The sequence below is a fragment of the Streptomyces kronopolitis genome (genome assembly GCF_014646275.1).
Lineage (GTDB): Bacteria > Actinomycetota > Actinomycetes > Streptomycetales > Streptomycetaceae > Streptomyces > Streptomyces kronopolitis.
The window spans coordinates 57,672-173,014 of sequence record NZ_BMND01000015.1; the positions used below are offsets into that span (position 1 = coordinate 57,672).

Below are 115,343 nucleotides of genomic sequence, written 5' to 3' on the forward strand. Positions count from 1 at the left end.
GCGGTCATGTCGCGCGTTGGGTCGCGGGCCTCGGCGGCTGCTCCCTGCTGCTGGTCTCCCGCCGGGGTCCCGAGGCGCCCGGCGCGCAGGACCTGCTGGCCGAGCTGGCCGCCACCGGCACCCCGGCACGGATCGTCGCCGCCGATGTCGCCGACCGGTCCGCCATGGCCGAGCTGGTGCGCGAGGCGGCGGACGCGGGCGCCCCCGTCCGCGCGGTGTTCCACGCGGCGGGCGTCGCCGACCAGACACCGCTGCTGGAGACCACCCCCGACCGGTTCCACACCGTCCTGGAGGGCAAGGCGGGCGGTGCCCGGGTCCTCGACGAGGTACTCGGCGAAGCCGACTTGGATGCCTTCGTCGTCTTCTCCTCCGTCTCCGGCGTCTGGGGAGGTGCGGGGCAGAGCGCGTACGGGGCGGGCAACGCCGTGCTGGACGCGCTGGCCGCCCGGCGCCGGGCCCGCGGTCTGGCCGGCACGGCGCTCGCCTGGGGTCCCTGGTCGGGCGGCGGCATGGTCGACGCCGACCTGGAGCGACGGCTGCGACGCCAGGGCCTCACCCCGCTCCCGGTCGACGACGCCGTGGCGGCGCTGTCGACGGCGGTGTCCCTCGGCGCGAACCGGGTCCTGGCCGACGTGGCGTGGCCGCGTTTCCTGCCGCTGTTCACCGCCGCCCGGCCCGCCCCGCTCTTCACGGCGCTGCGTCCCGCACCGCGCCGCACGACGGCGTCCGCCGCGACGGCCGCGCCCGGATCGACGGCCGAGAAGCTGGCCGCCCTCCCGGCCGCGGACCGCGGCAAGGCGCTGTCCGACCTCGTACGGGCCGAGATCGCCTCGGCCGTCGGGCACCAGCACATGAGCGCGGTCGACGCGGAGCGCCCGCTGGGCGAGTTCGGCTTCGACTCCCTCATGTCCGTGCGCCTGCGCAACCGGCTCTCGGCCGCGACCGGTGTCCGCCTGCCGGCGACCCTGGTCTTCGACCATCCCACCGCCGGCGCGCTCGCCCGGCACCTGGAGAGCGCGCTGGCCACCGAGCCGTCGCCACTCCCCCGACAGCCCGCCACGCGCGGGACGGCCGTCGCCGACGAGCCCGTCGCCATCGTCGGGATGGCCTGCCGCTACCCGGGCGGCGTCGCGTCCCCCGAGGACCTGTGGCAGCTCGTCGCGCAGGGCCGGGACGCCGTCACCGGATTCCCCACCGACCGCGGATGGGACCTGGCGGGCCTCTCCCACCCGGACCGCTCCCGGGCCGGTACCTCCTACGCCGGCGAGGGTGGATTCCTCGACGACCCCGCCGGGTTCGACGCGGACTTCTTCGGTATCTCGCCCCGAGAGGCGCTGGCCATGGACCCGCAGCAGCGACTGCTGCTGGAGGCGTCCTGGGCGGCCGTGGAACACGCGGGGATCGCCCCCGGCACCCTGCGCGGCAGCCGTACCGGGGTGTTCGTCGGCACCATGTACAACGACTACCTGTCGCGTCTGAGCAGCACGCCGGCGAGCCTTGAGGGGATCATCGGCATCGCCAACAGCAACAGCGTGATGTCGGGGCGCATCTCCTACCTTCTCGGGCTCCAGGGCCCGGCGGTCACGCTCGACACCGCCTGCTCGTCCTCGCTGGTCGCCCTGCACCTCGCCTGCCAGGCGCTGCGGCGGGGCGAGTGTGATCTCGCGCTGGCGGGCGGCGCCACCGTGATGGCCTCACCGCACATCTTCGTCGAGTTCAGCCGCCAGGGCGGCCTGGCCGCGGACGGCCGGTGCAAGTCGTTCTCCGCGGACGCGGACGGCACCGGCTGGGCGGAGGGCGCCGGCCTGCTCGTCGTGGAACGGCTGTCCGAAGCGCGTCGGTTGGGACACGAGGTGCTCGCCGTGGTCCATGGCTCCGCCGTGAACCAGGACGGTGCGTCCAACGGCCTGACCGCCCCGAGCGGTCCCGCCCAGCAGCGCGTCGTGGAGGCCGCGCTCGCGCAGGCGGGCATCGCGGCCGCCGAGGTCGACGCCGTCGAGGCGCACGGCACCGGCACCCGGCTGGGCGACCCGATCGAGGCCCAGGCCCTGCTCGCGACCTACGGCCGGGAGCGCGCGCCGGAGCGGCCGCTGTACCTCGGGTCCCTGAAGTCGAACATCGGCCACGCACAGGCGGCGGCCGGGGTCGGCGGAGTGATCAAGATGGTGCAGGCACTGCGGCACGAACTGCTGCCCCGCACCTTGCACGCCGACTCGCCGTCACCCGAGGTGGACTGGTCGTCGAAGGCCGTGCGGCTCCTCACCGAGGAGCGCCCCTGGCCCCGCGGCGACCGGCCGCGCCGGGCCGGCGTGTCGTCGTTCGGCATCAGCGGCACCAACGCGCACATCGTGCTGGCGGAGGGCGATCCCCTCGACGCCGAGCCCGCTGCCGAAGCACCCGTCCACGGCACGTCCACGGAGAGCAGCACTCCCGTGGACACGGCGGACTCCACCGCGGCCCGGACCCCGCTGCCGTATGTGCTCACCGCCCGCAGCGCGGCAGGACTCCCGGCGCAGGCCCGCGCCCTGCACTCCCACCTGCTCGGCCACCCGGGGCTCGAACCGGCCGATGTGGCCCGGTCGTTGGTCACCACCCGGTCGCTTCACGACCATCGGGCGGTCCTGGTGGCCGAGGACCGGCAGGAGCTGCTGGACGCCCTCGCCGCACTCGCGGACCCGGCCGCGGCGACGCCGAGCCGGGCGGTGTCCCTCGGCACGGCCGGCCCCGGGCGGGTGGCGGGCCTGTTCTCTGGTCAGGGTGCGCAGCGGCCGGGGATGGGGCGTGAGTTGGCTGAGCGCTTCCCGGTGTTCGCCGGGGTGTTGGACGAGGTGTGCGCGGTGGTCGACCCGTTGTTGGGGCGGTCGTTGCGGGAGGTGATGTGGTCGGGCCCCGCGGAGATGTTGGAGCGGACGGAGTTCGCTCAGCCTGCGCTGTTCGCCTTCGAGGTGGCGATGGCGCGCCTGTGGCAATTCTGGGGCGTGGAGTTCTCCGCTCTCGCGGGGCACTCCGTGGGGGAGATCGCAGCGGCCTGCGTGGCGGGGGTCCTGTCGTTGCCGGACGCCGCACGGATGGCCGTGGCGCGGGGCCGGTTGATGCAGGCGCTGCCGGAGGGCGGAGCCATGGTCGCCATCGCCGCGAGCGAAGACGAGGTGGCCGCGAGCCTCGCGGACGTGCCGGATGTCGCGATCGCCGCCGTGAACGGTCCCGAAGCCGTCGTCGTCTCCGGGGCGGAGGCCGCCGTACTGCGGATCGCCGATCAGTGGCGTGAACAGGGCCGCCGCACCACCCGGCTGCGGGTCAGCCACGCCTTCCACTCACCCCTCATGGACCCCATGCTCGACCACTTCACCACCGTCCTCGACGAACTGACCTTCCACGAACCCACCCTCCCCCTCAGCCCCTCCGCCGACAGCTCACACCCCTTCGCAACCGCCGCCTACTGGCTCGACCACGCCCGCCACACCGTCCGCTTCGCCGACGCCCTCGGCGCCCTGGACGACGCCGACGTGCTCGTCGAACTCGGCCCGGACGCCGCCCTGGCGCCCCTAGCAGGGACGGACAGGCCGGTCCTCCCCTCCACGCGACGCGATCACCCCGAGGCACGCAGCGTGGTCACGGCGCTCGGCGCCGCGCACGCCCACGGCGTATCCGTCGACTGGACGGCGGCACTCGGGGCGGGCCGGCTGGTCCGGCTCCCCACTTACGCCTTCCAGCACGAGCGCTACTGGCTGGACGAGGAGACCGCGGCCGAACGGGGCACCGGCTCCGTGGGCGACCCGGCGGCGGCACGCTTCTGGCAGGTGGTCGAGGACCAGGACCTCGACGGTCTGACCCGCACCCTCGGTCTCGACGCGGAGACGCCCCTGCGGGCCGCGCTGCCGGCGCTGCACGACTGGCACCGCACCAGCACCACGCTCGCCCGGGCCGCCGGCTGGCGCTACCGCGTCGCCTGGGACCGGGTGCCCACGGACGCCCCGGCCGTCGCGCTCGACGGCACCTGGTGGATCGTCGTCCCCGGGGATGCCGCCGACACCCCGACGGCCGACGCCGTGCGGCGGGCGCTCGCGGCCGCGGGTGCAACCCCCCGCATCCTCACCGTCGACCTGCACGGGACGGACCGCACGGCGCTGGCGAAGGAACTCAAGGAACGTGCCGCAGCCGACGGCACGGTGGCGGGGACGGTGTCCCTGCTGGCGGAGTCCGGCGGCGAGGACGCCGGGCACCGCGGCGTCGCCACCGGGGCGCTGGCCACCCTGGTGCTGCTGCAGGCCCTGCACGACGCGGACCTGCCGACCCGGCTGTGGACGCTGACGCGGGGCGCCGTACGCACCGGGCCGGCGGACGCCGCACCGGACCCCTGGCAGGCCCAGGTATGGGGCCTCGGTCGGGTCGCCGCCCTCGAACACCCGGCGCTGTGGGGCGGTCTGGTCGATCTCCCCGCCGAAGGGGAGCCGACCGGCCTGGCCGCCGTCCTCTCCGGGACCGCCGGGGAGGACCAGGTGGCACTGCGCGGGGACGGCGTTCACGCGCGTCGCCTCACCCCTGCCGACACGCGCGACGACCCGGGGGCCGACGCCCTCGCATCCGGTGCGTACCGGTGGACGGACGGCGCGGTTCTGATCACCGGCGGTACCGGAGCGCTCGGTGCGCACACCGCCCGCATGCTCGCCTCGCAGGGGGCGTCCCGACTGGTTCTCGTCAGCCGCCGCGGCCCGGCCGCTCCCGGCGCCGAGGCACTGCGTGCCGAACTGGAGGCGCTCGGCGCGGCGGTCGACCTGACGGCCTGCGACGTGACCGACCGCGACGCCGTCAGCCGGCTGGCCGAGGGCCTCGCCGCGGCCGGCACCCCCGTCCGCGCCGTGGTGCACGCGGCGGGTGTCGCCGCCGAACAGCCGCTGACGGAACTCGCCGGGGACGGCTTCTCGGCGGTGACCGACGCGAAGGTCACCGCCGCGGAGATCCTCGACGAGGTGCTGGGGGACGACCTGGCGGCGTTCGTCGTCTACTCCTCCATCGCCGGCACCTGGGGCAGCGCGGGCAACGGCCCATACGCCGCCGCCAACGCCCACCTGGACGCACTGGTCGAGCGGCGTCGGGCCCGCGGCGCCGCCGGCACGGCCGTCGCCTGGGGCCCCTGGAGCGGGGGCGGCATGGCGGACGACCACTTCCAGGAGGAGATGGAGCGCCGCGGTGTCCGCGCCCTCTCCCCCGAAGGCGCCACCGCCGCGCTCGCTCAGGCCCTGGAGCACGACGACACCACGGTCACGGTCGTCGATGTCGACTGGGACCGCTTCGCCCGCGTCTTCGCCAGCAACCGCCCCAGCCCGCTGCTCGGGTACCTGGCGGAGCCCGCCGCCGCTGCCGAGGAGGCGCCCGCCCGGACGGAACTGGCCGAGCGCCTCGCGGCCCTGGACGCCGAGGCGCGGCGCGGCGCGGTGCTGGATCTGGTGCGCGCGGAGGTCGCGGGGGTGCTGGGGCATGCCACGTCCCGAGCCGTCGCCGTGGACCGCGCCTTCACCGACATGGGGTTCGACTCCCTCATGGCCGTCGAACTGCGCACCCGGCTCGGCGTGGTCAGCGGCCTCGCGCTGCCGACCACCCTCGTCTTCGACCACCCGAGTCCCGCGGAGGTGACCGACTTCCTCTGCGCGCGGTTCGAACCCGACCGGGACGCCCTCACCCACGAGATCCTGGAGAAGCTCGACTGGCTGGAGACCACCCTGCTGGACGCCGCGCACAGCCAGGGCGTCCGCGCACGGTTCGGCTCCCGGCTCGATGCCCTGCTCGCCCGGCTCGACCGTACGGCGGCCCCGACCGAGAGCCGGCTGTCGGATCCGGCCGCGGACGACATCGAATCGGCGACCGCCGAAGAACTGCTCGCATTCGTCGAGGAGCATTTCGACTAGTCCCCCGTCCCGCCTACGCGCGGACCAACTCCCGCAGCATTAGGGGCCGTTAGGGGATAGTGCATCGATCCGAATCTGGAGAGCATTCACCAAGAGGATTTGCGAAATGTCTAGGAGTGAACAGATCCCATGCATCTTCTCGTCAAGGGAATTCAGCACCGGATTTCCAGCGAAATCCTCGTACCGAACTCCAAATACCATGCACACCGTGCGCTGATCCTCGCCTCGCTCGCGGACGGGGAGAGCCGGATCCACGGCCTGTCCGACGCCCGGCACGTCGAGTACACCGTGCGGCTGCTGCGCGACCTCGGCGTACGGATCGTCCGCGAGGGCGACACCTTCGTGGTGCGGGGGCTCGGCGGGCACTACCGCCCGGTCCGGGACACCGTCTCGGCGGGCAGCTCCGGCACCACCCTCTATTTCATGACCGGGCTCGCGTCCCTGTCACACCGCGCGGTCACGATCACCGGTCAGAAATACTTCCGGAACCGTCCCGTGGGCCCGCTGCTGCGCGCGCTGGAACAGATGGGCGTACGCCTGGAGTCGGCGAATGACTGCCCGCCCGTCCAGGTCAGCGGCCATCGGCCCACGGGCGGCGAGGTGACCATTCCGGGCACCTTGTCCCAGTGGATATCCGGACTGCTGCTGCTCGCGCCGTTCGCCACCGGCCCCACCACCATCACCGTGTCGGGCACGCTCAACGAGCGCACCTATCTGGAGCTGACCGTCGCGATGATGCGGCAGTTCGGCCTGGAGGTGACCGTGGCCCCCGACTGGCGGCGCTTCGAGGTGGCGCCGCACCAGAGCGTGCGGCCCACCGAACTGACACTGCCCCCCGACATCGGTTCCGCTGCCTTCGGCATCGCCACCGCCGCACTGCACCCCTCCGACGTCCTCCTGCGCGGTATGCCGAGTCTGACCGGGGGCCCGGCCGACCACCCCGAGTTCCACTTCCTCGACATCGCACGCTCGATGGGCGTCCCCATGGAACTGGACCCGGTCGCCGGCGGTGTCCGGATCCAGCAGGACGCGCCCCTGCTGAAGGCCGTCGACGTCGACTGCCGCGACGTGCCGGACATGCTCCCCGTCCTGACCACCCTCGCCACCTTCGCGCACGGCGAGTCGGTGTTCCGCAACGTCGCGCACACGCGGCTGAAGGAGTCCGACCGGGCCGGTGTGATGCTCCAGCTCAACTCCATGGGCGCCGAGCTGGAGTTGGCCGACGACACCCTGCGGGTGACCGGGGTGGACGGCCTGGCCGGCGCGGAGTTGTCCTCGTACAACGACCACCGGGTGCTGATGTCGCTGGCCGTGGCCGCCTCACGTGCCCGGGGCCACTCCACGCTGTCGTACCCGCGCGCCTACCGCATCTCGTATCCGGGCTTCCTCGACATGATGAACACCGTCGGTGTGCCGGCCTCCGTGGAGAAGGGCCCCGCACGGTCCGCCACGGGCCGTGCCCGCGAACCCGTCCCGGAACCCGTCCAGTCAGTCGCGGACCCGGACCGCGCCTGCGAGGTCACCCTGCCGGAGTGGCTGGCCCGGCACGCCGCGTCCCGCCCCGGTGACACCGCCCTCGTGGACGTACGCCCGGACGGCGACTTTGTCGTCACCTGGAGCGACCTGGCCGGCCGGGTGGACAAGGCCGCCGCGCTGCTGCTCGAACTCGGTGTGCGGCCGGGCGAGAACGTGGCGTACCAGCTGCCCAACCGCCTGGAGTTCGTGGTGCTGTCGCTGGCGGCGCTGCGGATCGGCGCCGTCTGCTGCCCGGTCATCCCGTTCTTCCGGCAACGCGAACTCGGCTTCGTCCTGCGCCGCTCGCTGGCCCGCGTCCTGGTCGTCATGGACGAGTACCGGTCCCGGCGCCCCGCGCAGGAGGCACTCGCCCTCGCCGCCACCGGTGGCCCGGACACGGCGCACCTGGAGCATGTCGTGGTGCTGGCCCGGTCGGGCGGCGGCAGCCGACCGCCGCAGCCGCCCCCGGTCGGCGTCCGTCTGCACGACTGGGAGAGCGCCCTGCGGACGACGACGGTCGACCGGGCAGCGCTCGACGCGATCCGTCCGACGGCCGGGGCGACGGCGCAGCTGCTGTTCACCTCGGGCACCACCGGCGAACCCAAGGGCGTCATGCAGCCCTCCTCGAACCTGGTCCGGGCCGTGTCGATGGAGATCCGGCATCTCGGCCTCGGCCCCGAGGACGCCGTCTGGGTGCCCTCGCCGCTCGCCCACCAGACGGGCTTCCTGTACGGGATGACGCTGGCGACCGTGCTGGGTGTGCCCCAGATCGTGCAGTCCGAGTGGGACGCGCGGCGCGCCCTGGTCTCGTTGAACGCGCACCGGGCGACGTTCGTCCAGGCCGCCACGCCGTTCCTGGCCGACCTGGTGAAGGCGGTCGAGGACATTGGCGAGGCGCCCCGGCATCTGCGGATCTTCGTGGCCACCGGCGCCACCGTGCCCCGCTCGCTGGCCGAGCACGCGAGCGAGGTGCTGGGCACGAAGGTGTGCGGCGCGTTCGGCACCACCGAGACCTGCCTCGGCGCGCTGTCCACGCCGACCGACACACCGGAACGGCGCTGGGGCACCGACGGGCGCGTGCTGGACGGCGTACGGCTGCGGGTCACCGACGACCGGGGCGAGGTGCTGGCGCCGGGCGCCGAGGGCAACTTCGAGATCCTCTCGCAGACCACCTTCGAGGGCTATCTCGACCGGCCCGACCTGACCGCGGAGGCCTTCACCCCGGACGGCTGGTTCCGCACCGGCGACCTCGCGGTGCTCGACGAGTCGGGCTACGTCCGTATCACCGGCCGGGTCAAGGACGTGATCAACCGCGGCGGCGAGAAGATCCCCGTCGGCGAGATGGAGCAGCTGCTGTTCCGCCACCCCGCCGTCGACGACGTGGCCATCGTGGCCATGCCCGACGAGCGTCTCGGCGAGCGTGCCTGCGCGTTCGTGGTGCTCAAGGACGGCGCGCTGCTCGGCTTCGAGGAGATGTGCTGCTACCTGGACGGGCACCAGGCCGCCAAGCAGTACTGGCCGGAGCGGCTCCAGCTCGTCCCGGATCTCCCGCGCAACCCGATCGGCAAGGTCCAGAAGTTCGAACTGCGGGCCAGGGCGCGTCACCTGCGCCCCCACATGCAGTGACAGGAGAAGACGGAGTGCGAAAGATGATGGACGAGCAGCGGTTCAAAGAAGTCCGTGACGCGGTCGAGCGGTGGGTGGAGGGCCCGGGCGAGCGCTGGGCCGAACGCATCGAGGAGACCGGCGAGGTACCCGAGGCGCTGTGGAGCGAGCTGAACGAGCTCGGGTTCCTGCGGCTCGCCGCCCCGGTGGAGTACGGCGGCCAGGGCCTCGGGTTCACCCGGTGGATGGAGCTGATGGAGATCTTCTCCCGCTCCCACGGCTCCCTGCGCATGATCGTGCACGTCGTCAACGGCATCTGGCGGTCGATGGACGGCCACGCCTCGGACGAACAGCGCAAGCGGTTCGTGGTGCCGTCCGTCCTGGGCGAGATCAAGATCGCGTTCGCGCTGACCGAGCCGGGCAACGGCACCGGGGCGGACATCACGACCTCGGTGGTCCGCGAGGGCGACACCTACTACCTGTCGGGCCGCAAGCACCTGATCACGTTCGGGGTGCGCTGTGACTACTACCTCCTGGCGGCGCGCGTCGCCGGCTCCACGGGCCACGAGGGCACCGTCGCCCTGCTGGTGCCGCGCAACGCGCCCGGAGTGAGCGCCGAGGACACCTCCCGCACGATGGGCGTCACCGGCACCGACCACGCCTCGATCGTCTTCGACCGCACCCCCGTGCCCGTGGACCACCGGCTCGGCGAGGAGGGCCAGGGGCTGGAGGTGTTCCTCGGCGGATTCCTCACCCCCTCGCGGATCTCCGTCGCGATGAGCTGCGTCGGCCTCGCCCAGCGCGCCCAGCAGCTCGCCGTCGACTACGCCCGCTCCCGGGTGACCTTCGGTAAATCGCTGACGGAGCGTCAGGCCATTCAGTTCATGCTCGCCGAGAACGCGGCGGACATCGAGGCGGCCCGACAGCTCGTGCTGCACGCAGCCCGCCGCTTCGAGGAGGGCGCCGACGACGCGTCCATGCAGTCCTCGATGGCCAAGATGCACGCGGTGACGATGCTGACCACCGTCACCGACAAGGCGCTCCAGGTCCACGGCGGGCTCGGCTACTGGAAGTCCCAGAAGATCGAGCGCGTCTACCGCGATGCCCGCGCCCAGCGCTTCGAGGAAGGCCCCAACGAGGTGCAGAAAGCCGTGGTCTTCCGCGAACTGCTGCGGCAGGCCCGGACCGTCACCGAGGAAGGCACACGATGAACGACATCCGACACGACGACGCGGCCGGCGAATCCACGATCTCCCTCATCACGGGCGCCTCGCGCGGCATCGGACGCGCCCTCGCGCTCACCCTGGCCCGCCAGGGCGGCACCGTGGTCGTCAACTACAAGAAGAACGCCGAACTGGCCGAGAAGACCGTCGCCGACATCGAGGAGGCCGGCGGCCGGGGCATCGCCGTCCAGGCCGACGTCGAGACGACGGAAGGCGTCACGGCACTGTTCGACGAGGTCGCAGAGCGCTACGGACGCCTGGACCACTTCGTCTCCAACGCCGCCGCCAGCGTCTTCAAGAACATCCTCGACCTCGGCCAGCACCACCTGGACCGCTCCTACGCCATGAACCTGCGCCCCTTCGTGCTCGGCGCCCAGCAGGCGGTCAAGCTCATGGACGACGGCGGCCGGATCGTCGCGCTGTCGTCGTACGGATCGGTCCGCGCCTACCCGACGTACGCCGCGCTCGGCGGGATGAAGGCGGCGATCGAGGCCTGGGTGCGGTACATGGCGGTCGAGTTCGCGCCGTACGGCATCAACGTCAACGCGGTGAACGGCGGCCTGATCGACTCCGACTCGCTCGCCTACTTCTACGGCATCGAGGGCATGCCCGACATGCGCGGCGTCCTGGACCGCATCCCCGCCGGGCGGCCCGGCACCGTGCAGGAAATGGCCGACACCGTCGCCTTCCTGCTGAGTGAGGGCGCCGGCTACATCACGGGCCAGACCCTGGTCGTCGACGGGGGCCTGAGCGTGGTCGCCCCGCCGTTCTTCACGGACGCCGGCGAGGCACTGCAACTGCCGCCCCGACCGACACGGGAATCCTGAGAGACGAAGGGCGTGCGACGTGTACGACCATGTCTTCCGGGCCGGCTGCATCGGCACCATGCGGCTTCCGCATCGCATCGTCATGGGCGCCATGCACCTCAATCTGGAGACCGCGGACGATGACGGCGCGGCCCTGGCCGCGTTCTACGCCGAGCGCGCGGCCGCGGGCGCGGCGCTCATCGTCACCGGAGGCGTGGCGGTCAACGCCGTGGGCGCGGGCGGCCCCGGGTACGGGGTGATCGGCGACTCCCGCACCAGGGCGGCCCTCTCGGCGGCGGTGCGTGCGGTGCACGAGCGCGGCGGACGGATCGCTCTGCAGCTCTTTCACGCCGGGCGGTACGCCCTGCCCGGCGCCCGCGAGGGAGCAGGGCACCCCGTCGCCCCGTCACCCGTACACAGCGCCTTCGCGCGCTGCACCCCCCGGGAGATGTCCCCCGAGGAGATCACCACCACGATCGCCGACTTCGCCGAGGGCGCGTCCGCCGCACGCGCCCTCGGCTTCGACGCCGTGGAGGTGATGGGCTCCGAAGGCTATCTGATCAACCAGTTCACGGCACCGCTGACCAACCTGCGCGACGACGCGTGGGGCGGTGACGCCGCACGGCGGCGCCGATTTCCGCTGGAGGTGCTGCGCGCGGTCCGCGCGGCCGTGGGCCGGGACTTCCCGGTGCTCTTCCGCATCTCCGGGAACGACCTGGTGACCGGGGGCACTCCGCCGGACGAGATCACCGCGCTCGCGGTGGCGCTCGCCGAGGCCGGGGCGGACGCGCTCTCCGTCGGCGTGGGCTGGCACGAGTCACCGGTGCCCACCGTGCAGTCCGAGGTCCCCGCCGGCACCTGGGCGGCCTGCGCCAAGGCGCTCAAACGCGCCCTGCTGGCCGCCGGCCACACCGATGTCGCGGTGATCGCCGCCAACCGCTTCCCGCACCTCGCGCAGGCCGACGAAGCCCTGTCCGGTGGCGAGTTGGACTTCGTGGCCATGGCGCGGCCGTTCCTGGCCGACCCGCAGATCGTCGCCAAGTCGGCCGCCGGCCGCCCCGACCGGGTCAATGTCTGCATCGCCTGCAACGAGGCGTGCATCGACCGCTCCTTCGGCACCGAAAGGGTGTCCTGCCTCGTCAACCCCAGAGCCGGATACGAAACGGAGTTCCCTCCACCGCAGCCGACCCGCCACCACCGTGGGCCGCTAGGCCGCTACGCCGTGATCGGTGCGGGCATCGCCGGACTGGAGGCCGCCCGCACACTGGCCGGCCTCGGCCACCAGGTCGAGGTGTACGAGGCCGCGGCCCACCCCGGCGGCCAGTTCCGGCTGGCCTCCCGGGTGCCGGGAAAGGCGGAATTCGCCGCGACCATCCACCACCACGTACGGGAACTGCGAGACGCCGGCGTGCCGTTGCACCTGGGCCGTCGCCTCGGGAGCGCGGACATCCCGGAGCTGCGGTCGTTCGACGGTGTGGTGCTGGCCACCGGTGTGCGCCCCGCCGGGTTGACCCTCTCCGGCGCGGACCTGCCCCATGTACGCGACTACGCACAGGCGTTCGCCGATCCCGAAGCACTCGGCGGACGGATCGTCGTCATCGGCGGAGGTGGCATCGCCGTCGATCTGGCGCACACCCTGACCACCGATCCGGCTGCCGCGGTGACGCCGGAGGAGTTCCTGGCCCGGCACGCCGTGGCCGGGGGCACTCCGCGGCCCGGGACGCAGCCCGCCGTCCGTGGCGCGCCGTGCGAGGTGACGCTGATCCGGCGTGGCCGCAGGATCGGAGCAGGCATCGGCCCCAGCACCCGCTGGGTCGTCATGCGGAATCTGAGGGCCGCCGGTGTACGGATGCTCACCGGCGTGACCTACCGGAAGATCACACCCACCGGCGTCCTCGTCACCGATGCGGAAGGCAGTGAGCGCTCCCTCGACGCCGACCATGTCGTGCTCGCCGTCGGCCAGGCCCCGGTGGACGAGCTGGCCCCGCTGTTGCACGCGGCAGGCGTCCCCGTCGTCACCGCGGGCGGCGCCGCGGGAACGGACGGGCTCAACGCCGTACGGGCCACAGCCGAGGGCCTGCGAGCGGCGCACCGGATATCCCGCGTCGCCGTGGGATGAGGACGTGCGGGAGCGGGCACACGCAAACGGAGCGGACTCCTCTCCCCACACTCCCGGACGGGTCGGTCTCAGCCGCTCTGTTCGAGCGCCATGAACACCGTGGAGAACTTGTCCAGCAGGTCCTCACGATGCTGCACGCGGAGCTTCCGGTAGATCCGCGTCAGATGCTGCTCCACCGTGCTGGCGGTGATGAACAGCTTCCCGGAGATCTCCCGGTTCGTGTGTCCCAGGATCGCCAGCACCGCCACGCGCCGCTCGGCGGAGCTGAGTTCGGCGAGCTCCGGATGGTGGCAACCCGGCTGTTTGTCCCGTCCGGGACCTTGGGTGTCCGCGGTGACGAGAGCGAGCAGCCGGCCCGCCTCGCACTGCTCGGCCATCCGCCGGGCCCGCTTCGACGTGGTCCGGGCGAGGTTCAGCCGCGAGGTCTCCCGGTAGGCGGCGGCGAGTTCGGTCAGCGTGTAGGCGAGCTGCAGCCTGCTCCCGTCGCGTTCCAGTGTGTCCGCGGAGTTCTTCAGCAGGGAGAGCCGCCGGGCGTCGTCCTTGGTGGTCTTGGCGAGGAGGCGCAGCGTGGTCCCGTGGACGGACGTCTCCTCCTTGGGCAGCTGTTGCAGCTGTTGCCGGAGAGCGTCCCGGGCGCCCGCCACGTCCCCGAGGGCCAGATGCGCCTCCGCCATCCCGCAGCGCCAGGGCACTGTCAGATGGGTCTGGTCGGCGCGCGCGGGCGTCTCGATCCACAGGGAGGCACTCATGTCCCTGCACGACTCGAAGTCGGCCAGCGCCGCGTGCAGCCGATCGGTCGCCAGGTGGTACCTGCCGCGGGCGTGTACGTACTTCAGACCGCCACATCCCTGGTACGCCGCCGGGGGAATGGGCCGGTCGAGCACCTCTGCGGCCTCCCGCGTCCTGCCCATCTCCGTCAGGGTCTGGACCAGCAGCGCCGCGATACCGGCGATCGGCGCACCCCATTCGTGCCAGGGCTTGCGCGCGAGCGCCTTCTGGATCAGCCGGTACGCGGAGCCGAGGTCACCGAGCTCCAACGAGATCTTCGCCTGCACGACCGACACCAGGGCCTCCCACAGCGGCGACGGATGCGCTCCGAGCGCCTCCGACAACTGGGTGAACCACGGCCGCGCGGCGGGCAGCGAGCCCATGCTCTCCAGCACGGTGGAGGCGAACAGCAGGGTCTCCACCGCCGAGGACTGGACCCGGATGCCCTGGAGCACCTGCTCGGCCCAGAAGATCGCCTGGGCCCGGTCACCCTCGTTCGCCGGGCCATGGATCTTGCGCAGACCGGTGAGCAGCGCATGCACATCGGCACCCGGCCCATAGCGCTCGTCGGCCTCACTCGACGAGGACAGTTCCAGCGTCGCCCAGTTCATCGGCGTGCCGCTCCACAGGCTGTAGAGCGCTTCCGCGAGACCGACCTCGGCCGGATAGGGGGACCGCGGAGCCTTCTCACGCATCAGGGGCATCAGCTCCGCGGCCAGCTCCGTCAGGCCGTGCCACAGCGCCGCGCGCACCAGGAACGCCAGGTCCGTCGCGTTCAGGACACCGCGGAAGGCAGCGCGGCCCAGCGTCGGCAGCAGAGAGGCCACCAGCCCGGGGTCGGTCAGCCAGGTGGTGCGCAGCAGCATCATCTCCACGGCGGAGCGCTCTTCGGGGCCGACGGCGGAGATCTTGGCCAGCTTGAGCAGCCCGCCGGCCACCTCCGTACTGCCGCTCTTCAGGGCCTGGTTGACGAGGCCCAGGACGAGCGGCAGATCCCATGGCGCGCCGATCCTCCCCACCGCGGTGAGATGCTCCACGACCTGTGTCAGCGGCGCGCTGTCCTCGAAGAGGACATGGGCTGCCCGCAGATGCAGCTCTCCGCGCGCGGTGAAGCTCTCGTCCTGGAGCAGCGCCCGGCGCATGTCGGGCCGCAGGCAGTCGCCGGCCAGCAGGCCGAGGTCGTTGAGCGCGCCGAAGATCCGGCTGGCCCTGGTGATGTCGATCCCGAGCAGTCGGGCCAGCCGTGGCAGGGAGGCGAAGTCGCCGAGGACGGCCACCGCGTGGGCGCCGCTGAGCATGCCGGGCATGTCCGTGTCGCTGATCATGCCCCGGACGCAGTCGTGGAAGGCCGTGTCGACGGTCAGCTCCCTCGGCTTCGGATCGGCCGACGTGAGCCAGGTCCGCAGCAGAACGTCGACGAGGAGCAGGTTGCCGCCGGTCAGGTCGTGGATGTCGTCGGCCATGCGGTTCGCTGCCGAGCCCGCGAAGGACCCGCGGAGTTGCGGGATGTGCTCGGTGAGGGCACGGGCGATCTGCTTGCGTCCCAGGAGCCGCATCCGGACCAGGCTGGTGTACGGCAGTCGCAGGATGTCCGTGCGCAGGTCGTCGCAGAACGAGAGGGCGCAGCCTGTGCGCTCGGCCATGGCCAGCCGGATGCGCGTCCCCTTCAGCCGTCGCGCGACGAAGCGCAGGAACAGCTGCGAGGGGCCGTCGACGTAGTTGATGTCGTCGACGACTATGAGCAGAGGACGTCTTGCCGCGATCTTCAACAGCCGGGCGTACACCCACTCGTAGGTCAGTCCGGACGGGTTCCGCAGACCGTCCGCGAGGGACGACGAGGGGCCGACGCCGTTCGGCTGGTCCCCATCCGCCTCGGCCGCGTCCAACTGGTCCAGGATCTGCTGCAGGACCCCGAAGGGGGAGCCGTACTCGTTCAGCCAGCCCGTCGCCCACAGGCTGAGCACTCCGGAGTCTGCTTCCGATGCGCAGATCCGGTTGAGCGCGGTGGTCTTGCCCGCACACTTCGGTCCACGAAGGAAGAGGAGTCCCCCATTTTTCTGCCAGTGCTTGAACTCCGGGGTCGAATGTTTCGACAGGACTACTTCAAGGATGTCGCTCACAGGGGTCCTCTCGCAAGACACAACTGCAGGTCAGCAGCGCACTATTGGCTTGGATGCGCGTGAAGATGTATGCGCATCGAGGAATGAACATCCGACATTGACGACGGACCGTATCAACCGGCCTGCCGCCCCTGGAATGCCTCAATGGCTGGATACTGAGGGTGAGTTAGGAAATGTCGCCCCCTCCCCCGGGCCATTAACCGGTGGTTCGTACTCTGCCGTGCAACGCCCTCCACCCGGTCGGACACCACCCGGTGCCCGCACCTGCGGTCTCTGCCCGCACGCGCCGATGCACGGCGACGGACGGAGCGCCATGGGCGTCGGCGGCGTCCGGCCGACATGGCGCCTACTGCGCTACACGGGTCGGCACCCCGGCCCGCTCGGGCGCCCTTCGACGCTCCCTCGCGGAACCGGCCACCGGCACCCCCGGGGCGAGGGCGTGTTCGAGGATGGCGCGTTCCGGACGAAGCAGCTCCCCCGACGGCTCCGATCCGCACCGCTCCGCGCGTTCGCCCCCGAGGCGCCCGAACACCGACAGCGCGTCGGTCCGCCGACCGCACCGGTGGAGCGTCGGCGCCATCCGGCCGCTCAGCCGCTCACACAGCGGGCCCTCGGCGACGGCCTGATACAGCACGCGCGGAGCCTGACGGTGGTGGTGGCCGATCGACGGTCCGACGCCGAAGCACTCCTACCGGGCGCCCGGCCGCCCACTCTCCGGACCGGACTGTCCTGGCCGGTGCGGATCGCCGCCCGCCGGTCGACGGCTTCCGCGCCCCGCCACGGGTCGAGCCGCAGGCACCGGACGGCGTTGCCGATCCCCTCGCGCGCGGTGTGCGGAGCCTCGTCGGGCTGCCGGACACCGAGCCGCGTGCGGGTGCCCACGCCCCGGTCGGCGTTCAGCGGAGGACAGGCGAGCAGCCGGCGTTCTATCAGGCCTCCGAGCGGCGATATCGCGCCGTCCACGCCTGTCTGAAAAGTGCCCGGTACGCGGAAGTGCACGTCAACCTCATTTCCCTCTGCCCCCGCCCTTTATCGTTCCTGACGGCCGATCGGCCGTGGAAACATCACCACGCAGGCGGTGGCGAGAATTCACCGCGGGTGAGGCGGTGACGGGACGGGAGCCACGCTAAGCCCGATGCCAGCATGTCCATTCTCCATCACCCTCTGCTCATCGCTACGGATTCGGCTGGAATTCGAGGAGATCTGCTTCGCCACGGAGGACTCGGAAAGAAAGGATGTGCGGATGCCTGGCAGCATCCGAACTCCTGTGGATGACGCTGACTTCCTCTGATCCGGAATGGACCGGACGGACGGGTTCGGCGGATCTCGCTCTCTCACATTGCATGGACGCCCGGTCCGGAGTCCAGGTTCCCAGAAGATCTTTGCCCTTTTGAACATGCCGTCGCCTTCCTCCGGGGGGAGGGGCGCGGCAGGCGGCAACGGACGACCATGACGAAGGGCCCGGAGCATCGTGAAGGACGCGCGCAGATCACGCGCGAACGCCGTGCGCCGGGCCACGGGCACGTGCGGTCCAGCGCGAGTCCGTCGCCCCGCGGGCCTGAGCGGCGAGCGACCGGGCGGCCAGCGGGCCCGCACCAGGGCGGCGGCCAGGGTGTGCACGCGCAATTCCTACGTCGCAACAAGGAAGACCTCACCGAAGACTAACCCGCCCCCTCCGCGCCGAGTTGGACCGGATGGGGACCTACGGACGGCAGATCCAGACGGGCCGGCAGGTCGAAGAGACCTGCGCCTACACCATGAAACCACTCGGCGGAGTTGACGGCAGGCACACCCCCACTCATTTCGAAGGTCCGGTTTGCGCACCCCTAATATTTACGATTCCCCCCTATTCCACGCACCACCCCCCTGTTTTCGCTTAGGCGCGATGTGCGCCATTCGCGGGCTGATTATAGTCAAGTCAGCCTGTGACGGTGTCCCCCATCAGGCATTCCGGGAGCAGGGCTGATTCATGGCACTTCGGGATGCTTCTTCGAGGCGAGCGCCGGCTGGTTAACCGTCGAGGCCGCTTCGCCTGTTTCTCTGCATTCCCTACGTTCCCTTCCCGATACTCTGGAGGCTGTGGTGGGTAGCTCCGTCACACAGACCCGCAATCCCGCCAGGCAGCAGCCCGAATGGGCCGACCCCTTCCAGGCGGAGCGGGTACGGACGATCCTCGCCGACCGGCCCCCTCTGGTGCGCGCGGAGGATGTCCGCGAACTCGGTGACCGGTTGGCGGAGGTGGCGCGAGGAGAGGCCCATGTCCTCCAGGCCGGTGACTGCGCGGAGAACCCCGACGAATGCACGGCGGACCACGTCTCGCGCAAGTCCGCCCTGCTGCACCTGCTCGGCGACACCCTGCAGGCCGCGACCGGCAAACCAGTGGTCCGCGTGGGTCGTATCGCCGGCCAGTTCGCCAAGCCCCGCTCGCAGCAGGTCGAACCGGTCGACGGTGTCGACCTGCCCGTCTATCGCGGTCACATGGTCAACGCCCCCACGCGCGACCTCGCCGGCCGCCGCCACGACCCCCTGCGGATGCTGATGGCCTATCAGGCGGCCCACGACGTCATGGAGCATCTCGGCTGGCGCGGCCCCGACGGGGCCCCACACCACCCCGGTCCCGGTACCCCGACCCGGACCTGGACCAGCCACGAAGCGCTGGTCCTGGACTACGAATTCCCCCTGGTCCGTGACCTCGGCGACGGACAGCGCCTCCTCGGCTCCACCCACTGGCCCTGGGTCGGCAAGCGCACCAACCAGCTCGACAGTGCCCACATCGACCTGATCGCCGAGGTGCTCAACCCCGTCGCGGTGAAGGTCGGTCCCGCGACCACCCCGGCCGACATCGCCGCGCTGTGTGCCCGCCTCGACCCACAGCGCCGTCCGGGCCGCCTCACGCTCATCGCCCGCATGGGCGCCGATACGGCCAGCTCAGCCCTCGCCCCGCTCGTCCGGACCGTCCGCCGTGGCGGCCACCCGGTGATCTGGCTGTGCGACCCCATGCACGGCAACACCGTCACCGCCCCCGACGGTCACAAGACCCGCTTGCTGCCCACCATGGCGGATGAGGTCCAGGCCTTCTGCCGGGCCGTCACCTTCGCCGGTGGAATCGCCGGCGGACTCCATCTGGAGGCCACCCCCGACGACGTCACCGAATGCGCCCCCGACTTCCGCGCCCTCGACTCCCCGACCGTCCGCCGCACCACCCTGTGCGACCCCCGCCTCAACCCCGAACAGGCCGTCTCACTTGTCTCCCTGTGGCGCCAGGTCCCGTGAGCGGGTACGGCGGGCAAGGCCTGCACCCGCCGAGCCGAGCTCCGGGACACCGAGCCGGGCCGGGCTTCGGAGCATGGGAAAGGGCCCTCCCCCGTACGAGGAAGGGCCCTTCGACAGAGCGCCCGGCAGGCCTTGCACCTGCATCTCCCACCGGATGGTGGACGTCTTTCCTTGGACCACGGACGCGCGCTTCCGGCCCGAGGACCGAAGTTGCACCATGATCATACTGCATCGACGAGGTGGTGGCGTCCGTCCCCTGGCGCGACGCGCCGGTGAGGAACCTGATGAGTCAGTCGTCAGACCGTCCCGGTTGTCCGGGGCGCAGCGTCGTGTGCCGGAAGGCATTCAGGTCGGCGGTGTCGGGCAGAGCGTCAGGGGTGGGGTGTCCGGCGGCGAGGGCGTAGAGGGTGTGTGGGTGGTGCTGTCGAGTCCGAGGCGGTCTTCGACGGCGGTGTCGTCGAAGGCGGCGGCCTGGAAGGGGCCCAGGCCCAGGGCGGTGGCTGCCAGGGTGAAGGTGTCCGGCGTTCAGGTGGCTGAACCGGTAGGCACGGGGGTGCCGGTACGGTGGCGAGGTAGGCGTCGAGTTCTTGCCGGGCTCCACCGGAGGGGCTGGTGCGCCGGATGAGGGCGCCGTACTCGTGGCCGTCGAGGAACTCGGCGGGGCCGAAGACGGTACCGAGCAGGACTGCGAGATCGTGCAGGCTCACCGGCTGGGCGCTGAAGGAGCGGTGCGTGCGCCGGCGATAGAGGGTCTGCTCCAGCGGTGCGGACAGGCGAGGGTCCGGTATACGGGGCAGCAGGATGCGGTCGGCCTCGGGGTACTCGGTGAACAGCGCCGATCGCCCGTCGCGGGTGAGGTGCTGACGCAGCTCGGGGGTAGCGGTCTCGAAGGGGACATCGCGGGTGGCGTAGTGGAAGAAGGATGCCTCCGGTGACCAGCATCCCCAGGCGCTCGTCCGTTTCGGCCTCGGGACTGCCTTCCTCGGCCAGCTGGCCGCATTCGAGCAGCGTTCCGGTGGCCTTCTCCACCGTCTCGGATGCAGGTGGTCCAGAGCTTCGGCCGCTTGGGCGAGGGTGGTCCAGGTGTCGAAGGCGCTGAGGATTTCAGCGGTCGAGGGGTGCAGGGCGACCGGGTCGTGGCCCCGGTACTCCTCACACTCACCGCACTGGTCCCAGATCCGCCCAACGGCACGGGGCCGGCACCGGCAGATGCCGCGCCGACCCCGCCCCCTCGGGTCACTTGCGAAGGAAAGCACCGGTGCGGCGCTCTTCCCGCTTGACGAGCACCGGCTTGATCTCGATCTCACGCATGACGTACACCCCCTTCGGCCTCGTGATCCGTACCCTGCCCGAACGCACGCTTCATTTCGCAGGGGAAAGGGATACCGCACCAGCCCGCCGACGGACCGCAATTGCCCGAAAACCGCTGCCCGCAGGACGGTCCAGCGGTCTTGGCTGTGAGGTACGGGGGGCATGCTCGCGTCGCCACGCCGCCCTTCTCCGTCCGTCGCGCGAAAGTCAACGAAGCGGTCCGGTCCGAGACCACCGGTTACCGCTGCTCCCACCAGTCGTACCGGTCGGAGGCGTCGCAGCCCAGGGTCTTCGGGAGCGTGTGATTGCCCACGCTCGGGGTGGTCATGCACAGGCCGCTTTCCGCGCTCTGCCACATCGCCACGGCCGGGTCCCCGGGCTTCGTGGCGTGGGCGTGCCAGAGCTGGGCGGCTCGGGTGCTCACGACGGGGTCGCACGGCGACAACGTGATGGACCCCGGCGCGAGTCCCGAGGGAGCGGTGATGCATCTCCCGGTCCTCTGATTGATGAAGCGGTACTGGCCGGATCCCCAGTACTCGGTGAGCCACTTCTCGTCGGAGCCGCTGTCGCAGCTCCACATCTGGAGTCTCGCGGCGTTGTTGACGTCGCTGTCGAGGCAGTGGCTCGAACCCCAGATGCGAATGTTGGTGGCACCCGCAGCCTGGGCGGGCGCGCCGGCCAGCGCGAGGGCCGACACCGTCAGCGCGGTGGTGACGAGCGATATCAGAGCGCGTCGTGCCGTCATGACTCAACTCCCGGACTTGACATGGCAGTTACTGGCCACTGCCGTGCGGATTCACGGAGCCCGCACGGTAGATGCCCTCCATGCCGGAAGCTTCTATTCTGCTCAAATTACCCAAAGGGCATATGTTGAGGCGCTGTTGCGCACGTCTGACTCGTAGCCGATCCTCGGCAGGGCGACCTGTTCGAGGGGCGCCACGGGGCCTATTCCGGTGCGGAGGGGTGTGCGGGGCACGTCGGCTGCTCACTCGACGGGGGCTGCGTCAGCGGGCGTTGGCGGGCCACGGCGACGGCGTGCTTTCCCGGGATGAGGGTGGCGTGCCACATTCGCTGGGCCTCCGGCTCGGGGGTGGCGGGGGTCAGCTCCACCCGTCGCAGCACTTCACGGATGATCACCTTCATCTCCATGGTGGCCAGTTGCGCGCCGACGCAGTACCGGCGGCCGCCGCCGAAGGGCAGGAAAGACTTCTGCGCCGCTTTGGCGCCCTCGCCGAGGAACCGCTCCGGCCGGAACTCCTGGGGCTCCGGATACACCTCGCTGTCTTGATGGATGAGCGAGAACATGGGGATGGCGACCCATCCGGCCGGGATCTCGTACCCACCGAGCCGCAGGGGCTTGTCCAGGAGACGCCCCGAGCCGTATATCACCGTGCGCAGCCGCAGCACCTCCTTGACCACCGCGTCAAGGTAGCGCTCGTCCTCGCCCCGCTCCATCTCCTCCCGCAGCCGACCGAGTACCTCCGGGGAACGCATCAGCCGTTCGAACGCCCAGGACAGGCCGGTCGCGGTGGTCTCAAGTCCAGCTTCCAGCAGGGTGATCAGCTCGTCGCGGATCTCCTGGTCGCTCATCGGCCGGCCCTGTTCGTCCCGCGCCTGGAGCAGCCGTCCCAGTACATCGGTGGCTTCGCGGTCTCCCTCCTCCCTGCGCCTGGCGATCTCGCCGAAGAGGACCTTGTCCACCGCCGCACTGGCTCTCATGGTGCGGGTCGTGGGCAGGAACGGTACGCGGGTCGCCAGCGGTGACCTCTCCGCCCATGCACGCAGTCGCGCGGGCATCAGGAACAGGGCCGGTGAGCCGCTGGCCTTGGACAGCGCGAGGAGCAACGCCCGTAGCCGGGACTGCTGGTTGACGTCGCGGACCCCGAAGACCAGCCGCAGGGTGATCTCCAGCGTGATGGACTGCATGTGCTCCTGCAGCGCGAACGGCCTGCCGAGCGGCCACGTCCGGATGTCCTCCGCGGCGATCTCGGCGATCAGGTCGGGGTAGCCGGCGATGGACCGGCCGTGCAGGGTCGGGCTGAGCAGTTTGCGGTGCCGCCACCATGGCTCGCCGTCGTTGGTGAACAGCGAGAACTGCCCCAGCCACGGAACGAATCCGGCGCGCAGCGCCCCGGCCCGACTGCCGTCGCCGTCCGTGCGGTAGATCTCCGCGGCGAGTTCCGCGGTGGACACCACCACCTGGGGCGGCAGACCGAGGAGCTTCATCCGGAACACCGGACCGTGGCGCCGCCGCAGCGACTCCAAGTACCGCACGGGATCACGCAGTTGCACGGTCTGCAGGAGGGCGGGCTGCCGCGAGCCGGGAGGAAGGTGAGTCATCGGTTTTCTCCAGTCGTCCAGCGTCTGCTCAGTTCTCCGGAGTCCGCGGGGCAGTGGCCACCGGGTGCCCGGCCCACCGGGGTTCGCCCACGGCCGGGGAGAACAAGGGCGTGGGGGCAGGAAAACCGCGCGGGAGCGTGACAGGAATCGTAACGCGGCACAGTGGGTTATCACATCGGTCCGGAACACCGATGACTAGGGAAATCCATAGCAACCAAAGGGAACCCGGGTCGGCCACTAGGGGAACTCATAAACAGTGACCGCGATCTGAATCTGCATGACTTTGCGTTGTACGATCGAACATCGCCATTTCCGAGCGGGGTGCGATCACGTTCACGACGGATGCCCGGAGGGCAGGGATCTCTTGCGAACCATAGTGGATGACAGTCTTCCGGATGATGCCGCGCGGAGGGCGGGCGGCAAGGGGAAGAATCTCCATGAGCTGTCCAGGAATGGGCTCGAAGTCCCCCGTTGGGCAGTCGTGGGACTCGATGTCTTCCAGGAATTCATCGCTGCGGCCGACGGGGCAGGACGCATCGAGGAGCTGCTCGCCGACATCACCCTGGACAATGTGCAGAAGATTTCCGGTCAGGTGGCCGGAATCATCGAGTCAGAGGAATTGAGCGATGCGGCCGCGTCGGTCATCGAGGACGCGTACGCACACGTGGGGAGCTCTCGGGTCGCGGTGCGCTCCTCCGGTGCCGAGGAGGACGGCTCGGAGCTCTCCTTCGCCGGGCAGTTCGCCACCTTCCTCAACGTGTCCGGGCTCGCCGAGGTGACGGCGCACGTCAAGAGGTGCTGGGCGTCGGCGTTCTCCGAACGGTCCCTGCACTACCGGCTGCGCCACGGACTGCCGCTGCGTGGTGCGGGCCTCGCCGTTGTCGTGCAGGACATGGTGCATGCCCAGCGCAGCGGCGTGATGTTCACCGCCGACCCGGTGTCCGGGGACCGGGGACGGTATGTGATCAGTTCGGTGTACGGACTGGGCGAGGGCCTGGTCTCGGGCGCCGTCGACGCCGACACCGTGGTTCTCGACGCCGTCACGGGCGCGGTGCGCGACACCGTGCTCGGCGACAAGCAGGAGCGATACCACTCGGACGAGGCGGGTTCCGGATATCTGGTCAGCGAAGTGCTGCCGGCCGAACGGGAGAAGCTGTCGCTCGGGCCGAAGGACCTGGCGAAGTTGCACGAAGCCGGCGCACGTATCGCAGCGGTCTTCGACACTCCGCAGGATATCGAGTGGGCGTTCACGGGCGATGACCTGTGGATTCTCCAGGCCCGCCCCATCACCGCGCTGCCGCAAGAGGTTCGGGCGCCGGAGGCCGAGTTGGCGCCGAGCGAGAGCGGAGAGCTCCGGATCTGGGACAACGCCAACATCGTCGAAAGCTTTTCCGGAATCGTCTCACCGCTGACCTACAGCTTCGCGGCTCATGTCTACGGAAAAGTATACGACTACTACGCCCGAGGGCTCCGCGTCCCTCCCGCCGCACTGCGGGAAATGGAGGAATGGACTCCTCATATGCTCGGCTATTTCCATGGCCGGGTGTACTACAACTTGCTCAACTGGTACCGGATGGTACGGATCGCACCCCTGTACCCCCTCAACAGAAAAGTCCTGGAAATCGCGATCGGCGTCGAGGAACCGCTCGACGAGGAAACGGCCGACTCCCTCTACCCGTACACCTTCGCGTCGTCCTTGAACCACCGGCTGTCCCGTGCGAGAACGGTGGTGGCGTTCGTGCGCCGCTTCCTCACCATGAACCGCTCGGTCGAGCGATTCATGGCGTACTTCTACGAGGCGTACCGGCAGTTCGACAACGTCGACTACGACGCCATGGAGGGCCAGGACGTCTACCGGCGTTTCCGCGCGCTGGAAAAGGACCTGCTGGAGAAGTGGGGTCCGATGCAGACCCTGGACGCGGCGATCCTGTGGTCCATCGGCGGGCTCGCCCTCCTGAACCGGCGCTGGCTGCCCGACGCCCCCGAATGGCTCACCTGGAGCGCCGCCAGCCCCGGCCCCCAGGTGGAGTCCATCGAACCCGCCCGTGCACTCGCGGCACTCGCGATCACCGTCCGGGACGATGCCGAACTGAGCCGCCTCATACGGGAAACACCGGCCGCGGACACCTACCAGGCGCTGCGCGAGGGCGGTCACACCACGTTCCTCGCGTCGGTGGACGAGTACGTCGCCGCGTACGGCTACCGCAGTCTCGACGAGCTGAAGCTCGAGGTGCCCGATCTGCGGGAGGATCCGTCCAGCCTGTTCGCCATGGTGCGCGCCACGCTGCCCGAGGTGGACGCCCACCCCGGCGAGAAGGCCGACGCCTATCTGGACGCGCACCTTCGCGGGCCCCGCCGGCTGCTTTACGACGTCGTCCGCCGCAAGGCGCAGAGCTCCTTGTACAACCGGGAGCGGCTCAGGTTCTGCCGCACCCGCGCGTTCGGCTCCGCGAAGCGGATGCTGCGCGCCATGGGGCGTGATCTCGCCCGGATGCACGCGATCGACCACTGGAGGGACGTCTTCTTCCTGCGCCTGGAGGAGCTGCGCGGTGCCTACGAGGGCACGACCGCGCACGCCGATCTGCGCGGTCTCGTGGAGCTGCGCAAGCGGCAGAGGCGCAGGGACGAGGCGTTGTCCGCGCCGTCCCGGTTCACCACTCGGGGGGCCGCCTACTGGCGGGGGAATCTGGAGCGGGCCGGCTTCGTCGAGGGCGGCCCGGCACCCACCGGGGTCCGGGAGTTGCGCGGCACCCCGTCCTGCCCCGGTGTGGTGGAGGCCCGCGCCGTCGTCACGGACACCCCCGTGGAGGCCAACGGCGGTGTGCTGGTGACCTACCGCACGGATCCCGGCTGGGTCGCCGCGCTGCCGTCCGCTTCGGCACTCGTCATCGAGCGGGGCAGCCCGCTGACGCATGTCGCGATCGTCGCCCGTGAACTCGGCATTCCGACCGTCGTCCAGGTCAAGGGCGCGGTCACGGAGATCGCGACCGGGATGCGGCTGAGGCTGGACGGAGGAACGGGGTCCATCACGCTCCTGGACAACAACCCGGCCGAGGACGACGCCCCGGCCGGATCGGACCGCGCGGCCGCAACAGCGAACACGAAGGACGCGAAGAGTGAGTAATGAGGGCACCGGCCGCAGCGAGCCGATCAGAAAGACCTCCGGCGGGAGACCGCCGCATCCCTCCGTGGGGGAACAGCTGCGAGCAGGCCGCCTCGACGGCGCGCGCGTTCGTGCGACGCCCCACGTCACGACCGGGAGGCCCGTGTGATCCTCAGCGAGGACTATCTGCAGAACTTGTGGGACAAGACCCTGGCGCACGTCCCGTCCGCCGCCAACTGTGCCGTGGTGCTGGAGGGTTCGATCGCCGAGGGCTTCGGCAACTCCTCGTCCGACATCGACTTCCTGCTGATCGCCGACAGCGACGCGGATCTGCCCACCATGCCGTCGCTGTTGTTCCTGGACGGGCGACGGGTCGAGGTCAGGACCCGCTCCGTGCGGCAGGTCGCCGAGCAGTTCTCCGCGCTCACGTCGGCCACGCACGGCGACCCGGGCACGATCCCGGAGGATCTGCTGAACCGCTGTCAGCGGCTGCTGGGCAGCTTCCCGCTGCGCCATCCGGACCTGGTGGCGAAGGTCAAGGGGCTGATGTCCTTCGACGACTTCCGGAGCACGGCGCGGGAGTGGTGGGCGCACCACGCGCGCCAGTCGCTGCGGTACGCGCTCGTCCTGCGGGAACTCGGCCAGGAAGCGGAGGCCGCGGCCTGGACCGAGGCCGGACTGCTGCAGGCCGTGAAGTCCTGGGCGGCGGGGCGGGGAGAGACCTACCTGGAGCCGAAGTGGCTGCCCATGCAGTTGGACCGCCTCGGTGCGGACCCGCTGTCCGCCCGCTTCCGGGTCCTCGCCTCGCTGGACGGGTCCGGTCTCGACCCCGCCGCGTATGTCACCGCCGGCGCCCTGCTCTCGGCCGACCTGGGGGTGGCGGGCGCCGCGTCCGGATCCGAGCACCTCACCGTGGCCAGGGCCGACGGGGTGACCACCTGGCAGACCGGCGACCGGGTGCATGTCGTACGCGGCAGGCAGGACGTGTTCGTGCTCGGTGACCAGGCGGCGCGGGCCTGGCGTGCACTCGTCTTCGGCCGGCCCCTGGGGGCGGTGCTGAGCGCGGCGCAGGCGTCGGGAGCACCGCAGGCGGGCCGGCTGATCGCCCAGTTCCTCCGGTTCGGCCTGGTGAAGGCCGCGTGGAAGGGCGAGGGCCCGATCGTCCCCGCCCTGCCGCTCGCCGCCCCTCCGGGTGCCGTCACACCACCGCCGAGCGCCGCGCGGCCCATCGTCGCCGTGGGCGGGGCGGCGGTCGGCGGTGCGGAGGCCATCGATCTTGTGCCCGTGCCGGCACGGCGGTTCAGCGCCGCCGGTATGACCCTCGTGTGGTCCAACGTGCTCGTGGAGAACGCCCGCGAGGATCTCGTCGGCGCCCTGGACCGCGAGCAGTGGAGCGTCGCACAACTCAGCGCCCGCAGGATGCTGCGGTTCGCTCTGCGCGGGGTGCTCAGCGCGTACGGCGTCAACCCGCTGCCGCCGGACTCCGAAGTCGTCCGTGCGCTGTCCCTCCTTCCGGCGGAGGCGCACACCGAGGAGATGCGGGCGGAGGCCCGGTGCCTCGAAACGCTCACGATCGCCTCCGTCGCTGAGGGCGGCGCGGCGGTCAAGAGGCTGGACCGCTTCGTCGCACAGGTCCGGCACGCGACGGGCGCGTACAGCTTCCCGTCCTCCTTCGACTCGTCGGACGGATGGCGGCAGACCCTGGAGCTCGGCTACGACTGGCTGCGCCTCGGCGCACATCTCGACGCGGACCTGCCCATCGACGAGGCGAGCGATCTGCTGTCCAGCGGTGGCGCACAGCCGCATGTCGCCACCACCTGACGCCGCTGGAGGAACGTTGACGTCCCACACCCACCCACCGTCCCCGACCGAGGACGAGGCACAGAGCCACCATGTGGACGAGAGAGAAGGCAGGTCGATGACGGACAGCCTGAGGATTCTGGTGACCGGTGCGGCCGGACTGGTCGGCGCGGAGGTCACCGCCCGGCTGGCGGCGGCCGGGCATCGGGTGACCGCTCTGGTCCACCGCAACCCGGCGCTCGTACGCAATGACGGCACCCCCCTGGAGACCGGCGCCGTCACCTGCCTGTCCGGCGATGTGACCAAGCCCCGGCTCGGCCTGCCCGAGGCCACGTACCGGGAGCTGGCCGCCGGCGGGCTCGACCGGATCGTGCACTGCGCCGCGATCACCGACTTCGGCCTCCCCGACGAGATCTACCAGGCGGTCAACGTCGACGGCACCGCCCACGTCATCGAGCTGGCCCGGGCCGGCGGCATTCCGCTCGTGCACGTGGGAACGGCCTATGTCTGCGGCGAGCGCGACGGGTCGATAGCCGAGACGGAGCTGGACGAGGGCCAGCGGCTCGCCAACGCGTACGAGGACAGCAAGTTCCGGGCCGAGACACTGGTGCACAAGGCCCAGGGCGACGGGGTACGGGCCGCGATCGTCCGCCCCAGCATCGTCGTCGGCGACGAGCGCACCGGCGTGGTGCGCGACTACAAGAACATCTATGTCGTTCTCAGGCTGACCACCGAGGGCCGGGTCCGCTCCCTCCCCGGCCAGTACGAGGCGCGTCTCGATCTGGTACCGGTGGACTATGTGGCGGACGTCATCACGGAGGTCACCCACCGCTTCGAGGAGGCGGCGGGCCGTACCTTCCACGCGGTGGGCGCACCACTGACCCTGCGGGACTTCTCCGATGTGCTGGCCGAGTACCCCCCGTTCCAGGTGCCGCGATTCGTCCCCGCGACGAGCTTCGACGTGGCACGGCTGCCCCGGCGCGAGCGGTCCTACCACGAGCGCGTCATCACGCTGTACGAGAGCTACTTCCGTCGCCGGATGAGTTTCGACGACGCCCACACGGCGGGTTTCACCACCCGGCGGGCACCCGGGAACGCGCAGGATTTCCTCCGTGTGCTGATCGACCACTGCCTGGAGAGCGGCTACCTGGGCCGATCGCCGGCCGACGTCACGGAGGCACCCGACCGACCGGACGCACCGGGACCGGGGGCGACCTCCGCCGGCAACGGCGCCGGCCCGGCCGGCAGCGTCAGGAACGGAGCCGGCCGATGACCGCCGACATGACGACGACCGGCCGGCCCTTCGGCGACGACATCTCCCCGGCCCTCACCTGCGATCCGCGAAAGCGGTCCCTGTTCGGCTCGGACACCTACTTCCTGGAGAGCGTCGAACAGCTCGGCACCCTCACCGCCGACGTCGACGGCTTCCTCCACCGGCACGCCGCGCTGCTGCTCAAGCCCGATGCCGTGGTCAGCAGGCAGATTCCGACGACGATCGACTGGCTGGCCCGCGGCGGCTTCCGGATCGTGGCCGCGGAACGCACCCGGCTCACCCGGACCGCCGTGCGGGCGCTGTGGTACTTCCAGTGGAACCTGGCCACACCGCAGCGCCGCCGCCTCGCCGACATGTTCATGGACTCGTGCGATGCCGTGGTGCTCGTGGTGCGCCCCGAATCCGACTCGGCCGGGGCTCCGCCGGCGTCCGTCGTCATGACCGAGCGGAAGGGCCCGACCGACCCGCAGGCCCGGATCCCCGGCCAGCTCCGATACGAGATCGGCCGCTACAGCTATCTGCTCAACCTCGTCCACACCCCGGACGAACCGGCAGATGTGGCACGGGAGTTGGGCATCCACTTCGATCCGGCGCTCCGGGAGCGGGTCTACGCCTCCGCGCTGGCGGGCGACGACCGGTCCGACCGGGCACGTGAGCTGGCCGAGCAGTTGCACACCGAGGTGCCCGAGCGGGACCTCACCTTCCAGCCGGCCGCGGAACGGCTCAAGCACGCCGTGCGGCAAGGTGAGGAATCCGTGGCCCCCGGCCCCCTGCGGGACGAACTGCGCGCGGCCCGGATCGCCGCGGAGGACAAGGACGGCTACCGGCGGCTGCTGGAAGCGGTCTGGCTGGCCGGACTTCCGCTCGACGCCTGGGACGTGGTGGTCGTCGGCACTCATGTCCTGCCGATGAAGCGCACGGGGCTGGCCCCCGTACTCGACGGGGTCAGTGTGACCGACTGGCAGCGCCACATGGCGCGGCTCTCGGCTCGCTAACAGGGAGGGAGAAGCATGGACACGGTGGAATTCAGCCGCACGGTGCCACGGGAGCTCGTTCATCGGTTGAGCCTCACCGAGGTGTTCGTGACCGGCGTGCTCGCCCGGGACGAGGACACCTTCGACGTCGGGGTGCAGATCCCCCGCTCGCACGCCTTCTACCGGGACTCGGCGGCCTCCCGCCACGTCTACGACCCGATGGTCCTCGTGGAGGCGGCACGGCAGACACTCATCATGCTGGGTCACCATCTCTTCGAGATGCCGTTCGGCACGAAGTTCATCCTGCGGGACATCGCCCTGCACCACGCGGACCTCACCGCGCTCATGGTGCGCGAGGTGCCCACCGAGGTGGTGCTGCGCTGCCGCGTCGTGCGCCGATTCCGCGGCCGCGAGGGCGTGCAGGGGGCACGGGTGGACTACAGCGCGCTGGTCGACGGCCAGGTGGCGGCGACGCTGGAGTGCAACATGTCCTGGGTGACGCCCGCCCGGTGGCAGGCGATGCGCGAGGAGCGACGCGCCGCGCTGGGGCTGCCCCTCCAGGCCGCCTTCGAGGCCAGCGGTCCCGAGCAGCGGATCCCGGAGGCGCTGGTCGACCGCAGGGACGCCGCGAACGTGGTCATCTCCCCGCTCCAGCACCCTCTCCCGCCGGACGGGGACGGCACGGGGACCGCGCTGCTCGTCGTCGACACCGGCCACCCCGTGCTGTTCGACCACCCCCTCGACCATGTCCCCGGCATGCTGATCCTTGAGGCGTTCCGGCAGCTGAGCATCGCCACCGCGGTCGAAACCGGGGCGCTGCCGTCGGCGTCCGCAGTTTTCACGGGACTGCGGGCGCGCTTCACCGGCTTCGGCGAGCTGGATCTGCCGATCACTTGCGAGAGCGTCGGGGCGGCGGGCGACGGGAGGGATGCCGTGTTGCGCTGTGCGATGAAACAGGACGGACGCGCCATCGCCGACGGCGAGATCCGCCTCACCGTCCCTCCGGGGAGGTGGGGTTGAGATGACCGCCACCGCTCACACCCCCGACACCGCTCACACCCCCGACATCGACGAACTGCTGACCCGCACGCCCACCGTGCGCCGCCGACTCGACCTGTCGAGACCGGTCTCGCGGCCCCTGCTGACCCAGTGCCTCCAGCTCGCCCTGCATGCGCCCAACGGAGGAAACCGGCAGAACTGGCGCTTCCTGGTGATCGACGATCCGGAGACGAAGGCGGGGATCGCGCGCTATTACAAGGCCGCGTCGGACGCCTACCTCAGCGCCACCTCCCAGGCGGCGATGAGCGACAAGGCAGTGGCCGGCGTCCGCTACCTCGCCGACCATCTCCACGAGGTGCCCGCGCTCGTCCTGGCGTGCACCCGGGGACGACTGCCCGAAGACGCGTCACTCGCCCGGCAGTCCGGCTTCTTCGGAGCGGTCTATCCGGCGCTGTGGAGCTTTATGCTCGCGGCTCGCAGCCGTGGCCTGGGCACCGCGCTGACCACGGTCCACCTCGCCCACGAACGCGAAGTGGCGGCGCTGGTCGGTATCCCGGCCGACGAGTTCACCCAGGTCGCCCTGGTGGCCGTCGGCCATGTCACGGGCGGCCCCGGCTTCCGTCGCACCCCGCGGCGGCCGCTCGACGAGGTCCTGTCCTGGAACCGGTGGCGCAGTTGAGTGGGGCCGTGACCGCTTCCCGGGTGCCGGCCCGGCTGGGAAGCTTCGTACTGCGGATGTTCCGCCCGCAGATCTACGTCACCTACGGCCTGTTGTGGACCCTGGCCCTGGAGGGCTCGGCCAAGGCTCTCTTCGGGGCTTCCTCGCACTGGTCTCCCTCCTGGTCGACCGCGATTCGCGCGGTGAGCGTCGTGCTGGCCCTGCTGTTCGCCCGCATGGTCGATGAGCAGAAGGATCTGGAGTACGACCGCCGGCACCACCCGGACCGGCCCCTGGTGACGGGCGCCATCACGGTGGCGGAGCTGCGCTGTGCCATGGCGCTGATCGCCGTGCTCGTCGTCGTGCTGAACGCGCTGGTCTCGGCCGTCTCCGTGCTGCTGATCCTGCTCGACCTCGGGTACCTGCTGTTCCTGGTCGCGCTGGAGCGCCGGTCCCCGCGGATCGGCGAGGGCCTCCTCGTCAATCTCCTCGTCAGCTATCCGGTACAGCTGGGGCTCTCCGTCTACCTCTATCTCTCGCTGCTGACCAGCGGCGCGATCGACGGTGACTGGCGGGCCGTCCCCCTGCTGGCCATGTTCGCCTGCGCCTTCCTCCAGTTCGAGTTCGCGCGGAAGACCGAGTGGCGGCGGGATCCGCGGGCACGGCTGTACTCGGAGGTGCTCGGCCCGCGCGGCAGCGCGGCGGTCAGCCTCGCTCTCGCCGTGGGCGCGGTGGTCCTCGGCCTCCTGCTGTTCGGGAAGGCGGGCCTGCTGCCGGCGTTGAGCATCGTCTTCCCCGCGCTCGGCGCCTGGCGCTTCCTCGTGCGCCGGAAACCCTCCGGGCTGATGCTCCCCGCGATGGGCTTTGTGCTCTTTTTCCTTCTGCTGTGTTTCTGCGGGGCCGCAGCGATCGCTACGGGACGGTGAGAGAGGTGCGGACCGTGATCATCGACAAGGTGCGGATATTCGACGGGAAGCGGGTACTGGACCGCGGCTCGGTCGAGTTCGCCGACGGCGTCATCACGCGGGTCACCACGGATCGGACCGCCGGGAGTGCGTCGGCATCCACCGAGGTCATGGACGGAACGGGGCTGACGCTGCTGCCGGGTCTGATCGACGCGCATACGCATGTGTTCGGTGCCGAGAGCAATCTCGAACTGGCGCTGGCCTTCGGGGTGACGACCGAACTGGACATGTTCATGGGTCCGCCGGATGCCACCCGGGCGCTGTGCACCCTGGCCGGTGAGCGCCACGACCTCGCCGATCTGCGCAGTTCGGGGCTGCTGGCGAGCGCGCCCGGAGGGCACCCGGGCGTCGCCATGCCCCTCCTGCCGACGGTTTCCGGACCTGCGCAGGCCGACGCGTTCGTCGCCGCCCGACAGGCGGAAGGGGCGCACTTCATCAAGATCATGGTGGATGACGGCGCGCACCACGGGATGTCGCTGCCGGCTCTGGACCGGGCGACGGTGACGGCCCTCGCCAGGGCCGCGCGGCGGCGGGGGCTGCTCACCGTGGCCCATGTGTCCGCCCTGTGGTCCGCGCGCGTCGCCCTGGACAGCGGCGTTGACATGCTGACGCACCTTCCGCCGGAAGCCGCGCTGGACCAGGCGTTCGTCAGCCGGACCGCAGCCGGGAAGCAGGTCGTCATCCCCACTCTGGTCATGCTGGAGATGTCCGCACCGCGGACGCCTCTCCCGGCTTGCCTGGGACGCTCTCTGGCGGACGATCCGCAGATCGCCGACCACCTCCCGGAACACGCCCGCACCGCGCTGGCGGAAGGCCGTGAAGGCCTCTGCATAGAGCGGGCGTCCCCGGAACACCACTTCGGCCACGCCCTGTCGAGCGTGGCCGCCCTGCATCGGGCCGGCGTGCCCGTGCTGGCGGGAACCGACACCAATTACCGGCCGGACCGTGCCTGCCCGGTCGTCCACGGCGCGAGTCTGCACGCCGAGCTGGCCCTCCTCGTGGCGGCCGGACTGACGCCGGCCGAGGCGCTCACGGCGGCGACATCCGCGCCCGCCGCGCACTTCGGCCTGTCCGACCGAGGGGTGATCGCGCCGGGGCGGCGTGCGGACCTCGTCCTCGTCAAGGGCGACCCGACGAGCGACATCCTTCACACCCGGTCGATCGAGGCGATCTGGCGGGGCGGCATCCGCTTCGACCGCGAGGCGTACGACAAGCGCGCCGCCACCCGAGCGGGGGCGGCATGACAGGGAACCACACGAAGCGGAGGACCAGATGACCGACGGACAGCACCGCCTGGCGGGGGTCAGCAGCACCGCCCTGGTCGTGGGCATGGCCCGCGCGGCCGAGAGCGAGCGCCGGGACCGGCTGTTCGAGGACTCCCTGGCCGCGCGCTTCCTCGACGCCGCGGGCGTCGACCAGCAGGCGATCTGGAGCGAGGGGCAGGGAACCGAGTTCGCCGAGGCCATGGGTGACTACTTCGCCCTGCGTACCCGGTACTTCGACGACTACTTCACTCAGGCGTACGCGGCGGGCCTCCGCCAGGTGGTCATACTCGCGGCGGGCCTGGACACCCGCGCCTTCCGGCTGGACTGGCCGGCCGGAGTACGCCTCTTCGAACTGGACCGGCCCGAGGTCCTCGCGTTCAAGGAAGAAGTCCTCCACGGTGAGGTGCCGCGCTGCGCACGTGAGGTGATCGCGGCGGACCTGCGGGAGGACTGGCCCACGCTGCTGGCCGGGCGCGGGTTCCGCGCGGACGAGCCGACGGCCTGGCTGGTCGAGGGGGTGCTGGTCTACCTGACCGAGGGCGACGCGGATCGCCTGCTCGGCCGGATCAGCGCGCTGTCGGCGCCGGGAAGCCGGCTGTCGGTGGAGCATGTCACCCGGTCGATGGTGAACACGGACCAGGCCCAAGAGGCGGCAGCGGCCGCACCGGAGGGCGTCATGAACCTGCTGTCCTCCCTGTGGAAGAACGAGATGACACGTCCTGCGGGCGACTGGCTCGCGGACCACGGCTGGAGCGCCGCGGAAGAACCGCTGACCGACCTGGCGACGCGCCACACCCGCCCGGTCCCCCCGGCGTTCGACCCCACCCTCCCCGGCGCCGGCCGGGTCGGCCTGTGGACCGCCGTCCGCTGACCGCGCCTCGGCCGTGAGCGTCACCGCGGCCGTCCCGCCGAAGCCCCACCACTCCCCCACCTCCCGACAGCCGCACCGGTCCCCCGGACCGCCTCACCCCTCAAGGACACCCATGCCCGGCCACATCGTTGTCCTCAGCATCCCGGCGCAGGGGCACCTCCGCCCCGCGCTGGCCGTCACGGAAGAACTCGTCCGGCGAGGTCACCGCGTCAGCTTCCTGACCCCGGAGAGCTTCGCGCCCGCGGTGCGGGCGACCGGCGCCACCGCGGTCCCCTACGAGAGCCTGCTGACGGAGGTCCTGGGCCCCGGGCAGCTGCGGACACTCACGGCGGACCAACTGGCCTGGTCGGCCGTGCTGTTCCTCCAGGAGAGCGTGAACCTGGCGACGCTGGCCCGGCAGCTCTTCGCCGACGACGTGCCCGACCTGGTGCTGTACGACATGATCGTCGCCCCCGCGGGACGAGCCCTGGAACAGCTCTGGGACCGCCCCGCGGTGCAGTCCACCCCCTCGATGGCGTCCAACGCCCACTACTCGCAGCTGCGCACCGTCCATGAGCAGAGCGGGGTGCCGCACGACCACCCGGCCGTCATCGAACTCGGCCACCGGGCCCAGCAGTTCGCGGACGACCTGGGCATCACCGCCACGCCGGAGTACCTGGTGGACTGGGGCGCCGACCGGAGCCTGGTCTACGCGCCCCGGGAGTTCCAGCCGGCCGGGGAGACCTTCGGGAAAGAGACGGCATTCGTCGGCCCTTGCCTCTCCGCGGAGTACACCCGGGGCACCTGGGAGCCGCCCCGTGACGGGCTGCCGCTCGTCCTGATCTCGATGGGCACCCTCTACAACAACCAGCCGGACTTCTTCGCCACCTGCGTCCGCGCCTTCGACGGCCGGCCCTGGCACGCCGTGCTCACCCTCGGCAACGGCACCGACCCCCGGGAGCTGGGCCCGCTGCCGTCCAACGTCGAGGCCCATGCGTGGACTCCCCAGCTGGCGGTGCTGAGGCGGGCCGATGTCTTCGTCACCGCCGCGGGGATGGGCAGCCTGATGGAGTCGCTGTACACGGCCACGCCGCCGGTGCTGATCCCCCAGATGCCGGAGACCTGGGTGGCCTCCGGCCGGGCGGTGGAACTGGGGCTCGGCACGCTGCTGGATCCCGCGGAGGTCACGGAGGACACCCTGCTGAACGCCGTGCGCGAGACGGCCGCGGACGAGGCGCTGCGCGAACGGGTGCGGCACATGTCCGAGGCGGTGGAACGGGCCGGCGGCGCCGCACGTGCCGCCGAGACCCTGGAGTCCTGGTGGTGACCCTGTGCCGGTCGCCCCGTCCACCCCGAAAGCCTTCCGTGCGCTTCGGGCCGACAGCGGTCGCCCGCTAGAAGGAGCGGCGCGCCTGACCGGACGCGACGGGCCGGCCGAGGACTTCGCCGACGCAGCGCTTCAGGATTCGTCGGGCACCGCGTCGCCGTTGGCCGTGGCAGCTCTTCTCCGTCGGTACACCAGCGCTCCACCCACCACGAGGAGGAGCGCGGCGACCGCCCCCGCACCGATCGCCGGCTGCTCGGCGAACAGCCTTCCCAGCAGTTGCAGCGCGCCGATCCCGACCGTCGCGTATGCCAGTGCCCAGGCCGCTCCGCCCACGAACAGTGCCGGGAGGTAGCGCGGCAGCGGCATGTGCATGCTCCCCGCGAGGAAGTTGGCGGCGGTCTGGAAACCGACGGTCAGGAAGGAGACGGCCACCACCGGAGCGCCCCACCGCTGAATCGCCCGCTCGGCGCGCCGGAACTTGGGCGTGGAGATCCGTTCCGCGAGCCTGCCGCGTCGGGCACCGGCCCCGGCGAGCCAGCCGAGGGCGAAGGTCCCTCCGGCGCGCAGCAGGACGATGACGTAGAGACCGGCAGCCGTGAGCGCGACCTTATCCACGACGTCTCGCCTGCCCGGCCCAGCCCTCGCCGTGGACCGCTTCTCCCGTCACCGCATGTCGCGAATCTCGCCCCAGCGGGCCCGCAAAGGGCACGAGGCCGTTCTCATACCTCACCTGCATCTGCTGGTCCGTCCCTGCATGCGTGTCGAAGCGGCACTGGTTCCCCGGCACGACGCAGAGCGCTCCTGCGTCCAGGGGCCTTCCGGGCACGGCCCCTTGTCAGGCCCGCCCGGCACCCCCAGATTAAGCGAACGTGCGTGCGCCGGATACATGGCCCTCCTGCCACGTACTCCGGGTCGAAAGTGAGCACCTCGGGCTCCCTTGAACTCCGGCGGCTCCCCTCCTGTCTGGATAGGCGGGCCCCGGAGAGCGTTGTGATGATGACATTCATTTTCATGTAGTGTGAGGGTCCACGCTCACCCCCACACAGGAGGTCCGTCATGGCCGTACCCAAGCGGAAGATGTCCCGCAGCAACACCCGGCACCGCCGCGCCCAGTGGAAGGCCGCAACTCCCCAGCTCATCCCCGTTACCGTCGACGGCTCGTCGTACCTGGTACCGCAGCGTCTGGCCAAGGCGTACGAGCGCGGCCTACTGCGCCCGGAGCGCTGAACGGCATGACGCACGAGCGACTGCCTGTCACCGTCCTGTCGGGGTTCCTCGGTGCCGGCAAGACCACTTTGCTCAATCACGTCCTGACCAATCGTGAAGGCCTGCGCGTCGCGGTCATCGTCAATGACATGAGCGAGATCAACATCGACGCGGCGCTGGTACGGGGCGGTGAGGCCGCACTCTCGCGCACCGAAGAGCGCCTGGTCGAGATGACCAACGGGTGCATCTGCTGCACCCTGCGCGACGATCTCCTCGAAGAGGTCGACCGGCTGGCCCGCGAGGGCAGGTTCGACCACCTCCTCATCGAGTCCAGCGGCATCTCCGAACCGATGCCGGTCGCCGCCACCTTTGCCTTCCCCCGCGACGACGGAGCGACCTTGGGCGACCTCGCGCGCTTGGACACCATGGTCACCGTCGTCGACGCCGCCAACTTCCTGCGCGAGCTGGAGGGCGGCGACGGGCTGGCCGAGCGGGGCCTGGACCAGTACGAGGAGGATGAACGCACCGTCAGCGACCTGCTGATGGACCAGGTCGAGTTCGCCGATGTCATCGTCCTCAACAAGACCGACCTCGTCGACGTCGAGGACGTCGGCCGTCTCCAGGCCACGCTCACCCGGCTCAACCCGGCCGCCCGCATCATGCCGGTCCGGCACGGGCGGGTGAACACCGCGGACATACTCGGCACCGGACTGTTCGACCTGGAACGCGCCCAGCAAGCCCCGGGCTGGGTGCGCGAGCTCAACGGCGACCACGTCCCGGAGACCGAGGAGTACGGCATCTCCAGCATGGTCTTCCGCGCCGATGCCCCGTTCCACCCCGGCAGGCTGTGGAGCTTCGTCACCGAAGGGCTGGACAGCGGCGACTACGGCCGGATCCTGCGCTCCAAGGGCTTCTTCTGGCTGGCCAGCCGCCCTCGCCTCACCGGGCTGTGGTCACAGGCCGGGGCCGTCGCCCGCTTCGAGCCGTCCGGCGCCCGCGCCGTCGGAGACAGCCAGGGCCAGGAACTGGTCTTCATCGGCACCGAGTTGGACACCGAGGCGCTGCAGGCCGCCCTGAGCGATTGCCTGCTGACCGACGGGGAGCAGCTCACCGACGACCCGTTCCCGGCGTGGGACACCTACGGGATCGACGACACCTGCGCACTCGAGCACCCGGATCTCGTACCGCAGGCCTGAAAGCTCCGGGTTGGGCAGTGGTCGCAGCCACGGCACTGCTCAACCCGGCTCCCTGTACCCCGGCGCACAGCGGCGCAGCGTCCACCGTGCGCTCACCGCGGACACGGCTCAACGATCCTACTTTTATAAGAGACCTTCTCATGAGGCCTCTCCACGCTTGTGGTCATACTGCGCAAGAGGGCGCAAAGGACAACTGACCAGGACGGGGACACGAGCAAACGGCGACGTGCTCCGGCGAAGAGCCGCCGACTCCCGGCATTCGTTCGACGATACCGCTCGGGCAATTCACCGGAAAGGAGCGGCCCCCGTCTCCCTGGGCAAACCCCACAAGCACATCTGAGTCGGGGTGGGAGGAGGGCGGCAGCTTGTCCGACGCCCCAACGGTTAGGATCGGGATGCTCCACACCGCACCGCGGCGCCCCTCCGGCCAAAGGGAGGATTCGCAGTCGCACCAGCAGTCGAGACTTCGCATTCTCGACGGGCTGCGCCCGCTGGCAGCCATCATGGTGTTGGCCTACCACTTCATCACTCTGCGCGATGGCTGGGGCCAGGATCCGAGCACGTTTTCGACGCCCGTCTACCACCTGTCGGAGTACGGCTATCTGGGCGTGGAGATTTTCTTCCTGATCAGCGGATTCGTGATCTGCATGAGCGCGTGGGGCCGTTCGCTCGGCGACTTCATAGCATCCCGGGTTTCCCGCCTCTATCCCGCATACTGGGCCGCCATTCTGCTCACCGTCACCGTACTGACCGTGTACCCCAAGGTCCGCGGCCCCGGGGGCTGGGAAACGATTCTCACGAACTTCACCATGCTGCAACAAGGGCTCGGTGTCCCCAACGTCGATGACAGTTACTGGACATTGTTCGTCGAGCTGAAATTCTATGTACTGTTCGCGGTCATCATCTTCGCTGGTGTCACCTACCGCAGGTGCGTGATGTTCTGCGGGATCTGGACCGTGGCCGGAGTCGCTTCCCTGAAGGCGCATGACGGCCTGCTCTCGTTCTGGGCCATTGCCCCGTACTCGCCGTACTTCATCGCCGGCATAGCCTTCTACCTCATGCACCGCTTCAGGCCAACGGCTTTGCTGTGGGCCATCGTCATGGTGTCCTTCGCACTGGCGCAGCACTACGTACAGGGCCGGCTGAAGATGAACCTCGGCGCCAAGGCGGAGTGGACCGCCAGCTGGCCGGCGCGGGTGATTATCCTGCTGGCCTTCGTGATAATGGCCGGAATTTCCCTGGGTTGGTTCGATCGGGTGCAGTGGAGATGGTTGACGATCTCGGGATCGATCACCTACCCGTTGTATCTCCTGCACATGTACATCGGATTCACCCTCATCGCTCTCCTGCGCGATCATCTACCGGCGCCGGCAGTTCTGTTGATAACCGTTTCCGCACTGCTGGCGCTTTCCTGGGCGGTGTACAGGTATGTGGAACGCCCACTCGGACGCAGAATGCGCAGCGCTCTCACAAGGAGCATGCAGGAGATTCGATACTCTTCTTAGTTCCCGGGCTCGTTTCGGACGGCGGTCGGCCCGGGCGGCGGACCGCCATCCGGGTCTGCTTCGTGGGTGTGGTCGGCGGCGTTCAGGATGTGTTCAGGTCGCGGCTGGAAGCGTTGGTTCGCGTACGACTTCATCGCCGCGCGCGGTGCACTTCGTACACACCACCTGCCGCCACTGCGCGTACTCCGTCACACCCCACGGCGCGCTGTGGGGCGGTGCGGGGGCGCTCCCCAGGAGGGATTTACCTTGCCTGAGCCCGAAGTCCTGACCGACATGGACGTCGCCGGCACCGACAGGTTCGTGCTGCGGAAGCTCCCCGAGGTCACGCTGGCCTTCTGGGTCATGAAGATCGCCGCGACGACCCTCGGCGAGACCGCCGGTGACCTCTTCGCCCAGACCCTCAAGCTCGGATACTTCCTGACCACCATCGCGCTGTTTCTGGTCTTCGTGGTGACGCTGGTCGTGCAGCTCAAGTCCCGGCGCTACAACCCGTTCTTCTACTGGACCGTCATCCTGTCCACGAGCATGGCGGGCACCACGATGTCCGACTTCATGAACCGGGACGCGAGCGCCAAGTTCCTTACCGGGGGCGCCAAGTCGCTCGGCTGGGGACCGCAGGGCCTGGGGCTGGGATACCCCACAGGGGCCGCCATCCTGATCTCGCTGCTGGTCGCCATTTTCATCATCTGGAAGTGCACCGGCCTGACGTTCGCCATCCGCGACATCGTCTCCTTCCGCGCGGAGGCCCTCTTCTGGGCGGCGATCCTCGTGTCGAACACGCTCGGCACCTCGATGGGCGACTTCCTCTCCGACAGCTCCGGACTCGGCTACGCGGGCGGCGCCCTGCTCGTCACGGGGCTGCTCGCCGTACTCGTCGCCCTGATGCGGGTGCCGGTCGTGCCGAACGTGGTCCTGTTCTGGATCGCCTTCGTGCTCACCCGGCCCCTCGGGGCGACCGCCGGTGACTTCCTCACCAAGCCGCTCGCCAAGGGCGGCCTCGACCTCGGTACGGCCGGCTCGTCGGCCGTACTCCTGGCGGTACTGGTAGGCCTTATGGGATACGCCCACGTGCAGGAGCGCAGGAACGCGGCTCCCCAGGACAAGACGCTCACGGGCGTTTCCTGAGCGGCGCCCCGTGCGGCGGGATCACCCGGCGGGCAGGCTGACCACGAAGCGCGCGCCCGGGGTGTGACCGCCGTCATGGGTCACGTCACCTCCGGCGGAGCGGGCCAGGCGCCGCGCGAGCGGCAGTCCCAGGCCCGCTCCGCCGTGTCCGTCCTCGGGGTCGGCACGCCGGCCCGGCTGGAAGAGGTGCGCGGTGAAGGCGGCTGGGACACCGGGACCGTCATCGACGACCGCCACCCTGGTGCCGTCGGGCTTCGTCGAGACCTGGATGGCCACCCGGCTGCGGGCGTGGCGTACGGCATTGTCGACGAGCGGAGCGACGATGCGCTCCAGCAGTGCGGCGGGTACCCCGGCCACCAGGGTGTCCGGACCGGAAACCGTGATCGTGACCTCGTCTCGAACTCCCAGCCGAGCGGGGAGCCGACGCAGCACCGCTATGACGTCCGCCGTGCCGGGAACGGTCTGCGCGCCGGCCCGGGCGTCGTCGAGGACGGTCTCGCAGATGGTGCGCATGGAGTTGGCGGCATCGGCGATGGAGGCGTGCGCGGTGCGGGTTTCAGCGGTGGAGCGGGGGCGGACCTGCCACCAGTCGAGTTCGGCGGTGATCCGCGCCAGGGGGTTGCGCAGCTCGTGGGAGAGCTCCCGGGTGAGCTGCTGCTCGTGGCGCAGCACGGCCCGGATCCGGTCCAGCAACTCGTCCAACGAGGCCCCGAGCCGGGCGAGTTCGACGGGGCGGCCGTCGGCGCCGAAGCGCTGGTCGGAGGCGACCACGCTCCACCGGGTGGCCTGCTCCGTCATCGTCCGCACGGGTCGCAGGGCGCGCCCCACCGCCAGCCGGGTCAGGACATAGGTGCCGACCAGGACACTGGCGTCCAGGGCGAGGGAGGCGATGAGCAAGGTGTCGGCCGAGGCCCGGTACGGCGCGAGGTCCATGGCGGTGACGACCGAGGCGGCGGGCCCGGCACCCGGCCGGACACCGCCCACGGGCTCGGCGCACAGGCGGATCCGATCGCCGGCCATCACCTCGGCACACCGTCGGTCGCCGTGCGCGGCAAGGGCCGTGGCCGTTCGGGTGAGAGTGTCGCCGGGCGGCGCGGAGGCGGGGTGCTCCAGCAGCCGGGTGCCCGCGTAGATCCACACATTGGTGTCGAGCGCGGCGTCGCCCGGCGTCTCCAGGACGCGTACCGGGTGGTGGCGGGTGTCGACGGTCGCGGCCACGGCACCGGCCCGGGCGTGCAGTTCGTTGTCCGCCTGCTGCTGGAGGCGCTGGCGAACGATGCTGTTGAACACGACGGTGAGGACCACCATCACCAGCGCCGCGGTGGTCAGCGCGATCAGGGACAGCCGGCCCCGCAGCGTACGGGGGCGGCAGCGGCCGACCAGCGCGGCGAGCAGGCTGGGCAGGGTGCTCATGACAGCCGGTGCCCGACGCCCCTGATGGTACTGATCGTCAGGCCGCTACCGGCGTCCCGGATCTTGCGCCGCAGCCGGCTCAGATACTGGTCGAGGGTGTTGTCGCTGACCTGCGCGCCCTCCGGCCAGCCGGCCCGGACCAGTTCCCTTCGGCTCACTACTGCCCCCACGCCGGCCATCAGCGTGGCCAGCAGACGGAACTCGGTGGGCGTCAGCGCCACGTCGACGCCCGCTACGCACAAGCTGTGGTGCACCGGGTCCAGGACCAGGTCCCCGGCGGTCGTGGGGGCGGTGGGCCCGGAACGCTTGAGGGCGGCGCGCAGTCTGGCCGCGAGTTCGGCGAGGTGGAACGGCTTGGGGAGGTAGTCGTCACCTCCGGCGGAGAACCCGCTGAGGCGGTCGTGGAGTTGGTGGTGGGCGGTCAGGAAGACGACCGGGCCGGCGAACCCCTGCGCCCGCATCGCCTGGCACACGTCCCGTCCGTCCGCGTCGGGCAGCCCGACATCCAGCACCACCGCGTCCACGCCGTCGCCGGCCAGCCGCAGAGCCGTGGCGCCGTCCTGGGCGGCCAGCGTGGTGAAGCCCTCGTCACGCAGTCCGCGTACCAGCACGTCCCGCAGGGCGTGATCGTCCTCGACGACCAGGATGGGCAGACGTGACATGGAACCTCCTCGCGCGACTGCTCCCCGAGGCCGCCTCGGGATGGGTCGCTCTTGCCGCGGGCGCGCGCCCCGGGACGGCCGGGTGCCCGCACACCCTAACGACTACAAGCAAGTAGACGGTCTACTGTACTGTAGACGAAAGCGTGGCAGTGGTCCGCGATCAAGGGCACGCCGCTCCGCTGGATGCGTTCCCATGCGTGACGGCGCCCGGCGCGGAGCCAGGGCTTCACCAGTACTGCCGACCCGGTGGCCGCACCTCGCGACAGTGGGGGCGGCGCACCGCCCCACCCCTGAGGAAGGAGCCTGGCGTGCCGTTGGGCCCACAATCCGACGCTTTGTCCGCATATGGCCATCTCGCGGTCAACGCCCTGGACGCCGGGTCGCTGCTGACCGCGTTCGGTGCACTGGGGGTGGCCGTCGTCCTCTTCGCCGAGACCGGGCTGCTGGTCGGCTTCTTCCTGCCCGGCGACTCCCTGCTCTTCACCGCGGGACTGCTGTGCGTACCCGGCGGAACCGGGGTGCACCTGTCGCTTTGGCAGGTTCTCCTCGCGGCGGTCGGCGGTGCGCTGTCCGGAGCGCAGGTGGGCTACTGGATCGGCCGCCGGGGCGGGCGGGCGATTCTCGCCCGCAGCCGGTCCCGCCATCTCCACGAAGGCGCTGAACGGGCCGAGGCGCTGCTGGCGCGGTACGGGCACGCCAAGGCCATCGTCCTGGCCCGCTTCGTCCCTGTCGTCCGCACCGTCCTCAATCCCCTGGCCGGCGCGCTCGATGTCCCGGCGGGGGTCTTCCTCCGCTGGCAGGTCGTCGGCGGTCTGGCGTGGACCGTAGGCCTGGTGCTCGCCGGGTACGCCCTCGGTTCCTCCATCCCCAACGTCGACCGCTACCTGCTGCCGCTGGTCGCCCTCATCGTGCTCGTGTCCCTCCTCCCTCTCGCCCGCGAGGTTCAGCGAAGCCGCCGCGCCCGCCGCGACCAAGGCGTTGCCGAGGGAGAGGTGCGCTGAGGCGCGACTTTCGTGCCGGCGGGCCGCCGGCTACCTCCGGCGCGTTCGCCCTCGACAAGCCGAGGCGAGGCGAGGCGACACGCTCGATGGTGGCACCTTACGACGGCACCTCAACGTCCTTTCTCACACGGACGGTACCCCGGTCCGTTCAGGATCCCTGGAGTCGGATATGCGCCCCTGATCCAGTACGTGCACGCGGTCGGTGTAGGTGGTGATGAGGTCGAGTTCGTGGCTGACGAGGACCAGGGTGAGGCCGCGGTCGGTGCGCAGGCGGGTGAGGAGGTCCAGGATCGCGGCGGCGGTCGAGGGGTCGAGAGCCGAGGTGACTTCGTCGCAGAGCAGGAGGTCGGGTTCGGTGGCCAGGGCGCGGGCTATGGAGGCGCGTTGGCGCTGTCCGCCGGAGAGTTCGTGGGGGTAGCGGTCGGCGAAGTCGGCGGGGAGGCCGACGTCGTCGAGTGGCGCTGACGACCACCGACACCGTGATGATGGGCATGCTCGGCGCCGCCGACCTCGCGGCGGGAGGGCTGGCCATCGTCCTCTTCAACCAGCTGCGCACCATGGGCGTCGGGCTGATCACCTCCGTCGGCAACCAGATCGCCGCCGCCTCCGCCCGCGCGGAGACCGCCGAAGGCACCGACGCCGCCGACAGCAGCGACGAAGTCCGCTCCATCGTCCGGGCCGGCCTGGCCCTCGCCACACTCGCCGGAGTGGTCGGCGCCGTGGTGATGCTGCTGATCGGACAGGCCCTGCCCTTCCTCGGCCAGGACGCAGGCGTGGCCGCGAGCGCCCAGCACATGCTGCTGGCCCTGGCGCCCGGACTGCTGCCCTGCCTGTGGTTCCAGGCCATCCGCCAGTTCACCGTCGGCATGCGGCGCCCGCAGGCGCTGCTGCAGATCACCATCGCCTCCGTCGCGGTCAACGCCGGCATCAACTGGGTGTTCATCCACGGCACCTAGGGCCTGCCGAAGCTGGGCCTGCCCGGCGTCGGCGTCGCCACTTCCCTGGTCTACCTGCTGACCTTCCTGGCGCTGTACGCGTTCACCCGCCGCGACGCCGTCCTCGCGCCGCTGCTCAGCCTCAACATCGCCCAGGCCGACCGGGCCACCGTCCGCCGCCTGGTGGGGCTGGGCGTCCCCATCGCGGCGACCTACGGCTCGGAGGCCGGCTTCTTCTCCGTCACCGCCCTGATGGCAGGCTCCTTCGGCAGCGCCGCCCTGGCCGCGCACACCGCCGTCAACCAACTCGTCTACATCGTCTTCCAGGTCGCCGTCGGCCTCTCCCACGCGGCCTCGATCAACGTCAGCCGAGAATTCGCGCTGGACCGTCCCCAGGCGGCCCTGCGCATCAAGAACACCGCCCTGGCCTGCGCCGGAGCCGTCATGGCCGTGGTGGCCGTCCTCTACATCGCCATCCCGCGACTGGTGCTGGCGCCCTTCTTCGAAGGCGGCGCCGACGACAACGAGGCCATCACCATCGCCACCCACCTGCTACTGGTGACCATGGTGCTGCAGTTCTTCGACTGCGCACAGAACATCGGCGTGGGTCTGCTGCGCGGACTGGACGACACCAAGAGCGGCTTCCGCATCACCCTGATCGGCTACTGGCTCATCGGACTGCCGGCCGCCGCGCTCCTCGCCTACCCGGCCCACCTCGACACCCTCGGCATCTGGCTCGGCCTGCTCAGCGGTCTCGCGGCCACCGCCATCCTCCTGCTGCGCCGCTACACCACCGCCCTGCACGCCCGGTTCGCCGCCGCGGAGCCCGTACCCGCCGCCTGAACCTCGCATCCCCTGGACCGGGCACCGACGGCAGCACGCCGCGGTGCCCGGCCCCCTTTCGCCGCCTGATGCGGCCGAGTCCGCACCGCACGACGGAGTGCGCCGAATCCGCTGCTGCCCCGTGCCACTTGGCCCCGCCCCCACCCTCACCCGACTGGCCCAGCACCTGTGTGTGCGCCCCCGCCGAGTCGTACCGTGCCGCGCCCACGGCTAGCGTGAGGGCGTGGCACGGATCGTGGTCGTCGAGGACGACGAGGCCATCGGCGGCAGGCTCGCGGCGATGTTGCGCGCGCGAGGGCATGCGTGCGACTGGTGCTCCGACGGGGCGGCGGCGCTGGAGCGTGCCGGGCGGGAGCCCGCCGAGCTGGTGCTGCTGGACCTGGGGCTGCCGGACGTGGACGGCTTCGAGCTGTGCCGGAGGCTGCGTGAACTGCTGCCGCAGGCCGTGCTCGTCGTCCTGACGGCGCGCAGCGGTGAGATGGATGTGATCGAGGCGCTGGAGTCGGGCGCCGACGACTACCTGACCAAGCCGTTCCGGCTGGCCGAGCTGCAGGCGCGGATCGCGGCCCACCTGCGGCGGGCGGCTCCGGGCCGGCAGGGCGGGACCGGCCGGACCGAGCACGGCGCCCTGCTCATCGATCGCACCGCCCGGCGGTGCCTGACCCCGGAGGGCGAGGTGGAGCTGAGGCCCAAGGAGTTCGATCTGCTGGTGCGGCTGGCCGCCTCGGTCGGCAGTGCGGTGAGCCGGGAGGATCTGATGGGCGATGTGTGGGACACGAACTGGTTCGGCTCCACCAAGACGCTCGACGTGCACATCGCGGCACTGCGCCACAAGCTCGGTGACCGGGTGCGGATCACGACCCTGCGGCACTTCGGCTACCGGCTCGAACCTCCCGGGGAGAGCTGACCGTGCGCCGCCGGATCCTGCGGGCGGTCATCGCCGCGGTGGTGTGCGCGGTGGTGCTGTTCTGCGTCCCGCTGGCGGTGGCGACGCTGCGGCTGTACCGGCAGGACGAGGTGCGCGCACTGCAACAGCTCGCCGACCGGGTCGCGGTGACCGTTCCGGCGGATGTGCACCACCCGCGCGATCCCATGGAACTGCCACGCGTCGGGCCGGGCAGGCAGGTGGGGGTGTACGACGACCGGGCGCGGCGGGTGGTCGGGGCGGGACCGGCGGCCGGGGACCGGCCGGTCCGCGACGCGCTGGCGGGACGGGCCTCGTCGTCCCGGGGCGACGGGTGGCTGGTGGCGACGGTGCCGGTGGGCTCCGGCGAGCGGGTCCGCGCGGCGGTGCGGGCCGGCGCACCGGCCGACGGTCCCTGGCGCAGGGCACGTGTGACGTGGGCCGGTATGGGTGCGCTGGCCGTCGTCGCGATCGGTGTGGCGGCTGCGGTGGGCATCCGTTCCAGCCGGCGGCTGGCGTATCCGATGGAGGCGCTGGCCGCCACCGCCGGCCGGCTGGAGGACGGTGAGCTGTCGGCCCGGGCCGGGGTGTCCGGGCTGCCGGAGGCCGATGCCGTCGCGACCGCGCTGAACCGGGCCGCCGCGCGGATCGAGGAGTTGCTGCGCCGGGAGCGGGCGTTCAGCGCGGACGCCTCGCACCAGCTGCGCACCGCACTGACCCGGGTACGGCTGGAGCTGGAGAGCGGGCTGGCCGAGGGCGGTGCGGCGAAGCGGGAGCCGTCCACCGAGCCGGATCCGCGCGGCGCGCTGCGGACCGCCCTGGCCTCGCTGACCGCCATGGAGACGACGATCGAGGACCTGCTCTCGCTCGCCCGCGACGTGCCGGAGCGGGCGCCGCTGAACATCGAGGCACTGCTCGCCGATGCCGAGCGGCGCTGGCACGGCGAACTGGCGGCCGCGGGCCGCCCCCTACGGATCACGGTGGAGTCGCCGCTGCCGGATGCCGTCGGCTCGGCACGCGCCGGCCGCCAGGTGCTGGACGTCCTGCTGGCCAACGCCCTCGTCCACGGGGCGGGCACGGTGACCGTCACCGTCCGGGACGCGGCGGGGGTGCCGGCTGTGGACGTGGTGGACGAGGGGCCGGGCCTTCCCGAGGGCGTGGACGTCTTCGCCCGGCGACACGGCTACGACAGCGACGCTGCCGGCGGCGGGCACGGCATCGGTCTGGCGCTCGCCCGCTCCCTGGTGGAGGCCGAGGGCGGGCGCCTCCGGGTCTCCAGGAGGGCACCGCACCCCTGCTTCACCTGGCTGGTCGCCGGCGGTACGCGGACACCGCAGCCCTGACCCGGGCAGCGGTCACAGCTCCCGCAGCTCCCTCAGCGGTGGCCGCCGGGCATGGCGCACCGCGGCTGTCGCAGCCACGGCAACGGCCGTCGCGACGGCCGCGGCGACGACGCCCAGATAGCCCCACGGCACGGCGAGAGCGGCCGGCGGCGGGTCGAAGACGCCGGACAGGACCTTGACCAGCACCTCGGACAACGACCAGCCGAGCACGACCCCGCCGCTCGTGCCCGCCACCGCCACCACTGCGGCCTCGCTCCACACGAACCCGGACAGCTGCCGCCCCCGCGCTCCCAGTACGGAGGCCAGTGCGAGGGTGCGGCGCCGCTCGGCCAGGCCGAGGGCCAGGACCAGACCGCCCGCCGCCGCGCCGAGGGCCAGGGCGAAGCCCAGTTCCACACGGGTGAGACCGCCGAGGTCCACCGCGGTGAGGCTGGATCCGGTGACGGTGCGGGCCGAGGGGAGGTCGGTCACCTGGACGGTGGGACCGAGCACGGACCGCACGCGGTGCGCCACCTCGCGCTGTGCGTTGCCGCCCGTGTCGGCCAGCAGGGTGCTGACCGCGCCGCTGCCGGTCGCCCGGGCCACGTAGGAGGCGTTGGCCACCAGGAAGCTGTCCTTGGGGGCGGTCGGGAACTCCTTGACGATGCCGGCGAAGCGGAACTCCACGGGCCGCAACCGGTGGGTGCGGCCGTCCTGGAGGCGCAACCGGAGGTGGTCGCCCGGGTGGAGCTGGAAGTCGTGGGCGGTCTCGGCGCTGACGAGGACGGCGTCGGGCTGCCGCTGGAGGCGGTCCATCAGCTGCCGCGCACTCCCGCCGGAGAAGTAGGCGTCCTGCAGCCGGCCCGCTCCGACGGCCGTGGCCGGCCGGACTCCGTAGAGGTCCTGGAGGTCGGGGCCGACGTAGGCGAAGCGGTGCTGCAACGGCTCCACGCTGCGCACACCGGGCACGGCCGCCACCCGGGCCGCGTCGGCCGCCCCCGCGGTGGAGCCGGGGGACGCCGTCACCGTGACATCGGCGCCGTTGGTGAGCACCGCGTCGACCCCGGCCTGCTGGTGGTAGGTGGAGTTGAACACGGCGGTCGAGGCGGCGAAGGCGACGGCCAGCACGAGCAGTACCACCGCCCGCAGCACGGTGCCCCGCTGCCGGGACAGACTGGCCGCGACCGTGCCGGACAGCGCACCGGTCATCGGGCGAAGCAGCCGGGTGAGCACCGGCCGCCCGCGCCGCAGGAGCAGGTCCGTCAGCAGCCAGGCCAGCAGCGCTCCCCCGGCCCACAGCAGGGCCGGTCCGGCGAACGCCCAGTAGTCCACCGACAGGGTGGGGGTGCCTTCGGGCGCGAGGACCAGGGCGTAGTTGGTGCGGCTGGTGATCGCGAACACGATCAGCGACAACGTCAGCAGCACGGCGGCCACCGCCCACCACAGCGTGCGCGGCACCCGGCGTCGCTCCACCGCGGCCCGTCCGGCCACCACGGTGACGGCCTTGATGTCGCGGCGGGCCGGCAGCAGCACCGTGCCGCCGGCGATCAGCACGCCGACGACGAGCGCCGCCAGTGCCCAGCCGGCGGTGAGGCTGCCGGCCGCGCCGAAGGCCGTGCGCCCCAGCAGTGCCGCCACCGCCAGGCCCACCGCCCCGCCGGCGACCGCCACCACCGCGGCCTCCACGGCCGCCAGGCTCAGCAGCCTTTTGGCCGAGGCTCCCCGGGTCCGCAGCAGGGACTGCTCCCTGCGCCGCCGCGCGGCACCGGCCCCGGCGACCGCCGCGGTGAGCGCCCCGGCCAGCACCGCACCGGGCACACCGAGGAACAGGAAGAGCATCTGCGCGTACAGGGCGTCCGAGCGGGCCGCGTCCAGCACCGTGCCGAGGTTGTCCCCGACCACGCCGGTACCGGCCAGCCGCAGGTCGGTGTGGTGCGCACGGCCGGTCGCCGTCGCGTAGGCGAGGGCCGGGTCAGGCGGCAGGGCATGGCTGCGGCGTGCGTGGATCTGCGCGTGCACGAGGTCGGGCCGGGCCTTGCCCAGCGGGTCGAAGGCCGTGTGCCAGCGGTGCTGCGGGAGCAGGACGACGTTGTCCGGGGGCGCGGTCGGCTGGGACTGCGGCGGTGCGCCGACCTTCTGGAACAGCGCATCGGCGTGCGGCAGATCCACCACACCGTCCACCCGCACCCGCACCGGTGGCAGCCCCGCCCGCCCGACGGCCACCGTGTCGCCGGGGGCCGCGTGCAGGTTCGCGGCGGTCTGCTGGGCCAGCAGCACCCCGTCGCCGCGTCCGGCCAGCACCCGGATCTCGCCGGGGAACGCCGTACGGTAGCCGGCCGGCAGGCCGAGCACGCTGCCCGGTCCGGTGGTCTGAGCGGTACCGCCCGCGGTGGCGCTCAGGCCGCTGGTGGATGCGTAGCCGACGGGCAGTGCCACCCGGGTGCCCGGCGTATGGTGAACGGTGTTCAGCACCTGCGGGACATCGGCGGGGTTGGCCGCCTGTACCTGCCAGTCGACCACGGTCGCGCGTACGGACTGTGCGGTCATGGTGGCGTGGGTGGCGCCGAGAAAGCCGCCGAGCGCCGCCAGCAGGGCCACCGCGGTGGCCACTCCGGCAGCCACGGCGAGCAGGCGCCCACCGCGCCGGCGCAACAGACCGTTGAGCCAGATCCTGATCACGTCTTCTCGCCTCCTGAAGCCCGCTGGTCCGTGGGGTGGCCGGTCCTGTCGTCTCCCCCGTCACCGGCCTCCGGGCGGATCAGCCGTCCGTCGGCCATGTACCAGCGGACGTCCAACTCCCCGGCGATCCGCGGATCATGGGTGGTGACCACCACGGCCGCTCCCAGCTCCCGGGCCGCGCCGAGCAGGACCGCCAGCACCTGACGGCCGGTGCTGCGATCCAGCTGACCGGTCGGCTCGTCGGCCAGGACGAGCCGGGGCCCACGAGCCAGCACCCGCGCCACGGCGACGCGTTGGGCCTGCCCCGCCGACAGCTCGTCCGGCAGACGCCGCACGAGATCGGCCAGCCCGAGGCGGGCGAGGGCCACCTGCGCCCGCTCGTCGGCCTCGGTATCCGGCACGCCGTCGATCCGCAGCGGCAGCGCGACGTTCTCCGCCACGGTGAGCGGGGGCAGCAGGCTCGGGCCCTGGAAGACGACGCCGATGTGCCGGGCGAGGGCGCCCGCGTCCGCGCCGTCGAGACCGGGGTGGCTCACCGTGCCCGCGGTGGGCCGGTCCAGGCCCGCCATCAGGTGCAGCAGCGTGGACTTGCCCGACCCGGAGGGCCCCACCACCGCGATCCGAGCCCCGGGCGGGACATCGCAGTCAAGTCCGTGCACGGCGACGACGGCGCCCGGCCCGCTGCCGTAGGTCCGGGCGACGTCATCACAGCGCACCAGGGCCGCATCCATGCGGTGCATGCCGTCGCCGACCGAAGGAATCTGTGGGTGCATCAGACCCACCTGCCGTCTCTCAGCCGCAGCACCCGGTCGGCGGCGCCGGACACCGCGCGGCTGTGGGTGACCACGACCACCGCGCATCCCCCCGCGGCGTGCTCCCGCAGCAGGTCCAGCACCCGGCGTTCGGTACCCGCGTCCACCTCGCCGGTCGGCTCATCGGCGAGCAGCAGTTCGGGAGCGTTCGCCAGGGCGACGGCCAGACCCGCGCGAGCTGCCTCCCCGCCGGACAACTCCCCGGGCAGGGCACCGGCGCGCCGGCCGATACCGACCCGCTCCAGCAGCTGATCCGCTCCCGGACGATGCCGGCCCGGCGCCAGCCGCTGCACCAGCGCGAGGTTGTCCCGGACGCTGAGGTGGTCCAGCAGATTGCCGGACTGGAAGAGCACCCCGATGTGCCGCGCGCGCAGCTCGACCCGTTCGCCCTCGGGGCGGTGGCTGAGCCTTCGGCCGGCCACCCGCACCGTTCCGCCGTCCGGTTCGTCGAGCCCCGCCAGGCAGTTCAGCAGGGTGGTCTTCCCCGAGCCGGACGGTCCGGTCACCGCGACGGTCTCACCGCGCCCGACCTCCAGTCCGACGCCTTGCAACGCGAACGTCTCCTCCTCGCCGGCCCGGAAGAACCGGTACAGAGAGCGGGCGCTGAGGACGGGCGCGGCCATCAGGACCACCGGAAGGAGTCCGTGACGGTCCGCCAGGGGTCGACGTTGTCGGAGCCCACCGGGCCGGAGAGCGTCAGCACCGCTTCGCCCCGGCCGGTCTTGTAGAACACATACCGCTGGCTGTCCAGGGCGAGGCGCTTGCCGGTCACCGGGTTGGGTGCGGAGTCGGCGCGGTATTCGGCCAGCACCGCGGTTCCGCCCTTGCGTGGCACCTCGACCACCTTGATCAGCCGGAAGTGCGAGTTCGCGGCGCGCAGGGCCGCGACGTCATGGGTGCGGACGGAGTTCACCGTCGGCGCGGTCGTGGTCCGGACGCGGGCCACCCGTACGCTGTTGAACTTGTCGGTGAACACCGTCTCGTGCCCGTGGGTGGTACGCGCCCATCCTTCCGGGACCTTCACGGTGAATCCGCCGCCGGGCGGCGACCACGGCACGTACACCTGCGAGTCGGGGATGTCGCCGGGCGGGTTGGAGTCGGCCGGTGGCGGTGGTGTCGGACCGTGCGGAACCGCCGCTGTGATCGGGCGTGGTGGCGGTGCGGCCGCCATGGACGAGCAGGCCGCTGCTCCGGTCACGGTTCCGGTGAGCAGTACGAGACCGGTTGCGGCGGCGGCGAACGGATGACGCATGATGGACACCTCCCGCGGCGCGGGCGGCGGAGGTCCGCCGCCACGGCGTGCGCCTCTACCCCGACGTTAGGCGTCAGCAGGCCAGGGGCCGCTCTGCGTGGGGTTAGCGCACGGTTAACTCCGTACCGTTGCTGTGGGCATGGACAGCACCACCTGCCACCTGCCGCCGGCCGGAAATTCAGTGGCAAGGCCAACCCGCCCGTGGTGAAGATCGCGGCATGCCCCACTTCCTGGAGACCGACCGGCTCGCCCTACGCGCGTTCACGCCGGCCGACATCGACCACCTATTCGCCTTGGACAACAACCCCGAGGTGATGCGCTTCCTCAACGGTGGCCGTCCCAGGAGCCGGGAGACGGTCGAGTCCAGCCTCTCGCGGCTCCGGCACGACTACCCGTGCTGGAAGACCCGCGGTTACTGGGCCGCACAGGAGAAGCCCACCGGCACCTTCCTGGGCTGGTTCGAGTTCCGGCCGCTGGAGGAACACAGCCCCGCCGTGGTCGAACTCGGCTACCGGTTGCACCAGACGGCATGGGGACGCGGCTACGCCACCGAGGGATCCCGGGCCCTGATCCACAAAGGGTTCACGGACCTGGGGGTTGAGCTCGTCACCGCGCGCGCCATGGCCGTCAACGCACGCTCCCGTCGCGTCATGGAGAAGTCGGGCCTGTCCTTCGTCCGGAACTACACCGGGGACCACCCGGAGCGGATCGAGGGCTCCGAGCACGGTGACGTCGCCTACGAACTCACCCGGTCCGAGTGGGAGCAGACGCGGTAGCCGCCAACGGCCATGTCCCGAGGGTTCTGGCTGAATCCGGGCGCTCCGACCAGCTCTTTGGTTACGGATTCCCTAAGCCGTAGTGGTCTTGCGGTGAGCGGACCATGATGACGCCATGACGCTGGCCTCGCGTGCCATCAAGCAGTTCGTGAGCTGGCCGGACCTCACGGAGGCCCGGCCCAGTTGCGGCATCGGCCGGGCCCTGCGCTCGTCCGTCGCCGAGATCGTTCACTTCCACTCCGACCGGAGCGCCGACCTGCACCTCACGGCCGGATCGATCCACCGGATCGTCAACGACCTGGCCGAGTCGTCTGCCATCCGACTCATCCCCGGGTCGCACTGGGTGACCGTACGCCTGGACTCGCACACGGATGTCGACCTGCTCATGACGTTGATGAGCCTCGCCCTCCAAGCACATCAACGGTGGCCGCACTCGGACGAACCGCTCTCCACCCAGTGCAACGAACACCCTCACGTGATCCTTGTGCACGAGAACGAGGGCGGGCGCTGAGCAGAACCTCCGCCGGACCAAGCGAGTACACAGCTCGCATCTGAAGTGACTCCGAGCAGCCGCATAACGCGCCGCTTTCCGGCCGGGAGCTGTGAGAATGCAGAGAGCGACCAATGGCCACTTTGCGCACGCGTTAAAATGTCAATTTACTCGAACTTTCACGCTCACCGCGTTTGGTTCCGTATCACGCCACGGCGTAGCGTGGGCACTGGCCCTACTGAAGAAGGCAGGACCGCAACAAGAGACCGAAGGAGGCGGACAATGAGCTTCCGCATACTTCCCTTCAGGCGTGGACGCGGCTGCTGTGGCTGGGATGACGACGACGGCGGACGTGGCTACGGACGCGGCGGCGGCTACGGCCACGGACGGGGACGTGACTACGATCGCGGACGCGGCTTTGGCCGCGGCGACGGATTCGGCCGCGGAGGCCGCTTCTGACACCACACGCGATACCTTCCATTCGAGGTCGGCCCCCTCACGGGGCCGACCTCACAAGTTGCCGAGGCCGGGGCACCTCACGATCGGCCCGCCGGGCCCCCCTTGCCACCACCACACCTGCCCCGAATTTGCAAAGCTTTACCTGAATTTACCGAGGTTTACAAAAATCAACGCTGCGCGAGGAACCACTGTCCACGCGCAGCGCACTTCCGGGTTTTCCCTGCCGGCACATTGAGTATTCTCCTCAAATACCTGCATGGCAATACACAACGAGCGAAACCTATTGCGCGATGCGTAATATCGCCCGACCACTTGCAGAGGGTGGCAACCGCCCGCCGGACGCCGCTGCGCATTCAGAGCACGGACGCTTCCACATCCGCCCCCTCGCCGACTTCAGTCCGGCGGACGCCCCAATTCGCTGCTCATCTTCTCCCGGCTTGCCGCGAGGAGTTCTTGTGTCCGGCTCATGGCCACCTCGAACGCCTCCCGCCATAGGGTGGAATCCATGCTGTGGCCTGCGGCCACCGTCTCCTTGTCAGTCCACACAACTCACGATGATCGACGGTGGCCGCACCCCTCGGTGTCTGCTGTCAGTCCCGGACGAGACAGAACGGGTGACCCGCCGGATCCGCGAAGACGCGCCAGCTCCGCTTTCCGTCCCCCTCGTCGAGCAGCGAGGCGCCCAGACCGAGGATGTCTTTCTGAGCTCGGTCCAGGTCCGTGACACCCAGGTCGAGGTGGAACTGCTGGGGCCGAGCGGGATCCGGCCACCGTGGTGGCTGGTGGTCTTCCACCCGCTGGAAGGCCAGCACGAGCCCGTCGGTGTGCAGCGTCGCCCAACCGTCGTCGAGCGACCACCGCGGATCCGGCTGATTCACTACACCGCCGAGAAGCGACTGGTAGAACCGGGACAGCTCAACGACATCGGCACAGTCCAACACCACACACTGCAGCTTAGCGATCATGAAGGGCAGCGTCTCACGACGCCCGATCACGATCTACAGCTGGAGTACTAGTGTCCTGAGTCGTTAGTTTGCTTGCGGTTACAGGGTGGGGTGATGCCTGGCCCGAAGCCGTTGCCGCTGAGGTTGTCCGATCACGAAGGCCGGGTGCTGCAGGGCTGGTTGCGCAAGCCGTCGGCGCCTCAAGCACTGGTGCTGCGGTCGAAGATCGTGCCGGGTGCGCGGAGGGCCTGCCGAACGCGCGGGTCGCGGACGATCTGGGCGTCTCGCGGGAGACGGTACGCAAGTGGCGGTCCCGGTTCGCCGCGAACCGGCTGGAGAGCCTGGCGGACCGACCGCGTTCGGGGCCACCGCGAAGGATCACCGACGAGCAGGTCGAAGCCCTGGTGGCCAGGACGCTCGGCCAGGCGCCACCGATGGGTGATTCGCACTGGTCGACACATTCGATGGCCGAGGCGGAGGGCATGTCACAGTCGGCCGTCTCGCGGATCTGGCGGGCGTTCGGCCTCAAGCCGCACAACGTGGAGACCTGGAAGCTGTCGACCGACCCGCAGTTCGTGACCAAGGTCCGCGACGTGGTGGGCATCTACCTCGCCCCGCCGGAGAACGCTCTGGTCCTGGCGGCAATTGGCCGACGTCACTGCCTCGAGGAGGTCAGTAGGGTGGGTTCATGCCGAAGCGCGAACCGTTCATCATCGACGGAGTCACTTACGAGCGCGATTCAGCTCCGGGAGAGGGCGGATCAGCCGTGGTGTGGAAGGTCCGCCGTAAGCCCGACGGTCAGGTACTCGCAGTCAAACGGATTAAGAAGGACCGCAACGCGGACTCCGCTCGCAACAAGCGTTTCAAGCAGGAGATCGAGTACGGGCAGACATCGAGCCACCCGAACGTCGTGAGTATCCACGCGCGCTCAGAGGACGCGAACTTCTTCTACTACGTCATGGACTTCTACCCTATGACGCTGCGAAACGTGATCAACGACGAAACCGAGGCTGACGTGCTTCTCGACTACGCGCGCCAGCTCTGCGATGCGCTCGCGTACGTGCACGGCGACGGCATAGTGCATCGCGACATCAAACCTGAGAATGTCCTCGTCGACCCTGATGCGCGCCGGCTCGTCCTGGCCGACTTCGGCATCGCGCATTTCAAGGACTCCTCGCTCACGAATCGCGGGGACCTCTTAGTGAACCGGAACTACCTCGCTCCCGAGCAGATGGTGAGGAACAACGCCCTTGGTATCGGCAAGCCGGCGGACATCTTTGCGCTCGGCCTCGTCATAACCGAGATGTTCACGAAGCAGAACGCCCGAGGGCGACGACACGCGCTTGTGCGCGACCGCTACCCCTTCCTGGCCGACCTCGACCTGATCATTGAACAGATGCTGCTCCAAGACGAGGCGCAGCGGCTCCGCATCGACACCGTACGCGGCATGCTTCGGGTGACCCTTCAGCGGCTCGACTCGGCAATCGAGGAGATCTCCGATGATCTGCGCCCCAACGAAGCGTCCGCCGACAGCTCGTCCGGCGAGGTCGAGCGGATCCTCGGCCGTGCCGCCAGAGACGTGCTGTCGGCGAAGCATGTCTTCGAGCGGGTCGCCGACGGAGAGCTCGACCGATTCAACCTCAACTATCACTGCGAGGTTGCGTACCGGGTGAGCACGGAGCTGTTCAATACATGTGCTCAAGCCTCTGTATATGCCTCGTGCAAGGCGAAGTTCGACTATGAGGGCGCCGGGCGGTGGGACGAGAACGACGACGCTCTCGTGTTATCGGCAGCCAAGCCGGGACTCCAACGCGAGCTGGAGACGATTCTGGCTGATTTCCCCCTCCCTCGGTCTTCGCGCTGGGACGGTCTGCCACGGCGGTCGGCTCACTTGTTCCGGTTCTGCAAGGACTACCACTGCGAAGAGCTGCTGACGAGCATCCGCGAATCTGTCTACGGTGAAGGCAATGGCTCGTTGCGGGCGAATCTGATCAGCGCCCCGATCCTCTGGATTACCCGCTGGATGCGTACGAATCTGGACACCGACTACCTGGAGTTGGACAAAACAGTTCGCGAGGACATCGGTTTCGAGCGCCACCTCTCGGTGCTCTGGGACGAGACGCTTCCGTTGGATTCGGCCCGAGAAGCGGTGGGAGTGGATCTGTTGACCGAGCCGCTCAACGCCGACGACGTCGCCGGCACACTGCAGGCGCTTGAAGCGAAGTGGGATGTCTCCGTGGGAGAGCTCGTAGACGGTGGGTACTCGGTCATGTTCCGGTCACGCAACACGTACCGCTGCTTCTACGACGAGGCGCTCGACCTCGCAGAACCGGGCTCAGTATTCGAAGCCGACGTCCTCAATCTGCTCCGCCCTGAGGCGGAGTTCGACGACCTCGTCGCACTCACATGGGATCGGGACTTCGACGTGGCCATCACGCTCGGGAAGGTCCTCGGCATTCTCACGCGCTAGTGTCCTGAGTCCAAAGTTCAAGGGCGGTCATAGGGGTATCCGATCAACCACGTTCCTGAGCGTATGCGTTACTCGACGTCCTGCCGAAGCCCCACAGTTCATGGCCTCGGGCAGCGCGGGCCCCTGCCGAGTTGGCAGGGGCCCGCAGCGCGGACGGCCGGGACCTGTCCTTCACCAGCACCGTCCCGGCCATCACCGCTTACCGTCTGCTGCTGGTCTGACGGCCCGGGCTCACTTCAGGTGCCGATCGAAGAACCGGTTTCCGTCCTCCACCTCGAACCACGGGGTGCCGGCGTGCCCGCCCGTATTGGCGTGCAGCGTCTTCTGCTTGCTGCCGAAGGCGTCGAACAGGTCCAGGGCCCGTTGCCGGGGGTTCCCTTCGTCGTCCCACTGCAGCAGGAGCAGCAGCGGGATGGTGACCTGCCGGGCCTCCTCGCGCTGGGCGCGGGGCACGTAACCTCCGGCGAAGAAGCCGGCGGCCGCGATGCGCGGCTCGACCGCGGCCAGCCGGATGCCGACGGCGGTCCACCCCGAGTACCCGACCGGGCCGCCGATCTCGGGCAGCGAGAGGAGGGCGTCCAGGGTGGTCCGCCACTCCGGGACCGTCTTTTCCACCAGCGGGCCGATGAAGGACTCGAAGAGCTCGTCGACCGGCTCGCCGGCCCGCATCGCCCGGCGGAGGTCGGCGCGGGTCTGTTCGTCGGCGGCGGAACGGGGCCGGTCGCCGTGCCCGGGGGCGTCGATGGCGGCCACCGCGTAGCCGTTCGCAGCGGAGTGCCGGGCCCGGGCCACCAGCCGGGGTTCCCGCCGGTGCAAGCCGCCGTTGTGGCCGATCAGGATCAACGGAGTCGGGGCGGCGGATTCAGGCGTCGTCCACAGGGTGCCGGGGATCTCGCCGAGGGTGAATTCGCGTGCGAGGACGCCGTCGTCGAGGCGCTGCTCGGAAGTGAAGTGCATGGTCGTACCTTTCGGGAGTGCTCATGAACGGCGCTCCCGGACGACCTATCGCCCGACCGTGACCCCGGAGGGGAGCACCCATGTCGATACTGCGTTCACGGGTACCACCTCCTCGTTCTCTCGCACGGCCGCCGGAAACGTAGCAGTGGTCGCTGACGGTCCGCCAACGAGTTTTCCGCTCGGGCTAGCTCTTTGGCAGTGGCGAGCCGGCGTGGTGGATCGTTGTGGTGAGGCGTCGCAGTGCCGCGTGACCGGGTGGGCCCCAGGTGGGCTTGCCGCCCGGGCGGCCGAGGCAGCCTGCTTCTCCGATGGAGAGGCAGGCGAAGGCTCTGAGCACTGCCCAGCCGCGGGCACGGCGTCGGGTCGCCGTGTCCGGGGTCGGTTGATAGACGTCGTAGAAACGGTCGACGGCGCCGTCCGGCAGCAGGATCCATGCGGCGGCCAGGTCGCCAGCCGGGTCGCCGGCGCAGAGGGCGCCGAAGTCGATGACGCCGCAGAAGGTGCCGTTCGCGGTGAGGACGTTGGCCGGATGCAGATCGCCGTGCAGCCACAGTGCCGGCCCCGTCCATTCGGGCGCGGTGACGGCGTCTTCCCAGACCGCGCGGACGGCGTCCGGGTCGGGGATCAGACCCGACTCGGTGAGCGAGGCCAGCCACCGGGCGAACCCCTCTGCATGGTCGGCCAGCGGCCCTCCGCGCTCGTGACCGTCCGGCGCCTCGTCGGGGGCCGGCCGGTGAAGGGCGGTCAGAAACGCGGCCAGGGTGTCGGCCGCCTCCGTGGCGTGCGTGGCGGGGGCTCGGTCGGCAGGCGTTCCCGGCACCCAGCTGGTGACGATCCACGGCCGCGGAAAGCGCTCGGAGGGCTCGCCGAGCCGCTGCGGCACGGGGACCGGCAGGGGGAGCTGCGGGGCGAGACCGGGGACCCAGGCGTGCTCTTTGCGTAACAGCGCATCCGCGGACTGGGTCGCCCAGGGCAGCCGGACGGCGAGGTCGTCGCCGAGGCGCCACAGCTGGTTGTCCCAGCCGCGCGCGCCGAGTCGCACGGGGCGATCGGCCAGGTCGGGGTGCTGGTCGTGCAGCAGATCCCGGACCAGGTCCGCGGTGATCTCGATCTCGGTGTGGGTCATGCCGAGCCACATTAGCCGACGGGGCCCGCGCAGCTCCTGACGTCCGGCGTCAGCGGGCGGGTAGCGGCCGGGGCCCCCAACTTCACCTCGTGCCGGCGCGGTTGAGGGCCCTCATGCCGTGGTCAGAGAACGTCGTAGGTCAGGTGCGTCGCGGTGGAAGTCGAGTGGACACTCCGCTGCACCAGCGTGCGTGGCGTCGCGCCGGTGAAGAGCGGGGTGCCCGAGCCCAGGACGACGGGTGCCAGGTGCAGGCTCAGCATGTCGACCAGACCGGCATCGAGCGCCGAGCGGATCAAGGCGCCGCCGCCCATGAGGACCACGTCGAGGTCCTTGCCGCTGTGCGACGAGGCCGCCTCGGCGCGCTCGCGCGCGGTGGTGACGGCGTCGGGCAGACCGGTGGTGACGAACGTCCAGTCCAGGGCGCCGAGCCGCACCGACTCCGGCGGCGAGCTGGTCACGACGACGAAGGCGGGCTTGCCGACCTCGGCGGCGCCGTAGCCGATCTCGTCGCTCCAGCCGCCGGGCCCGTCGACCAGGTCGAAGAGATGGCGGCCGAGGAGGACGGCGCCGGAGCGGGCAGTGCTGTCGCGCACGAGCCGGCGGTCGTCGGGATCGTCGGAAAACGCCCAGGTGTGCAGCGCCTCGCCGCCGGTGCCCAGACCGTTGCCGGGGCCGGGGTTCGGCCCGGTGACGAAGCCGTCGAGGGAGACAGAGATATCAGCGATGATTCGAGTCATGCCGAGGTAGACCCGATCCGCTGTCTGAATTCATCGCTCATGCACGAAGTATGTAACCCAGGTCACTCACGATGCGATGGCACACGCTCGGGGTTCACTCCGTCGGCCAGTCGTGGGGCGGCCGCTGGAATGGCGCTGCAGACGGGACCGGCCCGGGGCCCGGGGGCTCGTGCTCGTGCGGCCGGTCCAGGTGAAAGCTCTCCACGCACTGACGCTCGCCGCCCTTACCCGCCCCGGCGGCACGTGGGAGGCGGCGCACCGGGCCCATGCGGAGGGACCCGGTCACGTGTCGGGGCGCGCCCGGATGCTGCCCGATGCCAGGCTCCGGCTCAGCTCCCCCCGTCCGCCCCTCCCCGCTCCAGGATCGCCTCGACCGCGGTGAGCAGCCGCTCCCCCGCGCGGTCGACGCTTCCGTTCTGGGCACTGATCTGGGCGCCCTCCATGAGGAAGGTGATCTCGGCGGCGGCCTCGTCGGGGTCCCGCACACCGGCTCTCTCGCACATGGCCGTGAGGCGGCGCCGTTGGGTGGCCTTATGGTCCTCGATCAGCCGGCGGGCCGGGTGTTGCCGGTCGGGCAGGCCGGCGATGGAGTTGACGAAGGGGCAGCCCCGCTCCGCGACCTCCGGCAGCCCCTCGGCGAAGAAGCGCGTCACGGCGAGGATCTGGGCCCGGCCGTCGCCGGGGTGTTCGGCCTCCGTCCGGTCGAAGGCGGACGAGTAGCCCGCCGCGACGATGCGCAGCCACTCCTCGATCAGGGCGTCCTTGGTGTCGAAGTGCCGGTAGAGGGCCATCTTCGTGGTCTGCGCGCGCTCGGCGATGGCCTGGACCCCGACGGCCCTGATGCCCTCGCGCAGGAAGAGCTCCTCGGCCGCGTCGAGGATGCGCTCGCGCGGAGGCAGCCGGGCAACTCTCGTGTCCCGTCCGGGCCTTGGGGGGCTGCTCGCCATCTCCGCCTCACTTCGGTCACCGTCGCCGGCCGCTCTCCACCCATGCTACGTTACCGACCGACCCCGAACGATACCGATCGGTATCACGCGGGACCGGTCGGATCATCGCGAGGCCGAGCACCATGAAGCTGCACGAATACACCCAGTACGACGCCGTGGGGCTGGCCCAGCTCGTGGCACGAGGAGACGTCACCGCCGCGGAGCTCGCCTCCGCCGCCCAGGAGGCGATATCCGCGGTCAATCCGCACCTCAACGCCGTCGTGGAGAACTGGCCCGCCGAGGACGCCCCGGACCCGGGCAGCACCCCGCTCGCCGGTGTCCCATTCCTCATCAAGGACCTGGCCGTGGCCATGAAGGGCAAGCGCGTCGAACTGGGCAGCCGCCTCGCCGCCGGCAATGTGGCGGCGGCCGACTCCTTCCTCATGCGACGGTTCAGGCGGGCCGGCCTGGTGACGCTGGGTCGTACGGCGTCCCCCGAATTCGCCTACAGCACCACCACGGAACCGGTCCTCCACGGTGCGACCCGCAACCCCTGGGACCTCACCAGGACGCCGGGGGGCTCCAGCGGCGGGTCGGCCGCGGCCGTCGCCGCCGGCATCACACCCCTCGCGCACGCCACCGACGCGGCCGGCTCGATCCGCGTCCCCGCCGCCAGTACGGGGCTGTTCGGACTCAAGCCCACCCGCGGCCGCGTCTCCATGGGCCCGGACACCGACGAGGTCTTCAACGGCCTCGCCGTGCACGGCGCCCTCAGCCGCACCGTGCGCGACAGTGCCACCCTCCTCGACCTGATCCAGGGCCCCGAAAGCGGCGACCCCTACTTCGCGGCACCTCCCCGGCGCCCGTACGCCGAGGAGAGCACCCGCGACCCCGGGCGGCTGCGCGTCGGACTGCTCACCACCCCCTGGAACGGACGCGCCGTGGAGCCGGCCGTGCACGAGGCCACACTGGCCGCGGGCCGCCTACTGGAGTCGCTCGGCCACCGGGTCGAACCCACCGATATGCACCTCGGGGTGAGCTGGGAGGAATTCGTCCTCGCCAACGCCCGGCTGTGGACGGCGAACCTGGTGACCTGGATCGACGGCTTCGCCGAGGCCTTCGGCCGCCCCGTGGACGAGACGACCGTCGAGCCCGAGATGCTGGCGAGCTACGCGTGGGGGCGCCGGGTGAGCGGCGCTGACTTCGTGCGGGCCCTGGAGGTGCGCAACCGGGTCGCCCGGGCGATCGGCGCGCACTTCGCGTGTCACGACCTCCTGCTGACGCCCACCCTTCCCGAACTTCCCGTGGCCCTCGGCACCTACCACCACGGAGCGGAGGGGGCCGACGGCCTGGGCTGGCTTGAGCACCTGTTCCACCGGTCGCCGTTCACCGCCGCCTTCAACGTCGCCGGCACCCCCGCCATGTCGGTGCCCCTGGCGTCCGATCCCGCCACCGGCATGCCCATCGGCCTCCAGTTCGCCGCCGGCTACGGGCGCGAGGACGTGCTGTTCCGCCTCGCCGGGCAACTGGAGCGGGCCGCTCCCTGGGCGCGGCGCACTCCCCCCGTCCGGGCGGGCGCGCTCCCCTCCGTCTGACCCCGCCGCCGCCTCGGCCGCCGGGAACGATTCACGGTCTCGTCGAACGGTCTCGGCGGCAGGTCTTGACAGACCCCTCCGACGGCTGATGCGTTCCCGCGCCGCTCCCCCACCACGCCCACGCCCGCGTCGCGAGACCTTCCCTCTTGCGCCGAGTTGTGGGGAAAGTGTGTAGTACGGCCAGTCGGGGCGAGGTGCCGTGGTAACCCCTGCGAGCTGCGATTGTGAGGGAATCGGAGCTAATAGTTTGACCAACGTTTACCTGTTGCACACCATAGTTGGGCCTACTGAGGCCCAACTTGTTCGGACACGTCGTCGGACAGGTGCTCACCCCCCACGTGCATCCCCTGTGTGGCCCCGCATGAATCCCTTCAACCCTCTGTGCGTACCCCTGGAGAGTCCGTGACCGTGCCCCTGCCGAGGACCGCCGTCCTCACCGGCGTCCTCACCGTCGCCACCGCATTCAGCCTGAGCGCCTGTGGCGCCCCCGACGCGTCGAGCGGCGGGAAGAATGCGGCCACCGCGACCACGGCCGAGGCCTTCGGCGGCGTCGACGCCCTGGCCAAGGCGGCCAAGCAGGAGGGCACCCTGCACGCGATCGCGCTGCCCCGCGACTGGGCCAATTACGGGGCCCTGATCGACGGCTTCAAGAAGAAGTACGGCATCAAGGTCGATGTCGAGAACCCGAGCGGCTCCAGCCAGGACGAGATCAACGCGGTCACCTCCCGCAAGGGCAAGGACACCGCGCCCGACGTCCTCGACCTCGGCAGCTCCTTCGCCCAGACCGCCGCCCAGGACGGGCTGCTCGCGCCGTACATGGTCGCCGGTTTCGCCGACGTCCCCGACGCCCAGCGGGACTCCATCGGCCGCTGGTCGAACGACTACGGCGGCTACATCTCCTTCGGCTGCGACGCCAAGCGCGTGCACACCTGCCCGACCAGCTTCAAGGACCTGCTCGATCCGCAGTACAAGGGCCAGGTCGCGCTCAACGGCAGCCCCACCAAGTCGGGTTCGGCCTTCGGCGCCGTGTACGCGGCCGCCCTCGCCAACGGCGGCTCCTTCGACGACATCCAGCCCGGCATAGACTTCTTCGCCAAGCTGAAGAGGATCGGCAACTTCACGACCCTCGACTCCACCCCGGCCACCGTCGCGAAGGGCAAGACCCCGATCAGCATCGACTGGGACTACCTCAACGCCGGGTACACCGACGAGTTCAAGTCCAAGGGCCGCCACTGGACGGTCGCGGTCCCCACGGACGGCAAGTTCTCCCAGTACTACTCGCAGGCCATCAACAAGGACGCGCCGCACCCCGCGGCCGCGCGCCTGTGGCTGGAGTACCTCTACAGCACCGAGGGTCAGAACATCCGGCTCAAGGGCTACGCCCGTCCGGCTCTGATGGCCGCCATGAAGAAGGCCGGCACCCTCGACAAGGCCGCGGCCGCGAAGCTGCCGAAGGTCACCGGCACGCCGACCTTCCCCACCGAGACCCAGCAGAGCAACGCCAAGGGCGTCATCGCCACGAGCTGGGGCCAGCCCTCTTCCGGCTGACCGCACCGCACACCCGGGCCGACGAGATGCCCGCCGCCCACTCTCGGGCGGCGGCACCCACCCCCTCCTCCGGCCAATGGCCGCGGTCGGCGCCGGATCGGGAACCTCTGGAGGTCACGTTCTGGGGGTGGCACGATGAGCGCCCATGAAGGATCAAGAAGCCGCGCTCTGTCAGGCCGGGCGACTCGTGCGCGAACTGTTCCCGCAGGCACTCGGGGCGGTTCTCGGTGGGTCAGCCGCCCTCGGCCGCTCGACTCCGACGAGTGACCTCGACATCGGTGTCCTCCTCCCGGACCGCGCGGGAAGCGGACGAGAGGTGATCCGTCACGAAGGTCGCCTCGTCGAGCTGTTCCTCAACTCGGTCGATGACGTGCCCGAGTTCTTCGAGTGGGATCGGGCGCGCCGCAGGGCGACCGTGGTCTTCGTCTACGCCCAGGGGATGACGTTGACGGATCCTCACGGGCAGGTGGCCCGGACTCGTCAACGGGCACAAGAGGTCCTCGCCATGGGACCACCACCGCTGACAGCCGAGCAGTGGTGTCATAGGCGCTATGTCCTGACGTGCTACCTGGACGACCTGGCCGACACGGCCACCCCACCGGTGAACCGCTATGAGCAGCTCGTCATCGCCGACCACGTGCTGCGGGAAGCGGCCGAGCTGCTCACGGCCCACCACGGTGCCTGGACGGGGATCGGCAAGTGGATGCCCCGCCGGCTCATCGCCGCGGATCCAGTGCGGGGGAACGACCTGCTGGCCGGGCATCAAGCCGTGGCGGAACGCGCCGACCCCGGCCCGCTGTCGGCCGCGGCAGGAGAACTGCTGGAACTGGTGGGCGGGCCACTGCGCGAGGGGTATGCCGACCGCTGGCAGGCACGGCCGACCGAGGCTCAGCGGTAGGGACTGCGCGCGGGGCGGCCGCCCGCGGTCCATTTGTCGACGAGCCGGACTCCCCCGTCGGCCGTGCCCGCTCAGTCCAGCGGCCGGGCATACGTCACGAACTGCCGCTCCGTTGTGAATCCCATCCGTTCGTAGAGCCCCAGGGCCCCGGTCGGGTTGGCGGCGTCGACGACCAGTTCCGCCTTGTCGTACTGCTGCTCGCGAGCCTCGGCCAGGGTGTGCGCCAGCAGGGCACGGGCCGCGCCGCGTCCGCGGTGAGACTGCCGGGTGCCCAGGTGGCCGATCGTGCAGGCACGGTAGCCCGTGGCCGCGTGGTCGGCGACGTACTCGTCGGCGAGCAGATACGCCGCGACGCTACCGTCGGCGTCGAGCAGCAGGGAGGAGAGCCCGGCGCGGAACGAACGGGCCCCGGTGAACCAGGTGTCCCAGTCGGTCCGGTCCGTCTCGGTGTGGTTCCAGTGATCGCGGAACGCGTCGTTGTGCGCATGCCGGGTCGCCTCGTCGAGGGACGGTTCGAAGGGCGTCAGGTGCAAGCCGTCCGGCACCCCCGGGGCGGGCAGCCGGTCCGCGCGCAGGTCGTGCGTCATGCTGAACCAGTAGCGGCGGGGCGCGAACCCGGTGTGCCGGGCCAGCGCAGCGAACCCCGCGTCGCCGGCCAGCCCGTCGATCAGCAGTTCCGCCGGTACGCCCGGGTGCCGCGCGGCCCGGATCGCCTCCGCGCGGCCGCGCATCCAGTCGACCAGCCGCGTGCCGATCCCCTGCCGGCGCCGGTCCGGATGGACGGTGGCGGCGGTTTCGAAGCGGGCGATGTCCCCTACCCGCTCCGGCTCGTACACCATGGCGTACGCCACCAGCTGTGATCCCTGCCGGAGGCCGATGGTGTGGTGCGCCAAGTCCAGCTTGGGGTCGGTGAGTTGCTGGCTGACGTCCGTCTCGTCCTCGTGCAGGCCCGTTCTGTCGACGTGTTCGACCTCGTCGCGCAGGGTCGCGAGGTCCCGGGCGTCGGCCGTGGTGAGCGGCGTGAGGTGGAGAGTCATCCACGTCACCGTACAAAGAGACCAAAGGGCGCGTCGAAGGGATTTACGGGCATCACCCTGCGGCAGACATCCAGCGGACATCACCGCGCACGAGCGGGTGAGGCAGGTGCGTCAGCCCGTCAAGCGTTCCACCAGAAGGAACCCGCCGATGACGATCATCATGGCACCGGAGACCCGGGTGACCGCCCGGGCGGCGGCGGGCCGGGTTCGCAGGACGGTGCGCGCCAGGACGCCGACGGAGAGGTAGACGACGGCGCAGGCGGCCATGTGCAGCGTGCCCAGCAGGCCGGTCTGCGCGGCGACCGGCCAGCCCGCCGCCGGGTGGATGAACTGCGGGAACAGTGAGAAGTAAAGCAGCAGCGCCTTGGGGTTCAGGCCGCTGATCCCGACTCCCTTGAGCATGATCTGCGCGCGGGAGGACTCCATCGGCGATGCGGACGCCGTCAGGGTGGCCGGCTGGCGGAGCACGCCGAAGCCGAGCCACACGAGGTAGATGGCGCCGGCGACGGTCAGCGCGGTGAGCAGGGTCGGTGAACTCGCCACGATCACCACCAGGCCCGCGACGGCGAGCAGGGTGTATCCCGCGTAGCCGGCTATCAGCCCGGCGACCGCGGGGACGACCGACCGGCCCCGCAGGCCCGCCGAGATCGCATAGGCCCAGTCCGCACCCGGCGTGAACACCAGCAGGAGGTCCACGGCCAGAAATGCCGCCAGCGTGGTCGTGTCCATGGATCGTTCCCTCTCGCATTTTCGCTTTGCGAGAGGAAGGCTAGGCCGGATCTGCCCGAAAGTGTTCCTTCATTTACTCCATGATCGCGGGATCTGAGGGAGAATCTTCCCCATGGACGCCATGGACCGGAAAATTCTTACCGAGCTGCAGCTGGACGGCCGTCTCACGGTCACCGAACTGGCCGCCCGCGTGCAGCTCAGCGTCTCGCCCTGCCACCGCCGGCTGCGCGACCTCGAACGCGAGGGAGCGATCCGCGGGTACCGTGCCGTCGTGGACCCGGCGGCCCTGGGACTCACCTTCGAGGCGCTCGTCTTCGCCACCCTGCGCTGGGAGGACCGCGACACCGTGACCTCCTTCGAAGAAGCCGTGGCCGCCGTCCCCCACGTGCTCCAGGCCCAGCGCCTCTTCGGCGAACCCGACTACCTCCTGCGGGTCGCCACCACCGACCTCGCCGCCTTCCAGCAGCTCTACGACCAGCAGCTGGCCAGGCTCCCGGGCGTCCAGCGCCTGACCTCCACCCTCGTCATGAAGCACGTCGTCGACGACCGGCCGCTGCCCGAGTAGTCCGCGCAGGTGGACCAGACATGAGCGCGGGGCCGCGCCCTGGGTGGCGCGGCCCCGTGCCGGTGGCGTCAGACCCGGTCGGCGACGATCAGCAGGTACTGGAAGCTGCCGTTGCGGTAGGCGGTCAGGAAGGTGTCCTCGATGCCGGTGACCAGGTGGTCGGCCTCCTTGCGCAGTTCCCAGTACGGGAGCGCGGCCTGGGTCAGGTCCTGGACGTGGGTGGGGACGAGGCGGTTGCGGGCCATGGCGCGGAAGTAGGCCGAGCGGGGGTGGATGTCGCAGATGTAGTGGGCGTTGATGAGGGACACCTCGCGCGAGGCGCGGCCGTAGGTGTCGTTATAACAACCGGTGATGGTCACATAGCGTCCGCCGCGGCGCAGCAGCCGGGCGTGTTCGGCGAAGAGCAGGTCGAGTTCGACGTACATCGTCGACTCGTTGTTCCACGAGGCCGCGTACGCGCCGGAGGTGAAGCCGGTGTCGAGCATGTTGCGGTGGTGGTAGCTGACCTTGTCGTCGATACCGCGCTTGCGGGCCTGCTGGTTGGCGAAGTCGGCCTGCTTCGCGGAGATCGTCACCCCGTCGGCGTGGCAGCCGTAGCGCAGGTTCGCCACGACGCTGCCGCCGCCGCGTCCGCATCCGGCGTCGAAGACCCGGTCGGCGGGCGAGAGCTGGCCGAGGTGGGAGGCGAGGAGTTGGGCCTGGGCCTCTTCCAACCGGTGCAGTTCGCCGGTGAGGCGTTCGCGGCGCCGGCCGGGATCCGGCTCGTCCAGCACGGTCCGGTCGGCGTCCCCGATGCCGTAGTGGTGGTGGTAGAGGTCGTCGATCTTTCCGAGTTCGAGGTTGACCGGGTTTTCCTCGGCGTTCCAGTAGTCCGCGACGCGGGTCTGGTACGTGGACTGGGTCGGCACCGGGATGCGGGCGGTGTCGGCGTGCACGGTGGTCAACGTGGCTCCTTGCTGGTGTGGTGCGTGGGCTCGATTTACCAGTAGTCGGGCAGCTGGTAGCGCTCGGTGTTGGTGGCGTGCCACTCGTGGTTGCCGGACACCCAGTCGGTCAGCCCCCGCACATACCTCTCGACGAGGGGCGAGGCGGCGGACAGCGGGGCGGATTCCGTCTCGAACGCTTCCATGATCTGGTTGTGGATCTCGACGCTCTTGAGGTAAGCGGCCTTCAGGCCGTTCTTGTCGTTGGCGGCGACCACTTGGGGGAGGTTGAGGTGGGTCGGGTCGCTGGCCAGCTCCCTGGTGAAGGAGTACAGGTCATTGACGATGGTCGTGGCGTTGCAGGCCAGGCTGGTGATCCGCTGGATCTCGGGGCGGGCGTAGAGGGCCTCGGGCAGTTCGTAGCCGTCCACGGTGTCCACGATGGACAGGCAGGGGCGGAAGTTGTTGAACTGCCGCATCACCAAGTACTCCCAGACCTGCGGCACATGCCGGGTCTCCGCCCAGGAGGCCTCGGCGAGGTAGCCGAGGTGCAGCCGTGCGATGTCGTGCACGAACCGGTCGGCCTGGCTGGGCGTGGCGATGGCCGCGTAGTCCTTGAGGGCCCAGTGGTAGGAGCGCAGGGGGCCGTCGCTCTGCACCCCGCGGCGCCACTGGTCCTCCGTTTCAGCGGTGCCGTGGAAGGGGTCGAGGGCTGACTGCGCCATGATCAGTCGACCGCCCAGCCCGCGGTGCGCACCGCCCTTGCCCTCGTCCTCCTCGCAGTAGCAGTTGTCGACGATGTTCTCGGCCAGCAGCAACTTGCCCGCGACGGTGAGGCGTTCGAGGTCGGCGGCGCCGGGGTGCTGAAGGACGACGGCCCGGCCGAACTGGAACTCGGTGAAGTCCCCGCTCCACCGTGCGGGGAAGAGGTCCAGCTGTCGGGCCCAGGCCTCCAGCCGGCGGTCGATCTCCTCGGCCTTGGCGGGGTCGGCGGGGGCGGCAGGCCGGAACCTCAGCCCGGGCACGGTGGTACTGCGCCGGTTCCGCAGGCTGCGGACGAGGTTCGGCGGGCCGGGCAGCGCGTACGCGGAGGTGTCGTTCGGGGGCGTGCTCATGTACGTACTCCACTGTCAGTCGGCGCTGCGGCCGATCTGGACGTTGTCCAGGACTCCGACCGCGTCGGGCACGAGGATGGCCGCCGAGTAGTAGGCGGTGACGAGGTACTTGATGACCGCGGCCTGGTCGATGCCCATGAACCGGACGTTCAGGCCGGGCTGGTACTCCTCGGGAATGCCGGTCTGGTGCAGGCCCACGACGCCCTGGTCCGCTTCCCCGGTGCGCAGCGCGAGGATGCTGGTGGTGTGGGCCTCGCTGATCGGGATCTTGCCGCACGGGAAGATCGGAACACCGCGCCACGCGGGAACGTCGTGCCCGTCGACGCTCGCCGTGCCCGGCACCAGACCGCGCTTGTTGCACTGGCGGAAGAAGGCGGCGATCGCCTTGGGATGCGCCAGGAACAGCCGCGTCTTGCGGCGCATGGACAGCAGCTCGTCCATGTCGTCGGGGGTGGGCGCGCCGGTGTAGGTGCTGATGCGCTGGCCGTAGTCGGCGTTGTGCAGCAGCCCGAACTCCCGGTTGTTGACCAGTTCCCACTCCTGGCGTTCGCGGACCTCCTCCACGGTCAGCCGGAGCTGCTGCTGGGTCTGGTCCATGGGCTCGTTGTAGAGGTCGGCGACCCGGCTGTGGACCCGCAACACGGTCTGCGTCAGGGAGAGTTCGTACTCCCGGGGCGCCAGATCGTAGTCAACGAAACCGCCGGAGAGCGTCGGCTCGCCGACGTGTCCCGCCGCTACCGGCACCTCCGCCTCACCCTTGCGGTTCATGGGGCGCTGCTGCTGTTCCGCGTACGCGGCGAGGTGCGCGGCCAGGGAGGGGGCCCGGTCGGTGAGCTCCCGGACCGCGTCCCACGGCAGGACCATCACCACACCCGCGGATTCCGCGCGGACCGAGCTCAGCCACAGCGGCTCGGGCCGGCCGATCGCCTCGTCCCCCATCTGGTCGCCGTCCGTGACGACGCCCAGGACCTCTTCGTCGCCGTACTTGCCGGCCGCGTAACGGGCGAAGCGGCCGTGCACGACGAGGTAGGCCTCGGTGACCGGCTGCCCCTCCTCGAAGAGCGTCTGACCGGCGCGCACCTCCCGGACGCGGAAGCGGCCGGCGAGCTCCTTGAGGACCTCGACGTCGTCATAGCCGCGCAGGGCGGGCAGTTCGGTGAGGGTCTGCGGGATCACCTTGATGTCGTCGGCGCCATTGTGCTCGAACTGGACACGGCCCCGGCCGACGCGGAGTTGCAGCCGCCGGTTGACCCGGTAGGTCCCGCCCTTGACGTCCACCCAGGGCAGCATCTTCAGCAGCCACCGCGAGGTGATGGCCTGCATCTGGGGCTCGGACTTGGTGGTGGTCGCCAGGTGGCGCGCGGCCTGTGTGCTGAGGCTGGTGAGCGCGCTGTGCGGGGGTGGTGCGAGACCGGGCTCTTCGGTGGCGGAACCGGTGACACTGTCCGGTACGGACACATTCCCTCCCGGGAGGTGAACAGAGTGATAGAAACGGCCGGTGGTGAGCAAGGTGGCCGTGCGCAGGGACAGCCAAACAGCAGGCAGGGGCACGCCGGTACGGCGTGAAGGGGGGCGGCCTCGCGACCGGAAGTCACAAACCCCGGATCGAGGCAGACGGCGCACGGCAGCGCTCCCATGCGCCCCGCCATTGGCACACGCTCCCCGCGCGCGCATGAATGACGAAGGTCGACACGGGCCAAGGGAGTGGCACAACGAGCATGCCCAGTACGGCTGTTGTCATGTCACGGGCTTGTGAGGATACGTGGCACTCGGCCCTATGACTCGGGCCTTCGGCTCGGCCCATGGACTCGATTTGGCGCAGCACGGCGGGCCGGGAGTCCGGACGGCCACGAGTCCTTCCGGCGGGCGATGCTCGTGTCCGGACCTGCTCGACGTCACGCCGGTCTCAGTGCGGCGGACGCGGCTTTCCGGACGGCCGGATGACGCCCGCCCTCAACGGTGTCCGGTCAGCCCGCCGCCACGACGTTGGTGGCTGCCACCACGGGGCGCAGGGCGCGGGCGAGTTTGACGGCGTTGCCGACTGCCCAGAAGTGGGTGAAGAACAGGCGGGGTTCGTCCGTCAGGCCGTGGTTGTGCAGCTCGACGAGTTGGGCCCCGGCGCGGCGCAGGGCCACCAGGACGTGCTGGACCTCCTTGGCGATCATGGCGCAGTCGCCGCTGATCGCGGCCCGGCCACCGCCCAGGGGCTGGATGTTGAACGCGCTGGTCGAGCCCAGGCCCGGAGGCAGTACGTAGCCGCCGTCGGTGATGGTCTCGCGCCGCACGAAGATGCACTTGTAGATACCGTCGTCGGTGGAACCCTTGACGCCCAGCGCGGCATCGATGCCGGCGGTGTCCAGGGCGACGGCCGTTGTCGGATCGCTCGACCGCGGGGGCGGCGTGCCCGTGCAATCGAAGGCCGCGCGCAGTCCGCGGGCGATGGCCACCGGGTCATGGCCGTGCGCGTGGACGTGGATCCACCAGATGTCGGGAGTCTGGGCGAGCAGGTGCTTGTGGATCGCGGTCTGCTCGATCCCGTGCCGGTGGAGGGTATCGGTGAAGCGCTGCAGTTCGCCTTCGGTGACCACCACATCGCCCATCAGCATCGTGCTGCCATCGGCGTAACGGACGAAGGACACATGCGAGCCCAGCGCCAGCGACGGTTTGACGGTGACCTTCCGGGAGACCACCCGGAGGTCCCGACGCGGGAAGCCTGTGTGGTACATCAGGTTGCGCTTCATATCGCCCGGCCCGCCCAGCACACGAGCCACCCGCGCCCAGTCCGACAGGGTGGTGCGCACCGGCTTGACCAGCCCCCGGCGGCTCACCTCGGCCGCCCCGGCGGACAGGGCCCGCGCAGTGCCCGGCGCCCCGGCGAGCACCGGGGCCAGGGCGGCTGCGGCCAGCACGCGCCGCCTCGACGCACCCGCTCGCGGTTCGGTGTCCTGCTGTCGTGCCCGGTCTCCAGCGATCACGTGAGCCTCCATGCACGCGATGGAAGCATGCGGAACCTGATACACCGTCATTTCCGCGCTCGCCGGGAGCCCAGGTGGGCTAAGCAGTCGTCGCGACGGGTGAAGCGGCCTGGCGCGGAGGCCGGACCGCGGTGCTCGCTCGCGGCCCAGCGGCGCTCCGTGACGTCAGCGGAGCACACTCCCCCGCCCCGCCGGCATGCATGTGACGTCACCGCAGCCAGGCCGCGGTGACGTGGTGCGGGTGGATCAGGCTGTCGTTGCTGCCACGCCGGGCACGACGTCGTGCGGACGGTCCGGCTGGCCAGTACCGACAATTGGTGCACGACGAGCCCGACCCGACCCAACCACCGCGTGCGGACCGCCCCCGCGCCCGCGCAATCGGGACCGGCGGCATGAGCGACGTACTCGACTTCCACCTCGACGATCTCGTGCCCGCCACACCCGGCGAGCACGTCCAGCCCGTGCCCCGGGCCGCGGGGTGTCGCCTTGGCGGTGACTACCGCATTCCTTCGTTTAGTGATCGTTTAATGAGCCTCGGCAGGATGTGCAGCGTCGAGAAGGATCCTGCACAGGGGACGGTATGGCCAAGCTCTATCTGGAGAAGCTCAAGTGCGTCACGACCGAGGGCCACAGCGGCTTCGACAAGCCGAGGCTTGTCGTCCAGGATCGTGGCACCGTGTGGAACGGGACGGTGCTGGGAGACCGGATGTACACGGTCAAGTACGACTGCGACTTCACGGGATCGATCGCCGTCTCTCTTGGGGAGGCCGGCGGAACCGCCGGGGACGGCAAGCTCGGGGAGCAGTGGATCACGGATACGCCCGGTGAGCGCAGCCTGCGCTTCAGGACGGATGGCGCCGAGTACAACCTGCTGTATGCGGTGGAGTAGGTAGCTCGAACTGAACCAGGCAGACGCCCGCCGGCCACGGACAGAGTTCTGGCACGCAGAACGCAAGGTGCCCCGCTCAGTTCGAGGCGCCTCGCGTGTGGCTCTGGTTCAGTCTTCGACCCGTCAGCCCATCCAGACCTCACCGGTGACCCTGTGCCGCCCCTGACTAATGGTGGCCGGCGCGTTCATACGGATAGGGCCCTTGGAACGGCGCGATGGCCGGCTGGACAGTAGGTGACCGCCGGAAGCCGGACGGTACATGGCTGGAGTTCGGCGCGGACGGGCTGCACCAGCGCACGGGGGACAGCGATGGGCAGTTGATTCCCTGGCCCAGGATCATGTTGGTCCACTTCACGCGGGGTGCAAAGAATCCGAAGGGAACATACGGGGTGAGGGCGCTGTTCGGCGGCGGCCGCGGCTATCTGCACATGACGCTGCGCCACCCCTACGAGGACTGGATCTCTCCGTTCGACTGCCACGCTCATCGGTACCGCCTCACCGAACTCGTATGGTTCGACGCATTGCTCACGCAGACCGTCACCGCGGGCGAAGCGCACCGGTTCGGTAATGCGGACTGGCTGGACCGCGCAGTTGAAGGGCTGGTACGGCAGCGCCCGCGGACAGCCCGCACGATACGACAGGCAGTGGCTGAGGCCCTTCAGGCATGACCTGCCACACCAGGTGCGGCACGGTATCGCGATCCGAGCGATCGGACGCCCAGGTCAACCGGCCGGACAAGTCGCCCAGTCATGGGTGGTTACCCCGGCCGGACATCCGAAGCAGGAGCCAGCAGCAAGAGACCACGGGGCGATCACCGTGCGTACATCCGGCACCAGGACTGCGGGGTCGGTCGGGCGAGCGAGCGTGGAGGATCGAGGAGAAACTGGAAGGGGTATCTGCGCCGGTCGTGCCTACGCCCCCCCCCACCGCACACACCGGCCAGACCGGATCGCCGCGCCGGTCGTGCGGTGGCTTGAGGGACATCAACTCGGCCGGCAGGCATTCCCGCCGGGGCCATGATGAGTGCCGAGAGGAAGCGAACATGACCGCCCCGTACAAAACCATCAGTGCCAGGCTGGACGGCAGCGTCCTGTTCGCCACCTTCGACGCCCCGCCGATCAATCTCATCGGTCCCGAGGTCGTGCGCGACCTGGTCGGACTGCTCGAGGAGCTCTCCCAGCCGACCGCTGCACGGGTGGTGGTCTTCGACAGCGCGGATCCTGACTTCTTCTTCCCGCACGTAGACCTGACCAAAGTGCCCGAGTACACCGCCGAAGCCGCGAAAGCCGGCGGCCCGGGCGACGCTTCCCTGGGAATGCTGTTCCGCAGGCTCAGCGAGATCCCGGCTGTCACGATCGCCAAGCTGCGCGGCCGAGCACGCGGGGCGGGCAGCGAATTCCTCCTCGCCTGCGACATGCGCTTCGCCTCCAGGGAGAACGCCGTCCTGGGCCAGCCCGAAGTCGGCATCGGAACCCGCCCGGCGCGGGAGCGGTTCAACACCTCGCCCGTCTGCTGGGCCGGGGCCGAGCGCTCGAAGCAGTGCTGACGTCTGCCGACTTCCATGCCGAACTCGCCGAACGCTACGGGTGGATCAACCGCGCGGTGCCCGACGCCGAGCTGGACGAGTTCGTAGCCGGCCTCGCCGCGCGCATGGGCAACTTCCCGCGCGATGGGCTGATCGCGGCCAAAGCAGCCGTCAACTCCGTCAGCCTGCCAACCCCGGCCGTGGTACGCGCGGATGCCGCCCTGTTCCAGCAGCTCGTACGGGGCGAGGCAGCGCAGCAACGCACGGCAGAGCTGTTCAAGCGGGGCTTCCAGACCCGTGGCCCTACCGAACTCGATCTCGGTGCAGCGCTGGGCGACTTGCCGGCCGTCGACTGATCGGGAACCCTCGGCCCGAGTTTCTGGGCCGCGTGCCAAGGCTGTGTCTGCCTCTTGCCATTGTCGCCTTCGGATCTGCGCCTCTATCGCCCCCTGGCTGTCGACTGCCTTGCCTCATGAGGCGCCAAGGGCGCCGTCGATGTACGGGCCACTCACCATGGGCGTGTGCGGGCGTTCGCTCAGGGCCGGCTGCCACGCCGTGCAGGTGCTCGGTCGGCCGAGTACCGAGCGAGGTCGCGAGTGCGGATCCGGCGGTTCCTTGGAATGCATGGGAGGAGGACAGGCACCTACAATAGATAAATATCCCCATCAGGGGCTTGCACAAGGGCGGAGGCTCTGCCGACCGCCCCGCAGGGCGAGCGCAGCGCGGCGTTCTCCAGCGCCCCGCGCTCTTTATGATGCGCTTCTCGGATTTGTCAGGGAGCATTCCCATGGCTGGTCAAGCCGCTTCCATCGTCCTCGAGCCCGAGGCACAGGAGCTCGCCGACGCCACTTCGCACCATCCTTTCCTGTACGAGCTTGATCCGACCGCAGCGCGCAAGGTGCTCGATGACCTCCAGGCCGCACCGGTCGACAAGCTGCCGATCGACGAGGAATGGGTTTCGGTTCCGGCAGCGGTGGGCGATGTAGGGGTACGCATCGTCAAGCCGCAGGGCGCCACCGGAACGCTGCCCGTCGTGTTGTACATGCACGGCGGGGGCTGGGTACTGGGCAATGCTCATACCCACGACCGCCTGGTGCGCGAATTGGCGGTCGGAACCCGTGCGGCAGTGGCCTTCGTGGAATACACGCCGTCGCCCGAGGCGCACTACCCGGTGGCCATCGAGCAGGGCTACGCCGCCGCGCAGTGGATCGTCCGCGAGGGGGCGTCCAAAGGGCTGGATGCACAGCGCATGGCAGTGGCCGGGGAATCGGTCGGCGGGAACATGACCGCCGCACTCGCCCTCATGGCCAAGGAACGCGGTGACGTCGATTTCGTACAGCAATCGATGTACTACCCGGTCACGGATGCGGCCATGAATACCGGTTCCTACGACCAATTCGCCACCGGCTTCTACCTGAGCCGCAAGCTCATGGAATGGTTCTGGGACGCCTACACGGCCGACCCGAACCAACGCGCGGAGATCACCGCGTCTCCCAATCACGCCACCATCGAGCAGCTTTCCGGCTTGCCGCCCGCGCTGCTGATCGTCGACGAGGCCGACGTGCTGCGCGACGAGGGTGAGGCGTACGCCGCCAAGCTCCGAGCAGCCGACGTTCCCGTGACCACGGTGCGCTACGACGGCACGGTCCACGACTTCATGATGCTCAACTCGCTGAGCCACTCCAAAGCCGCCCGCGGAGCCATCGACCAGGCCACGGCATTTCTGCGGAACTCCCTCGGAACCGACCAGGACTGACTCATCGGGGCTGAGAGACGAAAGGTCACTCATGCCGCAATCCATGCGCGCGCTCGTAGCGGGAAAGGTGGGCGAGCCGGCCGATGTATTGCGACTGGAATCCCGTCCCGTTCCCACCCCGGATGCCGGTCAGGCGTTGATCCGGGTGAAGGCGACTCCGATTCACGCCAGTGATCTGCACGTGCTGCGTGGCCGCTACGGATTTTTCCCCGAGTTCCCCACTGTCGGGGGGCAGATGGAATGCGTGGGCCGTATTGAGGCCCTGGGCCCGGATACCGAAGGACTGAAGATCGGCGAGCGGGTGGTGGCCGCTGCTGTCCCGGCGATGCCCGGGCCGCCGCAAGTGACCGGCACCTGGCAGGAATACCTTGTTGCCGATACACAAAGGCTCCTGCCGGTCCCCGACCATCTGAGCGACTCCAGAGCCTGCCAGCTCGCCGTCAACCCCTTGACCGCACTGCTCCTGGTGACCCGCGAACTCGACGTACAGCCAGGTGAATGGCTGTTGCAGACGGCCGCGGGCTCCACCGTCGGCCGGCTCGTCATTCAGCTGGCCAGGCATCTGGGAATTCCCACGATCAATGTCGTGCGGCGACGCGCTGCCGTCGAAGAGATCAAGGCGCTCGGTGGTGACGAGGTCATCTGCACGGAGGATGAGGACCTGTTGCAGCGTGTGGCCGAGATTGCCGGGCCGTCCGGCGTGCACAAGGCCACCGACTGTGTCGCGGGCGACGTGGGCGCCCGGGTATCCCAAGCCTTGGCTCCGGGAGGAGAGATGGTGATCTACGGCGCGCTCTCCACCCATCGGCAGACCGACCCCGCAGCGCTGACGATCCCACTGCAGGCACGCTCGGTCATCTACGAGACCAAAACGGTCCGTGGCTTCTGGCTGAACCGCTGGTTCGGCACCTCCTCACCCGCGGACGCGCTGCACGCGCTGTCCGAGGTGCGCGGCCTCGTCACCGATGAAGTGATGAGCATCCCCCAAGGCCAGCCGTTCCCGCTCGAACGCTTCACGGAAGCCGTCGCGTTTGCCGAAGCACCTGCGCACGGCGCGAAGCCGCTCTTCGTCTTCGAGGACGGCCGAGACGAAGACGACAGGTAAGACGCGGCCCGGCCGGTGCCGGCAGCGGAGCGGAATGTGCGGCGGGCCCGGCGAGTTCGGTGAGCTGGTGTGCCCCCGGTGCCAGGCCGTGTATCGACTACGGTTCCGGGCTCGGACCGGTGTTCCGTGGCGGGACGTGCCCGCCGAGTACGGGCCGTGGGGTCGGGGCTACGACCTGTTCCGCCAGTGGCAGCGGAACGATACCTGGAGACTGATCCTGACCCGGCTCCAGTCCTTGGCCGATGCGGCGGGTGCGATCGTGTGGGACCTGAGCGTCGGCTCCGCGGTCTGTGGCGCCCATCAGCATGCGGCTGGGGCGGGCAGCGTGGAGACTGGCAGCAGTTCGAATCGGTACTGGAGAAGGTTGGTGTGCCCCGCATCGGGCCGGGACGGCCGCGTGTCCGTCCCGATCGGTTGCGGGCCGACAAGGGCGTACGCCTCCCGCAAGAACCGCGCCTACCTGCGCCGCCGCGGGATCCGCTGCACCATCCCTGAAAAGCCCGACCATGCACGCAACCGCCAGCAGCTCGGCTCCCGCAGCGGTCGGCCGCCGCGCTTTGATCCGGCCGACTACCGCGAGCGCCATGCGGTGTAATGCGGCATCAACCGCCTCGAGCGCCACCGGGCTGGCGCCACGAGATACGACAAACTCACCGTCCGATACGAGGCGACCGTACTGGTCGCAGTCCGCAATGAGTGGCTGTGACCAGCAATTTCGCGATGGACTCTAGCTGTGGAAGGTGGTGGTCGCCTCCAAGGCCGCCCGGTCGGTCGCGACCTGGTTCACCGGCGCGTTCTCGTCTGCGTACCCGAAGGAGATCCCCACGAGCAGCTTCCCTTCGTCTACGCGGAGTTCGTCGCGGACGGTGTCCGCGTAAAAGCTGAGCAGGCCCTGCGGGCAACTGACCACGCCATACGCGGTCATGGCCAGCAGCAGCGTCTGCAGGTAGGCCCCGGTGTCCAAGCGCACCCTCTACGCACACTTCCGAACCAAGGACGAGCTTGTCCTCGCCCACCTGAAGGACCTCGCCTCGACGGGACACACTCTGGAGGGCGTGCTCGTACGCGAGGAGGTCCCCGCCAAGGAGAGAATCCTCGCGCTGTTCGATCCGCCCCCGGCGGGCACTGATCCAGTGCGCGGATGCCCGTTCACCGACGCTGCCGTGGAGTTCCCCGACCCGCAGAACGCGGTCCACTCCTACGCCCGCGAACGGAAGCTGCTGATGGTGCGACTGGTGGCCAACCTGGTAGCGGAACTGGGCTGCCGCCAGCCCACCGTCCTCGCCGAGCAGCTCGTGACCCTCGCGGACGGCGCCGCCAGCCGCGCCATGGTGCTGGGCGAGGCGGACTACGGCCGGCATGCGCGGGCGGCGGCGGAGATCCTCCTGGACAACGCTGACTACGACCACCTGCGGCGATGGCTCAGTTCACGCGGCATTCGCCACCGCATCGCCCGCAAAGGAGTTGAGCCCTCCACCCGGCTTGGTCGCCGCCGCTGGGTCGTCGAGCGGACCGCGTACTGGCTGGCCGGCTGCCGACGCCTACACCGCCGTTACGAACGCAAGCCTGAGCACTTCCTTGCCTTCGTCGGCATAGCAGCCCTGCGCATCTGCTTCCGTCGGCTGACTTCCTGAGCCTGGGCATTTGGGCAGGGTGGTGATCCTGATCCGTCGAAGGCCCGACGGGCTACCGGAAAGCCAGTGGGCATGCCGGTAGCCATGCCCGATCCCGTTCCTCGGGCATGGCGAGAGAGACGTCGGCGCCCCCGTCGTAGGGATAGTGGATACGCCACCCCTACCGGCAAGGGGTAGTGGTTCGATCACGGAATGTCATGTCATGATCCCGTTTGGGTCGGCGCTGAGCCGCCCAGGAGAAGGGAGAGCTATGGCTGACACACAGGGGACTCCGCCCGAGGACTCGGGTCTTGACTTCATCCCGGCCGAGGAAGTGAAGTCCGAAGACGTGAGCGCGCTGACGCTGGACTACCGGGAGGGGACCCCTGTCCTGGTGGCCGGCGTCGGTACCGTCATCCCGGCCGCGGTTCGGGTGGTCAACGAGTCCGGCGAAACAGTCGGTCTCTACACAGCCGCACCTGTGCCGCAGACAAGGCATGCGCTTCCTGCCGTCTGTTCCGGCTATATCGGATGGTTCGACGGGGACCCCGTCGCCCTCAACCCGGTGCCCCGCGAGCCCCGCTAGCGGACCTAGCCGCGCCGCTACAGCAGCCGGGGCCCGGCGAGGTGATGGTCAACACGGTGCACTTGGTGTTGAAGATGATCAGTACCGCTGGGCTTCGGAAGAGGCTGGCTACCCGCTTCTGCTGAGAGCGCTGCTGACGTGACCAGGCCGGCGGAACGTACGAAAAAGAGGGTCCACGCGCGGTCCAACGAACGGTCTCGTCGCAGGTGAGCGAGCGCGGCACCTAGCCACAGTGGCCGGGCACCGCGCCCACGTCAGCGGGTCTCCCCCAGGAGCACAGGGAGTCAGGGGTCACCTACTTGACTTCGAGCAGCCAACCGACGGGGGCGTTGTCCACGAAGTCGCCGGCCGTCTTCTTCTCCCGGCCGATGCTGATCTTCTGCGTACCGGGAGGAAGCTGCTGGGCGATCCGGCCGTCTGCCGGTTTCACGTCGATGTGCTTTACCCAGACCCAGGCCGCTCCGTCGTGGACGGCTACCCGCAGCCGCGTTTCAGCCCAGTCCGAGCCGAAGCTGATCCAGGAGTCTCCCCACACGCCACTCTGGTTGGCTGCCGGGGTGGCGAGCAGGATGACGTGCTTGTAGTGGATGAGGTTGCCGTCCTCGTTGTACGCGAATCCGTGCGGGACGTCGCCGAGCTGGAATGTGGCCATGAGAACTCCCTGGCTGGTCGGGCCTGGACATCGACGACCGTAGGGGGTGGACAAGGGCTCTGAGCTGGCTCCATCGGCAAACCCCACGTACGAAGTCCAGGGGGTCACAAACCCGCGCATGGTGGCATCACCCGTGACAAGCAGAGCTCGATGGCCAGGTACCTCGCTCAGCTGGAACACGCCATAAGAAACGACCTCTTATGCCACCACGTCAAACTCGACGCCAGCGTCGTCTCCACCGACTGGGCCACCGCCCTGGCCAGGGCCGGAACCAGCTGACCACACCGCCCCGACCACGCCAGCGCCCACGCGGTCGCGGTCGCGGTCGCGGTCGCGGTCGACGAAGGCGAACCGCGAATGGGGGGCGAACGCCTTCTTCCAGGTCGCGGCGGAGCCCTCCTCTTCCTGATGGCCAAGGTGTCCGCCTGGATGGAGCGCTGACAGCTCCTGGCCGACCTCGACTCTTCGGTGGCCGCTCCGGCGACGGCCTGGCGGGCGGCTTCGCGCAGCGTTTCACGCGAGTTCGGGTCGCCCGGCGCGCTCGGCCTTGAAGCGTTCAGCGCTGGTGGGCGACGGAGCCGGTGCCGTCACCCGCTCGCGACTCCCCTCAGCACCACAATGGGGTCCGGCTGGGGAAGGGGCAGTAGGCGGGTGCGGTGCCCCATCGGGCGGGCGCGGCAGTGGGCCGGCGGGTAGGTGGCGGGGCGCTGGCGTCGAACGACTGCCGCACGGGGCGCAGCGTCCGCATCCACGCTTCGGTGAGCACCCTTGTCGTGGTCGTGGTCGCCGCTTCGCGCGGATCTAGCCCACGCTCGTCAGGCGGGCGACGTTGGCTCGGTAGGCGGTGATTTCGTCGTCGGTGAGTGCCAGACGGCCGGGGCCTGCCTGGTTCGCGGGCAGCTCGGTGGCCTGCACCATGGCTCGGTAGAGCGGGCCGGGGAGGTTCAGCAGTAGCTGGCCCTGTTCGGCGGTTTCAATCACCATCCACGAACCCGTGCCGTCCCGGTCGTCGGTATCGGTGGGCTCGATGGTGCTGGCGGCTGTCACTGTCAACATCGGAGGGACTTCACTCATGTCCCCCTCCCTATCAACCAACTCGCGCTGTGCCCAATCGACCACCTCCTCGGGGTGCCGGGGGAAGGTGAACCGGTGAACCCCCTTGCTGCTCCAGGGCCTCGGCTCGGCCGGTGGGTGACCGGCGAAGGCGCGGCGATCGCGTCTGCGAGTTGGCCGGCAGCGTGATCCCGTGCACACTCCGTTTGCCGGACGTTCTGCGGGGCATGTTCGTTCAATCTCGGCCCTCAAGGACCGAGGTGACCAGGCGCCTCAACTGGCGCCCGCAGAGGGGGAATCGATGAAGTCCGAGCTTGCGCGAGTGGTGTACTTAGTGCGCCGGATGCTGCGCGGGAGGTGGCCGTCCCGGCTCGATCCTGCCGAGCGGCATCACCGGCACGCCAACCGCGATGCGCAACTGATTCATCACTACGTGCCGACGCGACGCCTCTAGCTGTACGGCTAACTGCACCGGTCCGGTCCGCCTTCAAGGAAGGCGACCACCGATCGCGCTGAACACGAACGTACGGCTTGCATGACGCATTCCACACGGGGCCCCCGCCTCTCACACGGCAGGGGCCCTTTGCCGTGCGCGGTCGACTGTCGCCGAACGTCGCGATCCGCCACGGGCGTCGGTCGCGCCAACGGTCATCGCCGCACCTCGTGGGGGTCCGGCTCCCAGGTCTGCTGCTTGAGCGCCATCCGGGCCGCCGGGGCCCTGCCGGGGATCGTCGCCCAGTACGGGTGTGTGGCGATCCGCACGGAGAGCCGCTGCAGGGTGCGGCGCAGCACGGTGGTGCGGGCAGGGTTTTCCTCCTGGGAGAGCTGTCGGTAGGCGGTGTACCAGGCACGCTGCGCCTGGACGAGGTCATCCGGGAAGGCGTAGGAAGTCACGAGAAGATTGCATCACATGTTCGAATTACGGTGCAGCACACGGACGGGTGAAAGTCGCGCCGCAGCGAGGCAGTGGCCGGCCGGCGGGCCCAAGGAGGCGAGGGAGACGCGCCTATCCGCAGTTGCCGCCGATCTTCCGGACGATGGCGGGACGGCGACCGTGCCCTTCGAGTGAGCCCGCGGCGGTAGGGGGCAGTGCTCGTTCGGGGTGCGCGCCGTCCGGGAGGCCGGAGGGGCGGCGACTGCCCCCTTCATACCGTGCGGCCCACTGCGAACATGCCGGTGCGCCGCAGGGCAGGAGCCCTGCGGCGCACCGTGGTGGGTGGCCGGAGAGGTGGCGTCAGCTCACCGGCCGGTCAGACCCCTCAGTGACCGTGGCCGTGACCGTGGCCGCGCCCCCAGCTCTCGATGTCGACGACCTGGCGGTGGTCGTTGCGCAGGGTGGCGGTGTCGGTGTTGTCCCAGACGTAGTTCCGACGGTCCTGGTACAGGTCCCCGCGGGTGTTCCGGCCGATGCCGGTGTGGACGCGGACCTGGCTGTGGCCGTTCAGCCGGAAGTTACCGAAGCGGTAGGTGTTGCCGGAGCGGTCCGACAGGGTCCAGCCGCGGAGGTTGACCGCCGCGCGGCCGTTGTTCTTCACCGTCACGAACTCGGCGTTCAGGCTCCGGTTGGAACGGTCCTCCCGCCCGGGGCTGTCGTACTGGATCGCACCGAGGGCCACCGCGGAGTGGACGCGGTGCGGGGCCGGCGCGTGGTGGCCATGGCCGGCCGCGGCGGCCGGGAGAGCGGCGGCGGCAGCGAGAGCGACCGAGCCGACAACCGCTGCGGCGATGCGTGAAGCGTTACGGAGCACAAAAACCCCCTGGATACGGCGCCCATCGTTGGGTCGCCGGAAACCGGATACCCGGCCGGTTTGACCGGGCCCCCACACAGTGACCCCTCGTCACCCCTTGGCAGAAGAAATCCGGTTTGGTGTTACAAAACATGGACATATGCACAACCATGCTGCGCCAGGCGCGCACTCCCCCGCGCCCACCAGCACCAACGCAACGCCCCTTACACCCATCCAGATACTGCAAGGGGTTACCGCCGGTGTCACTTACGGGGGCGGAGTTGCGCGACGGTGCCCTCGCTTCGAACGGCGCGTAGAACAGGCCGGCGTACGGTGCGGCGCGCCCCTTCGCCACCACACCACGGCGTGCGACACGGGAGAGGCTTCGGCGACTGATGACCCGAGAACCGGAGACCTGGACATCGAAGACCCGGGTGTTGAAGACCTGAGCACGGGTGACCTGAAGTGCGGATGGCCTGAGTGCAGGTGACAAGCGTGCTGAGTCAGGGCGGCGCTGTGCGGCTCGGTGGGCGTGGCCGTCCTGTGGAGGTGTGGCGCGGGCCTGTGGCGGGTCAGGCTCCGCAGGTCAGTGGCAGAGCTTCGCCTCGTGCTCCGCGTGGCCGGCGGGCTCCAGCTGGAAGGTGCAGTGCTTGACGTCGAAGTGCCGGCCGAGGCAGCCCTGCAGGGCGTGCAGCACGGTCTCGTGCCCCGCCTCGTCCAGGGCGTCCTGGGTCACGACCACATGTGCGGAGAGCACCGGCATCCCCGAGGTGATCGTCCAGGCGTGCAGGTCGTGCACGTCCGCCACACCGGGGAGCGCCAGCATCCGGGCGCGGACCTCGGTCATGTCGACGCCCTTCGGGGCCGCCTCCAGTAGCACGTTCAGCGTCTCGCGCAGCAGCTTCCAGGTACGCGGGACGACCATCAGGCCGATGACCAGGGAGGCGATCGGGTCCGCGAGCTGCCAGCCGGTCGTGAGGATGACCGTGGCGGACACCAGCACCGCGACCGAACCGAGCGCGTCCGCGAGTACCTCCAGGTAGGCACCGCGCAGATTGAGGCTCTCCTTCTGTCCGCACATCAGCAGTGACAGCGACACCATGTTGGCGACCAGGCCGACCACGGCGAAGACGAGCGTGAGACCGCTCCGGGTCTCGGCCGGCTCGACGAACCGGCCGATGGCCTCGACGAGCAGATAGCCGCCCACGCCGAGGAGGAGCAGACAGTTGGCGAGTGCCGCGAGGATCTCGGTACGGGCGTACCCGAAGGTGCGGTTCGCCGTCGCCGGCCGGCCCGCGACGAAGATGGCCAGCAGCGCCATCGTGAGTCCGACCGCGTCCGTGGCCATGTGTGCCGCGTCCGCGATCAGCGCGAGCGAGCCGGTGACCACGCCACCGACGATCTCCAGCGCCATCACACCGAGCGTGATGGCGAGCGCGATGCGGAGCCGGCCCTTGTGCGCCGCGGCCGCGGTACCGGTCGAGGGCTGTCCGTCGTGCGTGCGCCCGTGGTCGTGTCCAGCACCCATGAAACTGCCTCCCCGTCCTCGGCGTGGCCTCTCCCTTCTGTGCAGTGAACTACGGGTGGGGGGTATAGGGCAACACGGTACTGAACACCGTTGTCATGGGCGCTGACCTGCGGTTCTCTGTATGCCACAGCCCGTGGACCCAGAGGGGCATCGCGGGGTGCTGCGGGGTTCGTGCGGAGTCCGCAGCACGGGCGTGCGCTCGCCGAAATGGACGGCTGATGCAGAGGCCGTGGACGACCCCGCACGGAGACCGGCCTCCGTTCCCGGAGCGGCCACCAGCACCCGCTTCACCGGGGTCGTCGAGCGTTCTCCTCATCAGTCCCGCTTTTCACTGCGGTCGAGCCGGGTAAGCGAGCTTGCGGAAGTCGGCGAATGAGGCGCCTCACGACGGGACCGAGCACATGTGGCAGACGATCACGAGCGACGAGCACCACCCCTACCTGACCCAGCACGTCTGTCGCCCTCAGCAGGCGGCGGACGCACGCGATGTCACGAACGGCTTTCTCGCCGGCCTGTATCCCGCTCCGCCGCCGCCCACCGTGCAGGACCTGCTCCTGCTGGTCTCCGAGCTGGTCACCAACGCCCTGCGGCATGCCGGTGATGTCTCCGCTCTGCTGCTGACCGCGGACCGGCACAGCATTCAGGTCACCGTGGACGACCCGAGTCGCGCCCATCCGCAGGACCGCAGCCCCGATCTGACGGGGCGTTCGGGAGGCTTCGGCTGGCCCATGGTGCGTCGCCTGGCCCGCTCGGTCAGTGTCGAGCCGCGCGCCGGCGGCGGGAAGGCCATCCGGGTCACCCTCCCGCGCTGAGCGCGCGCCGGGGCGCCGGGGGCCGGGGCCGGTGAGACGGTGCGCGCCCTCCCTCCCCTGGAGCCGACGATGCTTACCCGCACGGGCGTGCCGGGACCGCACGGCATGAAGGGGTGTACTCCGAGGTTTGCCGGGCAGGAGCCCCTTCGATCGGGGGCTCAGCGGTACGAAGAAGGAGTCAGACATGGGCGTCAGCAGCACGATGGCAGACACCGCGCAGGACGCCGAGATCGCCGCCGAGAACTGCGCTGTATCCACTCAGCAGGCGGAACTCCCTTTCATCGAGTCTCCCGAGAACCTCGCTCCCGGCGATGCCCGCGAGATGTCCCGCCTGTTCTTCGAGCGGCTGGCGACGCTGGAAGAGGGCACCCATGAGTACCAGTACGCACGTAACACCCTGATCGAGATGAACATTTCGCTGGTGCGCTATGCCGCCCGGCGTTTCCGCAATCGCGGCGATGACTTCGAGGACATCATGCAGGTCGGCATGATCGGCCTGATCAAGGCCATCGACCGCTATGACCTGTCCCGTGAGGTGGAGTTCACCACTCTGGCGGTGCCGTACATCACGGGCGAGATGAAGCGCTTCTTCCGTGACACGACGTGGGATGTGCGCGTTCCGCGGCGGCTTCAGGAACTGCGCGTCGACCTCGCCCGTGCCAATGAGCACCTCAGCAGTGAACTCGGCCGGGACCCGAAGGTCTCCGAACTCGCGGCGCACTTGAACATCACCGAGGAGGCGGTCGTCGAGGGGCAGGTCGCCGCCAATGGCTACAGCGCCTCCTCCATCGACGTCGCCATCAATGAGGACGGCAATGACGCCCCGCTCGCGGACCTGATCGGCTCCTGCGACGAGGACATGGATCTCTTCGAGGATCTGCACACCCTCAAGCCGCTGCTCGACGGGCTGGCCGATCGTGACCGGCAGATCCTGGAAATGCGGTTCGGGCAGGAGATGACGCAGGCCCAGATCGGCACAGCGCTCGGCATCTCCCAGATGCATGTGTCCCGGCTGCTCAATCGCTGCCTCACACATCTGCGTAATGAGATGCTCGGAACGGACTGATCTCGAATGTGAACGTACGCGCGATGAAGTGAATGCACGGATCTGAACGACGGCGTAACCGGCCCCGATGTCCCCCGCATCGGGGCCGTTGCGTGGGCCGAGTTCTCCGCCGTCAGTCGTCCTCGGATCGATGGTGCCGGGGCTCGGTGTCAGGCAGGGTGAAGCAGGCCGTGACGGTTTTGCCATGCCGGGTGGAGTGGGCCGTCCAGTCGTCGGAGACCGCGTCGATCAGGGCGAGGCCCCGGCCGCCGGTGCTGGTGGCATCGGGAGTGCGCGGCACCGGCGACCCCTCTCCGGAGTCGTGCACGCTGGCGTGGAGGCACCGACTGTCCCAGGTCAGGACCAGTTGGGCGGAGCTGTGGGCATGGCGGTGCGCATTCGTGATCAGCTCGGAGACGGTCAGCAGGACGGCGTCGACCGTCTCGGGCGCCTCGCGCGTCCAGCCGAGGGAGTCCAGATGCCGGCGTGCCCAGTGCCGGCCTTCCCGTACGCCGCCCGATATCGGGAAGCTCTGCGCCCATCCCATCGCCCGCAAGGAGGCATCCGACATACCGCACACTCCTTCCGCTTCGTGTTCGTGACGCGTAGTCCACCGTCCACCCCGGTAGGGACAGGCGACCTGGCCGCGCTGTCTTCCGGTGCGTGGTGGTCATCGTCGGGGCTCCGTCTCCGTGAGAGTCCGAGGGAGCCCCGACATGACTGTGGTGTGCGGGGCCAAGGAGATTCGGCCCCGCACACCACAGGTGTCACAAACGTCAGTCCTTGAAAGCGTCCTTGGCCTTTTCCTTGGCGCTGCGCAGGTCGCCCTTCGATTCCTTGGCCGACCCTTCGGCCTCCATACGTTCATTTCCCACGGCCCGCCCGACGTTCTTCTCGACCTTTCCAGTGGCCTGCTCGGTCTTGGCCTTGGCCTTTTCCTCGGCGCTCATGGTGAATCCCTTCGTCAGCAGGTGAGTACGGTTCGGCCGGGAAGACCGGCCGTCATTCGGGTGCGAGTGTGTCCATTGCCGCCGGCTGTTACCAGCGATACCAGCGGCCTCGCTTGCCACCGGCGCCTGCCGAACGCATCACGAAGCCCAGCAGCCACACGGCGAGCACGATCACGGCCACGATCCACAGGGCCTTGAGTGCGAATCCGGCACCGAAAAGAAGCAGTGCCAGAAGAAGAACGAGAAGCAGGGGAACCATAGTTATCAACCTCCGGACAAGCGTGTGCCCGGGCTTTCCCCTGCCACACACCTTCTTTTATGGGTTTCTTATGGGAAGGGCGGGGCATCCGTAACGGCTCTCCCAGGACGGTTGCCGGCCGGCGCTCGGCGCGCCCCGGCGGACGGCCGGGCGCCCACCAGGGCCGACCCACCGCCCCCGAGGTGTGGCGCTTCGGTCGGTGATCCAGGGGGCAGGGTGTGGTGGACGCTGCGTGATGCCGTGCTGTGCCATCCGGTCGGGAGGCTTGCGAACATGCAGATATGGCAGGACACCACGGAATCGGGGCGGTGGCCCGGGAGTGCCTCTCCGCTGGGGGCCACCTATGACGGGAGCGGAACGAACTTCGCGGTGTACTCCGAGGTGGCGGACAAGGTCGAGTTGTGCCTGTTCGACGAGCGGGACCGCGAGGAGCGCATCGAGCTGCGGGAAGTCGACGCGTTCGTCCATCACCTCTACCTCCCCGACATCGGTCCGGGGCAGCGCTACGGCTTCCGGGTGCACGGCCCCTTCCATCCGGCCCGCGGGCTGCGCTGCAATTCCCACAAGCTGCTGCTCGATCCGTATGCCAAGGCGATCGAGGGTCGGATCGAGTGGGACGAATCCCTCTTCCCCTACCGCTTCGACGCCCCGCACCGCCGGAACAACACGGACTCCGCGCCCGTCACGATGAAATCGGTCGTGATCAACCCCTACTTCGACTGGGGAAACGACCACCCTCCGCAGGTGCCGTACCACGAAACGGTGGTCTACGAGGCGCATGTGAAGGGCATGACCCGCACCCACCCGGCCATTCCCGAGGACATCCGCGGCAGCTACGCCGCGCTGGCGCATCCGGTGATGCTGGACTACTTCACCGCCCTGGGCGTCACCGCCGTCGAATTGATGCCCGTGCACCAGTTCATCGACGATCACACGCTCACCCAGCGGGGGTTGGCTAACTACTGGGGCTACAACACCATCGGATTCTTCGCGCCGCACAACGCCTACTGCTCCTCGGGGCAGCGGGGCGAGCAGGTGCAGGAATTCCGTTACCTGGTCAAAAGCCTTCATCAGGCGGGCATCGAGGTCATTCTCGACGTGGTGTACAACCACACAGCGGAGGGGAATCACCTCGGCCCCACCCTGGCGTTCCGGGGCCTGGACAACGCGGCCTACTACCGGCTGTCCGACGACGATCCCCGGTACTACTGGGACACCACCGGTACCGGCAACAGCCTGCGGATGAACCATCCGCACACCCTGCAGCTCATCATGGACTCGCTGCGGTACTGGGTGACGGAGATGCATGTGGACGGCTTCCGTTTCGATCTGGCCGCCACGCTGGCCCGCCAGTTCCACGGTGTCGACCGGCTGTCGTCGTTCTTCGACCTGGTGCAGCAGGACCCGGTCATCTCGCAGGTCAAGCTGATCGCCGAACCCTGGGACGTCGGTGACGGCGGTTATCAGGTGGGCAACTTCCCGCCGCTGTGGACGGAGTGGAACGGGAAGTACCGGGACTGTGTGCGCGACTTCTGGCGCGGCGAGGGCGGCACGCTGGGGGAATTCGCCTCCCGGCTGACCGGCTCGTCGGACCTGTATCAGAGCGATGGGCGACGGCCGCACGCCTCGGTCAACTTCGTCACCGCGCACGACGGATTCACCCTGCGCGATCTGGTCTCGTACAACGACAAGCACAACACGGCCAACGGTGAGGACAACCGCGACGGGGAGAGCCACAACCGGTCGTGGAACTGCGGTGCGGAGGGGCCGGCCGACGACCGGGACGTGCTGGCGCTGCGCGCCCGCCAGCAGCGCAATTTCCTGGCGACGCTGCTGCTCTCCCAAGGGGTTCCGATGCTCTCGCACGGGGACGAACTGGGCCGGACGCAGCACGGCAACAACAATGCGTACTGCCAGGACAACGAGGTCTCCTGGGTGGACTGGCCGGCGGTCGCCGAGGGCAGCGACATGCTGGAATTCACCCGGGAATTGATCGCGCTGCGCCGGGAGCACCCGGTGTTCCGGCGGCGGCGCTTCTTCCAGGGGGTGGCGGTGCGCGGCAGCCGGGACGGGCTGTCGGACATCGCCTGGTTCACGCCCGCGGGCCGGGAGATGACCGACGACGACTGGGAGGCCGGGTTCGCCAAGTCGCTGGCGGTCTTCCTCAACGGTCAGGCGATCTCCGAGCCCGATCCCCGGGGCCGGCGTATGCACGACGACTCGTTCCTGCTGCTGTTCAACGCCCATCACGAGCCGCTCGCGTTCACCGTGCCGGCGGGTGTGGGCGAGTGGTGGAGCGTGGTGGTGGACACGGCCATCCCCTATGTGGAGTACCGGTCGCTGATCAAGGCCGGCACGGCGGTGGAGGTGGAGGCCCGGGCTCTTGTGGTGCTGCGCGAGTCCCGCCAGGAGTGACGGCTCGCTCCGGCCGGTGCGGGCGTGCGGGACGGCGGGAGGAGAGGCCCGCCGGTCCGGCGCCCGCGGTGCCGTAGCCGCAGGCTGTTTGCCCGTCCCCGCGCGGAGCAGGAGTCCGGTCGGCGTGCAGGGGCTAGGGAAGGCAGTCAGGCGATGGCGGACGGGCGCGGTACGGCGGAGAGGGCCGACGAGGGGCGGGTGGGGCCGGACGGGGCGTCATACCCGCGCTATCTGCCGATCGCCGAGCACGGCCTGATCGGCGACCTGCGGACGGCGGCGCTGGTGGGGACGGACGGCCGGATCAACTGGTTCTGCGCGCCGCGCTTCGACTCACCCAGCGTCTTCGGGGCGTTGCTGGACGCGGACAACGGCGGCTGCTGGCAGCTGGGGCCCGTGGGGGACGTGGCCAAGCACCAGCAGTACTACTTCCCCGACACCAACATCCTGATCACGCGGATGCTGACGGACCGTGGCATCGTCGAGGTCCAGGACTTCATGCCGGTGCTGGCGGAGGGCGACCGGCAGCACCGGCAGCGCCTGGTGCGACGGGTGGTCAGCGTCCGGGGCAGTGCCCGCATGCGGACCGTGATCGCGCCGCGGATGAACTACGGGCGCGACGAGCACCGTGCCGAGCAGCAGCCGCACGGGGTGCGTTTCACCGGTGCTGAGCTGACCCTCTCGCTCCAGGCCAGCGCGACGCTGCGGGTCGAGGGGCGGGACGCGGTCGGCGAGTTCGACTTGGCGGAAGGACAGTCGGTGCTCTTCGTGCTGGAGTCCGCGGAGACGGCCGGGGGCGATCCCTCGGTCGACCTGGTGGACGCACAGGCGGCGGAGGAACTGTTCCGGTCCACCGTCGACTTCTGGCGTCAGTGGCTGTCCCAGTGCACGTACACCGGGCGCTGGCGTGAGCGGGTCCACCGGTCGGCGCTGACCCTGAAGCTGCTCACCCACGAGCCCACGGGCGCGATCGTGGCGGCGCCCACGCTCGGCCTGCCCGAACAGCTCGGCGGCGAACGCAACTGGGACTACCGCTACGTGTGGATCCGCGACGCCGCCTTCTCCCTGCACGCGCTGCTGCGCCTCGGCTTCACCCACGAGGCACAGGCCTTCATCGGCTGGCTGACGGACTGCCTGCGCGGCGCCCAGGACGGCGATCGCGGCCCCTTGCGGGTGCTGTACTCGATCGACGGCCACGCCGACCTGCCCGAGCACGTCCTCGACCACTGGGAGGGCTACCGGGGATCCGCCCCGGTGCGGGTCGGCAACGGCGCGGCCGGCCAACTCCAGCTGGACATCTACGGTGAACTCTTCGACTCGGTCTATCTGTTCGACAAGTACGGTGCGGGCATCTCCCACGAGGCCTGGACGGATCTGTGCGCGATCCTGGACTGGCTCCTGGAGCACTGGGACACCCCGGACGCGGGGATATGGGAGACCCGGGCCGGGCAGCAGCGCCACACCTACTCGCGGCTGATGTGCTGGGTGGCCGTCGAGCGCATGATCAGAATCGCCCGGCGGCGTGGTCTGCCCGGTGACCTCGGGCGCTGGATGTCCGTACGCGATGCGATGTACCACCAGATCATGGACCGGGGCTGGAGCGAGCAGGAGCAGACGTTCGTGCAGCGGCTCAGTGACGAGGCGGGGCAGCCGCCGGAGAGCATCCTGGATGCCTCGCTGCTGGTGATGCCGATGGTCAAGTTCCTGTCGCCGGACGATCCGCGGTTCCGCTCCACGGTGCGGGCGATCGGCGCGAATCTCGTCACGGACAGTCTGGTGTTCCGCTATGACCCGAAGCAGTCGCCCGACGGCCTGGACGGCACCGAGGGAACCTTCTCCATCTGCTCGTTCTGGTGGGTGGAGGCGCTGGCCCGCACCGGGCGGATCGAGGAGGCGCGGCTGGCGCTGGAGAAGATGTTCACCTACGCCAACCACCTCGGGCTGTACGCGGAGCAGATCGGGACGACGGGTGAGCACCTGGGCAACTTCCCGCAGGCCCTCACCCATCTCGCACTGATCAGCGCGGCCACGAGCCTGGACGGCTTCATGGGCTGAGGCTCCCCGCGCCCGCCGGTTCGGGCGGACGGCGGGCGGCCGGGCCTTCCTGGGAACGGACCCTAGACGCCGTCCGCCTGCCGGCGCTGTTCCACCACGTCGTCCAGCCGCCGGCGGGCCCGCACGGCGCGTGCCCGGTCGGCGGTGGACGCGTCCGTGACGTCGAGGAACAGCTGGTCGAGCTGCGGAAAGCGGGTGCGGAGTTCCTGCTTCGTCCGCACCAGCGCCTCTTCGACCAGTTCGCTGTCGAGGCCGGCCACCAGGTCGATGCGCGCCGCCAGCATCACCGAGTCCGGGCCGAGTTGCATGGTCATGGCCGCGGTGACGGTGTCGATCTCCGGCCGGTCGTGCAGGAAGGTGATGACCTGCTGCTGGAGTTCGGGGGCGGCGGCCTCGCCGATCAGCTGGGCCCGCGCGCTCTTGCCGAGCATGAAGGCGACGTGTACCAGCAGGGCGCCGATCAGCAGCGAGGCCCAGGCCTCGTAGGCGCCGTTGCCGGTGGCCATGTGGAGTGCCATGCCGGCGAGGGCGAGCAGGACGCCGAGGCAGGCGGTGCTGTCCTCCGCCAGTACGGTGCGCAGGGCCGGGTCCTCGGTGTTCTTGATCTCGCCCAGCATGCTGCGGTGGTGGGACCTGGCCTGCGTCCGCACCTGGGACAGCGCCCTGATCAGCGACGTTCCCTCGGCGAGCAGCGCGACGGCCAGGACGATGAGGCCGATGAGGTATCCCGTGTGGGATTCGGCCTCTTGGGCGTGGAAGGCCTCGATGCCCTGGAAGAACGAGAAGCAGCCGCCCGTCACGAAGATACCGACGGCCGCGAGCAGGGACCAGAAGAACCGTTCCTTGCCGTATCCGAACGGGTGCTGATGGTCGGCCGGGCGTTCGCTGCGCTTCAGCGCGGCCAGCAGGAAGATCTCGTTGAGGCTGTCCGCCACCGAGTGGGCCGCCTCGGAGAGCAGGGCGGGCGAGCCGGCCACCGCTCCCCCGATGGTCTTGGCGACGGCGATCCCGAGGTTGGCCGCGAGGGCGACCCACACGGTCTTCCTGGTCTCCCCGTCGCGCCCGCCCTGCGTCGGCTCCGACGGGTCCCGTGCCGCGTCCTGGCTCATCTCCGGCCTTTCTCCTCCCCGGCCGGAACTCCGGCCCTCAGCACGGATGCCCTTCGATGCCTGCGCCATTCCTCCTGCGTGGCGCAGGCATCCGCGGTCTGTGGGCGAGGGGGCGCCGTCGTCCGTCGTCCGGTCTCCGGTGGCGTCCCTGCGTCCGGCGGGGTGGTGCGCTGGGGCACGACCGCGCGCCTGTTCCAGCCTGCGGACAGCGGCCGGGGACAGTGCGTTGGTGCAATCCGGACGAACCGAAACGGAAGAGAGCCATGGCTGAATTCCTGACCGACGTCGAAACCCTCAGAGAGCGGGCCCGCCGCGAGATCGAGAAGGGGCCGGTCACCGATGCCTACGGGGCCGACCTGGAGCGCGTTCTTCAGGTGCTGAACGAGGCGCTGGCCACCGAGATCGTGTGCACGCTGCGCTACCGGCGGCATTACTACACGGCGTCCGGGCTCTATTCGGAGCCGGTCGCTGCCGAGTTCCTGGAGCACGCCGCGGAGGAGCAGCAGCACGCCGACAAGGTGGCGCAGCGCATCGTCCAGCTCGGCGGGGAGCCCGACTTCAACCCCGACACCCTGACGCGGCGGGCGCACGCGGGGTACGACGCCAGCGCGGACCTGATCGAGATGATCAAGGAAGACCTGATCGCCGAACGGGTGGCGATCGCCTCCTACACGGAGATCGCGAAGTGGCTCGGCGACGGCGATCCGACGACCCGGCGGGTGTTCGAGGACCTGCTCGCCAAGGAGGAGGAGCACGCCGATGACCTGCGGGGGCTGCTGGAGCGGATGCCCCGGCACAGGAAGGACTGAGTCGGGTGGCGCGGGAGGGGCGTCCGTTCCGGTACGCCCCTCCCGCGCTGCGCCGTCGCGTTCGCGCCGCTCGCGCGGGTCGGGCCGGGTCGGCGCCGGTCAGCGGTCAGCCGTCAGCGGTTCCAGCTGAGTACGAGGACGGCCAGGTCGTCGGTGTGCCGGCCGGCGTCGAGGGAGCGGGCGGTGCCGGTGAGGTGGTCGATCAGGTCCGGCGGCGACAGATGCCGGCCGGCCTCGATGATCCGCAGCAGGCCGTCGGTGCCCAGGCGGTGGCGGTCGCTGCCGACGGTGTGGCCCTCGACCAGCCCGTCGGTGTGCATGAGCAGGGTGGCGCGCGGGGGCAGGGTGCAGTGCGTGGGGTGCCAGGAGCCATGCCCCGGGAGCATGCCCAGGGCGATGCCGTGGCGGGCCTCGACGGGACGGGCGGCTCCGGAGAGCGGGATCAGCAGCGGTTCGTCGTGGCCGGCGAGGGTCACCGTGGCCCGGTGGCGTGCGCGGTCGAGGGTGAGGATCGCGCAGGTCGCGAACATCTCCGGGGTGCTGCGCTCGGCGACCAGCACCTGCTCCATGATGCCCAGCAGCTCGGTGTCGCGGTGGCCGCCGAGGATGAGGGAACGCCAGGTGATGCGCAGGCAGACGCCGAGCGCGGCGGCGTCCGGGCCGTGCCCGCTAACGTCCCCTATGACGGCGTGCAGCAGTCCGTCCGGGGTCTGGACGATGTCCAGGAAGTCGCCGCCGAGCAGGGCGTTCTTGCGGCCGGGCAGATAGCAGGTGCTGGTGAGCACGTCGGTGGAGCGCAGCAGCGGGGCGGGCAGCAGGCCCCGTTCCAGGCGGGCGTTCTCCTGCGCGCGCAGTTCGTTCTCCCGCAGCCGGGCGGTGGCGCGTTCGGTGTTCTTGCGGTGCAGGGCGTAGCGGATGGCGCGTTCGAGGAGTTCGGGGGTGACGCGGCCCTTGGGCAGGTAGTCCTGGGCGCCCGCGGCGACGGCCTCGATGCCGGAGCGGGTCTCGTCGAGGCCGGTGAGGACGATGACGGCCGCGTCGGGGCACAGCCTCTGCATGCTCTGGACGGCGGCGGTGCCCGAGGCGTCCGGGAGGTGGAGGTCGAGCAGGACGCAGTCGGGGGTCCGGCCGGCCAGGTAGCCGCGTGCCTCGCCGAAGGTCTGCACCCAGGTGAGGCTGACGGTCAGTGCGGTGTCCTGGAGGTACTCCTCGACGAGCAGGGCGTCGCCGGCGTCGTCCTCGACCAGCAGGACGACGCCGGCGCCGTCCGCGGTCTGCGTCGGGATGGCGGGGAGCGGCGCGGCGGCGGGTGTGGTCATGGCGCGGTCACTTCCCTCTGGAGGGTGGGCTCGGTGGTCTCCGGTGCCGGGATCACGGGGGCGTGCTCGGCCAGGGTGAAGGTGATGCGGGTGCCGGGAGTGTGGTCGTGGTCGACGGCGATGGTGCCGCCGTGGTACTCGACGACCTTCTTGCACAGGGCCAGGCCGATGCCGGTGCCCGGGTAGGTCTCCCGGGTGTGGAGCCGCTGGAAGATGACGAAGATCTTGTCGCTGTAGGCGGGGTCGATGCCGATGCCGTTGTCGTCGACCGCGAAGTGCCAGGAGCCGTCCGCCCGGCGGGCCGAGAGGTGGATGGCGGGGGGCCGGTCGGGTGAGCGGAACTTCAGGGCGTTGCTCAGGAGGTTCTGCAGCAGCATTCCGAGCTGCGTGGTGTCGCCGGGGACCGTGGGCAGCGGGTCGTGGGTGACGGTGGCGGCCGACTCCTCGATGGCGATGCTCAGGGACTCGCGTACCTGGTCGAAGAGCTGCGCCAGGTCGACGTCGGTGTGCTCGGCGTGTACCCGTCCGACCCGGGAGAAGGCGAGCAGGTCGTTGATGAGGGCCTGCATGCGGTTGGCGCCGTCCACCGCGAAGGCGATGTACTGCTGGGCCCGGTCGTCGAGTTGTGCGGCGTTGCGGCGCTGGAGCAGCTGGCAGAAGCTGGCCACCTTGCGCAGGGGTTCCTGGAGGTCGTGCGAGGCGACGTAGGCGAACTGCTCCAGTTCGCTGTTGGAGCGCTGCAGCTCGGTGGCCTGCGCGTCCAGCTGCGCCCGGGCCTCGTCGCTGAAGGCCAGCTCGTCGACGAGGCGTTGCCGCATGCCGTCGATGTCGGAGGCGAGGGCGCGCAGGTCGGCCGGTCCGCTCCCCCGCACGGGCCGGCGGAAGTCGCCGCGGGCCGCGGCGCGGACATCGGCGGACAGCTTGCCGAGCGGGTCGGTCACGCCGCGCCGCAGGCCGAGCACGGCGAGCACGAGCATCACGAACACCACGGCGGCGAGCCCGGTGAAGATCCAGTTCTGGAGCACCGCGACGTCGTGCAGCTCGGCCCGCGCCTGGGCGCGTTCGCGCTCCAGATGGCGCTGCTGGGTCCCGAGTGCGGCGCGGACGGCGTCGAAGCTGCGCAGCCCGGAGCCCGCGTCCCGGGTGGCGAGGCGGACGGGGCCGCCGCTCGGCGCGGCGGCGACGGGCCGGGCGAACTCCCGCTGCCACACCTCGGTGCGGTCCAGGACGCGGGCCAGGTCCTGCGCGGCCGGTCCGTCGTGTCCGAGGAGGGTGCGCAGGCGGGCGGTGGCGGTCTGCTGCTGGGTGAGCCCGTCGTGGTAGGGGTCCAGGAACTGCCGCCGGCCGGTGAGCCCGTAGCCGCGGATCCCGGTCTCCTGGTTGACCAGCGCGTTCTCCAGGCCGGCCGCGGCGATCAGCGCCGGGCTGGAGCGGTCGACGAGCCGGCCGGTGGCGTCCGTGGCACGGGCGTGGACCCAGGCGCCACCGCCGCCGAGGAGCACCAGCGCCACCATCACCACCGCCACACTGACGTTCAGCGCCCGGCGGGTGGTCCACCGGGCCCCCGCGCGGGCCGGCCGGGGCGGGCCGACGGCGGCGGCGTCGCCGGACCCGTCGCTCAGTCCGGGGCCTGCACCGTGCGGGAGTTGCTGACTCATCACGCCTGCTCTCTGCGCTCCCGCCCCGGGTGAGGCGAAGATGTGTGGGCACAAGCAGCCATAGAGTACAGAGCGGCGACAACAATGGTTGTCGAGATGGCAAGAGCCGCCGTAGGGTCGCGGCATGGACCGCGAGCAGCTCCCCGTCCCCGCTGCACACGAACGGATGACAGAGCTCGCCGAACGGGCGGTGCATCAGCTCGCGGACGAGCTCGCCCGGCACGGCCTCCGCCCCGCTCCCGCGGCGGATCCAGGCGACTCAACGGCGGAGCCCGGGGCGCCGCCCGCGGACGACAGTCCCGCCCTGGCCCGGCTGCACGCTCTCGCCTGCCTGGACCGTGCCGTCGGCCGCTGCGCCCGGCAGCTCGCCGAGGAGGCCGCCGAGAACGGTGCCAACTACCCCCAGCTGGGGCAGGCATGGGGCATCAGCCGGCAGGGCGCCCGGCGGCGCTGGCCCGGTCTGGTCTTCACCTCCCGCCCCGCTTCACGTCCTCTTCCCACCCCCGATCACGGGAGCTCCACCATGAACGCGTTGACGTCCGAACGCCCCTACAGCGTCCTGCTCGTGGAGGACGACCCCGCCGACGCCATGCTCATCGAGGACGCGCTGGTCGAACGTGGCATGGCCCGTTCCCTCAACCAGGCCGTCGACGGGGTGGCCGCGCTGGAGTACCTGCGGGATCCGGCCAATGTACGTCCCGACCTGATCGTTCTCGATCTCAACATGCCGCGCATGAACGGCCGGGAACTCCTCGCCGTCCTCAAGGACGACGCGGATCTGTGCAGCATCCCCGTCGTCGTGCTGACCACCTCGGCGGCCCCGGACGACATCAACGACGCCTACCGGCAACACGCCAACGCCTATGTGACCAAGCCCGTCAACCTCGACGACTTCGTCCGCGCCGTGCACAGCATCGACGCCTTCTTCCTCGACACCGCCGCGAAGATCACCCGGCCCTGACGCCGGGGAGGGCTCCCGCCGGTACACCCCGGCGGGCCCTCCCCGCTCCCCGCCGGGCTCAGGCCCGGCGGATCCGGGCGGCGAGAAAGTGCCCGATGAGGACGTAGACGACGGCCGGCAGCCCGAAGTTCAGTACGGTCCGCAGCCAGGCCGTGTCCATGGTGAACAGGTCGTGGGACCATCCGGCCAGCCAGAGGGACGCGTCGTGGACCGCGCTGACCAGGTCATTGGCGCGATTGGCGCCGAGCAGCGCGAAGAGGATCCACAGCCCCAGAATCACCGCGGTGCAGTCCGCGATGACCACGATCACCTTCGCGGCCCCGTTGCTTCTGTCATGTATGCGTCTGGACATGACCCACAGGTTGCCGCTTTCGGCCGGTCGAAACCCGGACCGGTGAGTGCGCTGGCAGCGAAGGGAAGCCGGGCCGCTTCCGGGGGAAGTACGGAAGCGGCCCGGCCGTGCGGTGCGGCGTCAGCCGCGCGTCAGACGAGGGTGTCGGCCGACGAGGGAGCCGGGTGGCGCAGCGGGACGCCGCGCTGTCCGGGGCGGCGGTTGGGCGGCAGGCCCAGGTGGTCCAGCGTCTCGTCGGCGCCGGACCAGTACTCGCCGATCCGGTAGAGGCGCTTGGCCTCCTGCGGGGTGGCGATGTCCCGGCCGAGCTCGTCGGCGAGCCGGACGATCTGCTCGACCTGCTGGACGGAGGTGAAGCGCTCCTTGCGCGGGGACCAGAGGTTGTCCTCGATACCGACGCGGACGTGCAGGCCCAGCGCGAGGGCGATGGCGTTCATCGGGAGCGTGGAGCGCATGATGCTCTCGATCGTGAGCACGGCGCCGTCGGGGGCACGACGGGCGAACTCGACGAGGTCGGCCGGGTGGAACGCGGAGGCACCGCCGCCGATGGCGACGTAGTTGAGGTTGACCGGGCCGGTGTAGACGCCGGCGCGGATCAGCCGCTCGACGGTTTCCAGCTGCGGCAGGTTGGCGAGCATGAAGTGCGGCTGGATGCCGCCCGCGGTCAGCCGCTTGAGGTGCTCCAGATAGAACTCGGGCCCCGCCTCGCTCACCAGGTCGCGGTACGCCGTGTGGAGCAGCGGGTTCTGCAGGGACGTGCCGGCGAGGTCGTCCCGGGTCAGCAGCTCGACCACGTTCATCTGGACGGTGTTGATCGCGATGGTGACCTGGTCCGGCTTCGGGTCGAGTTCGGCGAGCAGGTGCCGGGTGTCCCAGTCCAGCCACTTCGCCGCGTCGCCCTCCTTGTCGGGGGCGAACGAGATGGAGCCGCCGACCTGGAGGATCATCTCCGGCACGGCCTCGCGCAGCCGCGCGATCATCTCGTTGAACATCGACAGCCGCTTCGAGCCGTGGCCGTCCAGTTCGCGGACGTGGATGTGGAGCAGCTGCGCGCCGGCGTTGTAGCAGTCCACGGCCTTCTGGATCTGCTCGTCCATGGTCACCGGGATGTCGTCGCTGTCGCTCGGCAGCCACTCCGGCCCGTAGGGGGCGACCTGGATGACCAGCTTCTCCTGGTTCTCGGGCAGCAGCGAGTCGTCGAGGAAGTGCATGTCGTGCCTCCGTGTGCGGGTGAACGGGATGCTGAAGGTGGTCAGTTGGCGTGGTCGGCGGGCTTCTCGCGGGCGGCGAGCTCCTCCACCAGGAGCGGCACGCCGATGTTGCAGGCGTGGACGCCCACCAGCGTGGTCAGTTGGAGGACCGTCAGGATTTCCTCGGCGGTCGCGCCGAGATCCAGGGCGCTTCGGATGTGGCGCTGCACCCCGGGCCCGTACATGTGGGTGGCCGAGGCGTCCACGGCGATGCAGAGCAATTCGATGACCTTCGGCTCCAGCACGCCGCTCGTCCATGGCTGCATGGCCATGGCCATGAACTGCTCGGTCCAGGCCGGGTCCCTCTCTTGCAGGCCGTCCCAGAGCGGATTCCAGGCGCCCTTGGCTCGCATCGCGTCCACGACCGGGGTCGGTGGAGGCCCTGTCGCGGGAGCGGGTGCGGTGGGGTCATGCAGGGTCATGAGCTCAACTCCCTTTCGTGAGTGCCCGGAGGCATTGCCACCGGGCCGCCGCCGGACACGGCGGCGAGATCCTTCTCGTAGCTGCGCGAGCCGAGCCGGAACGCGGCGGCCGCGGCGAGGCAGAACAGCGGCATCACCGCGAGCGCCGTCTCCAGGCCGAAGGCGTCCGACAGCAGTCCGGTGAGGAGTGGCCCGACGGCCAGCCCGAACAGGTTCTGCACCAGCACCGTCATCCCGACCGCCGTGGCCCGCACGCCGGGGTGGACCACGTCGATCACGGCCGCCGGGGCGGTGCCGAGCGCCGCGGCCACGGGCAGCCCCGCGACCACGATCAGCGCGTACTGCACCTCGCCCGGCCCGAGCACGCCGAAGGCCGCGGACAGCAGCCCCCACGCGGCCGCGGCCAGCACCGCCGGGACCATCAGCCTGCGCCGCGGCCGTCCGGCGGCACACCGGTCCGCGAGGTGGCCGAAAACGATCGCGCCGAGGAAGCCGGCGAGGATGAACAGCGCCGCCGCCATGCCCGCCTGCGCGGACGGCAGGCCGTAGGCGCGGCCCAGATAGCTCGGCAGCCAGGTGTAGAGGGTGGACAGCACCACCAGGTTGAAGGCGCCGCCGAGGTAGCACCACACGGCCGTCCGCGAGCGGAACAGCTCGCGCACCATGGCCGCCAGGCCCTGACGCCCGGAGGGAGCCCGCTCCCCGGTCGGCCCCTCACCCGCCCGTGGTCCGGCAGCGGAATGAGCGGTGTCCGCTCCGTCCGCGCAGGACACGGCGGGAGTGCGGTAGTCACGCACCTTCAGGAAGACCAGCGCCAGCAGCAGCCCCGGCACGCCGAACGCGCCGAGCGTCACCCGCCAGCCGAGCCGCGCGGCCATCACACCACCCAGCACCACCCCGAGCACCGAGCCCAGCGGCCCCGCCGCCTGGAAGACGCTCAGCACGGTCGCTCGCAGGCGCTGCGGGAAGTAGCCGGACAGGAGCGCCGCCCCCGCCGGGCCGTAACCCGCCTCGCCCACGCCCAGCAGCGACCGGGCGGCGAAGAGCTGTGCGTAGTTCCCGGAGACCGCGCACGCCAGCGCGGCCAGGCTCCACGCACTGCCCATCGCGGCGATCGTCTTCACCCGGCCCCACCGGTCGGCCAGCCGCGCGGCCGGGAGCGCGAAGACGGCCATCGTGACCGACACCGTGGTGACCAGGGCCCCCAGAGCGGTGTCGGACAGCCCCCACGCCTTCTTCAGGTAGGGGAACGTCGACACCACGATCTGCCGGTCGAGGTAGTCGGTCACCGCCAGTGCGACGACCATCAGCGCCACACCCCAGGCGTGGCGCCGCGACACCAGATGCGCGACGGAGCCCGAGGCGTCCGAAACCAGCGGTGGATCGCCGTGCCCCGGCCAACTCCTCATGCCCACCTCCAGGTTCACGCCCGTGTCGCTGCGAGTGACGGAAGAGTAGGTCGGCAGACGCACCGATGCTTTGCCTCACGTGGCACAATCCTTGTCACTTTGTGGCACCGCCCGCCGTCCAACGGGTGCCGAGAGGGAGGCCTGCCGGACGTGAAGCTCCTCATCCGCAACGCCGTGCTGACCGGCTATGTCGAGTTGGTGCGCTCGTTGGGCGGCGACCTCTCGGCTCTGCTCGCCGCGGTGGGCCTGGACGCCTCCGATCTGGCCGTCCCGCACACCTGGATCCCGGTGGCCGCCGCCGCGGACCTGATCGAACTCTCGGCCGCCGCAACCGGCCACGACGACTTCGGCCTACGGCTCGCGGAGAGCCGCCGGCTCTCGGTCCTGGGCCCGGTCAGCCTCGTCGCCCGTGAGGAGCCGGCTGTCCGCAGCGCGCTCGAAGTGATCATGCGGCACCAGCATCTGCACAACGAGGCGCTGCACAGCCGGATCACCGAGACCAACGGCCTGGCCACGATCCAGCTCGGCCTCGACCTGCCCAGCCCGCGCCGGCGCCAGACCACCGAGCTGCTCGTCGGCGCCATCCACCGCTACCTGCACAGCCTCGTCGGCAGCGGTTGGCGACCGGTCTCCGTGCTGTTCGCCCACGACGCACCGACGGATATGGCCACCCACCACCGCGTCCTGGGCCCCGCGGTCCGGTTCGGCCAGGACCTCGATGGCATCGTCCTGTACGCAAGCGACCTCGACGCCCCGAACCAGCTCTCCGATCCGCTGCTGCGCCCCTACGCCCGCCAGTACCTGGAGGCGATCGCGGCGCCCCGTCCCGAGGCCGACGTGGACCGCGTCCGCGAGCTGATCGAGGCCCTGCTCCCCACCGGCCGCTGCTCACTCCAGCAGGTCGCCCACAGCCTCGGCGTGGACCGCAAGACCATCCACCGACACCTCGGGCGGTCCGGTGAGACGTTCTCCTCGGTGCTGAACTCCCTTCGCACCCAGCTCGCCCAGCAGTACGTCGGCAGCCATGCCCGCCCGCTCACCCAGGTCGCCACACTGCTGGGCTTCTCCGCACCCAGTACCTTCTCCCGCTGGTTCCGCGACGAGTTCGGCACCAGCCCGACCGCCTGGCGAGCTGCCGCAGCCCGTCCGGAACAGCCACGGACGTAGTCCCATACGACCTGCGGCGGTGGGGGCCTGGCGTCCTCCGCGCCTACCGGAAGCCGAGGTGCGGATCGGTGCCGGTCAGCTCGGCGCTCGCGGCCCACAGGCGGGTGGCGGCGGCCGGGTCGGTCATGTGGGAGAGGGCGGGTTCACACCGTGGTGTGCCCCGCAGGCCGAAGACCCTCGGCCCCCACAGCTGTCCGCCCTGTACCTCCGGGTCGAGGACGGCACGGACGACGGGCCACGCCCCGGCGTCCTTGCCCTGCACCAACAGCCCGGCGGGCAGGGCGCGTAGCCGCTCGGCCGGGGTGGTCACGAGGACCGGCGGGCGGGACGGGGTGAGGGCGTCCAACGCGCCGCCGGGGTGGGCCACCACGCTGAGCACCGTGCTGTCGACGGCACGCAGATGGCGGTCGAGTGCGAAGCCGAAGGACATCTGCGCCAGCTTCGACCGGCCGTAGGTGCGCTTGGGCCGGTAGTCCCGGGTGGAGTGGAGATCGTCCAGGTCCAGTCGCTCGGACCGTGCCGCGAAGCTTCCCACCGTCACGACGCGGCCCGCCGGCGCCGCGGACAACAGGGGTGCCAGCCACCGGGTGAGGGCGAAGTGGCCGAGGTGGTTGGTGCCGAACATCAGCTCGTGGCCGTCCGCGGTCTCCCGGCGCGGCGGGTCGTCGAGCGCGACCCCCGCGTTGTGGACCACCGCGTCGAGATGGCCGAGTTCCATCCTGTCCACGGCGGCCTTCAGGGACGACAGGTCGGCGAGGTCCAGCGGAAGGTGTGCCAGGTGCGCACCGGAGACGCGTGCGCGGATCGAGGCCATGGCGGCCTCGGCCTTCACGGCGTCCCGACTGCCGAGGACGACCATGGCGCCAGCGGCCGCGAGTTGCTCCGCGGCGAAGTAGCCGATCCCGGCGTTGCCCCCGGTGACCAGGACGTTCCGGCCCTCGGCAGACGGCGGCCGGCGCACGTCCCACGATCGACTCCGGGATACGGAAGACACGATGACGCTCCTTGCGCTCTGGGCTCCGCATTCATGGGGAGCACCGACCCGCCCAGGGTCGCAAGCCCCACCGACATTCCGCCGACAGGCTTCCGACACCCTTCGGAGAGCCGGGAGGTGGCAGGGCGGTGTGTGAGTGGTGCCGTACCGTGTGAGCCGCGGACTCGGCGAGGTTGACCGGTCAGGAGCGGTGCACGGACACCTCGCTGCTGGGCTCCGCGCCCTCCCCCGCGGTCCTTCGCTGCGGGGCGCGGTGCCGCTCCGGCTCGGGGCGCGGGCGTGGGGGTGCGGGAGGCGTGTAGAGCGCGAGTGCAGCCGGAGCGGCGGCGATGATTGCCGCCACCTGTCCGGGCGGTACGGCGTCGGTGGCCGCCGCGATCATCGGAACCTCCTCGTTAGGTAAGGCTTACCTTACTAGAGTGGATCCGTGAGGGCCAGGTTCCGCATGCCCGGAAGTCGGCCCCGAATCGCCGCCGCACGCACAGAGGCCGGTGACCGTCACAGGTATGACGGCCACCGGCCCTCCGGCAGACCGGCCGCAATCGGGCCGGCGCCGGACTCAACTCAAGACGTCACGAAAGAGGTGACGGAAGAAGTGAGGGAAGAGGCAATCGAAACAAGGGCCCCATCAGCGGCCCGGGCGGCTCCCTTGCGGCCGGGTGAGCGGGGTCAGGGTGTGGTCGATGCGGCATCACCTCCCGGTGCGGTCCGTCGGGTCACGACAGCGCCTCTCGCAGGGCGGTCCAGCAGAGCAGTGCGCATTTGATCCGCGCCGGGTGCCGGGACACGTCGCGGAACGCCGCGGCGTCCCCCAGATGGGACGGCCAGGCTCCGGACTCCGGCACCGGTGCGCGCAACAGCGCGGCGATCTCGCTGTGCAGCTCCTCCGCCTCCCCGGCGGTGCGGCCGATGACCAGGTCGGTCATCACCGAGACGGACGCCTGGCTGATCGAGCAGCCCTGCACCTGGTACGAGATGTCCGCGACGGTCGCCCGCGCCCCTTCTCCTTCCCGGCGCACGCGCAGGGTCAGTTCGTCCCCGCAGGTGGGATTGAACCGGTGGATCTCGGCGTCGAACGGCTCCCGGAGGCCGCTGCGGTGCGGAGCCCGGTAGTGGGCAAGGATGATCTCCTGGTGTTCTGCCGTCAGGCGCACGCCGCACTCCCCCCGTCCCGCTCCGGTCCCGGCGCCGTGGCACCGAACATCGCCTGTGCCTCCCGGATCCCCGCGGCCAGCGGCTCGATGTCCGCGAGCGTGTTGTAGAGGTAGAAGCTGGCGCGCACGCTGGCCGGCACGCCCAGCCGCCGGTGGAGGGGCCAGGCGCAGTGGTGTCCGACCCGGACCGCCACGCCGTGGGCGTCCAGGATCTGGCTGACATCGTGCGGATGCACCCCGTCGACGACGAAGGACACCGCGCTGCCGCGGTCGTCGCCGGTGGTCGGGCCGAGGATCCGCACCCCGTCGATCGCGGACAGGGTGCCGAGCGCCGCCTCGGTCAGCAGACGCTCGTGCGCGGTGATGCGCGGCATGCCGACGGAGGTCAGATAGCGCACGGCTGCGGCCAGTCCGACGGCCTGGGACACCATGGGCACGCCGGCCTCGAACCGCTGGGGCGGCGGGGCGAAGGTCGACTCCTCCATCCTGACGACCTCGATCATCGAACCGCCGGTGAGGAAGGGCGGCATGACCTCCAGGAGTTCGCGCCGTCCGTAGAGGACGCCGACGCCGGAGGGGCCGAGCATCTTGTGGCCGCTGAAGACCGCGAAGTCCACCCCGCAGGCGTGGAAGTCGACCGCGGCGTGCGGCACCGACTGGCAGGCGTCCAGCAGGGTGAGCGCGCCGACCTCGGCCGCCCTGTCCACGATCTGCCGGACCGGGTTGACGGTGCCGAGCACGTTGGACTGATGGGTGAAGGCCACCAGCCGGGCGCGCGGCGTGATCACCTCGTCCAGTCGCGAGAGGTCGAGCCGCCCTTCGTCAGTCACGCCGAGCCAGCGCAGGGTGGCGCCGGTGCGCCGGCACAACTCCTGCCAGGGCACGAGGTTGGCGTGGTGCTCCATCTCGGTGACCACGACCTCGTCGCCGGGGCCGAGTCGGAAGCGCGCGGCCGCCTCGCCGGAGGTGGCGGCGTTGCTCAGGGCGTAGGCGACGAGGTTGATGCCTTCGGTGGCGTTCTTGGTGAACACCACCTCTGCGGGCTGGACGCCGATGAAGGCCGCGAGCTGCTCACGGGCCTGCTCGTAAGCCTCGGTCGCCTCCTCGGCGAGCTGGTGCGCTCCGCGGTGCACCGCGGCGTTCGATGTCTCGGCGAAGGCCCGTTCGGCGTCGAGGACCTGCACGGGCTTCTGGGAGGTCGCACCGGAATCCAGGTAGACGAGCCGCTGTCCGTCGGCGACCGTGCGGCGCAGGATCGGGAAGTCGGCGCGGAGCCGCACGGGGTCGAGGGCGTGGGTCATGGCGGTCACCGGGAGGCGCCGGTGGTGGGGCCGGGGGTGGCGGATCCGGGCACCAGGTCGGTGAGCACCTTGTGGGTGGTCTGCAGGCACAGTCCGCGGGCACAGACGGTCACCGAATCGCTGTCCGCCTCGTCCGCGCGATCGAGAAACTTGGGGTTGAAGCTCTCGATGCGCTTGGTGCGGACGCCCTCGGCGTAGTCCTCCGGCGAGGTCCAGCAGAGGTCCTTGTACGACGCGGTGTGTTCCGGGATGACCGCGGGATCGTCGAGTTCGAGTATCGCTCCGAACATCAGCAGCGGTTCGAAGAGCGGCTCGGGGTTCTCGGGGTCGTCGGTGGGCCGGTCGGCGACATAGCTGAAGCCGGCTCCCACCATGGAGAACCGGCAGGTGCCCAGGGGCGTTTCGCGGGACGCGGCCTCCATGGCGGTCTCGGCGCCGAGCTTGCGGGCGAGCAGGTCTCCTGCCAGAAACGGGAGCGCCGAGGACGGGTCGGGGATCACGCCGCGTGCGGCGGTGTCGGGTAACCGGACCACGGTCCGCAGGTCGTCGGCGCGCAGCTCCGTCAGATGGACGGGCACCGTCTCGGTCGCCGACGCGGTGATGCCCTCGGCGTAACATCGCGCGAATTCCAGGGGCAGCATGCTGGTGGGCGTGCTGATGACATTCGGGTGGGTCGGGTTACTGTCAGCGCGACGCGTACCTGTCAATACACTCCGGCCCTTCTCCGTGTGCGCCATTACCGTCATCTGAAACACCGGCTGCCACAGTGTTCCCGGCGCCAGGCATTCCGCCAGGGTCGCCGGACCGCGTGAACGAAAACCGGTCAACTTTCCGTCGAGTTCGGACTCCGCATAGAACTTCGCCATGGGCTTTCCTCTTGTTGACGGGGTGTTGCGTGCGAGAAGGAATCTAGGACCGGTCCGAAGCAGCGGTCAACGATCGCTTTGAGACAGCCGCGGCAGGTCAGAAGCGCCTCGCAGAGGCACGGCCGATCCGCCCACTGGCCTGATCCAACGGGCCCCGGCACCACCGGTGTTACGTTCCGCAGAGGCCCTCCCGGGCGCAACGGCGGAAACAACAAGAGAACGGACATACGGCATGGAAAACAATCTTCGTGAAGTATTCGACTTCATTTCTTTCACCGCCCGGCTACGGGACGTCGAACGGCACAACAATGCCACGCCCAGCCGAAAGGAGAGCGTGGCCGAACACTCCTGGCATCTGGCCCTCATCAGCTGGATCCTGCACCGCGAGTTCGAGCGGGAGAGCGGCCGGAAGCTCGACCTGGAAAAGATGCTCAAGATGTGTCTGATGCACGATCTCGTGGAAATCGAGGCGGGCGACCCCTCGGCCTGGAGCGCACGCGACCGCGGCGAGAAGGCCCGGATCGAGGAGGAGGTCGCCCAGCGCCGCTTCGCCTCCCTGCCGGACGGCCTCGGCGACGAGTTCCTGAGCCTGTGGCACGAGCACGAGGAAGCGGTCACCCCCGAAGCCCGCCTCGTCCGTGGCGTGGACCGGCTCAACCCCGCCCTGATGCGGCTGCTGACCGGCCAGGGCTGGCAGGACGTGGGCGCGGACGCGGCGGCCCTGGACCGCCTCCAACTCCCGCGCGTCCAGGTGAGCGACACCCTCACCGCCCTCTACGAGGAGGTCCGGGACGCGGCGGTGGCCCGGGACCTGCTCGCCCCCGCGCCCTGATGGCCGCCGCCGAATTCGAGCCCGCTGCCGCCGGTCCGGAGATACCCGGTCAGCCGGCCGGCGGCCTCATCATCTTCCTGAACGGCACGTCGAGTTCCGGCAAGTCCAGCATCGCGAAGGAGCTGCTCGCCCTCCTCGATGAGACGTACTTCCACATGCCCGTGGATGCCTTCCATGCCATGCGGTCCGGCCCCGAGCTTCCCCCGGACGAACTCGCCGCCATGCTCCGGCGCACATGGCGGGGGTATCACCGTGCGGTGGCCGGCATGGCCGCGGCGGGCAACAACATCATCGTGGACCACCTGTTCAGCGAACCGTGGCGGCTGCACGACTGCCTCGCACTGTTCCGCCCCGAGGACGTCGTCCTCGTCGGGGTCCGCTGCCCGCTGGCGGAGCTGGAACGCCGGGAGCAAGCCCGCGGCGATCGTCCGCCGGGGCTCGCCGCCCGCCAGTTCCACCGTGTCCATGCGCATGGCGTCTACGACATCGAGTGCGACACCGGCACCACCAGTGCGCTCGACTGCGCTCGGCAGATCACGGAGTTCCTCGGCCGGCGGCACTCCCCCACCGCCTTCGCGCAGATGAAGGCGAACCCTGCGCTGCTGCCGGCGGAAGGGTGAAGTAGGGAGGAGGGCGGTGCAGCACCCGGTGAGACAGCTCAGCAGGTGCTGCCGACGCCGTTCCCGACGACTACGGCCGCTGCCCCACAACCGCGGCCGTCGCCCCGACAGCTACAGCAGACCCGCGATGCTGGGCGGGGCGAAGACATGCCGGGCGCGGTGTTCCAGCACGAGGACGACGGGCATCTCCCGCGTCATGTCGGACTTGCACCTGTCGCAGCCCTGGTCCATCGCGGGGACCTCCGCGGTGTGCCGGGTGGCGATATGGCGGGCGAGGTGAATCTGCGAGGAAACAACGGTGTCGAAGGGGTCACAGTCCACCCCTGGTTCGCTCTCCGCCCGGGCGGCGTCCACCACTTCGGGAGCCTGTTTCATCGCCTTGTAGAGATCGGTGCACTCCTGGCAACTCCACATCCAAGGCGGAGGTAGTGGCCACTTCTCAGCGTGATCCGCGGGGTCCGAGTCCCTGGCATCCATGCGCAGCAGCGTAGCGACACCCGGGCAGCGCCGACAGCGGACCGGTCGAATCCCTCGCGGCATCAGGGTTCTTGTGACTGTCATTCCCGGCGCGGATCCATGGGAGGGTGTGCCGACCGCTTGAGTGCCCGTCGACACCGTCCAGTTGGCCCGTCGGTATGTTCCACCGGGCCAACTGCTCCTGTGCGTCCACGGAGGGGTCGGAGCGTCGTCCTACAATCCCTGTGCGGCGAGTCTGCCGCGCCTTTGGGACACACCCCGGCTCCGTACCGGTGCGCCCCCATGCCCCGCCCCCTCGAAGGAACACACCCCACTGTGAAGAAGAGTGCGATAGCCGCCGGTTCCCTCCTCGGCGTCCTCGTCATCGCCGGCGCCTATCAAGAGTTCGCCGTGGCCAGTGACCCCCTGACGCTCGCCGAGTACCGGAAGATCAGAGCCGGCAGCACCGAGCAGCTCCTCCGCACCTACGCCAGCACCTGCCAGCAGGACGGCGAAACCGAACCCGGTGGCCGCTACCCCGTGACCTGGACGTGCTACGGCGCCGACGGGAGCAGCAACGCGGTGTTCTTCTACTCCGAGGGCGTCCTGTTCAGCAAGGCGGAGACCGGACTCACGTAGGGGCTTGGCTCCCCTGCCCTCGCACAACCAGCGAACTCGCGGACACCCACCGTGACAAGAGGGTGTATCCCTACTAGCAACCTGGCACGCGGTGTGCGAGATTTAGAATGAGAGGGTATTCGTTTGACGGGATGTGTGTGATGACACACAGCAGTCACAGTCGATCGCCGCTTTGTGAAGGCAGTTATGGCGCACCGCACCGCGGGGGGCCAGGCTGGATTCAGGAAACCCCGGTGATGGCAACCCTGCGCCGACTCATCGAGGAAATGCGCGCCAGCACCGCGATCGTCTATGTGCCCTCTCCCGACGGCCGAGAGCTGATTGCCGCACTGGTCGTAGGCGGCCCCGTATCCGTATTCACCGTGGCGGAGAACATAGCCGTCCAGAGTACCAATTACACGGCGGCGAAAGCTTACCGAGGCGGGCAGCAGTTTTTCGAAAGCTCGCCGATCAAGCGGTCCCCTCAAGTGACCATGCCGTTCCCGTACACCGTGATATCGACCCCGCTGAGCGACGACAACGAGAATACCCTCGGGGTCCTGACCGGCATATGGGAGCCTCCCCTTGAAAATGCCCCCGACCTCTCCGCCGCTCAACGGCACTGCGCGGAGCTCGGTGACGCCCTGAGCCGACTCCTCAAAGCTTCTCAAGGCGGCGGTAAAGCATCTCACGGTGGCGATCTCGCGGAACTCTCACACAATCCGCTCTTTCTTACGCCGGCACATGAAGAGTCCTTTTCGGTTGATATCACCTTCGTCTACAACATTCACAAGCTTGCGTCCGCGCTGGTCGAAGCGAAACGCATGAGAGATGTTGTCGAGGTGGCCAACGAGCGCATCATGAAACCGCTTCAGGCGCAGCAGATGGCCGTGTGCGTCGAGGAGCAGGGGTGGCTGCGTCTCGTGGGGTGCTCCGGATATTCGGGAGAACTCATCGACGAGATAAGCCGGACGCTGGCAGCGGACGGATCAGCGGAGGCTCGGATTTTCCGCTACGACCGGGCGGTATTCCTGGAGTCCGATGAGCAGCTCGCCAAGAATCCCGTCGGAGGCTTTTCCGACGGTCGGGGGGCGTGCATTGTGCTGCCGCTCGCGGGGATGGCACACCAAAAGGGAGTTCTCCTGCTGACCTTCGCCCGTCCACGCCACTTCCGCGCCGAGGAACGGGCGGCCCTGGTGACCATGGCCAGCCTCTTCAGTCAGGCGCTGGAACGTGCCCGTCTGTCCGACGGGGAGCACGCGATGGCCCGGGAGCTGCAGCAAGCGCTGCTGCCGCATGCGCTGCCGCACCTCGAACAGCTGGAGTGCGCGGCCCGCTACCTCTCCGCGTCCGAGAGCGGTGATGTCGGCGGGGACTGGTATGACGTACTCACTCTGCCCGACGGAAACGTCGGGCTGGTCATCGGGGACGTGGAGGGCCACAGTTCCTCCGCGGCGGCGGTCATGGGCCAGATCTGCAGCGGCGTGCGGGCGTACTCCGCGGAGGGGCACCGTCCCACGGACCTCCTGCGCCGGATGAACCGGCTGCTGACCGATCTGAAGCCCGGGCTGCTGGCGACGTGCTGCTGCGTCTGGCTCGACCTCGCGACCGGAATCGCGGAGATCTCCAGTGCCGGCCATCCCATGCCGGTGCTGAGACGCCCTGACGGTGTCATCGCGGTCCCGGCACCCGATGTCGGCCTCCCCCTAGGGGTGGATCCGGACGCGAACTACAAATCCGTTGAGGTCACCCTCGCTCCTGAGACCGTTCTGGCGCTCTACACGGACGGTCTGGTGTGTTCGCACACCCTCGACGTCGACACCGGAACGCGGCGACTGCTGGGCAGCATGGCCGCAGCGAACGGTCGCAGTCTGGAGGGCCTGGCGGATCGTCTCCTCCGGATCACCACCGACACGGCCGTCCGGGACGACGACACCGCCCTGCTCCTGGCGCGGTACGAGGGCAACATGCAGGAAGTGCCGTCCCGCGTCAGCCGTTTGTACGTCCAGCGTCATGACTTGCGCGGTGTACGGGAGGTTCGCCAGTTCATTCAAGACATCCTGGAGCAGTGGGGGCTCGGTGCCATTGCCTACGAGACCGAGCTGCTCGCAACGGAGCTGGTCACCAACGGACTTGTCCACGCCGACAGCGATGTCGATGTGCGGCTGCGCAGATACCCCGACCGCATCCGGGTCGATGTCCGCGACTCCTCCACCCGACCGCCGGTGCCTGCTCCCATCACCGTTGATCCGGAGATCGACAGCTTCTCGGAGAACGGCCGTGGCCTGGTGATCGTGGAAGAGCTTGCCGCCGCGTGGGGCACTGCCCCGTACGGGCGCGGGAAGTCGGTCTGGTTCGAGATGGCCGGCTTCGCGGAGGCGTGGTCACGGTAGGAGAACTCCCCCCTCAAGCGGGCTCGCGAGGTCCTGCCCGGCCACCACCGGGCAGGACCTCGTGCACCAGCCGGTACCGGGCGGCCCCGGCACCGGCGTCGCGGCTATTGCGCCATCGCCGGGCGGGGCCCTTGTGCGGACGTTTCGGCGGACCTGAGCCATCCGGCGAGGTCCGCGCGGGCGCGGGAGACCCGGGAGCGAACGGTGCCGACCGGACAGCCGACGACGGCCGCGGCATCCGCGTAGGGCAGGCCGACCAGCTGAGTGAGGACGAAGGCCTCCCGGCGTTCGCGGTCGAGGGTGTCGAGGAGTTCGCCGAGGGCCAGGCCGTCGTCGAAGCCGGGCAGGCCGCTCGGCTGGCGGTGTTCCGCCACCGCCTGCCAGTCGTTGATGTCGGCGATGCGGGGGCGGGCCGCGGCCGAGCGATAGCGGTCGATCACCACCCGGCGGGCGATGGACAACAGCCAGGTACGCGCGCAGGACCGGCCGGCGAACTTCGGCAGGCCGGTGAGAGCACGCAGAAAGGTCTCCTGCGCCAGGTCGTCGGCCGCGTGGGTGTCCCCGCTCAGGTGGGCCACGAACCGCCATATGTCCCGGTGGGTGGCGTGCACGAAGCGTTCGACGGCGTCGGGGTTTCCGTCCCTGGCGGCCAGGGCGAGGCCGGTCACCTGCTCGTCGTTCACGGCGGTCCGCTGGTAGCGGGACGGCCCGGTCGGGGCAGCGATCATGCGAGACATCCTTCGGTGGCTGCGGGACCGCATCAGGGCATGGCGGAGCAGAGCCCTGGGGTCCCTGGCGGTGTGCGGCGCACTCCGGTGGCCCGGGCCGAGGCCGGGGGCGACGGCCGGCGTGCGGGGGCGGACGCGGTGGGGTCGCGTCGTACGGCACGCCGTGAGCGGGTCGGAGGGCCGGCGGGCAGGGGCCGGCATGTCGCGGGCGGGGCAGGCCGGAGAAGACGGCCGTGCGGGAGTGCCGGCACTTCGCACGTCACCGTCACCGGGTCAACGCGCCAGTGGAATCACGGAGGTTGGGGGTTCCACGGAGCGGCGCGGGGAGGAGTGGTGGCGTGCGGTCAGCAGCAGAACGGGAGCACGGGTGGGCCTCTGCGGGAGACGACGTGGTGCAGGAGGGTGCCGCTCGGGCCCAGGGCGGGCGCGTCGGTGGTGACCCGGCGAGCGGGCGGTTTCCGGCCGGTGCGGGCCGGGGTCCACAGGACCAGCAGCAAGGGGGCGAAGAGGGCCGCCGCGAAGCTGCGGGCGAGTTGGAACGCGGCCGCTTCGCCGCGCCAGAGCCACAGGCCGCAGAGGATCGCGGCCAGCGTATGGGCGAGCAGCATGCCGAGGGAGCCGTGGACGGACGGTGTCATGTCCAGGTGGGCCGGGTGGGTCAGGGCCTCGGCGGTGGCGTCGAGGTGCCCCGCACCGGGCGTGGTGACCTTGCCCGACATGGTGACCGTGCCGGACATCGTCGCCGCCCCGGCCGTCTCCGCCATGTCGGTCATCCCGCGCACGGCGTCGATGCCATGGGTGCCCGGGCCGGGGTGCGCGAGGCCGGCGTGCGAGAGGCCGGTTTGTGACAGGTCGAAGAGTGCGTGCAGGCCGAGTTGGGCGAGGACCGTGGTGCCGGTGACGATGGATCCGCCGCGTTCTCGTCCGGTCAGCCACCATCCCACCGGGCCCGTCGCGCCGAACGCGGCGAGCACGGCCCACCACGGCAGCGGTGCCGCGGCCATCAGCGCGTGCCCGAGGGCCGTTGTCGTCACGCAGACGGCCGCGAATGCCGCGGCGCGTACGGCGCGTGGGAACGGCCCGGTTGTCATGGCGGCCATGGTGCCATTCCGGCCTGTTGTCCGGGCAGGGTTGCTCACGTGCGGACAACATCCGCCGCGGCGGGTCGACAGACCGGATCTCCGTCCTGACCTGCGCCGGGACGCCTCGGACGGGGTGCGCGTCTGATATCGGCCGGATCTGCTCGCTTGCGGCCGGAGCGTCTTGATTGGGGCGGGTGTGGTGCGTGGGAAACCGGTGGTGAATCACGGGGTGGGGGCGCCGGTGGGAGACAGGGAGTTGAGGGGCCCGGGCCGGCGGCGACCGCGTCGTTCGGGGAACTGGCCGCCCGGCCCGTACGACTGACTGGGCCGGGTCCCGTGACGGGGCCGGAGGCTCGGGAGGCGTGTGGTGCGGGTGCGGCAGGACAGGGAGCCGGTGGGCGGCGGGTCGGGAGGGGGCACGGCCGGGCCGCGGGGCGCGGGCCCCGGGGTGACGGTGTTGCTGACGGCCGCGATGGCCTTCTCGATGGTGCAGCTCTTCCTGATCGGCGCGCTCGGGCCGCGGCTGGTCGGTGAGTTGGGCATCTCCCGTA

95 protein-coding genes and 5 pseudogenes (2 of these 100 cut by a window edge) are annotated in these 115,343 nt (G+C 70.1%); 53 read left to right on the forward strand and 47 right to left on the reverse strand.

The window, feature by feature from the left end; genetic code table 11:
• From IEY78_RS17755 to IEY78_RS17775, 5 genes are all read left to right on the forward strand, one after another.
• Positions 1-5,906 carry the 3' portion of a type I polyketide synthase gene (locus IEY78_RS17755; protein ID WP_189099380.1) on the forward strand. 4,174 nt of this gene lie to the left of the window's left edge, so only the last 5,906 of its 10,080 coding nucleotides appear in the window; its start codon lies beyond the left edge, outside the window; it ends in the stop codon at positions 5,904-5,906.
• Positions 5,907-6,035: 129 nt separating this feature from the next.
• Positions 6,036-9,047 carry a 3-phosphoshikimate 1-carboxyvinyltransferase gene (gene aroA, locus IEY78_RS17760; protein WP_189099382.1) on the forward strand — a complete coding sequence of 1,004 codons (3,012 nt, stop codon included), beginning with the start codon at positions 6,036-6,038 and terminating at the stop codon, positions 9,045-9,047.
• A 23-nt stretch (positions 9,048-9,070) separates the two neighbouring features.
• Positions 9,071-10,237, forward strand: a complete 1,167-nt coding sequence (locus IEY78_RS17765) for an acyl-CoA dehydrogenase family protein (RefSeq protein WP_189099559.1) — start codon at positions 9,071-9,073, stop codon at positions 10,235-10,237.
• Entirely contained in the window at positions 10,234-11,076 is an 843-nt protein-coding gene (chcA, locus tag IEY78_RS17770; RefSeq protein ID WP_189099384.1) for a 1-cyclohexenylcarbonyl-CoA reductase, read from the forward strand. Before IEY78_RS17765 ends, chcA begins: the two co-directional genes overlap by 4 nt.
• A 19-nt stretch (positions 11,077-11,095) precedes the next feature.
• Positions 11,096-13,174 carry an oxidoreductase gene (locus tag IEY78_RS17775; protein WP_189099386.1) on the forward strand — a complete coding sequence of 693 codons (2,079 nt, stop codon included), beginning with the start codon at positions 11,096-11,098 and terminating at the stop codon, positions 13,172-13,174.
• Positions 13,175-13,242: 68 nt separating this feature from the next.
• On the opposite strand, the gene IEY78_RS17780 is transcribed toward IEY78_RS17775, so the two are convergent.
• Both IEY78_RS17780 and IEY78_RS17785 read right to left on the reverse strand, forming a co-directional pair.
• The gene (locus IEY78_RS17780) at positions 13,243-16,062 is read right to left on the reverse strand and encodes a helix-turn-helix transcriptional regulator (protein WP_229700022.1); all 2,820 of its coding nucleotides are present in this window, start codon (positions 16,060-16,062) and stop codon (positions 13,243-13,245) included.
• Positions 16,063-16,408: 346 nt separating this feature from the next.
• Positions 16,409-16,726: a BTAD domain-containing putative transcriptional regulator gene (locus IEY78_RS17785; RefSeq protein ID WP_268240287.1), complete on the reverse strand. Its 318-nt coding sequence runs from the start codon at positions 16,724-16,726 to the stop codon at positions 16,409-16,411.
• A gap of 1,418 nt (positions 16,727-18,144) precedes the next feature.
• On the opposite strand from IEY78_RS17785, the gene IEY78_RS17790 reads away from it, so the two are divergent.
• On the forward strand, positions 18,145-19,335 hold the full coding sequence (locus IEY78_RS17790; RefSeq protein WP_189099390.1) for a 3-deoxy-7-phosphoheptulonate synthase: 1,191 nt from the start codon (positions 18,145-18,147) through the stop codon (positions 19,333-19,335).
• Positions 19,336-20,884: 1,549 nt separating this feature from the next.
• On the opposite strand, the gene IEY78_RS17795 is transcribed toward IEY78_RS17790, so the two are convergent.
• Both IEY78_RS17795 and IEY78_RS17800 read right to left on the reverse strand, forming a co-directional pair.
• Positions 20,885-21,391, reverse strand: coding sequence for an RICIN domain-containing protein (locus IEY78_RS17795; protein ID WP_189099392.1), 507 nt, complete (start codon positions 21,389-21,391; stop codon positions 20,885-20,887).
• A gap of 200 nt (positions 21,392-21,591) precedes the next feature.
• Entirely contained in the window at positions 21,592-22,986 is a 1,395-nt protein-coding gene (locus IEY78_RS17800; RefSeq protein WP_189099394.1) for a cytochrome P450, read from the reverse strand.
• Between the two features lie 376 nt (positions 22,987-23,362).
• Between IEY78_RS17800 and IEY78_RS17805 the strand changes: the two genes are divergently transcribed.
• From IEY78_RS17805 to IEY78_RS17850, 10 genes are all read left to right on the forward strand, one after another.
• Complete coding sequence (locus IEY78_RS17805; protein ID WP_229700023.1) at positions 23,363-26,110, forward strand: phosphoenolpyruvate synthase; 2,748 nt, start codon at positions 23,363-23,365, stop codon at positions 26,108-26,110.
• Positions 26,111-26,254: 144 nt separating this feature from the next.
• Positions 26,255-27,910, forward strand: a complete 1,656-nt coding sequence (locus IEY78_RS17810; protein WP_189099397.1) for a hypothetical protein — start codon at positions 26,255-26,257, stop codon at positions 27,908-27,910.
• Between the two features lie 97 nt (positions 27,911-28,007).
• Positions 28,008-29,162 carry an SDR family oxidoreductase gene (locus IEY78_RS17815; RefSeq protein ID WP_189099399.1) on the forward strand — a complete coding sequence of 385 codons (1,155 nt, stop codon included), beginning with the start codon at positions 28,008-28,010 and terminating at the stop codon, positions 29,160-29,162.
• Positions 29,159-30,157: a nucleoside-diphosphate kinase gene (locus IEY78_RS17820; protein WP_189099401.1), complete on the forward strand. Its 999-nt coding sequence runs from the start codon at positions 29,159-29,161 to the stop codon at positions 30,155-30,157. Before IEY78_RS17815 ends, IEY78_RS17820 begins: the two co-directional genes overlap by 4 nt.
• A 15-nt stretch (positions 30,158-30,172) precedes the next feature.
• Positions 30,173-31,156 (forward strand): ScbA/BarX family gamma-butyrolactone biosynthesis protein, encoded by a 984-nt coding sequence (locus tag IEY78_RS17825; protein WP_189099403.1) that lies wholly within the window; start codon positions 30,173-30,175, stop codon positions 31,154-31,156.
• Position 31,157: 1 nt separating this feature from the next.
• Positions 31,158-31,814, forward strand: coding sequence for a nitroreductase family protein (locus IEY78_RS17830; RefSeq protein ID WP_189099405.1), 657 nt, complete (start codon positions 31,158-31,160; stop codon positions 31,812-31,814).
• Between the two features lie 8 nt (positions 31,815-31,822).
• Positions 31,823-32,719 (forward strand): UbiA family prenyltransferase, encoded by an 897-nt coding sequence (locus tag IEY78_RS17835; RefSeq protein WP_189099407.1) that lies wholly within the window; start codon positions 31,823-31,825, stop codon positions 32,717-32,719.
• 14 nt (positions 32,720-32,733) lie between these two features.
• Complete coding sequence (locus IEY78_RS17840) at positions 32,734-34,002, forward strand: amidohydrolase family protein (protein WP_373294182.1); 1,269 nt, start codon at positions 32,734-32,736, stop codon at positions 34,000-34,002.
• Between the two features lie 28 nt (positions 34,003-34,030).
• Positions 34,031-34,894, forward strand: coding sequence for an SAM-dependent methyltransferase (locus IEY78_RS17845; protein ID WP_189099411.1), 864 nt, complete (start codon positions 34,031-34,033; stop codon positions 34,892-34,894).
• A gap of 112 nt (positions 34,895-35,006) precedes the next feature.
• On the forward strand, positions 35,007-36,200 hold the full coding sequence (locus IEY78_RS17850; protein WP_189099413.1) for a macrolide family glycosyltransferase: 1,194 nt from the start codon (positions 35,007-35,009) through the stop codon (positions 36,198-36,200).
• A 132-nt stretch (positions 36,201-36,332) separates the two neighbouring features.
• On the opposite strand, the gene IEY78_RS17855 is transcribed toward IEY78_RS17850, so the two are convergent.
• Entirely contained in the window at positions 36,333-36,815 is a 483-nt protein-coding gene (locus tag IEY78_RS17855) for a DedA family protein (protein WP_189099415.1), read from the reverse strand.
• Between the two features lie 441 nt (positions 36,816-37,256).
• Between IEY78_RS17855 and rpmF the strand changes: the two genes are divergently transcribed.
• The 4 genes from rpmF to IEY78_RS17875 all read left to right on the forward strand — a co-directional run bounded on the left by rpmF (position 37,257) and on the right by IEY78_RS17875 (position 41,232).
• On the forward strand, positions 37,257-37,427 hold the full coding sequence (rpmF, locus tag IEY78_RS17860; RefSeq protein WP_189099417.1) for a 50S ribosomal protein L32: 171 nt from the start codon (positions 37,257-37,259) through the stop codon (positions 37,425-37,427).
• A gap of 5 nt (positions 37,428-37,432) precedes the next feature.
• The gene (locus IEY78_RS17865; protein WP_189099419.1) at positions 37,433-38,602 is read left to right on the forward strand and encodes a GTP-binding protein; all 1,170 of its coding nucleotides are present in this window, start codon (positions 37,433-37,435) and stop codon (positions 38,600-38,602) included.
• Between the two features lie 395 nt (positions 38,603-38,997).
• On the forward strand, positions 38,998-40,107 hold the full coding sequence (locus IEY78_RS17870) for an acyltransferase family protein (protein ID WP_189099421.1): 1,110 nt from the start codon (positions 38,998-39,000) through the stop codon (positions 40,105-40,107).
• A 246-nt stretch (positions 40,108-40,353) separates the two neighbouring features.
• Positions 40,354-41,232, forward strand: coding sequence for a COG4705 family protein (locus IEY78_RS17875; RefSeq protein WP_229700024.1), 879 nt, complete (start codon positions 40,354-40,356; stop codon positions 41,230-41,232).
• A gap of 21 nt (positions 41,233-41,253) precedes the next feature.
• On the opposite strand, the gene IEY78_RS17880 is transcribed toward IEY78_RS17875, so the two are convergent.
• Positions 41,254-42,645, reverse strand: a complete 1,392-nt coding sequence (locus IEY78_RS17880; protein ID WP_189099423.1) for a sensor histidine kinase — start codon at positions 42,643-42,645, stop codon at positions 41,254-41,256.
• Positions 42,642-43,307: a response regulator transcription factor gene (locus IEY78_RS17885; protein WP_189099425.1), complete on the reverse strand. Its 666-nt coding sequence runs from the start codon at positions 43,305-43,307 to the stop codon at positions 42,642-42,644. Before IEY78_RS17885 ends, IEY78_RS17880 begins: the two co-directional genes overlap by 4 nt.
• Positions 43,308-43,642: 335 nt before the next feature.
• On the opposite strand from IEY78_RS17885, the gene IEY78_RS17890 reads away from it, so the two are divergent.
• A complete protein-coding gene (locus IEY78_RS17890) occupies positions 43,643-44,308 on the forward strand; it encodes a DedA family protein (RefSeq protein ID WP_189099427.1) in 666 nt (221 codons plus the stop codon).
• 123 nt (positions 44,309-44,431) lie between these two features.
• On the opposite strand, the pseudogene IEY78_RS17895 reads toward IEY78_RS17890, so the two are convergent.
• Positions 44,432-44,695: pseudogene (locus tag IEY78_RS17895) on the reverse strand (peptide ABC transporter ATP-binding protein); the annotation flags it as partial.
• 65 nt (positions 44,696-44,760) lie between these two features.
• Here IEY78_RS17895 and IEY78_RS17900 point away from each other — a divergent pair.
• The 3 genes and pseudogenes from IEY78_RS17900 to IEY78_RS17910 form a co-directional block, all read left to right on the forward strand.
• A pseudogene (locus IEY78_RS17900) lies at positions 44,761-46,086 on the forward strand (MATE family efflux transporter); the annotation flags it as partial.
• A gap of 223 nt (positions 46,087-46,309) precedes the next feature.
• Positions 46,310-46,993: a response regulator transcription factor gene (locus tag IEY78_RS17905; RefSeq protein WP_189099429.1), complete on the forward strand. Its 684-nt coding sequence runs from the start codon at positions 46,310-46,312 to the stop codon at positions 46,991-46,993.
• Positions 46,994-46,995: 2 nt separating this feature from the next.
• Positions 46,996-48,333: a HAMP domain-containing sensor histidine kinase gene (locus IEY78_RS17910; RefSeq protein ID WP_189099431.1), complete on the forward strand. Its 1,338-nt coding sequence runs from the start codon at positions 46,996-46,998 to the stop codon at positions 48,331-48,333.
• A gap of 12 nt (positions 48,334-48,345) precedes the next feature.
• Here the strand turns inward: IEY78_RS17910 and IEY78_RS17915 are convergent, their stop codons facing one another.
• From IEY78_RS17915 to IEY78_RS17930, 4 genes are read right to left on the reverse strand one after another with little or no spacing between them, the layout of a single operon-like run.
• Complete coding sequence (locus IEY78_RS17915; protein ID WP_189099433.1) at positions 48,346-50,991, reverse strand: FtsX-like permease family protein; 2,646 nt, start codon at positions 50,989-50,991, stop codon at positions 48,346-48,348.
• Positions 50,988-51,764: an ABC transporter ATP-binding protein gene (locus tag IEY78_RS17920; protein ID WP_229700025.1), complete on the reverse strand. Its 777-nt coding sequence runs from the start codon at positions 51,762-51,764 to the stop codon at positions 50,988-50,990. Before IEY78_RS17920 ends, IEY78_RS17915 begins: the two co-directional genes overlap by 4 nt.
• On the reverse strand, positions 51,764-52,426 hold the full coding sequence (locus IEY78_RS17925) for an ABC transporter ATP-binding protein (RefSeq protein WP_189099435.1): 663 nt from the start codon (positions 52,424-52,426) through the stop codon (positions 51,764-51,766). The genes IEY78_RS17920 and IEY78_RS17925 overlap by 1 nt, the downstream gene beginning before the upstream one ends.
• Complete coding sequence (locus IEY78_RS17930) at positions 52,426-53,055, reverse strand: hypothetical protein (protein WP_189099437.1); 630 nt, start codon at positions 53,053-53,055, stop codon at positions 52,426-52,428. Before IEY78_RS17930 ends, IEY78_RS17925 begins: the two co-directional genes overlap by 1 nt.
• 218 nt (positions 53,056-53,273) lie before the next feature.
• Here IEY78_RS17930 and IEY78_RS17935 point away from each other — a divergent pair, with 218 nt between their 5' ends.
• The gene (locus tag IEY78_RS17935; protein ID WP_189099439.1) at positions 53,274-53,831 is read left to right on the forward strand and encodes a GNAT family N-acetyltransferase; all 558 of its coding nucleotides are present in this window, start codon (positions 53,274-53,276) and stop codon (positions 53,829-53,831) included.
• A gap of 115 nt (positions 53,832-53,946) precedes the next feature.
• Positions 53,947-54,342, forward strand: coding sequence for a luciferase domain-containing protein (locus IEY78_RS17940; protein ID WP_189099441.1), 396 nt, complete (start codon positions 53,947-53,949; stop codon positions 54,340-54,342).
• A 1,028-nt stretch (positions 54,343-55,370) separates the two neighbouring features.
• Here IEY78_RS17940 and IEY78_RS17945 read toward each other — a convergent pair.
• Positions 55,371-55,745, reverse strand: coding sequence for a VOC family protein (locus IEY78_RS17945; protein ID WP_189099443.1), 375 nt, complete (start codon positions 55,743-55,745; stop codon positions 55,371-55,373).
• A gap of 68 nt (positions 55,746-55,813) precedes the next feature.
• On the opposite strand from IEY78_RS17945, the pseudogene IEY78_RS17950 reads away from it, so the two are divergent.
• Both IEY78_RS17950 and IEY78_RS17955 read left to right on the forward strand, forming a co-directional pair.
• Positions 55,814-56,302 (forward strand): annotated as a pseudogene (locus IEY78_RS17950) (helix-turn-helix domain-containing protein); the annotation flags it as partial.
• 110 nt (positions 56,303-56,412) lie between these two features.
• Positions 56,413-58,194 (forward strand): serine/threonine-protein kinase, encoded by a 1,782-nt coding sequence (locus IEY78_RS17955; RefSeq protein WP_229700026.1) that lies wholly within the window; start codon positions 56,413-56,415, stop codon positions 58,192-58,194.
• A 231-nt stretch (positions 58,195-58,425) separates the two neighbouring features.
• Here the strand turns inward: IEY78_RS17955 and IEY78_RS17960 are convergent, their stop codons facing one another.
• From IEY78_RS17960 to IEY78_RS17975, 4 genes are all read right to left on the reverse strand, one after another.
• Entirely contained in the window at positions 58,426-59,151 is a 726-nt protein-coding gene (locus IEY78_RS17960) for a dienelactone hydrolase family protein (RefSeq protein ID WP_189099447.1), read from the reverse strand.
• 184 nt (positions 59,152-59,335) lie between these two features.
• Positions 59,336-60,277: an aminoglycoside phosphotransferase family protein gene (locus tag IEY78_RS17965; protein WP_189099449.1), complete on the reverse strand. Its 942-nt coding sequence runs from the start codon at positions 60,275-60,277 to the stop codon at positions 59,336-59,338.
• Between the two features lie 122 nt (positions 60,278-60,399).
• Positions 60,400-61,014, reverse strand: a complete 615-nt coding sequence (locus IEY78_RS17970; protein ID WP_189099451.1) for a dihydrofolate reductase family protein — start codon at positions 61,012-61,014, stop codon at positions 60,400-60,402.
• Positions 61,015-61,343: 329 nt separating this feature from the next.
• A complete protein-coding gene (locus IEY78_RS17975) occupies positions 61,344-61,961 on the reverse strand; it encodes a TetR/AcrR family transcriptional regulator (protein WP_189099453.1) in 618 nt (205 codons plus the stop codon).
• Positions 61,962-62,083: 122 nt separating this feature from the next.
• Here IEY78_RS17975 and IEY78_RS17980 point away from each other — a divergent pair, with 122 nt between their 5' ends.
• The 3 genes from IEY78_RS17980 (at position 62,084) to IEY78_RS17990 (ending at position 65,981) form a co-directional block, all read left to right on the forward strand.
• Positions 62,084-63,535 (forward strand): amidase, encoded by a 1,452-nt coding sequence (locus IEY78_RS17980; protein ID WP_189099455.1) that lies wholly within the window; start codon positions 62,084-62,086, stop codon positions 63,533-63,535.
• A 402-nt stretch (positions 63,536-63,937) separates the two neighbouring features.
• Positions 63,938-65,083 carry an ABC transporter substrate-binding protein gene (locus IEY78_RS17985; protein WP_189099457.1) on the forward strand — a complete coding sequence of 382 codons (1,146 nt, stop codon included), beginning with the start codon at positions 63,938-63,940 and terminating at the stop codon, positions 65,081-65,083.
• Positions 65,084-65,228: 145 nt separating this feature from the next.
• A complete protein-coding gene (locus IEY78_RS17990) occupies positions 65,229-65,981 on the forward strand; it encodes a nucleotidyltransferase domain-containing protein (RefSeq protein WP_189099459.1) in 753 nt (250 codons plus the stop codon).
• A 71-nt stretch (positions 65,982-66,052) separates the two neighbouring features.
• Here the strand turns inward: IEY78_RS17990 and IEY78_RS17995 are convergent, their stop codons facing one another.
• Both IEY78_RS17995 and IEY78_RS18000 read right to left on the reverse strand, forming a co-directional pair.
• Positions 66,053-67,018, reverse strand: coding sequence for a GNAT family N-acetyltransferase (locus IEY78_RS17995; protein ID WP_189099461.1), 966 nt, complete (start codon positions 67,016-67,018; stop codon positions 66,053-66,055).
• A 111-nt stretch (positions 67,019-67,129) separates the two neighbouring features.
• Complete coding sequence (locus tag IEY78_RS18000) at positions 67,130-67,747, reverse strand: LysE family translocator (RefSeq protein WP_189099462.1); 618 nt, start codon at positions 67,745-67,747, stop codon at positions 67,130-67,132.
• Positions 67,748-67,859: 112 nt separating this feature from the next.
• Here IEY78_RS18000 and IEY78_RS18005 point away from each other — a divergent pair, with 112 nt between their 5' ends.
• Positions 67,860-68,312, forward strand: coding sequence for an Lrp/AsnC family transcriptional regulator (locus IEY78_RS18005; RefSeq protein ID WP_189099464.1), 453 nt, complete (start codon positions 67,860-67,862; stop codon positions 68,310-68,312).
• A gap of 68 nt (positions 68,313-68,380) precedes the next feature.
• On the opposite strand, the gene IEY78_RS18010 is transcribed toward IEY78_RS18005, so the two are convergent.
• From IEY78_RS18010 to IEY78_RS18025, 4 genes are all read right to left on the reverse strand, one after another.
• On the reverse strand, positions 68,381-69,256 hold the full coding sequence (locus IEY78_RS18010; RefSeq protein ID WP_189099466.1) for a geranyl diphosphate 2-C-methyltransferase: 876 nt from the start codon (positions 69,254-69,256) through the stop codon (positions 68,381-68,383).
• Positions 69,257-69,291: 35 nt separating this feature from the next.
• Positions 69,292-70,350, reverse strand: coding sequence for a family 2 encapsulin nanocompartment cargo protein terpene cyclase (locus tag IEY78_RS18015; protein WP_189099469.1), 1,059 nt, complete (start codon positions 70,348-70,350; stop codon positions 69,292-69,294).
• Positions 70,351-70,365: 15 nt separating this feature from the next.
• Positions 70,366-71,808, reverse strand: coding sequence for a family 2B encapsulin nanocompartment shell protein (locus tag IEY78_RS18020; RefSeq protein ID WP_189099471.1), 1,443 nt, complete (start codon positions 71,806-71,808; stop codon positions 70,366-70,368).
• A gap of 509 nt (positions 71,809-72,317) precedes the next feature.
• Complete coding sequence (locus tag IEY78_RS18025; RefSeq protein WP_229700027.1) at positions 72,318-73,325, reverse strand: DUF1259 domain-containing protein; 1,008 nt, start codon at positions 73,323-73,325, stop codon at positions 72,318-72,320.
• Between the two features lie 580 nt (positions 73,326-73,905).
• On the opposite strand from IEY78_RS18025, the gene IEY78_RS18030 reads away from it, so the two are divergent.
• The 6 genes and pseudogenes from IEY78_RS18030 to IEY78_RS18060 all read left to right on the forward strand — a co-directional run bounded on the left by IEY78_RS18030 (position 73,906) and on the right by IEY78_RS18060 (position 79,195).
• Positions 73,906-74,214: a hypothetical protein gene (locus tag IEY78_RS18030; RefSeq protein WP_189099475.1), complete on the forward strand. Its 309-nt coding sequence runs from the start codon at positions 73,906-73,908 to the stop codon at positions 74,212-74,214.
• 215 nt (positions 74,215-74,429) lie between these two features.
• The gene (locus IEY78_RS18035; protein ID WP_189099477.1) at positions 74,430-74,882 is read left to right on the forward strand and encodes a hypothetical protein; all 453 of its coding nucleotides are present in this window, start codon (positions 74,430-74,432) and stop codon (positions 74,880-74,882) included.
• A gap of 374 nt (positions 74,883-75,256) precedes the next feature.
• Positions 75,257-76,095: pseudogene (locus tag IEY78_RS34490) on the forward strand (enoyl-CoA hydratase/isomerase family protein).
• A 431-nt stretch (positions 76,096-76,526) separates the two neighbouring features.
• Positions 76,527-77,495 carry an alpha/beta hydrolase gene (locus IEY78_RS18050; protein ID WP_189099480.1) on the forward strand — a complete coding sequence of 323 codons (969 nt, stop codon included), beginning with the start codon at positions 76,527-76,529 and terminating at the stop codon, positions 77,493-77,495.
• Positions 77,496-77,526: 31 nt separating this feature from the next.
• Entirely contained in the window at positions 77,527-78,600 is a 1,074-nt protein-coding gene (locus IEY78_RS18055) for a zinc-dependent alcohol dehydrogenase family protein (protein ID WP_229700028.1), read from the forward strand.
• Positions 78,601-78,634: 34 nt separating this feature from the next.
• Positions 78,635-79,195 carry a transposase gene (locus IEY78_RS18060; protein ID WP_268240284.1) on the forward strand — a complete coding sequence of 187 codons (561 nt, stop codon included), beginning with the start codon at positions 78,635-78,637 and terminating at the stop codon, positions 79,193-79,195.
• Positions 79,196-79,327: 132 nt separating this feature from the next.
• On the opposite strand, the gene IEY78_RS18065 is transcribed toward IEY78_RS18060, so the two are convergent.
• Positions 79,328-79,564, reverse strand: coding sequence for a nitroreductase family protein (locus IEY78_RS18065; RefSeq protein ID WP_373294183.1), 237 nt, complete (start codon positions 79,562-79,564; stop codon positions 79,328-79,330).
• A 433-nt stretch (positions 79,565-79,997) separates the two neighbouring features.
• On the opposite strand from IEY78_RS18065, the pseudogene IEY78_RS18075 reads away from it, so the two are divergent.
• A pseudogene (locus IEY78_RS18075) lies at positions 79,998-80,234 on the forward strand (transposase); the annotation flags it as partial.
• A gap of 250 nt (positions 80,235-80,484) precedes the next feature.
• On the forward strand, positions 80,485-80,799 hold the full coding sequence (locus tag IEY78_RS18080) for a hypothetical protein (RefSeq protein WP_189099482.1): 315 nt from the start codon (positions 80,485-80,487) through the stop codon (positions 80,797-80,799).
• Positions 80,800-81,094: 295 nt separating this feature from the next.
• On the opposite strand, the gene IEY78_RS18085 is transcribed toward IEY78_RS18080, so the two are convergent.
• Entirely contained in the window at positions 81,095-81,451 is a 357-nt protein-coding gene (locus tag IEY78_RS18085) for a hypothetical protein (RefSeq protein WP_189099484.1), read from the reverse strand.
• A 150-nt stretch (positions 81,452-81,601) separates the two neighbouring features.
• Here IEY78_RS18085 and IEY78_RS34835 point away from each other — a divergent pair, with 150 nt between their 5' ends.
• Positions 81,602-81,730: a hypothetical protein gene (locus IEY78_RS34835; RefSeq protein WP_268240285.1), complete on the forward strand. Its 129-nt coding sequence runs from the start codon at positions 81,602-81,604 to the stop codon at positions 81,728-81,730.
• 522 nt (positions 81,731-82,252) lie between these two features.
• On the opposite strand, the gene IEY78_RS18090 is transcribed toward IEY78_RS34835, so the two are convergent.
• The 4 genes from IEY78_RS18090 to IEY78_RS18105 all read right to left on the reverse strand — a co-directional run bounded on the left by IEY78_RS18090 (position 82,253) and on the right by IEY78_RS18105 (position 85,759).
• Complete coding sequence (locus IEY78_RS18090; RefSeq protein WP_189099486.1) at positions 82,253-82,525, reverse strand: hypothetical protein; 273 nt, start codon at positions 82,523-82,525, stop codon at positions 82,253-82,255.
• Between the two features lie 627 nt (positions 82,526-83,152).
• The gene (locus tag IEY78_RS18095; protein WP_189099488.1) at positions 83,153-83,398 is read right to left on the reverse strand and encodes a DUF8825 domain-containing protein; all 246 of its coding nucleotides are present in this window, start codon (positions 83,396-83,398) and stop codon (positions 83,153-83,155) included.
• Between the two features lie 365 nt (positions 83,399-83,763).
• A complete protein-coding gene (locus tag IEY78_RS18100) occupies positions 83,764-84,252 on the reverse strand; it encodes a lamin tail domain-containing protein (protein ID WP_189099490.1) in 489 nt (162 codons plus the stop codon).
• Positions 84,253-84,817: 565 nt separating this feature from the next.
• Positions 84,818-85,759 (reverse strand): cation diffusion facilitator family transporter, encoded by a 942-nt coding sequence (locus IEY78_RS18105; RefSeq protein ID WP_189099492.1) that lies wholly within the window; start codon positions 85,757-85,759, stop codon positions 84,818-84,820.
• A gap of 401 nt (positions 85,760-86,160) precedes the next feature.
• Here IEY78_RS18105 and IEY78_RS18110 point away from each other — a divergent pair, with 401 nt between their 5' ends.
• Positions 86,161-86,571, forward strand: coding sequence for an ATP-binding protein (locus tag IEY78_RS18110; RefSeq protein WP_189099494.1), 411 nt, complete (start codon positions 86,161-86,163; stop codon positions 86,569-86,571).
• Positions 86,572-86,755: 184 nt separating this feature from the next.
• Entirely contained in the window at positions 86,756-87,637 is an 882-nt protein-coding gene (locus IEY78_RS18115; RefSeq protein WP_373294184.1) for a SigB/SigF/SigG family RNA polymerase sigma factor, read from the forward strand.
• Positions 87,638-87,749: 112 nt separating this feature from the next.
• On the opposite strand, the gene IEY78_RS18120 is transcribed toward IEY78_RS18115, so the two are convergent.
• From IEY78_RS18120 to IEY78_RS18130, 3 genes are all read right to left on the reverse strand, one after another.
• Positions 87,750-88,187, reverse strand: a complete 438-nt coding sequence (locus IEY78_RS18120; RefSeq protein WP_189099496.1) for an ATP-binding protein — start codon at positions 88,185-88,187, stop codon at positions 87,750-87,752.
• Positions 88,188-88,392: 205 nt separating this feature from the next.
• Positions 88,393-88,566 carry a CsbD family protein gene (locus IEY78_RS18125; protein ID WP_189099498.1) on the reverse strand — a complete coding sequence of 58 codons (174 nt, stop codon included), beginning with the start codon at positions 88,564-88,566 and terminating at the stop codon, positions 88,393-88,395.
• Between the two features lie 88 nt (positions 88,567-88,654).
• A complete protein-coding gene (locus IEY78_RS18130; RefSeq protein WP_189099500.1) occupies positions 88,655-88,825 on the reverse strand; it encodes a hydrophobic protein in 171 nt (56 codons plus the stop codon).
• A 273-nt stretch (positions 88,826-89,098) separates the two neighbouring features.
• Between IEY78_RS18130 and glgX the strand changes: the two genes are divergently transcribed.
• Positions 89,099-91,240, forward strand: a complete 2,142-nt coding sequence (gene glgX, locus IEY78_RS18135; protein ID WP_189099501.1) for a glycogen debranching protein GlgX — start codon at positions 89,099-89,101, stop codon at positions 91,238-91,240.
• Positions 91,241-91,393: 153 nt separating this feature from the next.
• Positions 91,394-93,292, forward strand: a complete 1,899-nt coding sequence (locus tag IEY78_RS18140) for a glycoside hydrolase family 15 protein (RefSeq protein WP_189099503.1) — start codon at positions 91,394-91,396, stop codon at positions 93,290-93,292.
• Positions 93,293-93,354: 62 nt separating this feature from the next.
• Here IEY78_RS18140 and IEY78_RS18145 read toward each other — a convergent pair whose 3' ends face one another.
• The gene (locus tag IEY78_RS18145; protein ID WP_229700030.1) at positions 93,355-94,401 is read right to left on the reverse strand and encodes a cation diffusion facilitator family transporter; all 1,047 of its coding nucleotides are present in this window, start codon (positions 94,399-94,401) and stop codon (positions 93,355-93,357) included.
• 263 nt (positions 94,402-94,664) lie between these two features.
• Here IEY78_RS18145 and IEY78_RS18150 point away from each other — a divergent pair, with 263 nt between their 5' ends.
• Positions 94,665-95,210, forward strand: coding sequence for a ferritin-like domain-containing protein (locus IEY78_RS18150; RefSeq protein ID WP_189099505.1), 546 nt, complete (start codon positions 94,665-94,667; stop codon positions 95,208-95,210).
• Between the two features lie 113 nt (positions 95,211-95,323).
• On the opposite strand, the gene IEY78_RS18155 is transcribed toward IEY78_RS18150, so the two are convergent.
• Together IEY78_RS18155 and IEY78_RS18160 are read right to left on the reverse strand one after the other, a co-directional pair.
• Complete coding sequence (locus IEY78_RS18155; RefSeq protein WP_189099507.1) at positions 95,324-96,529, reverse strand: PP2C family protein-serine/threonine phosphatase; 1,206 nt, start codon at positions 96,527-96,529, stop codon at positions 95,324-95,326.
• Positions 96,526-98,187, reverse strand: a complete 1,662-nt coding sequence (locus IEY78_RS18160; protein ID WP_189099509.1) for a sensor histidine kinase — start codon at positions 98,185-98,187, stop codon at positions 96,526-96,528. The genes IEY78_RS18155 and IEY78_RS18160 overlap by 4 nt, the downstream gene beginning before the upstream one ends.
• 124 nt (positions 98,188-98,311) lie before the next feature.
• Between IEY78_RS18160 and IEY78_RS18165 the strand changes: the two genes are divergently transcribed.
• Positions 98,312-99,148, forward strand: a complete 837-nt coding sequence (locus tag IEY78_RS18165) for a response regulator (protein WP_189099511.1) — start codon at positions 98,312-98,314, stop codon at positions 99,146-99,148.
• A 58-nt stretch (positions 99,149-99,206) separates the two neighbouring features.
• Here the strand turns inward: IEY78_RS18165 and IEY78_RS18170 are convergent, their stop codons facing one another.
• From IEY78_RS18170 to IEY78_RS18185, 4 genes are all read right to left on the reverse strand, one after another.
• Positions 99,207-99,500: a hypothetical protein gene (locus IEY78_RS18170; protein ID WP_189099513.1), complete on the reverse strand. Its 294-nt coding sequence runs from the start codon at positions 99,498-99,500 to the stop codon at positions 99,207-99,209.
• Between the two features lie 131 nt (positions 99,501-99,631).
• Positions 99,632-100,711 (reverse strand): beta-keto acid cleavage family enzyme, encoded by a 1,080-nt coding sequence (locus tag IEY78_RS18175; protein WP_189099515.1) that lies wholly within the window; start codon positions 100,709-100,711, stop codon positions 99,632-99,634.
• Positions 100,712-100,752: 41 nt separating this feature from the next.
• Positions 100,753-101,172, reverse strand: a complete 420-nt coding sequence (locus IEY78_RS18180) for a carboxymuconolactone decarboxylase family protein (protein ID WP_189099516.1) — start codon at positions 101,170-101,172, stop codon at positions 100,753-100,755.
• Positions 101,169-102,581 carry an MFS transporter gene (locus IEY78_RS18185; protein WP_189099518.1) on the reverse strand — a complete coding sequence of 471 codons (1,413 nt, stop codon included), beginning with the start codon at positions 102,579-102,581 and terminating at the stop codon, positions 101,169-101,171. Before IEY78_RS18185 ends, IEY78_RS18180 begins: the two co-directional genes overlap by 4 nt.
• Positions 102,582-102,731: 150 nt before the next feature.
• On the opposite strand from IEY78_RS18185, the gene IEY78_RS18190 reads away from it, so the two are divergent.
• Positions 102,732-103,748 (forward strand): AraC family transcriptional regulator, encoded by a 1,017-nt coding sequence (locus tag IEY78_RS18190; protein WP_189099520.1) that lies wholly within the window; start codon positions 102,732-102,734, stop codon positions 103,746-103,748.
• A 43-nt stretch (positions 103,749-103,791) separates the two neighbouring features.
• Here IEY78_RS18190 and IEY78_RS18195 read toward each other — a convergent pair whose 3' ends face one another.
• The 5 genes from IEY78_RS18195 to IEY78_RS18215 form a co-directional block, all read right to left on the reverse strand.
• On the reverse strand, positions 103,792-104,742 hold the full coding sequence (locus tag IEY78_RS18195; protein ID WP_189099522.1) for an SDR family NAD(P)-dependent oxidoreductase: 951 nt from the start codon (positions 104,740-104,742) through the stop codon (positions 103,792-103,794).
• A 181-nt stretch (positions 104,743-104,923) separates the two neighbouring features.
• Positions 104,924-105,124 (reverse strand): hypothetical protein, encoded by a 201-nt coding sequence (locus IEY78_RS18200; RefSeq protein WP_189099524.1) that lies wholly within the window; start codon positions 105,122-105,124, stop codon positions 104,924-104,926.
• A 334-nt stretch (positions 105,125-105,458) separates the two neighbouring features.
• Positions 105,459-105,896, reverse strand: a complete 438-nt coding sequence (gene sufU, locus IEY78_RS18205) for a Fe-S cluster assembly sulfur transfer protein SufU (RefSeq protein WP_189099526.1) — start codon at positions 105,894-105,896, stop codon at positions 105,459-105,461.
• A complete protein-coding gene (locus IEY78_RS18210) occupies positions 105,887-107,197 on the reverse strand; it encodes a cysteine desulfurase (protein ID WP_189099528.1) in 1,311 nt (436 codons plus the stop codon). The genes sufU and IEY78_RS18210 overlap by 10 nt, the downstream gene beginning before the upstream one ends.
• A 5-nt stretch (positions 107,198-107,202) precedes the next feature.
• Positions 107,203-107,838 (reverse strand): hypothetical protein, encoded by a 636-nt coding sequence (locus IEY78_RS18215; protein ID WP_189099530.1) that lies wholly within the window; start codon positions 107,836-107,838, stop codon positions 107,203-107,205.
• 457 nt (positions 107,839-108,295) lie between these two features.
• On the opposite strand from IEY78_RS18215, the gene IEY78_RS18220 reads away from it, so the two are divergent.
• Positions 108,296-108,895 carry an HD domain-containing protein gene (locus tag IEY78_RS18220; RefSeq protein WP_189099532.1) on the forward strand — a complete coding sequence of 200 codons (600 nt, stop codon included), beginning with the start codon at positions 108,296-108,298 and terminating at the stop codon, positions 108,893-108,895.
• A complete protein-coding gene (locus IEY78_RS18225; RefSeq protein WP_189099534.1) occupies positions 108,895-109,515 on the forward strand; it encodes a chloramphenicol phosphotransferase CPT family protein in 621 nt (206 codons plus the stop codon). Before IEY78_RS18220 ends, IEY78_RS18225 begins: the two co-directional genes overlap by 1 nt.
• 111 nt (positions 109,516-109,626) lie before the next feature.
• On the opposite strand, the gene IEY78_RS18230 is transcribed toward IEY78_RS18225, so the two are convergent.
• Positions 109,627-109,890, reverse strand: a complete 264-nt coding sequence (locus IEY78_RS18230) for a hypothetical protein (protein ID WP_229700031.1) — start codon at positions 109,888-109,890, stop codon at positions 109,627-109,629.
• 417 nt (positions 109,891-110,307) lie between these two features.
• Here IEY78_RS18230 and IEY78_RS18235 point away from each other — a divergent pair, with 417 nt between their 5' ends.
• Complete coding sequence (locus tag IEY78_RS18235; RefSeq protein WP_189099536.1) at positions 110,308-110,610, forward strand: hypothetical protein; 303 nt, start codon at positions 110,308-110,310, stop codon at positions 110,608-110,610.
• Between the two features lie 236 nt (positions 110,611-110,846).
• A complete protein-coding gene (locus tag IEY78_RS18240) occupies positions 110,847-112,982 on the forward strand; it encodes an ATP-binding SpoIIE family protein phosphatase (RefSeq protein WP_189099538.1) in 2,136 nt (711 codons plus the stop codon).
• A 104-nt stretch (positions 112,983-113,086) separates the two neighbouring features.
• Here the strand turns inward: IEY78_RS18240 and IEY78_RS18245 are convergent, their stop codons facing one another.
• The gene (locus IEY78_RS18245; protein ID WP_189099540.1) at positions 113,087-113,710 is read right to left on the reverse strand and encodes a sigma-70 family RNA polymerase sigma factor; all 624 of its coding nucleotides are present in this window, start codon (positions 113,708-113,710) and stop codon (positions 113,087-113,089) included.
• Between the two features lie 344 nt (positions 113,711-114,054).
• A complete protein-coding gene (locus IEY78_RS18250; protein WP_189099541.1) occupies positions 114,055-114,801 on the reverse strand; it encodes a hypothetical protein in 747 nt (248 codons plus the stop codon).
• Between the two features lie 439 nt (positions 114,802-115,240).
• On the opposite strand from IEY78_RS18250, the gene IEY78_RS18255 reads away from it, so the two are divergent.
• A protein-coding gene (locus IEY78_RS18255) for an MFS transporter (RefSeq protein WP_229700032.1) crosses the window boundary here: on the forward strand, positions 115,241-115,343 show its 5' end (the start). Its footprint extends 1,037 nt past the window's final position; the window shows 103 of its 1,140 coding nt (coding positions 1-103); its start codon is at positions 115,241-115,243; the stop codon falls past the right edge of the window.

Excerpts from the sequence above, each read along its gene's own strand:
- IEY78_RS17820 (WP_189099401.1), top strand. The coding sequence starts at position 29,159 with ATGACCGCCGACATGACGACGACCGGCCGGCCCTTCGGCGACGACATC.
- IEY78_RS17765 (WP_189099559.1), top strand. The coding sequence starts at position 9,071 with ATGATGGACGAGCAGCGGTTCAAAGAAGTCCGTGACGCGGTCGAGCGG.
- IEY78_RS17870 (WP_189099421.1), top strand. The coding sequence starts at position 38,998 with ATGCTCCACACCGCACCGCGGCGCCCCTCCGGCCAAAGGGAGGATTCG.
- IEY78_RS18230 (WP_229700031.1), bottom strand. The coding sequence starts at position 109,890 with ATGAAACAGGCTCCCGAAGTGGTGGACGCCGCCCGGGCGGAGAGCGAA.
- IEY78_RS18240 (WP_189099538.1), top strand. The coding sequence starts at position 110,847 with ATGGCAACCCTGCGCCGACTCATCGAGGAAATGCGCGCCAGCACCGCG.
- IEY78_RS17925 (WP_189099435.1), bottom strand. The coding sequence starts at position 52,426 with ATGGCCGCGCCCGTCCTCAGCGCCCGCTCTCTGTACCGGTTCTTCCGG.
- IEY78_RS17920 (WP_229700025.1), bottom strand. The coding sequence starts at position 51,764 with ATGCACCCACAGATTCCTTCGGTCGGCGACGGCATGCACCGCATGGAT.
- IEY78_RS18050 (WP_189099480.1), top strand. The coding sequence starts at position 76,527 with ATGGCTGGTCAAGCCGCTTCCATCGTCCTCGAGCCCGAGGCACAGGAG.
- IEY78_RS18170 (WP_189099513.1), bottom strand. The coding sequence starts at position 99,500 with ATGTCCAGACGCATACATGACAGAAGCAACGGGGCCGCGAAGGTGATC.
- IEY78_RS17880 (WP_189099423.1), bottom strand. The coding sequence starts at position 42,645 with ATGAGCACCCTGCCCAGCCTGCTCGCCGCGCTGGTCGGCCGCTGCCGC.
- IEY78_RS18005 (WP_189099464.1), top strand. The coding sequence starts at position 67,860 with ATGGACGCCATGGACCGGAAAATTCTTACCGAGCTGCAGCTGGACGGC.
- IEY78_RS18185 (WP_189099518.1), bottom strand. The coding sequence starts at position 102,581 with ATGAGGAGTTGGCCGGGGCACGGCGATCCACCGCTGGTTTCGGACGCC.
- IEY78_RS18060 (WP_268240284.1), top strand. The coding sequence starts at position 78,635 with ATGTGCGGCGGGCCCGGCGAGTTCGGTGAGCTGGTGTGCCCCCGGTGC.
- IEY78_RS18160 (WP_189099509.1), bottom strand. The coding sequence starts at position 98,187 with ATGAGTCAGCAACTCCCGCACGGTGCAGGCCCCGGACTGAGCGACGGG.
- IEY78_RS18000 (WP_189099462.1), bottom strand. The coding sequence starts at position 67,747 with ATGGACACGACCACGCTGGCGGCATTTCTGGCCGTGGACCTCCTGCTG.
- IEY78_RS17980 (WP_189099455.1), top strand. The coding sequence starts at position 62,084 with ATGAAGCTGCACGAATACACCCAGTACGACGCCGTGGGGCTGGCCCAG.
- IEY78_RS17865 (WP_189099419.1), top strand. The coding sequence starts at position 37,433 with ATGACGCACGAGCGACTGCCTGTCACCGTCCTGTCGGGGTTCCTCGGT.
- IEY78_RS17945 (WP_189099443.1), bottom strand. The coding sequence starts at position 55,745 with ATGATCGCTAAGCTGCAGTGTGTGGTGTTGGACTGTGCCGATGTCGTT.
- IEY78_RS18175 (WP_189099515.1), bottom strand. The coding sequence starts at position 100,711 with ATGCACTTCCTCGACGACTCGCTGCTGCCCGAGAACCAGGAGAAGCTG.
- IEY78_RS34835 (WP_268240285.1), top strand. The coding sequence starts at position 81,602 with ATGGCCAGGTACCTCGCTCAGCTGGAACACGCCATAAGAAACGACCTC.
- IEY78_RS18250 (WP_189099541.1), bottom strand. The coding sequence starts at position 114,801 with ATGACAACCGGGCCGTTCCCACGCGCCGTACGCGCCGCGGCATTCGCG.
- IEY78_RS18115 (WP_373294184.1), top strand. The coding sequence starts at position 86,756 with ATGGGCGTCAGCAGCACGATGGCAGACACCGCGCAGGACGCCGAGATC.
- rpmF (WP_189099417.1), top strand. The coding sequence starts at position 37,257 with ATGGCCGTACCCAAGCGGAAGATGTCCCGCAGCAACACCCGGCACCGC.
- chcA (WP_189099384.1), top strand. The coding sequence starts at position 10,234 with ATGAACGACATCCGACACGACGACGCGGCCGGCGAATCCACGATCTCC.
- IEY78_RS17955 (WP_229700026.1), top strand. The coding sequence starts at position 56,413 with ATGCCGAAGCGCGAACCGTTCATCATCGACGGAGTCACTTACGAGCGC.
- IEY78_RS18145 (WP_229700030.1), bottom strand. The coding sequence starts at position 94,401 with ATGAGCCAGGACGCGGCACGGGACCCGTCGGAGCCGACGCAGGGCGGG.
- IEY78_RS18015 (WP_189099469.1), bottom strand. The coding sequence starts at position 70,350 with ATGAGCACGCCCCCGAACGACACCTCCGCGTACGCGCTGCCCGGCCCG.
- IEY78_RS18220 (WP_189099532.1), top strand. The coding sequence starts at position 108,296 with ATGGAAAACAATCTTCGTGAAGTATTCGACTTCATTTCTTTCACCGCC.
- IEY78_RS18215 (WP_189099530.1), bottom strand. The coding sequence starts at position 107,838 with ATGCTGCCCCTGGAATTCGCGCGATGTTACGCCGAGGGCATCACCGCG.
- IEY78_RS17845 (WP_189099411.1), top strand. The coding sequence starts at position 34,031 with ATGACCGACGGACAGCACCGCCTGGCGGGGGTCAGCAGCACCGCCCTG.
- IEY78_RS18105 (WP_189099492.1), bottom strand. The coding sequence starts at position 85,759 with ATGGGTGCTGGACACGACCACGGGCGCACGCACGACGGACAGCCCTCG.
- IEY78_RS18140 (WP_189099503.1), top strand. The coding sequence starts at position 91,394 with ATGGCGGACGGGCGCGGTACGGCGGAGAGGGCCGACGAGGGGCGGGTG.
- IEY78_RS18225 (WP_189099534.1), top strand. The coding sequence starts at position 108,895 with ATGGCCGCCGCCGAATTCGAGCCCGCTGCCGCCGGTCCGGAGATACCC.
- IEY78_RS18035 (WP_189099477.1), top strand. The coding sequence starts at position 74,430 with ATGGCCGGCTGGACAGTAGGTGACCGCCGGAAGCCGGACGGTACATGG.
- IEY78_RS17800 (WP_189099394.1), bottom strand. The coding sequence starts at position 22,986 with ATGACTCACCTTCCTCCCGGCTCGCGGCAGCCCGCCCTCCTGCAGACC.
- IEY78_RS18245 (WP_189099540.1), bottom strand. The coding sequence starts at position 113,710 with ATGATCGCTGCCCCGACCGGGCCGTCCCGCTACCAGCGGACCGCCGTG.
- IEY78_RS18210 (WP_189099528.1), bottom strand. The coding sequence starts at position 107,197 with ATGACCCACGCCCTCGACCCCGTGCGGCTCCGCGCCGACTTCCCGATC.
- IEY78_RS17935 (WP_189099439.1), top strand. The coding sequence starts at position 53,274 with ATGCCCCACTTCCTGGAGACCGACCGGCTCGCCCTACGCGCGTTCACG.
- IEY78_RS17960 (WP_189099447.1), bottom strand. The coding sequence starts at position 59,151 with ATGCACTTCACTTCCGAGCAGCGCCTCGACGACGGCGTCCTCGCACGC.
- IEY78_RS18090 (WP_189099486.1), bottom strand. The coding sequence starts at position 82,525 with ATGAGTGAAGTCCCTCCGATGTTGACAGTGACAGCCGCCAGCACCATC.
- IEY78_RS17990 (WP_189099459.1), top strand. The coding sequence starts at position 65,229 with ATGAAGGATCAAGAAGCCGCGCTCTGTCAGGCCGGGCGACTCGTGCGC.
- IEY78_RS18120 (WP_189099496.1), bottom strand. The coding sequence starts at position 88,187 with ATGTCGGATGCCTCCTTGCGGGCGATGGGATGGGCGCAGAGCTTCCCG.
- IEY78_RS18150 (WP_189099505.1), top strand. The coding sequence starts at position 94,665 with ATGGCTGAATTCCTGACCGACGTCGAAACCCTCAGAGAGCGGGCCCGC.
- IEY78_RS18030 (WP_189099475.1), top strand. The coding sequence starts at position 73,906 with ATGGCCAAGCTCTATCTGGAGAAGCTCAAGTGCGTCACGACCGAGGGC.
- IEY78_RS17940 (WP_189099441.1), top strand. The coding sequence starts at position 53,947 with ATGACGCTGGCCTCGCGTGCCATCAAGCAGTTCGTGAGCTGGCCGGAC.
- IEY78_RS17930 (WP_189099437.1), bottom strand. The coding sequence starts at position 53,055 with ATGCGTCATCCGTTCGCCGCCGCCGCAACCGGTCTCGTACTGCTCACC.
- glgX (WP_189099501.1), top strand. The coding sequence starts at position 89,099 with ATGCAGATATGGCAGGACACCACGGAATCGGGGCGGTGGCCCGGGAGT.
- IEY78_RS18125 (WP_189099498.1), bottom strand. The coding sequence starts at position 88,566 with ATGAGCGCCGAGGAAAAGGCCAAGGCCAAGACCGAGCAGGCCACTGGA.
- aroA (WP_189099382.1), top strand. The coding sequence starts at position 6,036 with ATGCATCTTCTCGTCAAGGGAATTCAGCACCGGATTTCCAGCGAAATC.
- IEY78_RS17830 (WP_189099405.1), top strand. The coding sequence starts at position 31,158 with ATGACCGCCACCGCTCACACCCCCGACACCGCTCACACCCCCGACATC.
- IEY78_RS17795 (WP_189099392.1), bottom strand. The coding sequence starts at position 21,391 with ATGACGGCACGACGCGCTCTGATATCGCTCGTCACCACCGCGCTGACG.
- IEY78_RS17965 (WP_189099449.1), bottom strand. The coding sequence starts at position 60,277 with ATGACCCACACCGAGATCGAGATCACCGCGGACCTGGTCCGGGATCTG.
- IEY78_RS18180 (WP_189099516.1), bottom strand. The coding sequence starts at position 101,172 with ATGACCCTGCATGACCCCACCGCACCCGCTCCCGCGACAGGGCCTCCA.
- IEY78_RS18155 (WP_189099507.1), bottom strand. The coding sequence starts at position 96,529 with ATGACCACACCCGCCGCCGCGCCGCTCCCCGCCATCCCGACGCAGACC.
- IEY78_RS18110 (WP_189099494.1), top strand. The coding sequence starts at position 86,161 with ATGTGGCAGACGATCACGAGCGACGAGCACCACCCCTACCTGACCCAG.
- IEY78_RS18165 (WP_189099511.1), top strand. The coding sequence starts at position 98,312 with ATGGACCGCGAGCAGCTCCCCGTCCCCGCTGCACACGAACGGATGACA.
- IEY78_RS17885 (WP_189099425.1), bottom strand. The coding sequence starts at position 43,307 with ATGTCACGTCTGCCCATCCTGGTCGTCGAGGACGATCACGCCCTGCGG.
- IEY78_RS18130 (WP_189099500.1), bottom strand. The coding sequence starts at position 88,825 with ATGGTTCCCCTGCTTCTCGTTCTTCTTCTGGCACTGCTTCTTTTCGGT.
- IEY78_RS17850 (WP_189099413.1), top strand. The coding sequence starts at position 35,007 with ATGCCCGGCCACATCGTTGTCCTCAGCATCCCGGCGCAGGGGCACCTC.
- IEY78_RS17825 (WP_189099403.1), top strand. The coding sequence starts at position 30,173 with ATGGACACGGTGGAATTCAGCCGCACGGTGCCACGGGAGCTCGTTCAT.
- IEY78_RS18085 (WP_189099484.1), bottom strand. The coding sequence starts at position 81,451 with ATGGCCACATTCCAGCTCGGCGACGTCCCGCACGGATTCGCGTACAAC.
- IEY78_RS18055 (WP_229700028.1), top strand. The coding sequence starts at position 77,527 with ATGCCGCAATCCATGCGCGCGCTCGTAGCGGGAAAGGTGGGCGAGCCG.
- IEY78_RS18080 (WP_189099482.1), top strand. The coding sequence starts at position 80,485 with ATGGCTGACACACAGGGGACTCCGCCCGAGGACTCGGGTCTTGACTTC.
- IEY78_RS17815 (WP_189099399.1), top strand. The coding sequence starts at position 28,008 with ATGACGGACAGCCTGAGGATTCTGGTGACCGGTGCGGCCGGACTGGTC.
- IEY78_RS17995 (WP_189099461.1), bottom strand. The coding sequence starts at position 67,018 with ATGACTCTCCACCTCACGCCGCTCACCACGGCCGACGCCCGGGACCTC.
- IEY78_RS17970 (WP_189099451.1), bottom strand. The coding sequence starts at position 61,014 with ATGACTCGAATCATCGCTGATATCTCTGTCTCCCTCGACGGCTTCGTC.
- IEY78_RS18200 (WP_189099524.1), bottom strand. The coding sequence starts at position 105,124 with ATGATCGCGGCGGCCACCGACGCCGTACCGCCCGGACAGGTGGCGGCA.
- IEY78_RS17975 (WP_189099453.1), bottom strand. The coding sequence starts at position 61,961 with ATGGCGAGCAGCCCCCCAAGGCCCGGACGGGACACGAGAGTTGCCCGG.